Origin of the sequence: Brevibacillus sp. Leaf182 (assembly GCF_001423865.2) — a bacterium.
Lineage (GTDB): Bacteria > Bacillota > Bacilli > Brevibacillales > Brevibacillaceae > Brevibacillus > Brevibacillus brevis_C.
In genome coordinates this window covers 1-115,027 of record NZ_LMPN02000014.1, presented here as the reverse complement: position 1 = coordinate 115,027, position 115,027 = coordinate 1, and the positions used below count along the sequence as shown (strand labels likewise).

The 115,027-nt window shown below is 47.9% G+C and carries 119 protein-coding genes and 2 riboswitches (1 of these 121 cut by a window edge); of the genes, 86 read left to right on the top strand and 33 right to left on the bottom strand.

Annotation, left to right across the window (positions count from 1 at the left end):
- The 3 genes from ASG16_RS31480 to ASG16_RS02625 all read right to left on the bottom strand — a co-directional run.
- On the bottom strand, nt 1-48 hold the 5' portion of the coding sequence (locus tag ASG16_RS31480; RefSeq protein WP_007726154.1) for a hypothetical protein. The gene continues 87 nt to the left of window position 1, outside the view; 48 of the gene's 135 nt are visible here — the first part of the coding sequence; it begins with the start codon at nt 46-48; the stop codon falls past the left edge of the window.
- Between the two features lie 26 nt (nt 49-74).
- Nucleotides 75-365: a hypothetical protein gene (locus ASG16_RS02630; RefSeq protein WP_056488674.1), complete on the bottom strand. Its 291-nt coding sequence runs from the start codon at nt 363-365 to the stop codon at nt 75-77.
- A 98-nt stretch (nt 366-463) separates the two neighbouring features.
- Nucleotides 464-877 (bottom strand): Lrp/AsnC family transcriptional regulator, encoded by a 414-nt coding sequence (locus ASG16_RS02625; protein WP_048036154.1) that lies wholly within the window; start codon nt 875-877, stop codon nt 464-466.
- A 118-nt stretch (nt 878-995) separates the two neighbouring features.
- On the opposite strand from ASG16_RS02625, the gene ASG16_RS02620 reads away from it, so the two are divergent.
- The 5 genes from ASG16_RS02620 (at nt 996) to ASG16_RS02600 (ending at nt 4,400) form a co-directional block, all read left to right on the top strand.
- Nucleotides 996-1,754 carry an MBL fold metallo-hydrolase gene (locus tag ASG16_RS02620; protein ID WP_056488677.1) on the top strand — a complete coding sequence of 253 codons (759 nt, stop codon included), beginning with the start codon at nt 996-998 and terminating at the stop codon, nt 1,752-1,754.
- A 151-nt stretch (nt 1,755-1,905) separates the two neighbouring features.
- Entirely contained in the window at nt 1,906-2,499 is a 594-nt protein-coding gene (locus ASG16_RS02615) for a winged helix-turn-helix domain-containing protein (protein ID WP_007726169.1), read from the top strand.
- Nucleotides 2,496-2,753 (top strand): hypothetical protein, encoded by a 258-nt coding sequence (locus ASG16_RS02610; protein WP_056488680.1) that lies wholly within the window; start codon nt 2,496-2,498, stop codon nt 2,751-2,753. The genes ASG16_RS02615 and ASG16_RS02610 overlap by 4 nt, the downstream gene beginning before the upstream one ends.
- Nucleotides 2,754-2,788: 35 nt before the next feature.
- Complete coding sequence (clpP, locus tag ASG16_RS02605; protein ID WP_056488683.1) at nt 2,789-3,370, top strand: ATP-dependent Clp endopeptidase proteolytic subunit ClpP; 582 nt, start codon at nt 2,789-2,791, stop codon at nt 3,368-3,370.
- Nucleotides 3,371-3,386: 16 nt separating this feature from the next.
- The gene (locus ASG16_RS02600) at nt 3,387-4,400 is read left to right on the top strand and encodes an NAD-dependent epimerase/dehydratase family protein (protein ID WP_056488686.1); all 1,014 of its coding nucleotides are present in this window, start codon (nt 3,387-3,389) and stop codon (nt 4,398-4,400) included.
- A 71-nt stretch (nt 4,401-4,471) separates the two neighbouring features.
- Here ASG16_RS02600 and ASG16_RS02595 read toward each other — a convergent pair whose 3' ends face one another.
- The gene (locus ASG16_RS02595) at nt 4,472-5,107 is read right to left on the bottom strand and encodes a hypothetical protein (protein ID WP_056488690.1); all 636 of its coding nucleotides are present in this window, start codon (nt 5,105-5,107) and stop codon (nt 4,472-4,474) included.
- 101 nt (nt 5,108-5,208) lie between these two features.
- Nucleotides 5,209-6,024: a hypothetical protein gene (locus ASG16_RS02590; protein ID WP_056488693.1), complete on the bottom strand. Its 816-nt coding sequence runs from the start codon at nt 6,022-6,024 to the stop codon at nt 5,209-5,211.
- 194 nt (nt 6,025-6,218) lie between these two features.
- Here ASG16_RS02590 and ASG16_RS02585 point away from each other — a divergent pair, with 194 nt between their 5' ends.
- Entirely contained in the window at nt 6,219-7,904 is a 1,686-nt protein-coding gene (locus ASG16_RS02585) for a methyl-accepting chemotaxis protein (protein WP_056488696.1), read from the top strand.
- A gap of 62 nt (nt 7,905-7,966) precedes the next feature.
- Here ASG16_RS02585 and ASG16_RS02580 read toward each other — a convergent pair whose 3' ends face one another.
- Nucleotides 7,967-9,205, bottom strand: coding sequence for an MFS transporter (locus ASG16_RS02580; protein WP_056488701.1), 1,239 nt, complete (start codon nt 9,203-9,205; stop codon nt 7,967-7,969).
- A 73-nt stretch (nt 9,206-9,278) separates the two neighbouring features.
- Here ASG16_RS02580 and ASG16_RS02575 point away from each other — a divergent pair, with 73 nt between their 5' ends.
- From ASG16_RS02575 to ASG16_RS02565, 3 genes are all read left to right on the top strand, one after another.
- On the top strand, nt 9,279-11,150 hold the full coding sequence (locus tag ASG16_RS02575) for an SgrR family transcriptional regulator (RefSeq protein ID WP_056488704.1): 1,872 nt from the start codon (nt 9,279-9,281) through the stop codon (nt 11,148-11,150).
- Nucleotides 11,151-11,228: 78 nt separating this feature from the next.
- Nucleotides 11,229-11,591: a cupin gene (locus ASG16_RS02570; RefSeq protein ID WP_056488707.1), complete on the top strand. Its 363-nt coding sequence runs from the start codon at nt 11,229-11,231 to the stop codon at nt 11,589-11,591.
- 84 nt (nt 11,592-11,675) lie between these two features.
- Nucleotides 11,676-12,110, top strand: a complete 435-nt coding sequence (locus ASG16_RS02565; RefSeq protein ID WP_056488709.1) for a metal-dependent hydrolase — start codon at nt 11,676-11,678, stop codon at nt 12,108-12,110.
- A 166-nt stretch (nt 12,111-12,276) separates the two neighbouring features.
- On the opposite strand, the gene ASG16_RS02560 is transcribed toward ASG16_RS02565, so the two are convergent.
- On the bottom strand, nt 12,277-13,923 hold the full coding sequence (locus ASG16_RS02560) for a DUF6583 family protein (protein ID WP_056488712.1): 1,647 nt from the start codon (nt 13,921-13,923) through the stop codon (nt 12,277-12,279).
- Between the two features lie 214 nt (nt 13,924-14,137).
- Between ASG16_RS02560 and ASG16_RS02555 the strand changes: the two genes are divergently transcribed.
- The 9 genes from ASG16_RS02555 to ASG16_RS02515 all read left to right on the top strand — a co-directional run bounded on the left by ASG16_RS02555 (nt 14,138) and on the right by ASG16_RS02515 (nt 24,354).
- The gene (locus ASG16_RS02555) at nt 14,138-15,052 is read left to right on the top strand and encodes a LysR family transcriptional regulator (RefSeq protein ID WP_048036164.1); all 915 of its coding nucleotides are present in this window, start codon (nt 14,138-14,140) and stop codon (nt 15,050-15,052) included.
- Between the two features lie 97 nt (nt 15,053-15,149).
- The gene (locus ASG16_RS02550) at nt 15,150-16,238 is read left to right on the top strand and encodes a DUF418 domain-containing protein (RefSeq protein WP_241970678.1); all 1,089 of its coding nucleotides are present in this window, start codon (nt 15,150-15,152) and stop codon (nt 16,236-16,238) included.
- A gap of 98 nt (nt 16,239-16,336) precedes the next feature.
- On the top strand, nt 16,337-17,440 hold the full coding sequence (locus ASG16_RS02545) for a citrate synthase/methylcitrate synthase (RefSeq protein ID WP_056488718.1): 1,104 nt from the start codon (nt 16,337-16,339) through the stop codon (nt 17,438-17,440).
- Nucleotides 17,441-18,083: 643 nt separating this feature from the next.
- On the top strand, nt 18,084-19,112 hold the full coding sequence (locus ASG16_RS02540) for an NADH:flavin oxidoreductase/NADH oxidase (RefSeq protein WP_056488720.1): 1,029 nt from the start codon (nt 18,084-18,086) through the stop codon (nt 19,110-19,112).
- A gap of 147 nt (nt 19,113-19,259) precedes the next feature.
- The gene (locus tag ASG16_RS02535) at nt 19,260-19,850 is read left to right on the top strand and encodes a TetR/AcrR family transcriptional regulator (RefSeq protein ID WP_241970677.1); all 591 of its coding nucleotides are present in this window, start codon (nt 19,260-19,262) and stop codon (nt 19,848-19,850) included.
- Between the two features lie 74 nt (nt 19,851-19,924).
- The gene (locus ASG16_RS02530; protein ID WP_056488722.1) at nt 19,925-21,304 is read left to right on the top strand and encodes an MFS transporter; all 1,380 of its coding nucleotides are present in this window, start codon (nt 19,925-19,927) and stop codon (nt 21,302-21,304) included.
- A gap of 71 nt (nt 21,305-21,375) precedes the next feature.
- Nucleotides 21,376-22,761: a MocR-like pyridoxine biosynthesis transcription factor PdxR gene (pdxR, locus tag ASG16_RS02525; RefSeq protein WP_056488723.1), complete on the top strand. Its 1,386-nt coding sequence runs from the start codon at nt 21,376-21,378 to the stop codon at nt 22,759-22,761.
- A gap of 103 nt (nt 22,762-22,864) precedes the next feature.
- Nucleotides 22,865-23,638 (top strand): HAD-IIB family hydrolase, encoded by a 774-nt coding sequence (locus ASG16_RS02520; RefSeq protein ID WP_056488724.1) that lies wholly within the window; start codon nt 22,865-22,867, stop codon nt 23,636-23,638.
- A gap of 20 nt (nt 23,639-23,658) precedes the next feature.
- The gene (locus tag ASG16_RS02515; RefSeq protein WP_082517194.1) at nt 23,659-24,354 is read left to right on the top strand and encodes a M24 family metallopeptidase; all 696 of its coding nucleotides are present in this window, start codon (nt 23,659-23,661) and stop codon (nt 24,352-24,354) included.
- 66 nt (nt 24,355-24,420) lie between these two features.
- Here the strand turns inward: ASG16_RS02515 and ASG16_RS02510 are convergent, their stop codons facing one another.
- From ASG16_RS02510 to ASG16_RS02465, 10 genes are all read right to left on the bottom strand, one after another.
- Nucleotides 24,421-25,236 (bottom strand): ABC transporter permease, encoded by an 816-nt coding sequence (locus tag ASG16_RS02510; RefSeq protein WP_056488725.1) that lies wholly within the window; start codon nt 25,234-25,236, stop codon nt 24,421-24,423.
- Nucleotides 25,233-26,219 carry an ABC transporter ATP-binding protein gene (locus ASG16_RS02505; RefSeq protein ID WP_056488726.1) on the bottom strand — a complete coding sequence of 329 codons (987 nt, stop codon included), beginning with the start codon at nt 26,217-26,219 and terminating at the stop codon, nt 25,233-25,235. The genes ASG16_RS02510 and ASG16_RS02505 overlap by 4 nt, the downstream gene beginning before the upstream one ends.
- 21 nt (nt 26,220-26,240) lie before the next feature.
- On the bottom strand, nt 26,241-27,050 hold the full coding sequence (locus ASG16_RS02500; protein ID WP_056488729.1) for an ABC transporter permease: 810 nt from the start codon (nt 27,048-27,050) through the stop codon (nt 26,241-26,243).
- A 1-nt stretch (nt 27,051) separates the two neighbouring features.
- A complete protein-coding gene (locus ASG16_RS02495; protein ID WP_056488732.1) occupies nt 27,052-28,149 on the bottom strand; it encodes an ArsR/SmtB family transcription factor in 1,098 nt (365 codons plus the stop codon).
- A gap of 152 nt (nt 28,150-28,301) precedes the next feature.
- The gene (locus tag ASG16_RS02490; protein ID WP_056488735.1) at nt 28,302-29,630 is read right to left on the bottom strand and encodes a DUF4129 domain-containing protein; all 1,329 of its coding nucleotides are present in this window, start codon (nt 29,628-29,630) and stop codon (nt 28,302-28,304) included.
- Nucleotides 29,627-30,679, bottom strand: a complete 1,053-nt coding sequence (locus ASG16_RS02485) for a DUF58 domain-containing protein (RefSeq protein WP_241970676.1) — start codon at nt 30,677-30,679, stop codon at nt 29,627-29,629. The genes ASG16_RS02490 and ASG16_RS02485 overlap by 4 nt, the downstream gene beginning before the upstream one ends.
- 142 nt (nt 30,680-30,821) lie before the next feature.
- The gene (locus ASG16_RS02480; RefSeq protein ID WP_056488740.1) at nt 30,822-31,760 is read right to left on the bottom strand and encodes an AAA family ATPase; all 939 of its coding nucleotides are present in this window, start codon (nt 31,758-31,760) and stop codon (nt 30,822-30,824) included.
- Nucleotides 31,761-31,808: 48 nt separating this feature from the next.
- Nucleotides 31,809-33,035, bottom strand: a complete 1,227-nt coding sequence (locus ASG16_RS02475) for an MFS transporter (protein ID WP_056488742.1) — start codon at nt 33,033-33,035, stop codon at nt 31,809-31,811.
- Nucleotides 33,032-34,081: an ArsR/SmtB family transcription factor gene (locus tag ASG16_RS02470; protein ID WP_056488743.1), complete on the bottom strand. Its 1,050-nt coding sequence runs from the start codon at nt 34,079-34,081 to the stop codon at nt 33,032-33,034. The genes ASG16_RS02475 and ASG16_RS02470 overlap by 4 nt, the downstream gene beginning before the upstream one ends.
- 153 nt (nt 34,082-34,234) lie before the next feature.
- Nucleotides 34,235-35,539 carry a homocysteine synthase gene (locus ASG16_RS02465; protein WP_056488744.1) on the bottom strand — a complete coding sequence of 435 codons (1,305 nt, stop codon included), beginning with the start codon at nt 35,537-35,539 and terminating at the stop codon, nt 34,235-34,237.
- A gap of 91 nt (nt 35,540-35,630) precedes the next feature.
- Nucleotides 35,631-35,737: riboswitch (SAM riboswitch) on the bottom strand.
- A 312-nt stretch (nt 35,738-36,049) separates the two neighbouring features.
- Between ASG16_RS02465 and ASG16_RS02460 the strand changes: the two genes are divergently transcribed.
- Together ASG16_RS02460 and ASG16_RS02455 are read left to right on the top strand one after the other, a co-directional pair.
- Nucleotides 36,050-36,361, top strand: coding sequence for a rhodanese-like domain-containing protein (locus tag ASG16_RS02460; protein ID WP_056488745.1), 312 nt, complete (start codon nt 36,050-36,052; stop codon nt 36,359-36,361).
- 82 nt (nt 36,362-36,443) lie between these two features.
- Nucleotides 36,444-37,070, top strand: coding sequence for an SCO family protein (locus ASG16_RS02455; protein WP_241970675.1), 627 nt, complete (start codon nt 36,444-36,446; stop codon nt 37,068-37,070).
- On the opposite strand, the gene ASG16_RS02450 is transcribed toward ASG16_RS02455, so the two are convergent.
- Nucleotides 37,067-37,405, bottom strand: coding sequence for a YqzG/YhdC family protein (locus tag ASG16_RS02450; protein ID WP_056488747.1), 339 nt, complete (start codon nt 37,403-37,405; stop codon nt 37,067-37,069). The two genes, ASG16_RS02455 and ASG16_RS02450, sit on opposite strands and share 4 nt — an antisense overlap.
- Before the next feature lie 103 nt (nt 37,406-37,508).
- Here ASG16_RS02450 and ASG16_RS02445 point away from each other — a divergent pair, with 103 nt between their 5' ends.
- The 4 genes from ASG16_RS02445 (at nt 37,509) to ASG16_RS02425 (ending at nt 41,896) form a co-directional block, all read left to right on the top strand.
- Nucleotides 37,509-38,279 carry a hypothetical protein gene (locus tag ASG16_RS02445; RefSeq protein ID WP_056488748.1) on the top strand — a complete coding sequence of 257 codons (771 nt, stop codon included), beginning with the start codon at nt 37,509-37,511 and terminating at the stop codon, nt 38,277-38,279.
- Nucleotides 38,280-38,377: 98 nt separating this feature from the next.
- Complete coding sequence (rnjA, locus tag ASG16_RS02440) at nt 38,378-40,048, top strand: ribonuclease J1 (RefSeq protein ID WP_048036184.1); 1,671 nt, start codon at nt 38,378-38,380, stop codon at nt 40,046-40,048.
- A 78-nt stretch (nt 40,049-40,126) separates the two neighbouring features.
- A complete protein-coding gene (locus tag ASG16_RS02435) occupies nt 40,127-40,555 on the top strand; it encodes a BrxA/BrxB family bacilliredoxin (RefSeq protein ID WP_012684201.1) in 429 nt (142 codons plus the stop codon).
- 603 nt (nt 40,556-41,158) lie between these two features.
- Nucleotides 41,159-41,896: an SDR family oxidoreductase gene (locus tag ASG16_RS02425; protein WP_198674181.1), complete on the top strand. Its 738-nt coding sequence runs from the start codon at nt 41,159-41,161 to the stop codon at nt 41,894-41,896.
- Nucleotides 41,897-41,985: 89 nt separating this feature from the next.
- On the opposite strand, the gene ASG16_RS02420 is transcribed toward ASG16_RS02425, so the two are convergent.
- The gene (locus ASG16_RS02420; protein ID WP_056488752.1) at nt 41,986-43,236 is read right to left on the bottom strand and encodes an MFS transporter; all 1,251 of its coding nucleotides are present in this window, start codon (nt 43,234-43,236) and stop codon (nt 41,986-41,988) included.
- A gap of 338 nt (nt 43,237-43,574) precedes the next feature.
- Here ASG16_RS02420 and ASG16_RS02415 point away from each other — a divergent pair, with 338 nt between their 5' ends.
- A complete protein-coding gene (locus ASG16_RS02415) occupies nt 43,575-44,129 on the top strand; it encodes an RNA polymerase sigma factor (RefSeq protein WP_056488753.1) in 555 nt (184 codons plus the stop codon).
- A complete protein-coding gene (locus ASG16_RS02410; protein WP_056488754.1) occupies nt 44,126-45,841 on the top strand; it encodes a DUF4179 domain-containing protein in 1,716 nt (571 codons plus the stop codon). The genes ASG16_RS02415 and ASG16_RS02410 overlap by 4 nt, the downstream gene beginning before the upstream one ends.
- Nucleotides 45,842-45,900: 59 nt before the next feature.
- Here the strand turns inward: ASG16_RS02410 and ASG16_RS31145 are convergent, their stop codons facing one another.
- Both ASG16_RS31145 and ASG16_RS02405 read right to left on the bottom strand, forming a co-directional pair.
- Nucleotides 45,901-46,224 carry an MFS transporter gene (locus ASG16_RS31145; protein WP_241970674.1) on the bottom strand — a complete coding sequence of 108 codons (324 nt, stop codon included), beginning with the start codon at nt 46,222-46,224 and terminating at the stop codon, nt 45,901-45,903.
- Entirely contained in the window at nt 46,205-47,131 is a 927-nt protein-coding gene (locus ASG16_RS02405; protein WP_241970673.1) for an MFS transporter, read from the bottom strand. The genes ASG16_RS31145 and ASG16_RS02405 overlap by 20 nt, the downstream gene beginning before the upstream one ends.
- A gap of 186 nt (nt 47,132-47,317) precedes the next feature.
- Here ASG16_RS02405 and ASG16_RS02400 point away from each other — a divergent pair, with 186 nt between their 5' ends.
- The 9 genes from ASG16_RS02400 (at nt 47,318) to ASG16_RS02365 (ending at nt 56,859) form a co-directional block, all read left to right on the top strand.
- Entirely contained in the window at nt 47,318-48,304 is a 987-nt protein-coding gene (locus ASG16_RS02400) for an LCP family protein (protein ID WP_056488755.1), read from the top strand.
- Nucleotides 48,305-48,372: 68 nt separating this feature from the next.
- Nucleotides 48,373-49,824, top strand: coding sequence for a spore germination protein (locus tag ASG16_RS02395; protein ID WP_056488756.1), 1,452 nt, complete (start codon nt 48,373-48,375; stop codon nt 49,822-49,824).
- 11 nt (nt 49,825-49,835) lie between these two features.
- Nucleotides 49,836-50,960: a GerAB/ArcD/ProY family transporter gene (locus ASG16_RS02390; RefSeq protein WP_056488757.1), complete on the top strand. Its 1,125-nt coding sequence runs from the start codon at nt 49,836-49,838 to the stop codon at nt 50,958-50,960.
- Nucleotides 50,960-51,856: a Ger(x)C family spore germination protein gene (locus ASG16_RS02385; protein ID WP_255412977.1), complete on the top strand. Its 897-nt coding sequence runs from the start codon at nt 50,960-50,962 to the stop codon at nt 51,854-51,856. Before ASG16_RS02390 ends, ASG16_RS02385 begins: the two co-directional genes overlap by 1 nt.
- Complete coding sequence (locus ASG16_RS31475; RefSeq protein WP_255412976.1) at nt 51,847-52,119, top strand: Ger(x)C family spore germination C-terminal domain-containing protein; 273 nt, start codon at nt 51,847-51,849, stop codon at nt 52,117-52,119. Before ASG16_RS02385 ends, ASG16_RS31475 begins: the two co-directional genes overlap by 10 nt.
- A gap of 107 nt (nt 52,120-52,226) precedes the next feature.
- Nucleotides 52,227-52,343: riboswitch (SAM riboswitch) on the top strand.
- A gap of 100 nt (nt 52,344-52,443) precedes the next feature.
- Nucleotides 52,444-53,457 carry a methionine ABC transporter ATP-binding protein gene (locus tag ASG16_RS02380; protein WP_056488758.1) on the top strand — a complete coding sequence of 338 codons (1,014 nt, stop codon included), beginning with the start codon at nt 52,444-52,446 and terminating at the stop codon, nt 53,455-53,457.
- The gene (locus ASG16_RS02375) at nt 53,458-54,123 is read left to right on the top strand and encodes a methionine ABC transporter permease (protein WP_056488759.1); all 666 of its coding nucleotides are present in this window, start codon (nt 53,458-53,460) and stop codon (nt 54,121-54,123) included. It abuts the gene before it with no gap.
- Nucleotides 54,124-54,182: 59 nt separating this feature from the next.
- Nucleotides 54,183-55,022: a MetQ/NlpA family ABC transporter substrate-binding protein gene (locus tag ASG16_RS02370; protein WP_056488760.1), complete on the top strand. Its 840-nt coding sequence runs from the start codon at nt 54,183-54,185 to the stop codon at nt 55,020-55,022.
- 187 nt (nt 55,023-55,209) lie between these two features.
- Nucleotides 55,210-56,859, top strand: a complete 1,650-nt coding sequence (locus ASG16_RS02365; RefSeq protein ID WP_056488761.1) for a peptide ABC transporter substrate-binding protein — start codon at nt 55,210-55,212, stop codon at nt 56,857-56,859.
- A gap of 57 nt (nt 56,860-56,916) precedes the next feature.
- Here ASG16_RS02365 and ASG16_RS02360 read toward each other — a convergent pair whose 3' ends face one another.
- On the bottom strand, nt 56,917-57,366 hold the full coding sequence (locus tag ASG16_RS02360) for an SRPBCC family protein (RefSeq protein ID WP_056488762.1): 450 nt from the start codon (nt 57,364-57,366) through the stop codon (nt 56,917-56,919).
- Nucleotides 57,367-57,481: 115 nt separating this feature from the next.
- On the opposite strand from ASG16_RS02360, the gene ASG16_RS02355 reads away from it, so the two are divergent.
- The 8 genes from ASG16_RS02355 to ASG16_RS02320 all read left to right on the top strand — a co-directional run bounded on the left by ASG16_RS02355 (nt 57,482) and on the right by ASG16_RS02320 (nt 67,252).
- Nucleotides 57,482-58,285: a helix-turn-helix domain-containing protein gene (locus tag ASG16_RS02355; protein ID WP_056488763.1), complete on the top strand. Its 804-nt coding sequence runs from the start codon at nt 57,482-57,484 to the stop codon at nt 58,283-58,285.
- A 241-nt stretch (nt 58,286-58,526) separates the two neighbouring features.
- Nucleotides 58,527-60,152, top strand: a complete 1,626-nt coding sequence (locus ASG16_RS02350; protein ID WP_056488764.1) for a peptide ABC transporter substrate-binding protein — start codon at nt 58,527-58,529, stop codon at nt 60,150-60,152.
- Between the two features lie 422 nt (nt 60,153-60,574).
- Complete coding sequence (locus ASG16_RS02345; RefSeq protein WP_056488765.1) at nt 60,575-62,227, top strand: peptide ABC transporter substrate-binding protein; 1,653 nt, start codon at nt 60,575-60,577, stop codon at nt 62,225-62,227.
- A gap of 136 nt (nt 62,228-62,363) precedes the next feature.
- Entirely contained in the window at nt 62,364-63,956 is a 1,593-nt protein-coding gene (locus ASG16_RS02340) for a peptide ABC transporter substrate-binding protein (RefSeq protein WP_056488766.1), read from the top strand.
- 130 nt (nt 63,957-64,086) lie between these two features.
- Complete coding sequence (locus ASG16_RS02335) at nt 64,087-64,344, top strand: hypothetical protein (protein ID WP_007721136.1); 258 nt, start codon at nt 64,087-64,089, stop codon at nt 64,342-64,344.
- Between the two features lie 41 nt (nt 64,345-64,385).
- On the top strand, nt 64,386-64,862 hold the full coding sequence (locus ASG16_RS02330; protein ID WP_056488767.1) for a hypothetical protein: 477 nt from the start codon (nt 64,386-64,388) through the stop codon (nt 64,860-64,862).
- A 171-nt stretch (nt 64,863-65,033) separates the two neighbouring features.
- Complete coding sequence (locus ASG16_RS02325) at nt 65,034-66,689, top strand: N-acetylmuramoyl-L-alanine amidase family protein (RefSeq protein WP_056488768.1); 1,656 nt, start codon at nt 65,034-65,036, stop codon at nt 66,687-66,689.
- A gap of 14 nt (nt 66,690-66,703) precedes the next feature.
- A complete protein-coding gene (locus ASG16_RS02320; protein WP_048036204.1) occupies nt 66,704-67,252 on the top strand; it encodes a GerMN domain-containing protein in 549 nt (182 codons plus the stop codon).
- Between the two features lie 1,093 nt (nt 67,253-68,345).
- Here ASG16_RS02320 and ASG16_RS02310 read toward each other — a convergent pair.
- Nucleotides 68,346-68,546, bottom strand: a complete 201-nt coding sequence (locus tag ASG16_RS02310; protein WP_047073978.1) for a DUF378 domain-containing protein — start codon at nt 68,544-68,546, stop codon at nt 68,346-68,348.
- Nucleotides 68,547-68,727: 181 nt separating this feature from the next.
- On the opposite strand from ASG16_RS02310, the gene ASG16_RS02305 reads away from it, so the two are divergent.
- From ASG16_RS02305 to pstB (ASG16_RS02290), 4 genes are all read left to right on the top strand, one after another.
- On the top strand, nt 68,728-69,657 hold the full coding sequence (locus ASG16_RS02305; RefSeq protein WP_048036206.1) for a phosphate ABC transporter substrate-binding protein PstS family protein: 930 nt from the start codon (nt 68,728-68,730) through the stop codon (nt 69,655-69,657).
- A gap of 89 nt (nt 69,658-69,746) precedes the next feature.
- Nucleotides 69,747-70,694, top strand: coding sequence for a phosphate ABC transporter permease subunit PstC (pstC, locus tag ASG16_RS02300; protein ID WP_048036207.1), 948 nt, complete (start codon nt 69,747-69,749; stop codon nt 70,692-70,694).
- On the top strand, nt 70,695-71,585 hold the full coding sequence (gene pstA, locus ASG16_RS02295; RefSeq protein WP_017247277.1) for a phosphate ABC transporter permease PstA: 891 nt from the start codon (nt 70,695-70,697) through the stop codon (nt 71,583-71,585). It begins immediately after the preceding gene.
- 19 nt (nt 71,586-71,604) lie between these two features.
- On the top strand, nt 71,605-72,378 hold the full coding sequence (pstB, locus tag ASG16_RS02290; protein ID WP_048036208.1) for a phosphate ABC transporter ATP-binding protein PstB: 774 nt from the start codon (nt 71,605-71,607) through the stop codon (nt 72,376-72,378).
- Between the two features lie 70 nt (nt 72,379-72,448).
- Here the strand turns inward: pstB (ASG16_RS02290) and ASG16_RS02285 are convergent, their stop codons facing one another.
- Together ASG16_RS02285 and ASG16_RS02280 are read right to left on the bottom strand one after the other, a co-directional pair.
- On the bottom strand, nt 72,449-72,832 hold the full coding sequence (locus tag ASG16_RS02285; protein WP_056488769.1) for a hypothetical protein: 384 nt from the start codon (nt 72,830-72,832) through the stop codon (nt 72,449-72,451).
- Between the two features lie 60 nt (nt 72,833-72,892).
- Nucleotides 72,893-74,938, bottom strand: coding sequence for a methyl-accepting chemotaxis protein (locus ASG16_RS02280; protein ID WP_056488771.1), 2,046 nt, complete (start codon nt 74,936-74,938; stop codon nt 72,893-72,895).
- Between the two features lie 234 nt (nt 74,939-75,172).
- On the opposite strand from ASG16_RS02280, the gene pstB (ASG16_RS02275) reads away from it, so the two are divergent.
- On the top strand, nt 75,173-75,925 hold the full coding sequence (gene pstB, locus ASG16_RS02275; RefSeq protein WP_056488772.1) for a phosphate ABC transporter ATP-binding protein PstB: 753 nt from the start codon (nt 75,173-75,175) through the stop codon (nt 75,923-75,925).
- Between the two features lie 64 nt (nt 75,926-75,989).
- Here the strand turns inward: pstB (ASG16_RS02275) and ASG16_RS02270 are convergent, their stop codons facing one another.
- Entirely contained in the window at nt 75,990-76,328 is a 339-nt protein-coding gene (locus ASG16_RS02270; RefSeq protein ID WP_017247281.1) for a winged helix-turn-helix transcriptional regulator, read from the bottom strand.
- A 172-nt stretch (nt 76,329-76,500) separates the two neighbouring features.
- On the opposite strand from ASG16_RS02270, the gene ASG16_RS02265 reads away from it, so the two are divergent.
- The 8 genes from ASG16_RS02265 (at nt 76,501) to ASG16_RS02230 (ending at nt 83,046) form a co-directional block, all read left to right on the top strand.
- Nucleotides 76,501-77,124 (top strand): ester cyclase, encoded by a 624-nt coding sequence (locus ASG16_RS02265; RefSeq protein ID WP_056488773.1) that lies wholly within the window; start codon nt 76,501-76,503, stop codon nt 77,122-77,124.
- Nucleotides 77,125-77,153: 29 nt separating this feature from the next.
- Nucleotides 77,154-77,705, top strand: a complete 552-nt coding sequence (locus ASG16_RS02260) for an NAD(P)H-dependent oxidoreductase (RefSeq protein WP_056488774.1) — start codon at nt 77,154-77,156, stop codon at nt 77,703-77,705.
- A gap of 35 nt (nt 77,706-77,740) precedes the next feature.
- Nucleotides 77,741-78,454, top strand: coding sequence for an SDR family oxidoreductase (locus ASG16_RS02255; RefSeq protein WP_056488775.1), 714 nt, complete (start codon nt 77,741-77,743; stop codon nt 78,452-78,454).
- Between the two features lie 106 nt (nt 78,455-78,560).
- Nucleotides 78,561-79,853: an arsenic transporter gene (locus tag ASG16_RS02250; RefSeq protein ID WP_056488776.1), complete on the top strand. Its 1,293-nt coding sequence runs from the start codon at nt 78,561-78,563 to the stop codon at nt 79,851-79,853.
- A gap of 135 nt (nt 79,854-79,988) precedes the next feature.
- Nucleotides 79,989-80,378, top strand: coding sequence for a hypothetical protein (locus ASG16_RS02245; protein ID WP_056488777.1), 390 nt, complete (start codon nt 79,989-79,991; stop codon nt 80,376-80,378).
- 27 nt (nt 80,379-80,405) lie between these two features.
- Complete coding sequence (locus ASG16_RS02240) at nt 80,406-81,008, top strand: gluconate 2-dehydrogenase subunit 3 family protein (protein ID WP_056488778.1); 603 nt, start codon at nt 80,406-80,408, stop codon at nt 81,006-81,008.
- Complete coding sequence (locus ASG16_RS02235) at nt 80,995-82,614, top strand: GMC family oxidoreductase (RefSeq protein WP_056488779.1); 1,620 nt, start codon at nt 80,995-80,997, stop codon at nt 82,612-82,614. Before ASG16_RS02240 ends, ASG16_RS02235 begins: the two co-directional genes overlap by 14 nt.
- A gap of 96 nt (nt 82,615-82,710) precedes the next feature.
- Complete coding sequence (locus tag ASG16_RS02230) at nt 82,711-83,046, top strand: ArsR/SmtB family transcription factor (RefSeq protein ID WP_048036218.1); 336 nt, start codon at nt 82,711-82,713, stop codon at nt 83,044-83,046.
- Nucleotides 83,047-83,067: 21 nt separating this feature from the next.
- Here the strand turns inward: ASG16_RS02230 and ASG16_RS02225 are convergent, their stop codons facing one another.
- Nucleotides 83,068-83,319 carry a glutaredoxin family protein gene (locus ASG16_RS02225; protein ID WP_007721101.1) on the bottom strand — a complete coding sequence of 84 codons (252 nt, stop codon included), beginning with the start codon at nt 83,317-83,319 and terminating at the stop codon, nt 83,068-83,070.
- Nucleotides 83,320-83,489: 170 nt separating this feature from the next.
- On the opposite strand from ASG16_RS02225, the gene ASG16_RS02220 reads away from it, so the two are divergent.
- From ASG16_RS02220 to ASG16_RS02150, 14 genes are all read left to right on the top strand, one after another.
- Complete coding sequence (locus tag ASG16_RS02220; protein WP_048036220.1) at nt 83,490-83,732, top strand: gamma-type small acid-soluble spore protein; 243 nt, start codon at nt 83,490-83,492, stop codon at nt 83,730-83,732.
- 159 nt (nt 83,733-83,891) lie between these two features.
- A complete protein-coding gene (acpS, locus tag ASG16_RS02215; RefSeq protein ID WP_056488780.1) occupies nt 83,892-84,278 on the top strand; it encodes a holo-ACP synthase in 387 nt (128 codons plus the stop codon).
- 266 nt (nt 84,279-84,544) lie between these two features.
- Nucleotides 84,545-85,582 carry an outer membrane lipoprotein-sorting protein gene (locus ASG16_RS02210; RefSeq protein ID WP_056488781.1) on the top strand — a complete coding sequence of 346 codons (1,038 nt, stop codon included), beginning with the start codon at nt 84,545-84,547 and terminating at the stop codon, nt 85,580-85,582.
- A 731-nt stretch (nt 85,583-86,313) separates the two neighbouring features.
- Entirely contained in the window at nt 86,314-87,396 is a 1,083-nt protein-coding gene (locus ASG16_RS02200) for a hypothetical protein (RefSeq protein WP_056488782.1), read from the top strand.
- 184 nt (nt 87,397-87,580) lie between these two features.
- Nucleotides 87,581-88,021 carry a hypothetical protein gene (locus ASG16_RS02195; protein WP_056488784.1) on the top strand — a complete coding sequence of 147 codons (441 nt, stop codon included), beginning with the start codon at nt 87,581-87,583 and terminating at the stop codon, nt 88,019-88,021.
- Nucleotides 88,022-88,023: 2 nt separating this feature from the next.
- Nucleotides 88,024-89,226 carry an alanine racemase gene (gene alr / locus ASG16_RS02190; protein WP_056488785.1) on the top strand — a complete coding sequence of 401 codons (1,203 nt, stop codon included), beginning with the start codon at nt 88,024-88,026 and terminating at the stop codon, nt 89,224-89,226.
- Between the two features lie 228 nt (nt 89,227-89,454).
- On the top strand, nt 89,455-89,754 hold the full coding sequence (locus tag ASG16_RS02185) for a CopG family ribbon-helix-helix protein (RefSeq protein WP_007721089.1): 300 nt from the start codon (nt 89,455-89,457) through the stop codon (nt 89,752-89,754).
- Between the two features lie 3 nt (nt 89,755-89,757).
- Nucleotides 89,758-90,108, top strand: a complete 351-nt coding sequence (locus ASG16_RS02180) for a type II toxin-antitoxin system PemK/MazF family toxin (RefSeq protein WP_005830205.1) — start codon at nt 89,758-89,760, stop codon at nt 90,106-90,108.
- Between the two features lie 203 nt (nt 90,109-90,311).
- Nucleotides 90,312-90,740, top strand: coding sequence for an anti-sigma regulatory factor (locus tag ASG16_RS02175; RefSeq protein WP_056488786.1), 429 nt, complete (start codon nt 90,312-90,314; stop codon nt 90,738-90,740).
- 5 nt (nt 90,741-90,745) lie between these two features.
- Nucleotides 90,746-91,747: a PP2C family protein-serine/threonine phosphatase gene (locus ASG16_RS02170; RefSeq protein ID WP_056488787.1), complete on the top strand. Its 1,002-nt coding sequence runs from the start codon at nt 90,746-90,748 to the stop codon at nt 91,745-91,747.
- Between the two features lie 23 nt (nt 91,748-91,770).
- Nucleotides 91,771-92,097 (top strand): anti-sigma factor antagonist, encoded by a 327-nt coding sequence (locus ASG16_RS02165; RefSeq protein WP_048036228.1) that lies wholly within the window; start codon nt 91,771-91,773, stop codon nt 92,095-92,097.
- A complete protein-coding gene (gene rsbW, locus ASG16_RS02160) occupies nt 92,097-92,591 on the top strand; it encodes an anti-sigma B factor RsbW (RefSeq protein WP_056488788.1) in 495 nt (164 codons plus the stop codon). Before ASG16_RS02165 ends, rsbW begins: the two co-directional genes overlap by 1 nt.
- Entirely contained in the window at nt 92,560-93,348 is a 789-nt protein-coding gene (gene sigB, locus ASG16_RS02155) for an RNA polymerase sigma factor SigB (RefSeq protein ID WP_007721066.1), read from the top strand. The genes rsbW and sigB overlap by 32 nt, the downstream gene beginning before the upstream one ends.
- Nucleotides 93,349-93,445: 97 nt before the next feature.
- Nucleotides 93,446-95,608: a Tex family protein gene (locus tag ASG16_RS02150; RefSeq protein WP_056488789.1), complete on the top strand. Its 2,163-nt coding sequence runs from the start codon at nt 93,446-93,448 to the stop codon at nt 95,606-95,608.
- A 25-nt stretch (nt 95,609-95,633) separates the two neighbouring features.
- Here the strand turns inward: ASG16_RS02150 and cmpA are convergent, their stop codons facing one another.
- Nucleotides 95,634-95,756, bottom strand: coding sequence for a cortex morphogenetic protein CmpA (gene cmpA / locus ASG16_RS02145; protein ID WP_012684250.1), 123 nt, complete (start codon nt 95,754-95,756; stop codon nt 95,634-95,636).
- 76 nt (nt 95,757-95,832) lie between these two features.
- Nucleotides 95,833-96,171, bottom strand: coding sequence for a hypothetical protein (locus tag ASG16_RS02140; protein WP_056488790.1), 339 nt, complete (start codon nt 96,169-96,171; stop codon nt 95,833-95,835).
- Nucleotides 96,172-96,300: 129 nt separating this feature from the next.
- Here ASG16_RS02140 and ASG16_RS02135 point away from each other — a divergent pair, with 129 nt between their 5' ends.
- From ASG16_RS02135 to tsaD, 6 genes are all read left to right on the top strand, one after another.
- Nucleotides 96,301-96,762 (top strand): SprT family protein, encoded by a 462-nt coding sequence (locus ASG16_RS02135; RefSeq protein ID WP_056488791.1) that lies wholly within the window; start codon nt 96,301-96,303, stop codon nt 96,760-96,762.
- A gap of 98 nt (nt 96,763-96,860) precedes the next feature.
- Nucleotides 96,861-97,877, top strand: a complete 1,017-nt coding sequence (gene thiL / locus ASG16_RS02130; protein WP_056488792.1) for a thiamine-phosphate kinase — start codon at nt 96,861-96,863, stop codon at nt 97,875-97,877.
- Between the two features lie 5 nt (nt 97,878-97,882).
- The gene (gene tsaE, locus ASG16_RS02125) at nt 97,883-98,353 is read left to right on the top strand and encodes a tRNA (adenosine(37)-N6)-threonylcarbamoyltransferase complex ATPase subunit type 1 TsaE (protein WP_048036252.1); all 471 of its coding nucleotides are present in this window, start codon (nt 97,883-97,885) and stop codon (nt 98,351-98,353) included.
- A complete protein-coding gene (gene tsaB / locus ASG16_RS02120) occupies nt 98,334-99,056 on the top strand; it encodes a tRNA (adenosine(37)-N6)-threonylcarbamoyltransferase complex dimerization subunit type 1 TsaB (RefSeq protein ID WP_056488793.1) in 723 nt (240 codons plus the stop codon). The genes tsaE and tsaB overlap by 20 nt, the downstream gene beginning before the upstream one ends.
- A 4-nt stretch (nt 99,057-99,060) precedes the next feature.
- Entirely contained in the window at nt 99,061-99,516 is a 456-nt protein-coding gene (gene rimI, locus ASG16_RS02115; RefSeq protein ID WP_047074036.1) for a ribosomal protein S18-alanine N-acetyltransferase, read from the top strand.
- Nucleotides 99,516-100,598, top strand: a complete 1,083-nt coding sequence (tsaD, locus tag ASG16_RS02110) for a tRNA (adenosine(37)-N6)-threonylcarbamoyltransferase complex transferase subunit TsaD (RefSeq protein WP_056488794.1) — start codon at nt 99,516-99,518, stop codon at nt 100,596-100,598. Before rimI ends, tsaD begins: the two co-directional genes overlap by 1 nt.
- Nucleotides 100,599-100,644: 46 nt before the next feature.
- Here tsaD and ASG16_RS02105 read toward each other — a convergent pair whose 3' ends face one another.
- Together ASG16_RS02105 and ASG16_RS02100 are read right to left on the bottom strand one after the other, a co-directional pair.
- A complete protein-coding gene (locus tag ASG16_RS02105) occupies nt 100,645-101,148 on the bottom strand; it encodes a DUF3600 domain-containing protein (protein WP_056488796.1) in 504 nt (167 codons plus the stop codon).
- Nucleotides 101,120-101,701 (bottom strand): sigma-70 family RNA polymerase sigma factor, encoded by a 582-nt coding sequence (locus ASG16_RS02100; RefSeq protein ID WP_056488797.1) that lies wholly within the window; start codon nt 101,699-101,701, stop codon nt 101,120-101,122. Before ASG16_RS02100 ends, ASG16_RS02105 begins: the two co-directional genes overlap by 29 nt.
- Before the next feature lie 245 nt (nt 101,702-101,946).
- On the opposite strand from ASG16_RS02100, the gene ASG16_RS02095 reads away from it, so the two are divergent.
- Nucleotides 101,947-104,184 carry a hypothetical protein gene (locus tag ASG16_RS02095; RefSeq protein WP_056488798.1) on the top strand — a complete coding sequence of 746 codons (2,238 nt, stop codon included), beginning with the start codon at nt 101,947-101,949 and terminating at the stop codon, nt 104,182-104,184.
- 7 nt (nt 104,185-104,191) lie between these two features.
- Here ASG16_RS02095 and ASG16_RS02090 read toward each other — a convergent pair whose 3' ends face one another.
- On the bottom strand, nt 104,192-106,126 hold the full coding sequence (locus tag ASG16_RS02090) for an ABC-F family ATP-binding cassette domain-containing protein (RefSeq protein ID WP_056488801.1): 1,935 nt from the start codon (nt 106,124-106,126) through the stop codon (nt 104,192-104,194).
- Nucleotides 106,127-106,233: 107 nt separating this feature from the next.
- Here ASG16_RS02090 and ASG16_RS02085 point away from each other — a divergent pair, with 107 nt between their 5' ends.
- The 6 genes from ASG16_RS02085 (at nt 106,234) to ASG16_RS02060 (ending at nt 110,203) form a co-directional block, all read left to right on the top strand.
- Nucleotides 106,234-106,812 carry a 5-formyltetrahydrofolate cyclo-ligase gene (locus tag ASG16_RS02085; protein WP_056488802.1) on the top strand — a complete coding sequence of 193 codons (579 nt, stop codon included), beginning with the start codon at nt 106,234-106,236 and terminating at the stop codon, nt 106,810-106,812.
- Nucleotides 106,813-106,943: 131 nt separating this feature from the next.
- A complete protein-coding gene (locus tag ASG16_RS02080) occupies nt 106,944-107,459 on the top strand; it encodes a MogA/MoaB family molybdenum cofactor biosynthesis protein (RefSeq protein ID WP_048036241.1) in 516 nt (171 codons plus the stop codon).
- On the top strand, nt 107,453-108,454 hold the full coding sequence (locus tag ASG16_RS02075; RefSeq protein WP_048036242.1) for a molybdopterin-binding protein: 1,002 nt from the start codon (nt 107,453-107,455) through the stop codon (nt 108,452-108,454). The genes ASG16_RS02080 and ASG16_RS02075 overlap by 7 nt, the downstream gene beginning before the upstream one ends.
- Nucleotides 108,455-108,514: 60 nt before the next feature.
- A complete protein-coding gene (gene tatA / locus ASG16_RS02070; RefSeq protein ID WP_056488803.1) occupies nt 108,515-108,880 on the top strand; it encodes a twin-arginine translocase TatA/TatE family subunit in 366 nt (121 codons plus the stop codon).
- A gap of 21 nt (nt 108,881-108,901) precedes the next feature.
- Nucleotides 108,902-109,678 carry a twin-arginine translocase subunit TatC gene (gene tatC / locus ASG16_RS02065; RefSeq protein ID WP_056488804.1) on the top strand — a complete coding sequence of 259 codons (777 nt, stop codon included), beginning with the start codon at nt 108,902-108,904 and terminating at the stop codon, nt 109,676-109,678.
- 105 nt (nt 109,679-109,783) lie between these two features.
- The gene (locus tag ASG16_RS02060; RefSeq protein ID WP_056488805.1) at nt 109,784-110,203 is read left to right on the top strand and encodes a hypothetical protein; all 420 of its coding nucleotides are present in this window, start codon (nt 109,784-109,786) and stop codon (nt 110,201-110,203) included.
- A gap of 67 nt (nt 110,204-110,270) precedes the next feature.
- Here ASG16_RS02060 and ASG16_RS02055 read toward each other — a convergent pair whose 3' ends face one another.
- Complete coding sequence (locus ASG16_RS02055) at nt 110,271-111,590, bottom strand: CAP domain-containing protein (RefSeq protein WP_056488806.1); 1,320 nt, start codon at nt 111,588-111,590, stop codon at nt 110,271-110,273.
- 265 nt (nt 111,591-111,855) lie between these two features.
- Here ASG16_RS02055 and groES point away from each other — a divergent pair, with 265 nt between their 5' ends.
- From groES to ASG16_RS02040, 3 genes are all read left to right on the top strand, one after another.
- Nucleotides 111,856-112,140, top strand: coding sequence for a co-chaperone GroES (groES, locus tag ASG16_RS02050; RefSeq protein WP_007721023.1), 285 nt, complete (start codon nt 111,856-111,858; stop codon nt 112,138-112,140).
- 55 nt (nt 112,141-112,195) lie between these two features.
- Nucleotides 112,196-113,827 carry a chaperonin GroEL gene (gene groL, locus ASG16_RS02045; protein ID WP_017246591.1) on the top strand — a complete coding sequence of 544 codons (1,632 nt, stop codon included), beginning with the start codon at nt 112,196-112,198 and terminating at the stop codon, nt 113,825-113,827.
- Nucleotides 113,828-114,009: 182 nt separating this feature from the next.
- Nucleotides 114,010-114,792: an HAD family hydrolase gene (locus ASG16_RS02040; protein ID WP_056488807.1), complete on the top strand. Its 783-nt coding sequence runs from the start codon at nt 114,010-114,012 to the stop codon at nt 114,790-114,792.
- The last annotated feature ends 235 nt before the right edge of the window (nt 114,793-115,027 follow it).

Sequence of the window (115,027 nt, the reverse complement as noted above, 5' to 3'; positions counted from 1 at the left end):
CAGACCCACAACAAACAACAAAGCTTCTCCGATGTATTTGGCGATCATATGATCAACCTCCTTTTGGATTTTCGTTACGCTACGCGATCCAAAACAAAGGAACCATATGTATCCATTTCGCCATCTGTATGCTGTATGCGCCTGAGTAAGCGAAGGCGCTGCGGTTGCCTTGCCGCCAATGGATAAGTCTCAACCAACAACGTGTTAATGGAAGGTCGGTACGTATCCGTGACGTTCTGGTGTAGAGCCCGGTTTTGCAGGCAACACTGTCTGAGACAATAAGCAGAAGTGAAGCATCCTACAAAAAGCGCGACCAAGGCGAAGAAATCTTCCAGCGAAAACAGCAGCAATAGCATATCTTCCATGGCGATTCTCCTCCTTTCGTATTCATCATTCTACTCTTGTTCACAAAATCGTGCAATCCTGAAAAATCATGAGAGCGGATACATTTCCGAATTGCCAACTATTTCAATTTGTTAATCGATAGGTTGACACGGTAGTTCCCAAAAGGAAGCAGGGCATCTAAAAAATGATTGAGAGCATCTTGATCTGGAACATGTACCACCATGGTATAGCAGCCTTCTCCGCTGATGCGGTGCGCCTCGACGATCTCGCTGCGACTTTTGATAAAACGAGTGAAGAGAGAATGATCGGTAGTGGTCATGAACATGGTAACCAGTGCAGTGAGGACCGGGGAGATTTTGGCTTCATCAATGAGCGTTGTATAGCCTTGAATAATGCCTTGCTCCTCCATTCGTCTAATGCGGTTTCCGACGGCTTGACCGCTTAGATGGACCTGTTCGCCAATGTCCTTCCACTGCAATCGGCTGTTTTTGCGTAGCAAGGCAAGGATGGAGAGATCAATTTGGTCTAGCATGTATATCTCCTTTCACGGCGAAAGTCGGTAGCCAGCAATCGTTTCGCGGCAACCGTTCACGACCTTATACAATAAATGTACATCCATTATAACGATAACGAGGAAAGGAAGAAATGACATGCAGATTCAGCTTGTACGACATGCTACCTTGCGTGTGGAATATGCAGGGCTGACATTTTTGGTCGATCCGATGTTTAGCTCCAAGGGCGAAATGCCAGCAGTACCAAATACACCGAATCAGCGCCCGAATCCAGGAGTAGAATTGCCCATATCCGTGGAGGAGGCACTCGCTGACGTGGACGCTCTCTTGGTGACGCATACCCATTTTGATCATCTCGATGAAGCGGCCATACGCCTTCTCCCGAAGCATTTGCCTGTATTTTGCCAGCCACCGGATCTGGATAAGCTGGTGCAGCATGGCTTTGAACAAGTCATTGCCATCGAAGAGGAGTATACATGGCAAGGGGTTAACCTGAATCGGACAGGTGGTCAACACGGAACAGGGGAAATTGGACAGCAGATGGGGCCAGTATCTGGCTTCGTTCTGGAGCGAGCTGGTGAGCCGAAGCTGTATGTGGCGGGGGATACGATTTGGTGTGAGGAAGTGGAGCAGGCTGTTGCAGCGTATCGTCCTGATGTGATCGTCGTTTTCGCAGGTGCGGCCCAGTTCTTGACGGGAGACCCGATCACGATGACGAAGGAGGATATCATCCATGTCGCAGATGCCGCGCCAGACAGCCGTATCCTCGTTGCCCACATGGAGACGTGGAACCATTGCTTGCTCAGCCGCCAGGAATTGAATGAATGTTTGCAGGAAAAACAGTTGTCCAATCGCGTTCATGTTCCGCAGGATGGCGAAACCGTCTCATTTCAATAAGCGAACCGAATCGTAATGAAAAACAAAAGCTCCGCAGGTTATAGCGGGGCTTTTGTCGTTGTCGAAAAAAAGGCTTATCCATCATTTGACAAACAAAAATGAACGTAATAAACTATTTTTACGTAAATGATTAATGTCATGAGGTGTTGTTGTGGCGCACGAACAACTGGAAACATATGTAGTCGAGAAGCCGGAACAGGCGATGGCGCTATTGAACCCGCTCCGTGCCGAGATATTAAGCCGTTTGGCAGAGCCTGCTTCAGCAGCAGAAGTCGCACGTGGTATTAATGAAATCCCGCAGCGTGTCAATTATCACTTGAAGGCCTTGGAAAAGGTCGGATTGGTCAGACGGGTAGGGAGTCGACAGGTACGCAATCTCGTCGAGGTGCTTTATTTGGCGATTGCGCGGACGTATGTGCTCTCGGAAGGACTGAACTGGGGCAACGATACCGTTCAGCAAATGAAGGATCAAGGATCGTTGTCTCATCTGGTCCAGACAGCAGAACGAATCAAGCGGGATGCCATGCTCTTGCTGGAGCGCTCCGATCAAGAGGTGGAGGTTCCGAGTGCCTCACTGAATGCGAGTATTCAGCTTGCCAGTGCGGAACAGCGCAGTGCTTTTGTCGAGGAATACGTCCAACTGGTGAATCAGCTTGTGGCGAAGTATCAGCCAAAAGAAAAGGGACAAGAGACATATCAGGTGGTTCTCGCGGTTTATCCAAAACAAGGAGGAGACGAGGCATGAAGGCACAAGCTGTGGAGTCAAACAAGTCCAAACCCGTAATCGTTTGGGAAAATCGTATCCAGCCACAATCTGATCAGGTCATTGCCATGCCAGCTCGAAGCGGAAATGGGGTTGCGGTCGAAAGAGAAGCATCTGTTCAGACATGGTCAGTAGGTCCGGCGAGTAATCCCGCAGTGGTGACGCAGGTTTCATCTGGATTTAACAGAAAATCAGTGACGGTTCCACAAGCAACCAGCATGCGTATGGCCGCGTAAAAAGTCGAGTGTAAACAAGTGAAGGAGGGTTTTTCATGAATCTCATTCCGGTAGTAGTCGAGCAAACGAGTTATGGAGAGAGGTCCTATGACATTTACTCCCGGTTGTTGAAGGATCGCATCATTTTTCTCGGCAGTGCCATCGATGATCAGGTAGCCAATGCAGTCGTAGCTCAATTGCTTTTCCTGGCAGCAGAGGACCCGAAAAAAGACATTCACCTTTATATCAATTCGCCCGGAGGCTCTGTCACAGCAGGGATGGCGATTATCGATACGATGAGTTTCATTGCGCCTGATGTGTCCACGATCTGCACGGGGATGGCCGCGTCCATGGGAGCGATGCTTCTTGTCGCAGGAGCGCCGAGCAAACGGTACGCGCTGCCCAATGCAGAAGTCATGCTCCACCAGCCGTGGGGAGGAAGTCAAGGACAGGCGAGCGATATCAAGATCGCAGCCGACCGTATTTTGCGACATCGCAACATGCTGTATACGATCATCGCGGAGCGTACGGGAAAGACAGTCGAGCAAATCGAAAAAGATGCAGACCGCGACTATTTCCTTACCGCCGCAGAGGCGCTCGAATACGGCTTGATTGATAAAGTGATCGAAAAATTGTAGAGCTGGGGGTGCCGGGGTGAAGATCCTGTTTTTGGGGGGAACGCGTTTTATCGGTCCACATGCAGTGAAGCACTTGGCAGAATCAGGTCATGAGGTTGCTGTATTTAATAGGGGGCTTACCCCCAGTGCTGCTTCTCTTCCACAAGGTGTCGTCTCTATTACGGGAGATCGTGCCCACCTGAATGAATATCGGGAGACTTTTCGTTCCTTTGCACCTGATGTTGTCATTGATCTGTTTCCGTACACAGAAGCAGATGCCCGCCTAGTGATAGAAACGTTTCAGGATATAGCAGGCCGTGTCGTAGCGATCAGCAGTTGTGACGTGTATCAGGCATTCGGACGGGTAAACAAGATCGAATCGGGTCCGATTACGACCGAGCCGCTTACGGAAGAGTCGATGCTTTGCGAGAATCGTTACCCATTCCGTGGAGCAAGGCCAGATCGTGAAGAGTATGACAAGGTACTCGTGGAGCGAATTGTGATGGGGCAGCAGAGCTTGTCAGGCACGATTTTGCGCTTGCCGATGGTGTATGGCCCTCATGATTACCAGCATCGCGTCTACCCGTACCTTCAGCAGATGCGTGACGGACGTCCGTATATTTTACTCGAAGAAGGCTTTGCTTCTTGGCGGTGGGCACGTAGCTACGTAGAAGACATCGCGCATGCCATTTGTCTGGTGGCTACCGACGATCGAGCAAAGAATCAGATTTATCACGTAGCAGAAGAGCAATGCTTGTCGATGCGAGAGTGGATTGAGCGAATCGGCAGCGTTTACGGTTGGAATGGCAAAGTGATTACAGCTCCGTCTACTGAGTTGCCGACCGAATATGTCATGCAGATCGAAACAAAGCAGCATATTCAACTGGATACGGCAAAAATCAGGAGAGAGCTGGGGTATACAGAACAAACGACCGCAGAGGAGTCTATGCGACGTACGATTGCATGGGAGATTGATCATCCTCCTGAAAACATATTACAAGGAATGGACTACAGTATAGAGGATAAAGCGGCTGCGAAGCTCGGAGTTTAGGCGTACCGAATGTTTGAACAGTCAGGGATTTTGCCTGACGTTTTTTTCTGCACACGAACGTGTTTAAAGGATTAAGTTTTATCGACTTGTTCCAGTAAGTTGTTTAATTGCTCCATAGCGTTGTTAACATTCATAAAAAAGATATCGATATCCGTAACGGTATGCTTTTCAAGTAATTTCTCAGGTTTCGTAATTAAAGTATATAGATTTATACCTGTCTCATCCTTTTCTTGCTCAGGGTATACATAGATGAGTAGATCGTCAATTCGCTCTCTTAGCTCAATGATTTCATTTGCGGTGAGTTTTGCCGCTATATGTTCTTCTGTCAACAAATCATTAAGTTGCCTTGTTAGTTGGGATAATTTGCGATTCGCGTCAAATAATTTTGTGATGGTTTGTTCATTGTAGTGTTTTGCAAAGTAGAGGGAGATGATATTTTCTACACTTTCATAAATTTTCTTCCTGCCATTTCCTTGTTTATACCCACTAACATACATTTGAAGTGATTCCAATGTGATTTCTTTTCCATTAGCATTACCTAAAAAATCACTGATAGATCCAATGTATCTATAGTTATTAAATACATTTTCTGAGTAGGTGTATGCAAGCATGCGGATTTCATCTTCACTGATATCTGCTGCATCCTTATTGCATCCGGAGGTCACCAACACTAGCATCAAGGATAGCATGATTAGTATCTTTTTCATTATTACCGCCCCTTCATTTAATTATATAATAAAGACTGAATTTTCCCACTCCATTAAGAAAACAGGTGTCCACCATAAAGGGGGACACCCAAATTTTAACATTATCCTTTCCAATATTCACCTGTAGAGGTGAGTGTATTTAAATACTTCACACCCGTGTTCCATGTTATATTAAAACCTCCACCGCCACCTGATACGTTACCACCTATGCCAGTAATTGAAGTGCTTGTCCAAGAATGGTCATATTGTAAATAGACCCGCTCTTTTTTGTTTGTTGTAACTTTTTCAAGTACAGCGGTTATTGTGCCATTTGTAACATATCGATCATTAATCCAAAAGCCAACACCTGCGTCTGTAGCGCGTTTTGCTAACGCTACCTTACCACGTTTTTTATCAGTTCTTGTATCGAAGTAAGCTTCTTCATCACCCAAGCCATTCCAACCTTGGATGACAACCCCATCTACGTCTATTGGCATACTTCTTTTATTATCTGTATAAACACCTACGAAATCGTATGGATCACGTCCGACAAAACCTTCTTTCTCATCCCACTCCCAATATCCAACAAACACATATTGATCACTTTCATCATCGTAAACAATTCTATCAGTAAATGTTATCCATCCTTCCTCGTTAGATAATGCATTGATCGGTTTTCCATCTTCACCATCTGAATTTACTACCTTCAAATTATTGTATTTTTCTATTGTTATTTTCATTGCCTTATCAAAATCTTTCGTTTTTCTTACTTGCTCTCGTAAGTAATCTAATTTTTCGTTAAGTTTTTCAAGTTTTTCTTGTTTTACTGCTTTCTCGTATTTTGCATCAACTTTTTCAGCAAAAGCCATACTTGGAACAGTGAGCAATGACAGTGAAAGTGCAAGAGGTGTAATTATTTTAGATAAATTACCTAACATTAACTCATCTCCCTAATTATGGTATATACTTCGTCTGTATTCTACTATGTACTTGGTTGTTTGTTCAAGATTTTTTGGAAAATACCAAAATTACCCCAATTTAATCTGGCGGTTTTTTGTTTGCACATCAAAGTGTTTGAAGGAAAGAGGAGCCGGGAATGAACAAGAGTATCAGATGACGGGAGGCTCACCTTGTGAAAATCAGAACAAAAATCATCCTGGCTTTTGGTGTCATATTGGCAGTCATGTTCGGTTCAGGTACGTATATGTACGTGCAAATGTTAGCAATGAAGGCATCCTATACAAAAATTATCGAAGAGGAAGAATTATTGACAGACCTGCGTGAAATGCAGTTTATCATGACGGGTCGAAATAATGACGAACGAGCCTATTTGTTAACGGGCGATGAAGAATTTCGGACGGAATTGAAGGAAAAGGCAGCAAAGGTGGACAGCCTGTTTGCCAAAATGAACAGTTCTCTTGAGTCTTCTCACCATCTTGAAGAAATGGGGGAGGCAAAGAGACTATATAATTCCTATCTGGAGTCAAGCGATAAAGTGGTAGAGGCACTGGATAAAGGATTACGTGAAGAAGCCATCTCTCATCATTTCGGTCAGGAACGGCAAGCGAGAAAAGAAATGGATTCGGTTGTGAGTGGATTGGTCGAAGAGGTGCGTAATGAAATCGAAGTAGATAGACAGGAGCTGGCGGAGAACGAAGGAATTTCGGCCATGATCCAGTTGTTTTTTAATGCAGTGGGAATTCTCGTCGCAATTGTGGTCGGCGGTTTTCTAATTCGCTCGATTGTGGCCCCCCTGCATCGGGTGAACAAACAGCTACACGATATCGCTGACGGAAAAGGAGATTTGACGCAAGAGTTGACCGTCTTTTCCAAAGACGAGATTGGACAGTTGGCAGGCTCATTCAACCGGATGCTAGCCAATTTACGAGAGCTGATTTCTCAGGTTCGCGGGCATGCCCAGCAGGTTGCAGCCGCGGCTGAACAACTGACAGCGAGCTCGAAGCAAACGAGCCAAGCTACGGAACAGATCGCCATCACGATCCAGGAAATGACGGAAGGAACGGACAGGCAATCCCAAAACGTAGAGGAGAGTCAGCAGGAAGTCGAAGAAATATCTGCAGGTATTGAAAAAATTGCGGCTCGTGCGCAAAGTGTGTCTGCTGCGGCTGCCAGTACCTCAGAGCTGGCGACAGAGGGGGATCGAACCATCCAGCAGTCGGTTTCCCAGATGAACGGGATCGGAGAAACGATGGAGAATTTGACTGCACTGGTAGGTGGCTTGGGAAAACGCTCCGAGCAAATCGGTCAAATTGTGGAAGTCATTACGCAAATTTCAGGTCAGACGAATCTCTTGGCATTGAATGCTGCCATCGAAGCGGCGAGGGCTGGCGAGCATGGCAGAGGCTTTGCTGTCGTGGCGGATGAAGTGCGAAAGCTGGCGGAGCAGGCATCTGCATCGGCACAAGAAATTTCCCAACTGGTAGCGTCGATCCAGATGGAGACGAACGAAGCGGTCCTCACGATGGAAAAAGGCTCTCAAGAAGTATCAGATGGAATGGGAGGCGTCGCAAGAGCAGGAGAAGCGTTCTCTCAAATTCGCGATGCTGTTGTGGGCGTGACGAATGAGATTCAAGAAGTATCGACTGCTGCACATACCCTTACGGAAAGTACAGGCAAGGTCGGACAATCGATGCAGATGATCGCCACTGTCGCGCAATCGGCTGTCTCTCACTCGGTGGAAGTCTCGTCTGCTACAGAAGAACAGCTTGCTTCGATGGAGGAAATCTACTCCTCGGCTGCATCACTGGCGAGTCTCGCGGACGATTTGGAAAAACTGATAGGCCATTTCAAGGTATAAAGCTTCGCCACAAGTAACACCCCTTAGAATCGACAGAATGATTCCGAGGGGTGTTTTTTCGTTTACGCCAATTTCCACAAAGCCAATCTTCGATACACGAGAAAAACCACGAGATTCCCCACTGCTGCTGCCAAAAAGACAGCCCATGGCCCCAGCGACAAGGTCATCCAGCCCGAACCATAGATGGAAAAGACAATCCCGAGCTTGAAAATAGAGCCGGTGATCCCGCTAATTCTTCCGATCATGTGGGCAGGGGTAGTTTCTTGACGGAAGGTCCAAATACAGACGTTTTCAATCGTGCTGATCAGCCCCGTGAGAAACAGAGACAGACAGAGCACCCACATACTTTGCGCGAAAACCATGAGCAAATAGGAGCAACCAAGGAGCAGGATGGTCATGCCCATGATGCGGCCGATAGGATAGCGCCTCCGCAGATAGGCAACGACTGAGCTGCCGAGAAGTCCGCCAAGTCCAGCGACGGAAAGCACCAGCCCTAATGTGGAATTGTCCAGCTTCAGGTGATCCTTGGCGAAGAAAATGATCATGGCGTCATACATGCCCGAGGTCGCATTGAGAAAAATCACGAGCACCGTAATCTGCCATAATGGTCGATTGCCCAACAGCTCCTTCCAACCATTTCGTAACTCTTGCAAAAAGCCGCCCTGAGAGGGGATAGGCGCATCTGTACGATCTAAAAACGATATGGCCATAAAAGCCAGTAAATAGGCTGTACCCGTAATAAGCAGCCCAGTGTGCAGCGTCGACAGAAGCAGGATAAATCCGGTAATCGCAGGCCCCATAATTTCAATAAACGTGCTCATAAAAGAAAAACGAGCATTGGCTGAGGTTAACAGTGGGGTAGGGACCACTTGCTTGATCATACTGACGCGTGCGTTGTGAAACCCGTAGTTAAACGCCATCAGGAAAAAGCCAGCCACATAATAATGAAAGACCTGTGCATGTCCCGATTCGGTCAGTCCATATAGTAAAAACAACAGGATCATCTGACCAAAGACCATCCATTGCGACCAGCGTTTTTTGGAGAAGCGATCCACCCAGACACCGATGAACATCGCCAGCAGCAGATTAGGCAAAAACTCAATGCTTTTCATGGTCGTCATGGCAACTGGCGATTGGGTCATGTCATACAAGATCAATGGCAAGGCTAGTTCGTACACCTTGGCTCCACACGCGATAAAGGTGGACGTGAAAAAGAGGACGAGAAAGGGTCGATTCCGCCAGATCGACATGTTCTCGTGTGATTCAGGCTTCGTGGCGGGGGTGTGGTTAGGCACTGGCATGAAAAAACCTCCTTCTTCGTATCTCATTGTAGCTAGAAAAAGGGGAAGAAAAAGGGTAGAGTGTTTGGTGAGTATGGACCCCTTTTTGAATTCGTCAGCGACTGTTTACGTAGAAAGAGTGATCATCTCGATGCAAAGTGCCTACTACTACTTGCGCTTGCGCCAGTATTTTGCCTCTGTCACAGAGGGTGAACAGCAGGAGATTACCCTTGCCGAGCTGGCTCAGATTTTTTGTTGCACGATTCGAAATACGAAAAAAGTTATCAAGCAGATGGAGGAGCAGAAGTGGATTGAATGGCGCCCGGGAAGAGGACGAGGCAATGTCTCGCGGATCGTCTTGTGTTACGGGATCGAGCAGATCGTTTTACCCATCGCTCAAGAGCGTATACAAGATGGCGATTTGGAAGGCGCCATGCAGCTCCTCAATGATTTTGCCATCACAGTCAAGGGGCGGGAGCACTTTTTTGACTGGCTCTCCGGGCAGTTTGGCTTTATTCAAGAGGAAATCCGTGAACGGAAACTGGATACGCTTCGCATGTCCTTTTACAGGCCGATTCCCGCTCTCGACCCTGCCTTTGTCAACAGGCGCACAGAGTCACATATGGTGAAGCAACTATTTGATACCCTCATTCGTTATGACGAAAAAATGGATGCATTCATCCCTCATCTCGCCCATCATTGGGAAGTAAATGAGAGTGGAACAGAATGGACCTTTTATTTGCGCAAAGGGGTATTTTTTCACCACGGCCGTGAACTGACAGCTCATGATGTCGTCTGGACGCTCGAGCGCATTGCCGATCCGAAGACAGGGTCTCCTTATCGCTGGATGCTGGAAGATGTAGAAAAAGTTACTGCTGAAAAAGAGACGATGGTAAAAATCTTGCTCAGACGTCCCAATCAATTACTGCTATCCATACTGGCATCGGATCGGCTCTCGATCGTTCCGGGAGATGTCATTCAGGAAAAGGGACAAGCATTTAGCCGATTGCCGGTTGGTAGCGGACCATTTTCGCTGGTAACGAATGACTCGCAGATGTTCATTTTGGAGGCTGTCCCCACGTATTTTCTCGGAAGGGCTCATTTGGATCGGGTAGAGATTTGGATTGTTCCCGAAGACAGTCAGGATGTGCGAAACGAGGATTACTTTTCAAAACGAGGAGAGGTGCACTTCCAAACCTTCTGGAATAAGCTCGGGTCGATGGAGCAATGGCAGGAGTTGCAGAGCCTGGAGAAAGGCTGCACGTATCTCGCTTTCAATCTGAATCGCCCTGGGCCGCAGCAAGATATCGCATTTCGGCAAGCGCTGGATCGTCTCATCGTGCGCGAGAAAATGATCACGGAGCTACGCGGTAATCGGTATGCGCCTGCTTACGGATTTTTACCTGAAAACAAGGACGTGTGTGGTGAGGCAGCGTGCTGGGCTGGGGACTTCCAAGGCTGGCCCGATCATCGCCTTTACCAAGGTCAAACGATGCAATTGTATACGTATGAAGGAGCAGGCAACGAAAATAATGCAGAATGGTTACAGAAGTATTTGGCGGATTGTGGCATTTGCGTCGAGGTGACCGTCTTACCGATTGAGGAATTGAAAAAGCCTGAAATCATCCAGCAGGCAGATATGGTGGTTGCGGGTGAGGTTTTTGATGAACAGTGGGTGCTAGGTATGGTGGAGTTCTTCAAGTCGGATATCAGCTTTTCGCGACAATTGTGGAGCCCTGCCTTGCGCGAGCGAATAGACCATGAGTTGGATGCCTTGATGCTGGAGAGGGAATTAACAGGGCAGCGTCATCACTTGCAGGAGGTGGAGAGACTGCTGCGTGAGCAGTGCGCGATGCTGTTTTTATACCATACGCGTCAGCATTCTGCTTACCATTCGGCTCTAGCAGGTGTTTCGTTGAATGCGCTTGGTCTTGTCGAATACAAAAATATTTGGTTTCGGCAGTAATCGTGGAAGATGAGTCTGTCATAGCACCACTAGTTGCGCTATGATAAGGCTTACACGTCAAAAGGCGGAGGGGATAGTATGAAACGATTCCGATTTGATCAGCAAGTAGGCAAAACGATTGATCGCTATAATTCTGTCCATGCGACGATTTCTCGTGTCATCCGCACACCTGATTCCGTTTCAATTGGGTGTATCCATTTGGAAGCAGGTGGGGTTGTCGGCTATCATCCGGCGACTTGTCCTCAGCTTTTTCTTGTGGTGAGCGGTGAAGGCTGGGTACGTGGAGAAGGTTCAGAGCGCATCCCGATCCAGAGCGGTCAGGCGGCATTCTGGATCACAGGAGAAGGGCATGAATCAGGCAGTGAAACCGGAATGACAGCCATTGTGATAGAAGGAGATGGGGTCGATCCGGAGAGCTTTATGTCCTTGTTGGAGACCTAGTATTTGTATATATGATGGGTTTGCCATTCCACCAACCGTACATAAGCTCATCAGACTATCCTAGAAAGACGGTGTGAAAGGCGAATGAATTGGAAAACACATATGGCACTCGGTGCCATCGCAGGCTACTGCGCCTATCCGTCATGGAAGGGCAGCGTCATTGGCGCGACGATGGCACTCGTACCTGATATCGATCAAGCAAATAGCAAGCTCGGAAACTTGATGGGACCTTTGTCCAAAATGCTGCAAAAAGGATTCGGTCACCGTACAGTGACACATTCATGGGTAATATTGTTCCTTCCATTTCTGCTATTCGGTGATTCTCCGGCTGCCATGGCAGCGTTATGGGGGATTTTGTCCCATCTGATCAGCGATATGCTGGTGGGACGCATACAGTTATTGTGGCCGTTGCGAGTGGGCTGGCTCGGCATTCGGGTGTCCAAGTCGATGTATCGGACTGTGGATCGAATCGTATTTTATGTAGCGATTGTGTATATCGTGATCAAGGGTTATCAGTAGGAAGAATGGACATTGAGAAAGTACCTCCTTCAGGAGGTACTTCTATTGAATGTAATCGAAATATTTTGAACGAATCGTGATTTTAATAAAAAAGCTGACACCGGTTTAGGACCGATGCCAGCTTGCTAGTAACTATTATGAGCGGATTCTTCTTATCACGAAACAATTAAGGCATCATGAACTGTTGCACGAGCTCAGCGTTTTCATTCATGAATTTATCTGCGTTTTGCATGACTTCTTGTTGCGCTTCCATCATTTGTTGGTCAGTTACTGTAGCGAAATTGATGGAGTTGTCAGCAGTCATAGCTGGAATTTCCAGTGCTTTGCCGAATTCTGCTTTGGACTTCAGTTTGAAGCTAAAGCCTTTTGGCATATCTGGAGTAGGATTCGAGAAGTTTACTTTTACTGCTCCGTCTGAATCTACACCATTGTCCGTCTTCGTCTCGTTCACGGTAACATTACCGGTCAGAGCAACAGGGTTGGAGGAGTATTCGTCTGCCATTACGAGTGCAAAATCATAGTTTCCGGTTTTTTTCTTGTCTTGCTTGGTTGTTTCGAAAGTAGTTGAGAGGTCCAGAATTGGCTGGTCGGTCTCTTTTGCCAGGATGCTGAACTTGCCCTTTGTCTTGTCTTTTTCTTCTGTCGCTCTGTACGTGAAGGACATTTCGCCACTTTGCTGATCAGACAGGTTGTGCAGGGAGTAACGGTAGTACGTTTCTGCGCCTTTATCGTAAGAAACACTGCTGTAGACCAATTGATCTTTTTTCTCTTTCTCATCGAACAAGAGCTTGCGGGACAAGATTTGATGATCGCTATTTACGAGCACGACCATTTTCAATTGATCAGTTGATTTGGTGTCTGTATCATTTGTATCCTTGATGATGTCATCGAAGGCTTGCTCGTAGTTTTTCTTGAATTCTTCTTTGCTGATTTCGTCTACTTTGTAGCCGCTGTCGAGCATCAACGTAGCCACATTGTGGTAGCGGCTGTAGATCAGGTCAAACAGCTTTTGGTCTGCTTTTGCCTTCTCTGCAATTTGCTTCGTCAGAGCCGCGCCTTCTGCGTTGTTAAAAGTAATAGTGATCTCACGTGCATCTTCCTTGAGTCCTTCTTCAGAGAAAGGAACATCTTTTTTGATGCTTACCTGGCTGTCTTTGATGCTGTCAGCGTACAGCATGGCATACGGAGTCATTACTGTTTTGAGTTCATCTTGGTTGAAATTGATCGCTTCATGTAAATCGCTATAGCTTACGAAGCGCTTCGGCAGTTCCTCGCCCAGCTTTTCCTTGAGGGCATCGCGATCTTTCAAGTCCATATAAGCGTATTTAGAGTAAAACTCTGGGAGTTTGAAGCCCATAACAGAATCATTCATAAAGTACTCAAGGGTAGCCAGCTTTTTATCTTGCAGGTGAACTTCCAGGTTCCCTGATTGCTGATTTTTCTGTTCATCGATGTTGCTTTGCATCACGAGCTTCGCTTTGCCCAGCATGTCGAGAATTTTTTGCGCTTCCGGGTCTGGGATCGTTGCATCTAGGGCAATTTCACTCAACTCGGTGGTGGAGTGAACTGGTTTTTCCAGATATGGCTTCATGTAGTCTTGGTATTCCCCGTAAGCTTTGGATACGTCGCTTGAAAACTTCATCATGCTCTCCGCTTCCGCTTGCAGGTAAATCGTTTTTGCGCTCTTAAACAAATCGAATTTGGCATAGGCGGTTCCTAATCCACCCAGCACAACGACAGCCGCTGCCCCCGCGATCAGCCATACTTTTTTCTTGCTTTTGCGCGGTGGGTTCACGTTTGTTGCAGTTTCCATCTTTTCTCTCCCCTTTTTGCTCTCTCTCTTTGGTAAGTCCAATGTGCGTAAGGATTTTGCGCACTCGATTTTGTATTGTACCATAAGGAGGAGAAAGGGGAACGACTTCCAGTAAAATTCTTCAAAAAAGAGGAAGAAAGACCCAAAAGTTGCGTTCTTCCTTCTTTTGTATGCATATAGAACAAAGAAAAAGCGACAGCAGGGGGGAGATCACGTGGATTTTCGGGTGCTGCAAACGTTTATGGTGGCGGCCACGACAGAAAATTTTCACCAGACAGCAGAAGCGTTGTTCATTGCGCAGCCTACCGTCAGCCAGCATATACGACAATTGGAAAAGGAATTGGGGATCAAGCTGTTTGAACGGGTTGGCAAACGCGTTCGGTTAACGGCTGCGGGCAAACGTTACTTGCCACATGCAAAAGGACTCCTTCAACAGTGGCATAACAGTATGGAGGACTTGCAGGCTTGGAGACAGGGCTATCGGGAAAAGCTTCAGTTGGCTGTTTCGCCGATTATTGCCCGTGCTCGTTTTTCCCATTTGCTGCACCGTTACACCAAGCTCTATCCTGATGTAGATATCTCCATTAAAATTGTCGACTCCGTGGAAATTGGCCCGCTTGTTCAAAATGGACAGGCTGATCTGGGCTTAACCCGGATGGTGCCGGGAGAATTCCAGTTGTCTACTTATCTTTTGTACGAAGATCCTGTCGTTTTTGCAGTCCCTCACAGTGGCGGAGATATGGAGGCGCCCTTGCCTGATTGGGAGCAAGAGGTGCAAACGAACCGTTTGTTGACCCACAATCATCCGGGCTACTGGGATGAGGTGCTGTTGCTTTTGCGTCAGAGGGGGCTTTCCTTGCGCACGATGGCTGTTTCGCAGGTAGACATTACAAAGCGATTCATCGAGGATGGATTGGGCGTTTCCTTTTTGCCTCGGACGGCTGTTGATCGGGATTTGTTTGAAAACCGCTTTATCGAACTGCCCACACCTGGTCTTGTTTTGCCAAAGGTCGCTTCTTATTTGCTGGTACCAAAAGCAGGGATTAGCGAGCCAGCGCAGCATTTTATCGATATCTTGCAGTCCTTGTATCCACCGATGCCGCTTGTTCAGTCGGGTGGACGGACATAAAAGCTAACAAGCCTGTAAGGTAGATGTAAGGTGAATCGATAGTTTTGACCAGCATATGTATCCTATACTGGACCCTGCTTGAAGACAGCAGGAGGGAATGACGAATATGCAGGCTGAACCAATCGCACAGAAGGATCGGATTTATTCTATTGATATTGTAAGGGGATTGGCATTGTTCGGGATTTTGCTGGTGAACTTGCCAAGCTTTATCATGTATTCGGAAGACGTTCCTATGCCAATAGAGGCGGGGATCGATGCGTGGATTCGCTTGAGCTATGATTTATTCATTCAGACGAAATTTTTCGGGATCTTTTCGTTTCTGTTTGGCTTAGGATTTTACATTTTCATGTCACGGGCTGAACAACGTGGACAAAAAGTATTTCGTCTCTTCAGCAGACGGTTGTTCGCGATGTTTGCCATTGGTGTGATTCACATCTTTATTTGGTTTGGCGATATTTTGGCGGTGTACGCACTTCTCGGCTTTTTACTGATGCCTTTTTATCGAAGAAAGCCTTCTACGATTCTAGCATGGGCAGCCAGCCTGGGAGGCGTGTACATGCTTACTCAAGGCGTGGCACTCGTACAGACGCTCAATGGTCAAGAAGTCTATTCATTTGTAGCATCACTCCAGACGACACTGATACCGATCTTCGTGATGTTCCTGTTTGGTTTGTATGCGGGGTCGCGCGGGTTGATTGCTCAAATTCGTGAGCATAAGCCGTTGTTTAAACGAATCGCTGCTACTACTCTTGTAATCAGTCTTCCGATCGCAGCAGGGATTGTGTGGGCAAGCGGTGTTGTCTATGGTCCAAAGCTTGAGCAGGTGAATAAAATATTGGTTGATCTGAGTACGCTGCCTATGGCGCTGTGCTTTATCGCCAGCTTGTTTCTGTTGCTGGATCGTGAGCTGGCAAGGAAAATTCTTCAGCCGTTTGCTTACACGGGACAAATGGGGTTAACGACTTATTTGGGTCAGACAGTCATCATGACCATTCTGATTCCTTTGTTCGGTATTACGGCCATGCCGCTCTCTTCTTGGTTATTGCTCGCGTTTCCGATCTATGCGTTTCAATTACTCGTAAGCTGGCTGTGGCTGAAACGTTTTAATCGAGGACCGATGGAAAAGCTGTGGCGCTTCCTGACGTACGGACGTAAAAAGAAGATGGTTCCAGCTCCTGCTAACTGATTGTAAAATGTGATCAATACCCCGTTTTTCTTTTATTTCCCTTCGCGATTATGAATCGATATACTGGAGAGAAAAGAGATGAAAATGGAGTGGTGATGATGACAAAACAACATCCTTTGGCTATCGGCTTGGATGGTATCGCCGTAGCAGAAACAGACCTTAGTTTGGTGGATGGGATTAATGGACTGCTGGTGTACCGCGGTCACTGGGCGCGTGATTTGGCTATTCACCACACATTTGAGGAAGTGGCACACCTGCTCTGGTTCGGACATTTGCCTAGCGAGCAGGAGTTGACTGATTTAAAAGATAAGTTCAAAGCAAACCGTGAGCTGCCGGAGCACGTAAAGGGAATCTTGAAGCTGATCCCGGCAGATGTAGATATGATGAGTGTACTGCGTACAGGTGTTTCGGCGCTGGGCAGTTCCTCGCACGGCTTCCCGCCGACCATCGATGAGGTGATTTCGCTGGCTGCCAAGATGCCGACAATCGTTGCGTATCGCTTCGCTTGTTTGGAGGGCCGCGAGCCGTTGGCACCGAATCCGGAGCTGGATCATACAGCGAACTATCTGTATATGCTCAAGGGCGAAAAGCCAAAAGCGGCGCATGTTCGCGCACTGGATGCGTACCTGATTTTGACGCAGGAGCATGGCATGAATGCATCCACATTCTCCGGTCGTGTCGTTAGCTCGACCGAATCCGATCTGATTTCTTCCATTACGGCGGCAATCGGAACACTGAAAGGTCCTTTGCACGGTGGAGCACCATCTGAAGTGACGGAGATGATCGAGGCTATCGGCACGAAAGAAAATGCAGAGCCATGGCTGCGCAACAAGCTGGAGAACGGCGGACGCTTGATGGGCTTCGGGCACCGCGTCTATAAAACGATTGATCCGCGTGCGACTGCTCTGCGCGTTGTTGCATCCGAGCTGTCGTCCAACGATCCATGGTTCGATCTGGCGACACATGTAGAAAAAGTAGGCTTGCAGTTGCTGGAAGAGTACAAACCAGGTCGCAAGCTGAATACAAACGTAGAGTTTTTTGCCGCAGCAGTCATGCGTGCAGTGGGCTTGGACGACAATTTGTTTACACCGACATTTGCCGTGAGCCGTGTGGTCGGCTGGAGTGCGCACATTCTGGAGCAGGCTGGCAAAAACCGCATTATTCGCCCGCAATCCAATTACATTGGCACGATGCCGGAATAATCAAGACGCGAATAAAAAAAGCTATCCGTTATGCGGATAGCTTTTTTTCGTGTTTATAAATGTGGCTGCGGTGGGGAGAAGAATATTTCCAGTCTAGGCTCCAGGCTCCGTCCCGCTGAGGGATGAGACTGTCCGCTCTGAAGGGATTCGCGGGGAAACGCAAAAGTGGTAGCCGCTACGTAGCCCGGGCACGTTGCGTTTCTTTTGCCCGCGAATCCCTTCTCCGCTCGGTAGGACTCCACAAGTCGCTACGTCTGGAAATATTCTTCTCTGTCGTAGCTGCTTGCGTTCTTCATTAATTAAAAATCGGATAATACGGAAAGCTCGTAGAGGAAACAGGAGAAATAAGCGAAGATCTTTGGTACACCGACCGAGACGGAATGCAAAAAGCGAAACACGCACTTAAGCGTCCACCTCTGAAACACATCCTGAAAGAACTACTTTGGACGCGGTTTCGCTTTTTGCATGGAGGCGGGCAGTGAATCCCTCAGCGGGTGGGACAAGAAGCTGAGCGTTTTCTCCTGTTTCCTCCCCACCACAGCAGCCGGACAAAGTATTATCTCGTTTTCACAAAGTGCAACTTGGGATTGCAGAAGAAGCTTACTTTTGGCATGATAATGAAAAAAAGTAAGGAGTGGAGCAAATGGCGTTGTTGTCTACCCCGTTTCAGTTTAAAGGACTTAGCTTGAAAAATCGGATTGTCATGCCGCCGATGTGCCAGTACTCTGTGGATGCACACGATGGAACACCAACCGACTGGCATTTTGTTCATTACGTTTCTCGTGCAGTAGGCGGAACAGGTCTGATCATCGTGGAAATGACCGATGTCGAACCTGATGGCAGAATTTCCAACGGCGATTTGGGCTTGTGGTCTGACGAGCAGATTCCAGCGTATGCACGGATCGTCTCCGAGGTTCATAAGTATGAGGCCAAAATTGGCATACAGATTGCTCATGCGGGCCGCAAAGCGGAAGACGCAGAAGTGCCTGTATCTGCCTCCGCAATTGCTTTCCCAGGGGCGCGCTACAAAACGCCACGGGCGTTGACGACAGAAGAAGTCAAACAAATGGTCGTCAAGTTCCAGGACTCTGCGAGACGTGCGGTGGAAGCCGGGTTTGACACCATTGAAATCCACGGTGCGCACGGATACCTGATTCACCAGTTCCACTCCCCTTTGACCAATCAGCGAGACGATGAATACGGGCGGGATAAAGCGCTGTTTGGCGTGGAAATTATTCAGGCGATCAAAGAGGTTATGCCAGCGGATATGCCGCTGATCATGCGCGTCTCTGCCGTAGAGTACGTGGATGGCGGGTATGGGCTGGATTACAGCACGGAGCTGTGCCGCCGTTACAAGGAAGCAGGCGTGGATATTTTCCATATATCCAGCGGCGGGGAAGGACCGATTGGTTCAGCAGGCCGTCCAGGTGTTCATCCTGGCTATCAAGTACCATTGGCACGCGCGATTAAGCAGGCATTGGATGTCCCTGTCATTGCAGTCGGCAACCTCGATGATCCAAAAGTGGCCGAAGCATCGATTGGCAATGGCGATACGGATTTGGTAGCAGTTGGCCGCGGCATGCTGCGTGACCCTTATTGGGCACTGCATGCGATTCATGAGCTGTCGGCGGATGAATTGCAGCCACCGAAGCAATATTCAAGAGCGTTTTAATCGAGTAAAAGAGCGAGGGGCTTTCCTTTCGGCTGCATGAGCCGGAGGAGAGCCTTTTTTACTTTGAGCTCCTTGACACTTTATGGCAGTAGATTTAAGATAAATGTCAGTCAGTACTGACAATCACTTCCGGGAATGAGGATAGCAATGAGCAGCAGCAAAAGTCTTACAAGCAGCGAAAAACTGATGATAGCCGCAATCGATCTCATCGCGGAAAGAGGATACAACGGCGTAACCACGCAAGAAATTGCCACTGCAGCAGGATTGAGCGAGAAGACGTTGTTTCGTCACTTCGGCAGCAAGCGGAATTTGCTGGAGAGCGCCTTTGACCGTTTTCATTACACGGAAGGACTGACAAAGCTTTTCGCGGAGAAGCTTACCTGGAATTTGCGCGAGGATTTGCTTTTAATCAGCCGAACGTATCACGAAATGATGAACCGCAATCGGAAAATGATCTTGATTAGCATTAAGGATGAGGCCCATTTGCCCGGCTTCCGCGAGCGAACCCAAAAGCACCCGCGACAGTTGATGGTACTTTTTACAGATTACTTCAAAGAGATGGGCAAAAAGGGCAAGATGATCCAAACGAACCCGGAGGCACAGGCGACTGCCTTTATGGTTATGAATTTCGGGGCGTTTTTGAACGATCTGGATGGCACTAGCAATTTTTCAGGGGTATCTCTGGAGGCATTTATCGAAGAGAGTGTAGAGGTTTTCGCTAGGGGTTTGACTCCCTAGTTTTTTTATCACTCATATGTCAGTCAGTACTGACAGTCAAAGCGTGAATATCAAAGTGAAGGGGAAGATACGGCATGGAAGCGACAAAAACGCAGCAAAACAGGGACATATTAATTCGAATCTTGATGTTTACCTTGGTCATATCCTCCATGAGTGCCTTGGTGTTTAACATTGCACTTCCCGAAATTAGCAAGGAGTTTGGTTTGAGCATAGCGCAGGTGAGCTGGCTATCGACCGCATATGGATTGTTGTACGCGATTGGAACCGTGACGTATGGCAAGCTGGCGGATCGATACAAGCTCAAGAATTTGCTGACGTTCGGACTCTTGGTGTTTACGGCTGGTTCGTTTTTCGGTTTGGTCTCCGATTCCTTTGCGATGGCTCTATTCGGGAGATGCTTGCAGGCAGTAGGGGCGGCTGTCATTCCGGCTACTGCAATGCTCATTCCTTTGCGATACTTCCCGCCGGAGCGCAGGGGTTCTGTTTTAGGAAGAACGGCAGTAGGATTGGCTCTTGGCGGTGCACTCGGTCCTGTGGTCGCGGCGTTAATCGTCAGCTTTGCCCATTGGCGCTGGCTGTTTTCCATACCGCTCCTGATCTTGCTTACGCTGCCGTTCTACCGTAAATATTTGGAGGATGTGGAGATCGCGTCTGGTGGGAAGTTTGATTGGGTGGGCGGCTTTTTACTTGCGATCAGCGTGACGTCACTGCTTTTGGGAGTAACGAATGGATCGTGGTGGTATGCATTGGGCAGTTTGGTTACTTTGCTCCTGTTCGTCGTACGTATTCGTTCAGTAGCTGATCCGTTTGTACAGCCGAAGGTTTTTGCCAACAAGCAGTATACAATCGGGATTCTGATGGCATTTCTCATAAATGGAATGGGGATATCGCTTTATTATCTCAGTCCGCTGCTCTTGGCTCAGGTGCAGCAGCTATCGACGAGCTGGATCGGTTTTGTGATGGTTCCAGCGGCCATCGCTTCGGCATTGCTTGGCCGTGTGGGAGGAAGGCTCGCGGACAGGCGGGGGAATGTTTTTCTGTATTTCGTTGCGTCTAGCTTACTGATTGGCTGCTTTGGCTTGCTGTCTACTTTTACAAGCGCCTCGGTTATAGGCATTGCGCTTTTCTTGATCCTAGGCAATGTAGGGCAGTCTTTTATGCAAATCTCGATGGCGAACTCGATCTCGAGGACGTTGACGAAGGAGCAGGCGGGAGTAGGCATGGGAATCTTTTCGATGCTGAGCTTCATTTCCATGGGGATCGCGTCTGCGGTATACAGCAAGGTGATCGATCTTGGCGCGACTTCCAATTGGAACCCGGTGAATCCTTATATGAGCGGCTTTATTTACAGCAATATTTATTTGATAATGGCCCTGATGCACGTGTGTCTTATCGTCTTCTACTACTTTCAGTTCGGTAGGGCTAAAAGACATAGCCTTCTGGCGGATAGCTGATCTTTTGTTCATTCAGGCTTAAATACTTTATGTGATAGACTAAAGCAAAAAAGGAAGGGGGTTCCTGCTCGGTGCGAGAACTTGCTGCCATTCGTTTTACAGAGGGAGAGCCATTGTTCATCCAAATCTATCATTTTATCAAAGACGAAATATTGCGTAACCAAATCGCGTATGAAGAGTTTCTACCCTCGATCAGAAGCTGTGCCCAGTCGCTTGCTGTCAGCAAAAACACGGTAGAAGTTGCGTATCAGCTACTGGTATCGGAAGGATACGTCACTAGCATTCCGAAAAAAGGGTATCAAGTGACGTACAAGGCAGAACCTCCTTTCGGGCAGCATGTAACAGAACGAGATGACCCTCGTATATCGCCGATTCGCTATGATTTTCGCTACGGCAACATCGAGCTGGGGGTATTCCCCTTTCATCCGTGGAATAAGCTGCGCAACAAGCTCATTTCCAACCATCAGCGAACGTATATGGTGGAGGGGCTGGCACAGGGCGAATACGCCTTGCGAAAAGAACTCTCGAAATTGCTGCATGAAACGAGAGGAGTCCTCGCTACGCCGGAGCAGATCATTATTGGAGCCACCCCGCAACAGTTGGTGTCGATTGTCGTCCAGCTTCTGGACAGAGAGAAGCATGTGATTGGCGTAGAAAATCCGGGCTATGATGGTGCGAGAAATACGTTTCTCAACGGTGGCTACCGGGTACACGGTATTTCTTTGGACACAGACGGTGTATCCATCGAAGAGCTGAGACAAAGCGGGGCAAACATCATGTACGTGAGTCCTTCCCAGCAATTCATCAACAAAATGACGATGCCTTTGGAGAAAAGAAAGCAATTGACCCTATGGGCGCAATCTATCGCGCATTCTTATTTGGTGGAGGATGATTACGAATGGGAGTTTAAATATCAAGAGAGCTACATTCCTTCGATCCAGAGTCTGTCTCCCCAAAAAGTTGTTTACATTGGGCGACTTTCCAAAGCATTGCTGCCGCTCGTAAACGTCAGCTACGTTGTCCTTCCTTACGAGCTGTTATCGCGTTTTCACCAGCGGGTACCTGAATACGATCAGCCTGTTTCCCGCCTGGACCAATTGACGCTAGCGGCGTATTTGTCCGATGGCTATTGGCATAGACACTTGCAGCACATGCGAAAAAACTACGTGGAAAAGCGAGAGGTGTTTCTTCAGGCAGTCGCTCGCTACATGGACGGACGTGTGGAAATAGAAGGCAAGGATACGGGGCTGCATGTATTTTTGACCGTAAAAAGTCAGTGTACAGAAGCGGAACTCATGGAGCGTGCCTATCAAAAAGGCGTAAAAGTCTACGGAACTGCCCGATACTGGCTGCATGATACACGGGAGCATCCGACGGTATTGCTAGGGTACGGAGCATTGACCCCCGAAGATATTCAGGAGGGCATTGGCTCGTTGGCCAGCGCCTGGTTCGAGTAACAGAGCAGCTTTCTGTCCCACTCATCTTGAACAATCTGTCCCTTTGGCCTCGGACGGCTATCCATTACGATGGATGGGACAGCGATTAGAAAGGGTGGGAAAAATGAAATTTATTTTTGATCTGGACGGGACGATCTGCTTCAAGGGTCAACCGATCTCTACAAACATTTTGGATAGCCTGCTTGCACTCGAACAGGCGGGACATGCCGTAGGTTTTGCCTCCGCAAGACCGTGCCGTGACATGCTGCCTGTCCTCGATGAGCGGTTTGCCAACCATCTCCTCATTGGCGCGAATGGAGCGATTACACATTACCAAGGGAGCTTGCAGGGCAGCGTGCCGATCCCGGATCGTCTGGCGCAAGAAATCATCAGCATTCTTGAGGATTTTCGCGCGCAGTATTTCATCGATGACTCGTGGAATTACGCACATAATTGTGTGTCGACGCATCCTTTTTTGAGCAATATCGATCCCAATCGGACAGCCAGCCGCGTGGACGTGGATCAACTGAATGCCGTGCTGAAAATCCTGATTTTATCGTGTGACCGTCACGAAGAATTGATGACGAGAATCAAGGAACTAGACGTTACGCTGCATTATCATTCCGCAGAAGGCATTCTCGACCTCACGTATCGGGGAGTGAATAAATGGGCTGCCCTGAATCGTTTCGATGTGGCAGGGGAGCCGTTCATTTGCTTTGGCAATGACATGAATGATTTGCCGCTGTTTGAAAAAGCGCATCATTCCGTATTGATTGGCGAGTATGAGCCGCTTCTTCCACTGGCAAAGGAAAAAATTACGATGGATGATCAAGTGGAGCAATCCATTGTCGCAAAATTGCGAGAGCTAGGAGAGAAGTATGAGTTAGCTCTTCCGTAAACGGAAAAGGAGGCCATCAAATGATGAATCCATTATTGGAGAAGAGACATCAGGCACTGCGCGAAGCAGAGACCAAAGCAGAGTTTTTATTTGCCACCATCGAAGAGAAGGGAATCATTCGCAGCGGTGTGACGGAAAAAGAGATCAACAAGGAGATTTACGAGCTGGCCTTTCAATTGTTCGGGATCAAAAAATATTGGCATAAGCGAATTGTGCGAGCGGGCAGAAACACGCTGTATCCGTACAGAGAAAACCCACCGAATTTGACTGTCTCCCCTGAAGATATTGTCTTTCTCGATTTCGGGCCCATTTTTGAGGACTGGGAAGCTGATCTTGGTCGGACGTATGTGCTTGGAAATGATCCGGTAAAACAAAAGCTGCGCGACGATATTGAAAAAGCGTGGGACGTGGGCAAGACTTACTTTTTGTCCAAGCCGGATATTACGAGCAGCGAGCTGTTTGCCTACATGTGCGAGCTCGGAAAAGCATATGGTTGGGAGTACGGCGGTCCACACGCAGGACATCTCATCGGCGAATTCCCGCATGAAAAAATTCAAGGAGATGATATCGATAACTACATTCACCCAGACAACCACAAGCCAATGAGAGAACCAGATCAGCACGGTCAGCCGCGCGATTGGATCTTGGAGGTTCATTTTATTGATCGGGAACGGGAAATCGGGGGATTTGTGGAGAAGTTGTTGACGGTGGAGTAAGAGGAATAAAAAAACGCCTTTTCCAATCAGGAAAGGGCGTGTAATATGTAACTCTCCTTTGTCTAACTAATACATCACCATGTTCCCGGTCTTTTTCATATGCTTCTCCGCTTGCTTCAACAGCACGACGGTCGCTGTCACGAGCACCAGCAGAACAGCGGCGAGAAGTCCCATACTCGGCAGCATTGTTTGCAACGACGCTCCCTCCATCAGCAGCTCGCGAATCAACTGAAGGGCGTAGGTCAGGGGAAAGCAAAAGGAAATGACCTTGGCCCAAACTGGAAAGGCCATCGGGGGCAGACGGACACCGGAAAAGATCAGCATCGGTTCATCCAGCACGGTGTAGAGAAAGCTCGAATCGCGTGAAAACAGAAAGAGCACACAGAGAAAGCCGCCCCAGACGATGGCCGATACCAGCAAAATGAGGAAGGCGAGTGGAGGCGCCCACCAGCCGCTCAATTGAATGCCATCGACAAAAAACAAGGCTAACAGGACAAAGCAAAAGAACAGCCAGACCCCTTCGATCAGCGAGGAAAGCGAGCGCCCATACAGAAAAGCGAACCGGTTGACCGGGCTGATGAAGATCATTTCCATGGTTCCTGCTTGCCGTTCAAAGCTCATTTGCCAGGATGACTGCACCAGGCACCAATAAAAGATGTAACCTAAATAGCCAGTCAACAGGAACAGCGGCAACTGCTCGTAGCTAATAAACCGGGCAAGTGGGGAATCAGCTCCCATCCGAAATGGGGCAAATGAATAATACGCGGTCACGAAATTGATGATGGGCCAGACCAAGAGCGAGAAGTAGATCATTTTGCTGTGAAACGAATGGCGATGCTCCTTGATGATTTCGGCCAAAAGCAGACTGCCTAGCTGTTTCATGCCCCCCTCCGATCTGCCATGTGCAGGATGACATCCTCCAGTGATGGCTGTTGGGTAGAGAGGCGCAAGACAGGGGATTGATGAGCAGCCAAGAGGGAAAGCAGCGGAGTCGTCATATCCGTTTTTCCTCGTAACGTCACTTCCCAGGTTTGCTCGTCTGTTTCTGCGATTTCACGCGAGCCGCCGTAATCTTGAGCTAGCTGGCGCAGATCGTAATCGAGCGAGTCGGAAAGTGAGGGGATCACTACCTGCAAGGCAGTATCCAGGTGGAGCGATTTGGTCAGGTGCTCCGGTGTATCATGCGCCACGAGCCTTCCTTTATCGATGATGTATACCTCGTCGCAAAGCTCTTCTACCTCATGAATGTAGTGGCTGGTCAACAGAATGGCTTTTCCATGCTGAGAAGCGAGCTCACTCACATGCTTGCGAAGCTGCCGGGAGATGGGGGCGTCCAAGCCGAGAGTCGGTTCATCCAGGAACAGGTAACGCGGATCGTTGATCAGGCCGCGGGCGATTTGTAGTCGTTGCTTCATGCCCTTGGAATAACGCTCGACGGGAGTGTTGGCGGCCTCATACAGGCCAACCTGCAAGAGCAATGAATCGATCCGATGGCGCAAGGCCTGCCCTTGCAAACCGTACAGACTGCCGAAATATTGCAGGTTTTCCCGCCCTGTCAGCCGCCAGTACAGCATGCGCTCGCCCCCTGCGATCATGTTGACCTTGGCCTTGACGAACCGATCGTCCTTAACCGCGTCATATCCGTCTACCGTAATCGTGCCGCTGGTCGGGGTGAGCAGTGTGGAGCACATCTTGATTGTGGTTGTTTTTCCTGCGCCATTAATGCCTAACAATCCAATGATTTTTCCGGGTACCATGCGAAAGGACAGATCAGCAACTGCCTCGACCTCTGTCCATTGCTGGCGAAACCAGCCTTTTTTCTCCTTCACCCGGTATACCTTCCGTACATTTTCTGCAATCAGCATGATTGTTGACCTCCTCATTCGTTATCCAAAAATCGATTCCATGACGCGTTTTTCCATCCGACGTATGCCCCACACCCCAATGACGAGATAGACGAAGGACAAGGCTGCCATATGAAAAAGCTGTGGGGAAACAGCATGCAGCGGCGCTCCTTGAATCACGCATTGCCGAAATGCATCCAGCGCAGGTGCGAGCGGCATGATGAGACCGAGTGGTTGCACCCATTCAGGCAAATACGGAATCGGAAACGTCACCCCGCTGACAAAGGCCATCACAGCAAACAGCGTGTTTTGTGTGATGTACGTATCGCGGAACCAAAGCATGAGACTGCCCAAAACGAGCGCCTGGCAAAAGAACGCTCCTGTAGACAATATCCAGACAAGGACGGCGCTCCATACGTTCGTGTGCGAGAGCGTGAGTCCGAACAACGCCCCTACAAGAACAATCACGGAAAATTCGAACAAAGTACGCATGAGCTGTTGGGCGACATTCCCCAAAAAGTACCCCCTGCGCAAGGAAGGGGTGAGCAAAACGGCCTCCAAGGTCCCTTCCCGCAGCTCTGTAATGAGTGAGCGGCTGACATTCATCAAGGTAGAGACGGCAAACGCGTAAAAAGCTCCGCCGAGGATGGCGTACGACAAGTAATCGGACGAGCCGGTGAGATGTGCGAAATTATCGTCCAACTGCCCGGCAAATACATAGTGATAGGCGAAGAAGGCGAACAGCACCGTATACACCCCGGAAAAAATGTGGCCGATGACAAACGACCACGGATAGGCACGAATCATTACGCGGGTATTCCGGATAAAGGTAGCTTTGGCGACATGAAACACGTTATTTCCTCCGTTCTGGGAGATGTAATGAAGCAGGTGGAGAGGCAACTCCGGGAACAGGCATGTCGATGAACTCATGCAGATCGACGGCGAGCTGTTCCAGCCGTGATGCAATGGCGCGGTAAAACACATATCGTCCCCGTCGTTCACTCCAGATAAAGCCTGTGTCTACCAACAGATTCAAGTGCTTGTTGACGGCAGGCTCACTAATGTTGTGCAGGTCAGCCAACTGCTGCGTGCAGTAAGGATGAGCCAATAACGATTTGAGAATGGCTGTCCGCGTCGGGTCACTGAACACCTTCATTTTGCTGATGAAGTCAGCGGGAATCACCGAGGTGGCTTTGGTGCCGGGAACGTCTACGGATAAGCACACAGAGATATGGTCGTCGTAAATGCCGAGCAACAAATGCGGCGCAACAAAAGTAGAGACACGCAAATGGATACGCGCTAGCTCCGAATAGTCAAATGTGTACGTTTTTGCTTTATGAAATTGCAAGAAGTCTTCGTGCACCTTCAAGCGCGGGTGTACCTGTGACAAAAACGGAATCGGATCAAGCTTGATCTGCTCTTGTGCCTCATGTACGGCGCGGACGAGCCACGGTTCAATCCGCCGTTCTTCTGTCTGGAAAAAAGGCAGGTAGTCGTAGCAAAACTCCAGAAAACTGCGCTTGGTCGAGAGTGGATGGCGCAAAAGCTCCCGATGCTCCGGTTTCAGCTCATCAAAAATCTCGTCTGTACGTCCTTGCATCCAAGCATGAAGTTGTCTGGGATGATAGACGGGACCGATCATGAGCTGGGCAAACTCGCCTGCATCCATCGCCTGTACACGCTCCAATGCGGCCTCAACCGAATGCTCAAAGCACTCCTCCCAAGGTGCTAAGAAGTCCATGGCATCGAGAAACTGATTGGACATGGAGCTAAAATAGTGAAGCTTTTTCAAGAGCGGTGCAGGTAAAGCAGTGAGCAACTCCTCCGCCCAATGCAAGCGGGAGGTGTGATGCTCCGGCTTGGCAAGTACATGGAGACTTAAGAAAAACTCATAGCCGGGTATGTATGCGATATGAAGATGCTTACGCAGCCAGTCAGGCAAATCTTGCACGGAGCATCCTCCTTTCTTGTTTAATTAACCATTTGGTGAATTCAATTTGAGAGTTGGCAAAATTGAAGAAATTATGCCGGAGGGGCAACTCGATGTCAAGAGAAAAAGAAAACAACCACGGCTAACGGGTAGCACGTGGTTGTGGAGCGGTATTACATCTCAGAGAAACGAGAGCCGAGCGTCTGCACAGCTTGCTGCATCGCTGTCAAATCCGCTTCGGGAAGCGACTTTTCCTGATAGCGATATTGCTGATAGTAACGTGTGATGCGAGCGACTGCATCTAGCTGAGCTGCATCTAGCAAGGACTGTTCGCGCAGGCGATTGAAAAACTCTTGGGGAGTCTCATGCAGCTCGATTGGCATTCCTTGCTTCTCCATGAGGACGAGGAATTGATAGTAGGCGTACCTGGTTGGATCATCCTCTGGGCCAACGGGCTGTTTGAACCATTTAGCAGAGCCATCTTCTACGCTTTCTTTACTGGAAGAGGGAGGAACAGTGGTCAATACGGTATTTTGTGCAGCCGCCACTTCTTTTTCCAGCGTAATCGTCCCCTTGAAGCGCTTTTTCCATATGTATCGGCCGAGCAGGATCACACAGACAAGGATGAAGGCAATGATTAAGTAGGGCTGCAGAACAGAAAAGAGTGATTCTCCGAGCTGTATCTGAACCACGGGATTATCTTCTCTTGGCCCCGCACTTTCCATGAGAACCTGTATGTTTGCCTGTTTTTGGTTTGCCCTCTCGTACAACCGTTCAAACAATTCCACAATGAAAATAAGCACAGGCTCAAAGAGCGTATACAGTCCAGCGCTGACAGGTCCTTTTAGCCAACTCCATATCCAATAGATGAGACTAAGTACGATAGAACCGACAGCCAAATAACCCCCGATCAAAAGAAAACGAGTGCCCAGCACTTGACTGCCGAGTAGCAAGCTAATGCGAGCAGGCAGCCTCGTAGAAAGTGATCCTTCCCGCAGCACGAACGCCACAATCGCCACAAAAATATAGCTGAGAGTAATGAGGACGAGTATGGAAAAAGAGGCTGCGAGCGAATAGGAACCCGGGTCAACGATGGAGGTGTAAAGCACTGCTAACACGAGCTGTATCAGACCCGCCATCAGCGCCAGAACAAATCTGCGTTGCAGACTGTCATGTCGATACCCTTCCGACGCAGCACTTTGTACTCTCCAGAAATAAACAGCAGCCAATATAAGCGCGATGAGCCAGGAATCGTAGAGATAGAAGCTACCCATTCCTATGACAAACACAAGGGGGTACAGCAACAGATGGAGCATAAAGCGACCGCCGCCACTATGGTACAGCCAGCTCCCCGCAATGAGCAGGATCGCTGCCACTAGGCAAAACCAGAGCAGTTGACTAAAGCCTGCTGTCATATACCCAAACAAGATCAGGAAAACGCCCGTCAGCATGGCCTCAAGCCAAAATGCGAGCGTCCAGCGCCCCATCAAGGAGAGTGTCATCCCATCATCACGCTCCTTTTTTTCAAGCGAGCATGCTCAAAACGCTGGATGGTGACAGGGTCAGAAGAAACATCCAGCACCGCAACCTGATGACCGCGTTGAACAAGGCGCTCCGCCGAGGCTTGTACAGATGGGTCCATTCGTGGTGTCACAATGAGAATGGCTTCCTTCCCAGGTGCCCCCTCTAATCGGCGAAGAACAGGCGCCAGTGGCGTTGTCACAAAATGATGGATTTGCGCCAGTTGAGTCATGACGTGCAGATGGTGCGCCTTGCCACTTCCTGTAGGCAAATGAAAATGTTCGCGTCCTCGTTGTTTCACAGTGAGGTACAGCTCGTATCCGACCGATTTTCTCCTGCACAGGCCAGCCAAAGCCGCAAGACACGAGATCGTCCGTTCATTGGAGGTGTCGTTATACTTTTGCATCATCGGTTCATAGGAGGGCAGGATATGCCCGACGATTCGCCAGTTCGGATGGGCTGTATACTCGAAAAGACGCGTCTCCAGTGAGCCTGTTTTGGCGGTCGCCTTCCAATGGATATGCTTGAAACGGTCGCCTGGCATGTACGACCGAACGCCACGCTGAAACGTGACATCGTCCTGCTGGCGCTGACGAGATAGCCGATTCCCGTCCGGTTCCGTTTCAGCGAGCACGACGGGAGAAAGAGCAAGAGGCAGCGGATAGACCAGCAAGGAAAAGGAAATCGACAATGTCAAAGCGGCAGGCTCCTCGCCCAATAAGGGCAATGTCTCGGATTGAACATCCGTCAGCCAGACTGTGCCTCGTTTGTTCGGGATGAGAATTAAGGTGCGTGTGGCACTTTGTCGCATCGGCAGATCAAACCGCAGGCGAACGCTGGTCCGATGATTGAGGATTCGTACCTCGTCTGCGCCTTCCACCGAGACATGCTCCGGCAGTGTGAATCGAAGCCAAGTAGCAGGCAAAGGCAGCCACGAACGATTGTGCAAACGAACTGTAACGTGCACGGGTGTCCCTGACAGGACGCGCGTTTGATCACTGGACCATTCGAGTGACACCCATTTGGACATGGATTTGACCCACCAGTCTTGAGCGGCGGGAAGAAAAAAGAAAAAGCCCCCAAACAGAAAGAAAAACCAGTGACCGGAAAAAACCGCGAAGAGTAGCAAGACAAAACCGATTATGTGAAAGGTTTGCTTGGTGATCATAGCGCTACACGCTTTCTTCGACGGGAGCGGGGACGCTGGTCAAGATTTGCTCCACGACTTCCTGCTCTGTCACATGCAGCTCTGCTTCCATGGAGAGGCGGATGCGGTGAACTGCCAGACTTGGGAACACCACTTTCACATCATCCGGCAAGACATAAGTACGACCAGAAACGAACGCGTAAGCCTGGGCCGATCGCAACAGGGCGAGCATGGCGCGCGGACTGATGCCCACCTCAACCGAGCGATGCTGGCGAGTCGCTTCCGTCAGATCGATGACATAGTCTTCCACCGGTTGACTGACATGAACGGTCGTGACCTCGCGTTGCAGAGCCGCAATTTGCTCGACGGTGATGACCGGATCGACGGCCTCTAATGGGGAGCTGCTGCGGAATCTTCGCAAAATTTCTTTGGCATCCTCTCGCGTACCGTAGCCAAGAGACAGCTTGAAAAGAAAGCGGTCCAACTGTGCTTCCGGCAGCGGATAGGTTCCTTCCGATTCAATCGGATTTTGGGTGGCAATGACCAACATCGTCGATGGGAGTGGCAAGGTGACGCCTTCGATGGTAACCTGTCGTTCCTCCATGCATTCCAGCAAACCGGATTGAGTCCTGGGAGTGGCCCGGTTTATTTCATCTGCGAGCAAGACATCCGCAAAAACAGGTCCCTTGCGTAGTTCGAATTCACTTGTTCGTTGATTGAATACGTGTAGACCGACGACATCAGATGGCAGTAGATCCGCAGTAAATTGAAGGCGGTTGTAAGAGCCGCCAATCGCTTGCGCCAATGTTTTGGCAAGCACGGTTTTTCCCATTCCGGGCAAATCCTCCAGCAATACGTGACCACGGGCGAGCAAGGCCGTTACCAATAGGCGGACCTGACTTTCTTTGCCCACGATGACGCTGCTGATAGCATGCTGAAGCTTATCCAATGTCGGATGAGTCATGAAAATTCTCCTTTTCCCATTCAAAATTTAGGAGTCTTACGATTTTTATTATATATGGAATATCCTGTTAGTTACAAATTTTCGAAATAATATTCCCGTCAGCGCGGAGAGCACGATGAGGGCACCGACAGAGATGTAAAGGGGGCGAATCCCTACCTGATCGCTCAACTGTCCACCAAGCCAAATACCGACGGGCATCGTCGCACGCACGATGAGCAGTCGGACAGACAATACACGCCCCATTAGCTCGGAAGGAACGTGAAGCTGATACAGGCTTGTGCTATGTACCTGGAAAAAGGGGGCAAACAGACCAGCCAGTAGTTCGATGGTGATTGCAAGCCAGAGGTCATGGGTAAAGCCTAGGGCAACAAAGCTTAGGCCACCTAATACCAGTGATCCCAACATAATCAGGGGCTGTCCAAGGCTGCTATGTAAGCGTGGCACGAGCAAGGAGCCGAAGAAATAGCCCAACGGATAACCAGCCAAAAACAAGCCTACATGAAACGAGGTGCCTTGCAGCTCGCCGGCTATAAAAGGCAGGTTTAGTACGAGTGTGACTCCGACAGCAAATTGGACGAGAGCCGAGTACAGGCCAAGCCAGAGCAAAAGGGGCTTCTGCCAAAAAATCGCAAGACCAGCCTTAAACATAACGAACCACGATTGCTTCTTGTTGGCGGTATCCGCTGGGGCGATTGGACAAAGAACCAGAAAGAGACCACTGAGTGCATAGCTGATCGCGACCAATGCGAGTACGGACTCACCGCCGATACTCGCCACGAGAATCCCAGCCAAAGGAGGACCTGTGATCAAGGCAACTCGCAGGACACTATCCAAATAAGCATTGGCCTGGAGGAGCTGCTCTCTTTTGACCAGAGCAGGGAGGAGCGACTGGCTGGCTGGCACATACAGCGGTTGAACGAGACCGTTGATCAAGGCTGTGAAATACAGTGGCCAGAGCGATTCTGTCCCGGAAGTAATGACCGCAAAGGACAAACAAAACGCAGCAGCTCGCATCCATTGAGAAAAAATCATGACACGCTTCTTGTCGAATCGGTCGATGTACGGTCCGGCTACCAACTGAATAGCGAGCGACGGCAAGAAATACAGCAGCCACATCTGTCCGACCGCACCTTGTGAGCCTGTTGCCTGATAGATTAACCAGCTATTGGCGAGGGTACCGAGTGAGGCGCCGAGTTCTGAAATGAGCTGACCGAAAAGAATCCAACGATAAGAACGCTGCTGCCAGACAGAGGCTTGGACCGCGGTTTGGTTCATGGGGTGCTCCTGTCTAGGAATTCATCCCACATCAGGGGAAGCTTGTCCAGGGTATGACGGCGGAGTCTGTAACGGGAGCCTGCTGTTTCAACGAGATGGGCAGACCGCAGCATGGACAGGTGATGGTGCACTGTCGATTTCGCCATGGAGAGTTGATCTGTTATCTCTTGCAGGCTCAGGTCCTTTTCCGCCAGCATTTTGACCATGCGCAGTCTGTGCTCATCTCCGAGTGCTTTTAAGGCTTGCACCAGTGAAGGTGGTGGCTGATTAGGATCTACAGCATCATGCAAATTTTCGTCGGCAACAGGGTAATAAAAAATTTTCGTCCCGACAGCATCGGCCTGTACGGTCCACGGGCGATAAATCGCTTGTGGAATCAGCAATACGCGTGTCACCGCAGGTTCTGGGAGGTAGCTCGATCCCGTCGCATACTCCACCAAGGCTTCCGGGTTGAGCTTTCCTAGTTTGCTTTGCTTTTGCGACCAATCCCGTTCTAGCATACGAACGATCTCTTCCTCACGCGGCTTGATATGCGTGGTATACCAGCCTTCCATCAATCGGAGAATATGACTCCGCAGCTCTTCTGCATCAACGGAAGTAATATGTCCGATATACGATTCAAAAAAGAGATGCGCACGACAAGCTTCCTGTAAAGCGGCGCATTCCTCCTTGTTTCCTTGTGCAGCCTTTCGCCGTGCTTCCTGCATATTTTCACCTAGATAAGGGAGGGCCTCGTATCGGAGCTGTTCTGTTGAGAGCTCTCTGACGTACGAGAGAAAGGAATCCAGATCAGCGAAAGGGCAAAGATCGAGCAGTTGCAAAAGTGTCTTCCATGTGTTGTGTTCCTTCGCATAGTCGACCTCTTGCTGTACAGAGGGTGATAGCTCGTCCAACAGTTGACGCCAGTAGGCAGGAGGGTGTTCCATCGTGTGATGCAATTGATCGTAGGTAGCGGCAGCGATTCCCAAGGCAGCTTCGAATAAAGGAGAATACGAGAGCTCAACCCGATAGGTCGTTCGTTCACTGCCAATGTTCAAAATCTTCATGTGATCATCCTTCCAAAATTTGTACATGATTATGTATTTTATAAATAACGAATGTGAAATTCAACATTTTTCGAATGGAAGTAGAAAAGGAAAAGAAGAATCACAAATCTCTATCCAAAGAGATCATGATTCTTCTTTCTTCAAAAAGTATGGTTAACCTACCGTAGATAATTGAAACGCACGCTGTAGTGCTTGCTCCAGATCAGAGAGGATATCGTCGATCGATTCTGTGCCGACTGAGAGGCGAATAAGTCCCGGGGTCACTCCGGCTGCTACCTGCTCTTCTTCTGTCATCTGCTGATGTGTTGTGCTGGCTGGATGAATGATGAGTGACTTGGAGTCCCCGACATTTGCGAGATGGGAGAACAGCTTCACTGATTCGATCAATGTTTTTCCTGCCTCAACGCCACCGCGAATTCCAAAGGTCAGGATCGCACCAGCACCTTTTGGTAAATACTTTTGTGCCAATTCATGCTGGGAGTCAGACTCCAGCCCCGGATAACTCACCCACTCCACGGCAGAGTGATTGGCGAGGAATTGGGCTACTGCCAAGGCGTTCTGGCTATGCCGCTCGATGCGCAGATGCAGGGTTTCTAATCCTTGCAGGAACAAGAAGGAATTGATTGGGGCGACAGCCGCTCCAATATCGCGCTGGAGCTGGACGCGTGCCTTGATAATATAGGCGAGTGGACCGACTGCCTCTGTATAGACAACACCATGGTAGCTTGGGTCTGGTGTAGTCAGACCTGGGAATTTTCCGTTGTTCCAGTCGAATTTTCCAGAGTCTACGATGATACCGCCTATTGCTGTTCCGTGTCCGCCGATGAATTTGGTAGTGGAGTGCACGACAATATCGGCCCCGTGCTCAAAAGGACGGCATAAAATTGGAGTCGCGAAGGTATTGTCCACGATCAAAGGAACACCATTTTCGTGGGCAATATGGGCGATGGCCTCGATATCAGCGACATCAATGCGCGGATTGCCGATCGTTTCGCAAAACACAGCTTTTGTCTTTTCATTGATATAGGCACGGAAATTTTCCGGATTGGATTGATCAGCAAAATGAACCTTGATACCGAGGCGGGGAAGCGTGTGGGCGAACAGATTGTAGGTACCGCCGTAGAGGCTGCTGGAAGCGACGATCTCGTCTCCTGCATGCGCAATATTTAAGATGGCGAATGTAATGGCAGCTTGCCCAGATGCAGTCGCGAGTGCACCAACTCCACCTTCGAGCAGGGCAACACGCTTCTCAAACACATCCTGGGTCGGATTCATGATACGTGTATAGATGTTCCCAAACTCTTTTAGGCCAAACAGATTGGCTGCATGCTCCGTATCGCGGAAAACATAGGAGGTCGTCTGATAGATCGGAACAGCACGTGAGCCTGTTACAGGGTCAACCTCCTGCCCACCGTGGACCGCAAGTGTTTCTGGCTTCCATTGTTGTTGATCGGACATGTCCATCTCTCCTTTTACTATGGGAAATCGGCTAATAAAAAAACGGAGCATTCTCCTGAGAAGAAGAAGGCTCCGATCATGCACGGGCTTGTGTTCATCTCTCAGAATCACTGGATTCTGCAGGAATTAGCACCATGCAGCTAGTCTGCTGGTTGCCGGGTTTCGTAGGGCCTGTCCCTCCACCGCTCTTGATGAGAAAAAGTTGTTGTCGTAATTGTATGAAAATAAAACCTTGATGTCAACGCATAATCGTAAGTTATCAGGGAGGTTTTTGTGTATATAGGGATGAAAGGTGTTCACTCATGCCATTAATTTGTAACGCTTTTGCCTCAAGCTGTTCACATCCCGTGTGGCTACTGCCGCAGTGAAATAGGAGATAATGGTAGAAAATAGGGAGCATGGATGGATAGTGAAGCCAAGTGCTCTTCGCGTTAGAAAAGTAAAAAAGCGTGTGATATCATGGAGGTGGTTACAACTGATCTGATCGTACATATAGGAGGATAAATAGCGATGAGCCATGGAGTAAAGGAAATTACACCACAAGAGCTGTTGGAAAAGCTGGAAGCCAAAGAGGAACTGCAAGTCATTGATGTACGTGAAGTCGATGAGTGGAATGCAGGTCACATTAAAGAGGCAAAGCTGATCCCACTCGGCTTTTTGCCGCACCGTATCGATGAGCTGGATAAGAACACTCCGATTGTGATGGTTTGCCGTAGTGGTGCCAGAAGCCATAATGCTACAGCGTATTTGAGTGAACAAGGATATGACGTGGCGAATATGGTTGGCGGCATGCTCGCATGGCCAGGTGAAGTGGAACAGTAAGAAGAGATAGAAACAGTGTGAAATGCCTCCCGAGTGTAATCAGGAGGCATCTCGCATGGGACAAGCAGGGAGGAAGCAACCCGTGAGTGAAGGAACACAATTGCAGCAGGAATCTGCGATAAAAAAACATTGGTTTCCTGTGTTAGCTGGTATTATCCTTTTGGCTATCGTCGGAGTATTTGGTTATAAGTACATGACAGAAGAGAAGATCGAAGTGTTGAAGCCCATCGCGGACTTCACCTTAGACAACAGTGACGGAACAACCTACACGTTTAATCAAAGTGCTGGCAAGGTACGGCTGGTCGAGTTTATGTTTACCAAGTGCCCGGATATTTGTCCGGCTACTACGTACAACATGGCCAAGCTGCAAGATCAGTTGAAGGAAAAGGGACTGTTCGGAGACAAAGTAGAGTTTATCTCTATCTCCTTTGACCCTGATAATGATACGCCGGAAGTCTTGCAGGAGTATGCAGCCAAGTTCAAGGCAGATCAGAGTGGCTGGAAGTTCCTGCGCGGGGACGCTCAGGCTGTAGAAAAAGTGACGAAGGACTTTGGTCTGATGGTCATGAAGCAGCCAGATGGATCTTATGCTCATACGGCTCGTATGTTCCTTGTTGATGGAGAGGGAAACATGCGCCGCGCGTACGGGATGGCAGCTGACATGGACATGGAAGTCATGATGAAAGAGATGGAACAGCTCGCTGACTAGTGAGTCTCCTCATAGGAGATGTTTACGACATCTTCTGTCTGATTCACGAATTCAATATGAATGAGTAACGCCCACCTGCGATTGCCTTCTTGAAGCAAGAGCTTAAACGTCTCTTCCGACGTGGTGGGCGTTTTTGGTTTTCGTCCGACATGCAGGTAGTCCACAATTTGAGCGTTTGGATATCGCTTCATCGTTTCCTGCATCGCGAGTCTGCCCCATTTTGCATAGGGAGGCTGGGCATAGGCAGGGAACGGCTGAAATAGGAGCAGGAAAAGTACGGTGGAGAGAAGGGGCATTATGTTCCGATGGCGAAATAAGCGACGAGCGGTTTGCACTTGCTGATCCCTCTCCTTTTTGAAATGGTTTTCCATGTATTTTGAAGACTTTTCGGAATATCATTCGTAGAAAATAATGACAATGAAGTGCGGGAGGTTTTCGATGCATTACTTGCTCATCCCCTTATTTGGCGTTCCTGTTTTGGTGGGGGTTCTTGCCGCCATTTTCCAAAAGCCTCCTTTTTGGAAAAAATGGGGACTCACGATTGCTTCTGCCGTATTGATTTACGGAGGCTGCTTCGCCGCGAATGTACATTGGCAAATGAAGTATGGTATTCCGGTGTTACCCACGGAGTCCGACTTGGAGCTATTTTTATACTTTTGTATCCTGTTGGTGTTTGTTTGTATCCTTATGTATATTGTCTTTTTGATCACGATGAGAAAACAGTTTTGGAAAATGAACCTCGTTTTTTTATGCACAGCCTTTGGTCTGTTTAGCTTTTTTGCTGCTGCCTTTTTAGGGATGGGCCCCTTTTTGAAAAAAGCGGAGTACGTCAATGTCGTACAAAAAGCAAAAGACCGGTGGAAAGAGGCAAAGCTGGATAACGAGAAGCCTATTGATCTCGCCCTCGTATACAGCAGACAAGACTGTACCAAAAATTGTGCCGGGTATCCGTATACAAGTCTGATCCTGGTACGGAATCAATCGGATCAGCCGTTGGAGATTGATTTGAAACTGCGAGTACAAAACAAAAGCGGCACCGTATTAAAAGAAGTCGAAGCCGTACCACTAAAACTCTCTTCAGGAGAAATTACGGAGGTATGGACGGGCGATTCTTATGCAAAGCACGACTTCTGGGCGAGAGCCAGTATCGTTACCGATGAACGAGTTGCCGATTTGGAGTATCAGTATTCGATTATTGACCGAAGATGAATGTGTGGAATAGACAAGACTGGGTGAAACGAACGTCTTACGTTGTGATATAATAAGAATGGCATGCTTGGTTCGGATTCCCATAATCATGCACGACGATGTTAGGAGGAAAGAGTTTGAGCGACGTTAAGATTTTCGCGATGGGCGGCCTCGGCGAGATCGGAAAAAATATGTACTGCGTCGAGTATGAGGACGAAATCATCATCATTGACTGCGGGGTGAAATTCCCCGAGAATGAAATGTTCGGTATTGATCTGGTTATCCCGGATGTTTCCTATTTAGTGGACAACCAACACAAAATCAAAGCACTATTATTAACGCACGGACATGAGGATCACATTGGTGCGATTCCTTATATTTTACGACAAATCAAGGTGCCGATTTACGGTGGTCGTCTGACCCTGGGCTTGGTCAAGGCGAAGCTGGAAGAGCACCGTTTGCAGAACGAAGTGAAGCTGATTCCGATTTCGGAAGATACGGAAATTCCTTTTGCGAAGCTGAAGGCAACATTTTTCCGGACGAACCACAGTATTCCAGATTCTTTGGGAATTGTGCTTCATACACCAGAGGGAATGGTCATTCACACGGGTGACTTCAAGTTTGACATGACACCAGTCGGACAAACAACGGAGTACGGAAAAATTGCACGCTTTGGTGCGAGCGGTGACGTTTTGGCGCTTTTGTCCGATAGTACGAACAGTGAGCGTCCTGGATTTACGATGTCAGAAAGATCGGTAGGAGAAGGGATTCTCGATGTGGTACGCAAAGCGCGTGGACGCATCATTCTGGCTACCTTTGCTTCCAACGTACATCGCTTGCAACAGGTGGTAGATGCTGCTGAGCAGTGCAATCGCAAAGTGGCGGTCATTGGCCGCAGTATGGAAAAGGTTTTCTTGATTGGCCAAGAGTTGGGCTACATCCAGATGCCAGAGGGCATGCTGATTGATATTAAGCACATCGACAACTACGCAGACAACCAAGTGCTGATTATTTGCACAGGTAGTCAAGGTGAGCCGATGGCAGCGTTGACCCGGATTGCATCCGGTTCGCATCGCACTGTTTCCATTTATCCGGAAGATACGGTGATCATTTCTGCATCTCCGATTCCAGGAAATACGATCAACGTAAGCCGCACGATAGACAAGCTGTACCGTGCAGGTGCCAACGTAGTATTGAGTCATGAATTTGATATTCACGCATCGGGTCATGGCAGTAGCGAAGAGTTGAAGCTCATGCTCAATTTCATTCGTCCGAAATATTTCATCCCGATCCACGGGGAATACCGGATGCTCAAGACTCACTCCAAGCTGGCCCAACAGGTTGGGATCGAGGAGAGCAACATCTTTATTATGGACAACGGCGAAGTGCTGAACTGCAACCGCGAAAAAGCGTGGCTCAGCAAAGTACAAGCAGGGATTGTCCTCATTGATGGCAGTGGTATCGGCGACGTCGGCAATATCGTTCTGCGAGATCGCAAGCATTTGGCAGAGGATGGCTTGATGGTCGTGGTTGTCAGCCTGGATATGAAAAACTTCAAAATTTTGACGGGCCCAGATATCGTGAGCCGCGGCTTCGTATACGTACGAGGTTCGGAATCCTTGATTCAGGAAGCGACACAGCTCGTTCGTGGGCGTCTGCAAGAAGCGTTGGATAAGAAAATCAAGGAATGGTCTGAGCTGAAGTCACAGATTAATGAAGTGATCAAGCCGTTCATTTACGAAAAGACAGGCCGCAACCCAATGATTCTTACCATTTTGATGGAAGTGTAGCTCTTGCTTTCTCGGAAAGGCGCAGTCGGGGTATAATATAAGTAAGTTGAACACGTGATACAAAGGAGAGGTTGCCCAATGATGTCTTATGAAGCATATATGAGCCAAGTAATTCAACCGATGCGCGATGAGTTGACTCGCAACGGTTTTCAAGAGCTTCGCACTGCTGAAGAAGTAGAGCAAGCACTGCCAAATGCAAAAGGCCTGACGCTTGTTGTCGTGAACTCGGTTTGTGGCTGCGCAGCAGGACTCGCTCGTCCAGCAGTTGTGCATTCCTTGAATCACGCTACAAAGCCAGATAACATCTTTACTGTATTCGCAGGTCAAGACAAGGAAGCGACAGCAAAAGCTCGTGAGTATTTTGAAGGCTATGCACCGTCTTCCCCATCCTTCGCGATCATGAAAGACGGCAAAATCATGACAATGATCGAGCGTCATCAAATCGAGAACAACGAACTGGCAACAATCGCTGGCTTGTTGACCAACGCTTACGACACTTACAAATAAGAAGTACGAAACATCACGAGGCGCCCGGTAACGGGCGTCTTTTTTTACAGACTTGAAATGGGGCTGTAGTGAAGAGAAGAATATTTCCAGTCTAGGCTCCAGGCTCCGTCCATCTGAGGGTTAAGACTGTCCGCTCCGAAGGGATTCGCGGGGAAACGCAAAAGTGGTAGCCGCTACGCCGTATGGGCACGGTTGCGTTTCTTTTGCCCGCGAATCCCTTCTCCGCTCGGTAGGACTCCACAAGTCGCTACGCCTGGAAATATTCTTCTCTGTCGTTACTGATGGCATCTTTACATTCTTTTAAGGTATTTAAAAACCGATCAACAAGGAAAGCTCGTAGAGGAAACAGGAGAAAACAGCGAAGATCTTAGGGACACCGACCGAGACGGAATGCAAAAAGCGAAACACGCCCTTAAGCGTCCACCTCTGAAACACATCCTGAAAGGACCACTTTGGACGAGGTTTCGCTTTTTGCATGGAGTCGGGCAGTCAATCCCCCAGTGGGTGGACCTAGAATCTGAGCGTTTTCTCCTGTTTCTTCCCCACCACTACAGCCCAAACTCAAAGTTATTGGGATTGATTCCCTTCTTTTATTATACTAAAATGTTTAATAAGTATAATAATGGAGGGGGAGAGTGTGTGAACAAGCTGGTAGTGATTACAGGTGTGACACGTGGTTTGGGTAGGGCGATGGTCGAGCGTTTTCACGAAGCAGGCTGGACGGTTGCAGGCTGCGGTCGTTCGGAAAAAGAGGTGCAAGGACTGCGTCAGCAATTCGGAGAGCAGCATCATTTTTCTGTTGTGGACGTATCGGTAATGGAGCAGGTGGAACTGTGGGCAGAGGAAGTAAAAGCCGAGGTGGGCATTCCTGACTTGTTGATTAACAATGCCTCCATTATAAATCGGAACAGTCCAGTCATTGGGCTTGCGGCAAGCGATTTTTCGAGAGTGATGGACATCAATGTGAATGGTGTTTTCTATGTAATTCGCGCCTTTTTACCGTTTATGGTTCAGCGCGCAAATGGCGGAGTCGTCGTAAATATCAGTTCGTATTGGGGAAGACACGGGGAAGCGTTTTTATCCCCGTACTGCGCATCGAAGTTCGCCATAGAAGGATTGACGCAATCATTGGCAGCCGAATTGCCTGAGGGAATGGCAGCAGTGGCGCTTGATCCAGGAGGGAGTATCGATACTTCCATGCTCCATTCATGCTCGCCAGAAGAGGTGGACACGGCACCGAATCCGGTAGAGTGGAGCCGTGTAGCGGTACCGTACATCATGGGATTTGGTCCGCAAGACAACGGAAAGTCGCTTACCTGCCCACCAGTGAGAAACAACTGAACATCTTTATCATGGATTTACCACGCTGCCGCGAACCCCTCGGCAGCTTTTTTGGTATGAAAAAATCTCCCGTGGATGGGAGACTTTATTCATGGAGACTCTTTCAATGTAGGGTTTCCAGCCTGTATTAAAACTTTGTTTTTCCTTAACAACATAGCCAGTATTAAAATGAATAGCCCCGTTGCGATCAGTAGCCACTCAATTTTAACAACATCTGCGATTGGTCCAAAAATAAGCATACCTATAGGCATCATCGAAGTGGAAATCATGCCGAACACACCGAAAATTCTTCCCAAATAGTTCTCATCCACTTTCTCCTGAACCAAGACCATTGTCGGGGTATTGAAAATGGGCATAGCTACGCCAAATAGCGCCATGAAGACTAGATAAATCCAAAAGTTCGGAATGATACCAAGGGCTATTGTGCATGCGCCCATGATAAAGCTCGCGAATGTCATGGTGTGCACTCTGTTTGTAAAGCCTCCCCAGGAAGCAATAATTCCGCCGCCGGCCATCATTCCGACTGAAAAAGCAATTTCAATTGCCGTTAACCGCCAAACCTCGTCGCCATAGCTCCGTGTAACTTGCAGTGGGGTCAAAAATGCGGCTGGTGCCATCAGAATAAAGAAGAAGGCAAAGAATAGAAAGAATTTCTTCAGAAAATCATTGTTTTTAATGTAGAGTAATCCTTCTTTAAAATCGCTGAAGTAGCTCGTTTTTTGTATTTCGGAAGCCTTCTCGTGTAAAGGAATCTTGAGGAAAACGAGCAACGTACCGATGGCAAGCATGGCGGTAATGACATCGATAAAGAAAATCATTTCAATGGTAGATAATGTGAGTAATGCAGCACTCACTATCGGGGATACGAACATAATAACAGCCTGCAAGCTTCCGTTTATGCCATTCATTCTCGTTAGTTGGTCACTTGGTACGATTTGCGGCAAAATAGCTCCGACAGCAGGGGTTTGAATACCGGCTCCGACTGCACGAATAGCAGCCATGAGAAAGAGCAGCCAGGTTGCATTGTATCCCATTAAAAAGACGACTGCGAGGATAAGTGTTGCAAAGGCAATCATTGCATCTGCATAAATGATCAACAGTTTGCGATTGTAGCGGTCAGCCCAGACACCCGCAACGGGGGATAAAAGAAAAGTAGGGACGAAACCGCAAATGATGTATAACGTCATCATGATACCGGATTGTGTATTCAGCGTTATATACCACATCATCGCATATTGAACTAAAGATGATCCAAAAAGTGAAATCGCCTGACTGCTTAGAAAGAGAATAATGTTCTTTTTCCAATGTGGATTTGGCGTTACATGATCATTTGCTTCCATCTCTAATGTTTACCCTCTCTTTCTTTCATTCTCTCCTTCATTTCCCAGTTGTGATATTTACGTAAGACATACCTATGATAGCATATGCCTATCTGCATTGATTTCTTCTCGATTGCTATTTAGGCTACCCGACTGCAACAAATAACTCTCAGGTAATACAAACCTCCACATTTTCGTTCGACTATTTCACTTACATCATATTTTTCAAAAAAAGTTGCGATCTTTTTCCACCATTTTCCGTCGTATTAAGGTGTACAAGCAAAAAGGTGATAGCTGCGCAGCGTACCTTTTTGGACCTGTAGCCCTCGATACAGGTTTTGATATGGGGAGGAAGACAGATGCAGGACGACAGGCTGATCGTTGAGGAGGTCCTCCAAGGGAACAAAGAGGCGTATTCTCAGATCATACAAAAATATAACAAAAGGGTCCGATTGCTCATTCGCAAGATGATCGGACAACCGCATCTTGAGCAGGACATGGCTCAGGAGATCTTTATCAAGGTGTATTACCACTTGGGTGACTACAGCAAAAGCTACGAATTCGGTGCCTGGCTCTACAGGATTGCCGCCAATTATTGCTTTGATGAACTACGAAACCGGAAACGATCGATTACGGTTACAGAATCAGAGATTGAACTGGCTACCAGTCAGACACCTGAGCTCGAATACCTTGCGAAAGAGCAGAAGATCTTTTTACAAAATCGAATGATGACCCTAGAGTCTAAATACCGTGTCGTCCTGGAACTGCGTTACCTCCAATTTTTGAGCTATGAAGAAATTAGCGAGGAGCTGGATGTTCCCATCAGTACGGTGCGAACACGTCTTTCCAGAGGCAAGGCCAAGCTCAGAAATGCCATAACGAATTCGGGTAAAGGAGGGGACCTCCACCTATGACATGCTTGGATACATTCATGCTGAACGCGTATTTGGAAGACAAGCTTCCTTTGCGAGTGAAACAAGAAATACAACGGCATCTGGATACATGCACCTGGTGTCAGAACAAGTTTGAGCAATACTTGGATGAGCTGGATACATCCGATGATGAAGGCGAAGATGTATGGCAGACGGAAGCAACCATTCAAAATGTCATGGACAAGCTCCCCGCTTACCCGATGAACGTACTCAAACTCAAACCAATACAAAAACAACAAGTTCAAATGAATTGGAAAAAACGGAGTGTGGATATTGTGAAGAAAACAACGATTGCAGTTGCGGGATTGGCTATGGTTGTTACATTTGGAACAGCAGTTTCTCCTACATTTGCGAATTATATGAATGGAATCTATGCGTCGATCAATCCGAGTGAGGTAACAGTAACAAAAGGACCTTACAATGCGAAACAAGTAGTCAACCTGTTTGATAAAAAGCAGACGGACATCGGCGTGAAGAAAGCAGCAGAATACGGCTTTGTACAGCCGCTCGACATGAAGGTGACAGACCAAGGACTAACCATGGCAATCAGTGCGGTTGTAGCCGATCCGTTGCGTATTATGGTTCTTGGCTCAGTGACGGACTCGTCCGGCAAAAAGATTCAGTCGTTCTGGAAGGATCAGTTCACAATCATATCAAGCGACAATGTAAAAGATTTCAGGGAAGTTCGACTTAAAGATAAAAATGGCAAGGTGATCATGCGATTAGATGATAATCAGAGGGAAACGCTCCCTTGGCCACCGGTGCCGAACGGTGAAAACTTCGCCTACGGAGGACAACTGAGCGGATTCTTTGATGAAGCGAATCCAATGCCGGACGAATTGATTTTGGAAATGCGTGTGAAGCGCCTGACAGATACGAAAGGCACGTGGAATTTCGATATCCCGATTGATATGAGACCAGCAAAAGCAGCCATGAAAACAGTAGCGTTGAACAAGGAGTTAGAAACTCCAACAGGGGCAACAGTAGAGCTAAAAGAAGCGCGCTTTACTCCCACTGCTACGCAGCTAGAGTTCTCAAACAGCAACCCGAATGAGAAAGTAGTGGAGGGTTTTCGTTACGAGCTTGTCGATGAAAAGGGTACTGTAGTGGGCAAATGGGATGATATGATTGAACCCGATGAAAGGGATCACAATCTCAGTATCTTAGGCATGAGCCATGGCGCTTCGGTTAACTTCACAGAGAAGTGGCAGCCAAGTACGAGTTTTGTCCATACGTACATGCCACTAGACCCTGCAAAAAACTTGACAATGAAGCTCGATGCTGTCTATACAGTAGAGAAAGTCTCTTCTCAAACCAAGCTATCTCTTGCTGAACTGGAGAAAAATCCGAAAAAAGTGAATGTAGCTGGGAACCAAATCACGTTTCAATCGATCAAAATGGAAGATGATGAGGAGGGTACCTCATTCAATATTCCATTGGAAGCCATTCTGGCCAAAGATATTGTGGGACTTCCAGAGCGATGGACGGTGAAGGACGAAAACGGGAATGATGCCACACTAGTATGGTTAAGGGTTAACAAAAAAGAAAACCAAAATGGTACGATAAAACTCGAAGGGAAGCTCGATGTGCTCTTTGAGAAAAAAGATGTAAAGGAAATATCAGTTGTCCTCGATCATGTAATAAAAGAGAACAAAGTCGATTGGGAAGTGCCAATCAAGGGAGAAAAGAAGTAGTGTAATGAACAAGCCGCTCGATTCTGTAAAAGGATCAGGCGGCTTTTTTGCAATTGAAATCAGTATTTAGCAACCTCTGCTCGATTTTCCCGATGAAAATAAGCGTGTAACAGACAGAGCAGGACCGAACCCGCAGAGACAAGCGTTGCCAAGAACAAAGTTGGATGAATGCCACCATGGTCATACATGAACCCCATAGCCAGCGGCCCCAGCAGCCTTCCACCCGTTGTAATCGCCCCTACGACCCCTAAATAAAATGGTGCATTCTCTCCGGTTTTTTCCGATATAAAAGTAGGAATAGTCGGCGAAATGAGCATTTCACCAAATGTAGTGATAACCATTCCGACAACAAATGCGTAATAACTACCGTGATAGACAAGCATACACCCAAAACCGACAGCATACGCGATGGCACTGACGACGAGTTGGGCAGACAAGCTCTGATTCAACAGCCGCTTGATCCAGGATGTGATGGGCTGGCCAAGCAAAAATGATAATACCGTTAACCGTCCACAGCCAGCTATACGATGACAGTGGCATACCCTGCTCTGTAATGTAAGGAGCTACACCTGTGTTCCAAACCGTGTTGGAAAAGAAAATGAATGCTGCGCCTAATGCCATAAACAAGTATAATTGGTAACGCAATAGCAGGGTAAAGCTGTTTTTCTCGCGGTGATTTTGCTGTTCCTCCTGTTGCTCTCCGACCAGATCCTGATGAGATATGTTCTTCATAAAAAGGAAGAAGAACAAGGCAAACAATAAGGTGCTCGTGCTGTTGAACCAAAATGTAAGCTGGAAGGATAAAGTGGCAATGATGCCGGCCAATGCAGTTCCGATTGCCATCCCCAAATTATTACCGACGTAGACGATGTTAAACAATTCTCGGCGCTGTTCTTTCCAGCGAAAACCGATAAATGCCTGAATTGCCGGGAATGACAGGTTGAACGTAAAGCCAAGCCCCATCATGAGAATCAGGTAGACAGGCCAGCTCTGAACGAAAGGAATGGAAAATTGAATAAGTCCTTGAAAAATCAATGCACCGACAATGAGACGCTTGGCACCTAGTCGATGAAACAACGAACCGCCGATGAATTGGCCAAAGATTCCGGCCAGAGATTGGATCATCAGGACGAATCCGGCTTCTGTCATCGAGCGTTGCAAAATGGTATGTACGTACAAGGTAGTAAGTGGCCACATAAAAGCGCTCCCGGAGGAGTTAATAAAGCTAGCGATGAGGAAGAAAATGGCCTCACGTGGATAGCGATTGAGGAAAGCTGAAGGTGATATCACGCGAATGCACCCCTTATTATTAAGGATAAAATTAGTATAACGAATATTCTAAACTTTGTAAATTAAAATGTTTACAATGTCACAGGTACCCAAATAAAGGCTGCTCCACTTTCCGCAAATTCGAGTATACTAAACAAAGTGGAGAGATGACATCAACTGAGGATAGAGAGAATAAAGGTGGACTTTATGAAAATATGGAAACGAGTGTTGCTTCTTTTGCTTGTCGTGATGGCTACGACAGCTGGATATTACGGATACTCTTTTTATCAATTTGCTCAAAATATTCAAGAGCCCAATATCGCACCGCCTAGTGGTGGGAATTCCACCAAAGCAGCAGAAATACCAGAGTGGGATGGCAAGGAACGGGTCAATATCCTGCTGATGGGAGTAGACCGTAGAGGAATGAAAAATAACGGGCTTCCTCGTTCTGACTCCATGATGCTGGTCAGCATCGATCCTACGGGGAAACGTTATGACATGTTTTCAATCCTGCGTGATACGTATGTAGATATTCCCGGTAGAGGTAGCTCCCGGATCAATTCTGCGATTGTAGAGGGTGGACCTGAACTGGCAATGGAAACGGTTAGTCAGTTCACTGGACTTCCGGTAGATCGTTATGTGATTACTGACTTTGAAGGCTTCAAGGCTCTGATTGATGCAGTGGGCGGAGTCGAGATTGATGTCGAAAAAAACATGTATTATCATGACCCAACTGACAAAGGCGCTTACGATATTAATCTGAAAAAAGGTCTGCAAAAGCTGAATGGAGACAAAGCCTTGCAATATGTTCGTTTCCGCCATGATGCGACCTCCGATTATACACGGACGGAGCGTCAGCGGAAATTAATGACGGCAGTCGTGGATCAGATGAAAAATGGTACGACACTGATGCAGCTTCCTACCATATTGAAGGAAGTAACACCGTATGTTCAAACCAATATTAGCTCGGTGGACATGCTAAAGCTGTCTTCACTCGGATTAAAATTGAACACGCTAGAGCCAGGTAACTATCAATTGCCGCCAATGGGGATGTTCCGCGAATCGCACCGCGCAGGTTCTGTTCTGGTTCCGGATGTCGATCAGGTTCAGTCGTTTGTCCAAGAAAAAATTGCACCTCCTACCGAAGCAACAGATCAACCCGTGGGAGAAAAGAAAAGCAGCACGCAAAACTAAGCGTGCTGTTTTTTTGTGTTTTGGGAAAGACTAACCATGATTTTCTAAGTTCTGAGGTGAAGATGTCGATGGATCGGGAAAGTGCACGCAATTGGTTTGAACATACCAGTGACCTGATTACGGAACATATCGATGAGCCAGAAGGCCGCGTGCGACTTTTCTATTTATCCTCTATGGCAGATGGCAAGGTTGTCTACAGCGAGCTTATCCCGAAGCTGCGTGACCTTTGTTTGGAGGAAAGTGGGATTGAGGAAGTCGCTCGGCATTTAGGTGCTTCTAGCAGCAATCGTGTTTTCAATGAAGGGGCAACCATTGAGCGTTTACTCCGAGGTCATATTGTCATTCAAGTTGCGGAATCGCCCTACTGCTTGTCGTTTCCCAGCGATGGGACAGTTGGCAGAAGTATTCAAGCACCCGAAATCGAAACGGTTGTACTCGGCCCGCAGATCGCCTTTGTAGAAGAGCTGAATGTGAACATCTGCATCATTCGAAAATATATGTCAACACCAAAATTGTTCCATGAACAATTGAGCGTGGGAATAAACATACCGATGGATGTGTCGATCCTATATTTGAGCGGGACGGCAGATGAGGAAAATGTGAATACGGTACGTCAGCGGATTTGTGATCTGGAGTTAGACAGCAGTCTGGATTCTACCATACTGGCGCAGCATATCGCAGACAATGAGAAATCATTATTTCCTACGCTTCAGCAAACAGAGCGTCCAGACCGGGTCGTACACGGACTGCGACAAGGACAGATTGCCATACTCGTGGAGGGGAGCCCGTTCGCTTTACTCGGTCCCACCACCTTACTTCAATTTTTTCAATCGCCAGATGACTATTATTTGCGCTGGAGTCTTGCTACTTTCAACAGACTCATGCGAATCTTTGCCATGATCTTGTCCCTGATCCTGACCCCGATCTACGTGGCTGCGCTGACCTATCATTACGAGATGATTCCGGCAGACCTTTTGCTTTCCCTCGCGCAATCACGCTCCCGAGTACCGTTTCCACCGCTGTGGGAGGCTATTTTGATGGAATTGATTATTGAGCTTTTGCGGGAAGCCGGAGCCAGACTACCGACCAAGGTCGGTCAGACGATAGGTATCGTGGGCGGTATTGTGATCGGACAGGCCATTGTTCAGGCTGGATTCACCAGCAATATCCTGATTATTATCGTTGCCCTCGGGGCTTTGTCATCCTTTATCGCACCTAGCTATATGATCGGTTCTACGATCCGGGTCGTTCGTTTTCCAATGATTTTGCTGGCGGGCATGCTGGGGGCATTGGGCATTGTAGTCGGATTCAGCTTCCTAGCCAGCCATTTGCTCCGACAGACGAGTTTGGGGCGTCCTTACATGTACCCCATTTACCCCGTGCGCTATTCCGATTGGAAAGATGGCTTTATTCGCGCTCCATTATCCTCTCTTTCCGAACGCCTCAAGTTTTTTACACCAAAACGAGTACTTCGTTTTGACAGGGGAAATGCCAAAGAGAAGAAAGACATTGACGAGTAAGCGAGGCTGCTATGAACATTAACATCGATGTAAGCAAGGGCAATACAATATCGGCATATCTTGCAGGGTTGCTGGTGCATGGAGCTCAACTTGGAATGGGCATCTTGGGCTTTCAACGAATCATTGCGAAGGAAGCAGGGCATGATGCGTGGATTTCGGTCATACTTGCAGGCTTGGTTACGCATCTAACATTGTGGATCATTATCAAGACTATGCAAAAATACCCTTCGGCTGATATTTACGGCATTCAAGATGATGTGTTTGGAAGGTGGCTAGGAACTGCTGTAAGCATCATATTTATAATCTATTTTATATTGACAGCTGGAATCATTCTTCGCAGCTACATCGAAGTTGTCCAAACCTGGGTGTTCCCGAATTTACCTACGTGGATATTGGCAGGAATCATCCTTTTTCTTGCGTACTACACCATTGTGGGAGGGATAAGAGTCATAGCTGGCTATACGTTTTTTTCCATTATAGCAACGGCATGGCTAGTCTTTGATTTATATTTCCCTTTGGAATTCGCACGATGGGAATATTTGTTTCCGATTATGGATACCAGCTTTGGGAACCTTTTCAAAGGAATGATGGCCATGTCATTGACCAGTGTCGGTTTCGAGGTTCTCTATGTCGTCTATCCCTATGTACAAAATAAGGACAGGGTAAATAAAAGTGCACAGTTGGCGGTGCTGGTGACTTATCTTATCTATTTATTGGTCATGATCGTGTCCTTGGTCTTTTTTAGCCAAGGTCAGCTCATGAGGACGATCTGGGCGACACTCAATCTGCAAAAGATGGTGTATCTCCCCATTCTGGAAAGATTTGAGCTGGTCGTTATCTCGCTGTGGCTTATCGTCATCTTGCCGAATATCATGCTGTATTTGTGGTGCTCGGCGCGAGGGCTCAAGCGTTTGTTCAGCTTCAACTTGCGAAGTTCATTGTATTGGATTTTATCGGTGATTTATCTTGCTTCCTTGACGATGCTTTCCAGACAGCAGATGAATTGGCTTTTTACTGTGCATGGGAAAATTAGCATATGGGTTGTGTACCTGTACCCCTATTTTTTGTACGTCATGGTCTTGCTGAAGCAGCGAACGCAACGGGCAAAATCGAAGAGCAAAGGAGAGAGTGCCTGATGCTTGATGAGCGGAAAAAGAGGTTGTCCTTCATCAAACGGTTTTTGGCGTTGTGGTGTTCTGGTGTCATAATAGTCACAGGCTGTGGAGATCGGCAGATTTTTGATGAAACTGGACTTGCCACAGCTGTCGGCTATGACTTGTTAAAGGATGGAAACATTCGTGGGACTGCAATCATGCCCTCCATTAATCCAGAGGCAAAAAAAAAGATACAGATTTTCTCAGCAATGGGGGAGACCAGCAAATCAATCCGGGATCGGGTTAATTTACAATCAGATAAAAGAGTGTTGGGTGGGCAGATTCGTGTCGCCCTCTACAGTGAAAACTTGGCAAAACGCGGGCTTGGCAGTATCGTTGACACGCTGTATCGGGATTCCTCTATTTCCAGCAGGGTTTATCTTTGCCTATTTGAAGGCGAAACATATGATATGTTAACGTATCCCTATTCTGAAGAAGGGAATATCGGAATCTATTTATACCGTATGATTGAGCAAAATATTGAAGGGGAAAAAATTCCGTCTTCCACCATGCATGAGTTTTTTCGGGCCTATTATGACAAAGGAATCGACCCGATCATGCCGTACATTGCAAGAAAGGGAAATGAGCTGCAAATCAAGGGTATCGCATTATTTCAAGGGGAGCGTTATGTAGGGTGGATCACACCAAAGGAAGCCTTTTTAATCAAGCTCATGCATGGAAAGTTCAGCATTGGCAGCTACGATACTTCTGTTCCTGCTCGTATTTTTGGGGAGGAGCCAAAGAGCCGCGGAAGTAAAAAAGACCGTGTGCAGCTTGTCTTTGACACCATTTCCAGCAAATCTAAAATTGATCTGACCCAAGTGTCCCCCCGGTCTTTGATATTGATATACGATTACATGCGAGAATTTTGGAATTAACCCTTCCGCTGAAGCTAGAGAATGCAAAGCTGATGAAAATCATGGAGAATGCACTGGATAAAGAGATCGAAAAAGAATTGCAGAAAGTAGTCAGTAAATTGCAGGGCCTCGATGTCGATCCCGCTGGATTCGGGATGGTGTATCGTGCAAATAGAAGAGGGATGGCAAACATGACGCAGGCCGAGTGGAGAAAAATGTTCAAGGAAGCAAAGTTTCGCTTTCACGTAAAGTCAACAATCATCCGCAACGGCGTCATGGATTAAAAAACTTTTTCCTGCTATTACTATTGACGTGATATTTTCAAAAAGGATATAATCCGTTTTGTATCATCATGAAATAGAAAAAACGAACATAATATACGTAGATATCTTTCTTATCAAGAGAGGCGGAGGGACAGGCCCTATGAAGCCCGGCAGCCGGTTCATTTTCGAATGAACGTCGCGGTGCCAATTCCTACAGGATTGTTTGGATCTTGTGTAGATGAGAAGGGTGGATGCGAACGTATACATTGCGTTGCAGCCCCTTTTTCGTTTATTGAAAAAGGGGTTTTCATATTTTATCAAGATTGTGGTCGGGAGGTGGATGCGTTGATCCAACTGCGTCATTTGCATAAAAGCTATCAAGTACAAGGTAAAACCATCCCAGCATTAACGGGGATCGACCTTTCCATAGAGCAAGGAGAAATATACGGGATTATCGGACACTCTGGTGCAGGGAAAAGTACGTTGATCCGGTGCATCAATTTGCTGGAGCGCCCAACTTCTGGGGAAGTTATTGTGGACGGCGTCGATTTGACTAGGCTGGATGAAGGGAAGCTGCAAGAAAAGCGCCGCTCAATCGGCATGATTTTTCAGCACTTCAACTTGCTGTCTTCTTCGACAGTCGGTGAAAATGTCGCTTTTCCGCTCAAGCTGGCCAAGCGTCCGAAGGCAGAGATTGAGAAGAAAGTAAACGAGCTGCTGAAGCTGGTTGGCTTGGAGGCACATAAGGACAAATATCCGTCCCAACTGTCTGGCGGACAGAAGCAGCGTGTCGGGATCGCCCGGGCGCTCGCGAATGATCCAAAAGTGCTGCTCTGTGACGAAGCTACATCGGCTCTCGATCCGCAGACGACGAACTCCATTCTGGCACTGCTCTTGGACATCAACCGCAAGCTGGGCTTGACCATTGTGTTGATTACCCACGAGATGCACGTCATTCGCTCCATTTGTGATCGTGTCGGCGTAATTGACGGCGGAAAGATCGTCGAGTCGGGTAACGTACTGGATGTATTCCTTCGTCCGAAGCATCCAACGACACAGGAATTCGTGGAACAAGTAGCAGATTCTACAGAGCTGAGAGAAGCAGTCGAGCACGAAAAGGCTTCGGGGAACCGGACCATTGCTCGTGTCACCTTCCTCGGAGAAAAAACGTACCAGCCGATCCTGTTCCAAACGATGCAAGAGACCGGTACGGTGTTCAGCATTTTGCAGGGAACAATCTCCCGCATGAAAGATACGCCGTATGGTCAGTTGGTGATCGAGCTGGAAGGCGATGTTGCACAGAATCAAAAGACCATTGAGACGCTGCGCCAACGTGGCTTGGAAGTAGAGGTGATATAAATGGACTGGACATTCGAGAATGTGGATTGGGCTGAAATCGGCGTAGGTACGATGGACACGCTCACGATGCTCGGCTTTTCCACCCTGTTTACCGTCCTGATTGGTTTGCCATTGGGAATCGTTCTGTTTTTGACTTCACGCGGACAGCTTCTGCAAAACCGCACTTTTTATACGATCGCATCATTCGTTGTCAACGTATTGCGCTCGGTACCGTTTATCATTTTGATGATTTTGCTGATTCCTGTGACGAAAATGATCGTAGGAACCTCACTCGGCGTACTGGGTGCCATTCCGCCGCTCGTATTTGGTGCCGCTCCGTTTTTCGCACGCTTGGTGGAAACCTCTCTGCGTGAGATTGATAAAGGCGTGATTGAGGCCGCACAATCTATGGGGGCGTCCAATTGGCAGATCGTCTGGAATGTCCTTTTGCCAGAGTCTAGATCTGGACTGATCGCAGGTATTACGATCACGACGGTTACGCTGGTCTCCTATACCGCAATGTCTGGGGTAATTGGCGGTGGTGGTTTGGGTGACTTGGCGATCCGATACGGTTATCAGCGTTTCCAAACCGATGTCATGATTGTGACTGTTGTTATTTTGCTGGTGATGGTACAGATCTTACAAACGCTGGGGGACCGTCTGGTTCTGAAATTCAGCCGCAAATAGATCTTTCCATATAGATTTTCAAAAAATAAGACTAAATACATGCAAGGGGGAAATCATTCATGAAAAAGCTAGTCGTATCTGTACTTTCTACTGTATTGGCATTTTCTTTGGCAGCTTGCGGAGGCAAAACGGAAACAGCACCTGCTCCGGCTGAAGGCGGCGCACAAGGCGGACAACAGGAAGTAACATTGAAGGTAGGCGCTTCTCCCGTTCCACATGCAGCAATCTTGAAATTCGTTCAACCAAAACTGAAAGAACAAGGCGTGAACCTGGAAATTAAAGAGTTCACCGATTACGTACAACCTAACGTTCAAGTGAACGAGAAACAACTCGACGCTAACTTCTTCCAGCACAAGCCTTACCTGGAAGACTTCAATAAAGGACAAAACATGAATCTGGAGCCAGTAGTGGCTGTACACATTGAGCCATTCGGCGCTTACAGCAAAAAAGTAAAATCTGTGGATGAATTAGCTGATGGCGCAACAATCGCGCTGCCAAACGATCCAACAAACAGCGGCCGCGCACTCGCACTCTTGGAGAAAAACGGCGTGATCAAGCTGAAAGAGGGCGCTGGCATCAGCGGTACTGTGAAGGACGTTGTTGAGAACAAGAAAAACCTGAAGTTCAAAGAAGTAGAAGCAGCAATGCTGCCACGCGTTCTGGAAGAAGTAGATCTGGCGTTGATCAACACCAACTACGCGCTGGAAGCAAAGCTCGTTCCTACCAAAGACGCGCTGTTTATTGAAGATAAAGATACTCCATACGCAAACTTCCTGGTAGCTCGTCCTGACAACAAGGATTCCGAAGCAATTCAAAAGCTGGCAAAAGCACTGAACTCACCTGAAGTGAAAAAGTTCATTGAAGATGAATACAAAGGCGCGATTGTTCCAGCGTTCTAAAGTAGAAATAATTGATCGATCAACAAAGTCCAACTGGCCGAAAAGCTGGTTGGGCTTTACTTTTGTTTATAATGTAGTGAATTTTCATAAAATTAAATTAAATCTACAACAACCCCGTTTTCAACCCAATTCCGGTCGAGTATATTGTGTTTGAAATGAGAAAATATAGATAAGGTGGAATTTTCAGATGAAAAGAAATCTCAAGTTGTTTCTTGGCGCGATGCTGGTCGCCGGAAGCGTGTTAGCTGGATGCTCCACGAGTACGCAGCCATCAACAACAACCCCTCCAACTGAGGGAACCGCAGCGCCCGCTGAAAAGCCTGCAAATGCAAAGCCTCAGGTATTTCGGGCGAACATCATGAGTGAGCCTTCGACAGCGGACCCCGGTCTTGCGAAGGATGCCACATCGGGAGCGATTGTTCGTGCTACGTTTGATGGTTTGACTCGCTTCGATGCGAACGCAAAGCCAGTGAATTCAGTAGCATCCGATATCAAAATCTCGGATGACAAACTGGTGTATACCTTCACGCTCCGCGATTCTAAATGGAGCAATGGTGATCCAGTGACTGCCCATGACTTCGTATATGCATGGAAACGTGCACTTAGCAAGACCCTCGGTGCTGAGTATGCCTATCAGCTATACTACATTAAAAATGCGAAGCTGATTCACGAAGGCAAGATGAAGCCCGACGAACTCGGGGCAAAGGCTCTCGATGACAAAACACTGGAAGTCACGCTGGAGAATCCAACGCCTTACTTCCTGGAGCTGACGGCTTTCTACACCTACTACCCGGTTAACCAAAAAGTTGTGGAGGCCAATCCGAAATGGGCAAACGAAGCGGCGACGCACGTAAGCAACGGTCCATTTAAGATGACAGCGTGGGAGCACAAGAGCAAGATCGTATTGGAAAAGAACGAGCACTACTGGGATAAAGACGTAGTGAAGCTCGATCGCATTGAGTTCGCGATGATCGAGGACGATAATACAGCCCTGTCCATGTTCGAGAATGGTGAGCTGGATTGGGCAGGTCAGCCACTCGGTGGACTTCCCACCGATGCGATTCCGTCACTGAAAGACGCTGGCAAACTCGTTGTTCATCCAAAAGCGACGATGTATTGGTACAAGATGAATACGACAAAAGGGCCACTGAGCAATGTGAAAATTCGTAAAGCATTGGCATACTCGGTAGATCGTCAAACCATCGTAGATAACATCACACAAGTGGGCCAGGTGCCAACGATGGGGATGCTGCCGCAATCCATGATTATCAAAAAAGAAGGATACTTTAAGGATAATGATGTAGAAACAGCGAAAAAGCTGCTGGAAGAAGGCATGAAGGAGCTCAACGTGACAACGCTGCCTCCAATCACCTTGTCTTACAATCCAAGCGACAGACATAAGAAAATTGCCGAAGCGATTCAGGACCAATGGAAACAAAAGCTCGGCATCGAAATAAAAATCATGGTGAAGGAGTCCGCCGTTCATTTGCAGGATATGCATGAGCTCAATTACGAGATGGGTCGTATCGGTTGGAATGCGGACTTCAATGATCCGATGAACTACCTGGAAATGTTCCAAGATGGTAAAACAGGTAACAACGACACGGGTTGGGAAGATCCACGTTACCAAGAACTGCTGAAACAGTCATCGGTAGAAACTGATCCAGAAAAGCGCAAGCAACTGTTTGCAGAGGCTGAACAAATCTTTATGGATGCCATGCCGTTGATCCCGCTGTTCACGGATGTGGATGTGTGGGTACAAAGCGACAAGGTGAAAGGCGTTCAAGTGGATGGACTCGGATTTATCGACCTAAAGTGGGCAGAAATGACAGAGTAACAAAAATAACAAAAATCCCGAGGTCAGGGCAGCTCCTGGTCTCGGGACTCTTTTGTATTAGTAGCCAAAATCAAGTGTCTTGCCTGTCTCCGCATACGTCTTGATCGACGAGAGCATCATCGGCCAATTGTTGCTGGCACTTACGTGGGAGGGGTGGTTTTCTGTCCATTGATCTTGAATCAACGTCAGCTTGGTGCAGCCACCAACCGGTTCTAAGGTAATGGTGACACGAGACTGCAATTCCGCGTGATTTTCGTAATAGGCAGGACCCGGATGTTCAGTGAAACTAAAAATACGATGAGGTTCGAATTGCAGGATTTTCCCGTATACATGCACCGTGTCGTCACCGGCTTTTCCCGGACCAACGTAAGCCATCTCGTCGCCTACTTGAAAAGTCGAGCGAATCGTACAGCCAAAGAAAGTACTCTTTACACCTTCATCGGAAGTCAGGACATGCCAGACCTGCTCTGGCGTAGCACCCATGTAGAAATCGAAGCGAAGATCCATCGTTTTACCCCCTGATTTTTTCATTTGGGAATTGTAATCAAGTCTCCCAACTACTACTCTTACTATAAGAAGAATTCGGTAGTGTGTATTGTAAAAACACGACAGGAGGCGCACCTTGGAAAATCAGACTGCCAAGCTCCCAAAGGGTGTACTGCATGCCATGATTGGACAGAAGAAATTTTCGCTGAACAGATACGAGCCATCTGCTGAAATCAGCTACTTCGTGCAGCACTACTGGGTCGTCCGGTGGGATTTACGTACGGAACTGCCTTACTCGCAAACTGTACTGGCTCATCCCAATGTGAATCTCGTGTTTGAAAAAGGAGCATCTGGCATTTTTGGTGTAGCCCGCACGACTTCCTCGCATCTTTTAGAGGGGCAAGGTCACGTTTTCGGAGTAAAATTCAGACCCGGAGGTTTTTATCCGTTTCTGAATGCCCCGGTATCAGAGTTGAGTGGCACTTCTACGAGTCTGGAAGCCGTATTTGGTGTTGCAACCGAGCAGCTTGAGAAAGAAGTGCTAGGCCTGCCAGATGATCAGCAAATGATGAAAAGAGTAGAAGCCTTTCTATTCGAACACTTGCCAAAGCCTGACCCGAATGTAGCGCGCATCAGTGAAATCGTCAGGATGATCCAGGCAGATCGATCCGTATTCAAAGTCGAGGATGCGGTACAATTGACCGGAATGAATATGCGGACGATGCAGCGCTTGTTTGATCGGTACGTAGGCGTCAGCCCGAAGTCGGTCATCCAACGATACAGACTACATGAAGCGGCAGAGCAGATTGACCAGGGAACGGTCCAAGATTGGCTGGACCTGTCTACCTCACTTGGCTACTACGATCACTCTCACTTTATTCGAGATTTTCGAGCAATCGTCGGTGTAGCACCGAACGAGTATCGACGAGCCCAAATGTAATCATAGTGAACCCCTTCGCCTATGGCCGGAGGGGTTGTTTTAATGCTGCATAAATTTTTATGTACGAGGCATACTTCATCATGATGAAAATACCGAATTTATTTCCTTTAATAGAATTTGATGTTTGAATAAAACATAATTAATTTTACTTAAAATGTCTTCAATATTACTAAAAATGCAGTATATTTGTGGAGTAGCTTTCAATGAAGTTTTACCGATAGAAATAAAGGGGGTCAACACCGTGAAAAAAAGCGTTTTTGCAGCAATGAGTTCTATCCTGGTTCTGAGTGCGGCGCTGGCAGGCTGTGGCGGCGGCGAGAAAGCAGGCGAGCAAGGTAGCAAACCTGCTGGTGAGCAAACAAGTGGTCCTAAAGAATTGAGAATGAACATGATGTCCGAGCCACCAACTGCTGACCCTGCATTGGCTGAGGATTCTACTTCCAGTGCGGTTCTGCGTGCAACATTTGATGGTCTCACTCGTATTGGCGAAGATGGCAAACCACATCCATCTGTAGCAGAGAAAATTGACGTATCCGAAGATGGTCTTACTTATACATTCACCCTGCGTGACAGCAAATGGAGCAATGGAGAGCCAGTTACTGCAAAGGATTTCGAATATGCTTGGAAGCGAGCGCTCGATCCGAAAACAGCATCTAACTACTCTTACCAATTGTATTACCTGAAAAACGCAGAAGAATACAACAAGGGTAAAGCAAAAGCTGATGATGTTGGCGTAAAAGCGACTGACGATAAAACACTCGTCGTAACTTTGAAAAATCCAACACCATTCTTCTTGGAGCTGACTGCGTTCTATACGTACTACCCAGTTAACCAAAAAGTAGTCGAAGGCAACGATAAATGGGCGGGCGAAGCAGCTACACACGTAGGTAACGGTCCATTCAAAATGGAAACATGGGAACATAAGAGCAAATTGGTTCTCGTGAAGAGCGATACCTACTGGGATAAAGACGTTGTAAAACTCGACAAGCTCAACTTCTCCATGGTTGAAGACGCAAATACAGAGCTGTCCATGTTCGACAATGACGATCTGGATTGGTCCGGAGCACCTTTGAGCTCACTTCCTACCGATGCGATTCCTGCATTGAAAGAATCCGGCCAAATGCAAACACGCCCGATCGCGGGTACGTACATGTACAAATTCAATACGGAAGTTCCGCCGTTCAACAACGCGAAAATCCGTAAGGCGTTTGCTTATTCAATCGATCGTAAATCTATCATCGACAACATCACGCAAGCAAACCAAGAACCAGCTATGGGTCTGATCCCGCCAACAATGGCAGTGGCAACAAGCCCGTACTTCAAAGATGGCGATGTAGAAGCAGCGAAAAAATTGCTGGAAGAAGGTATGAAGGAAGAAGGCATTACCAAAATGCCGACCCTGACACTCTCCTTCAACACGTCTGAAGGTCACAAGAAAATTGCCGAAGCGATCCAAGACCAATGGAAAAAAGCACTCGGCGTAGACATTAAGCTGGAGAACAAAGAATGGAAAGTATTCTTGGAAGATGTGAACCAAGGTAAATTCCAAATCGCTCGTTCCAGCTGGACTGGTGACTACAACGATCCATACACGTTCCTGGACCTGTTCAAGGACAAAGATGGCGGAAACAACGACACGAAATGGGAAAATCCGAAGTACAAAGAGCTGCTGAACCAGTCTGCTCTGGAAAAGGACCCAGAAAAACGCAAACAAATCCTGGCACAAGCAGAAGCCATTTTCATGGACGAAATGCCAGCAGTTCCAATCTACTACTACACACATTCTTATGTGAAAAAAGACAAAGTAAAAGGTGTAGTACTCGACGGTCTCGGTTTCGTAGACTGGAAATGGGCAGACATTCAATAAGAAAAAGCGCATAACTCGTTGTAAAAAAGGAAGGGTGCTACGGCACTCTTCTTTTTTTGTAAACCATTTTCAGAGAGAACAATCGAGCCGAGGATGGACGTCGATATTATAAATTATAAAATTATAAATTAAATTACTATTGCAACTTTACTGAACATGGATAAAATTGGGTGAATGAAAAAATAGATCAATAAATGAAGCTTGAATCCTCGATTCTGAAAAAGCTTGATATTATGCGGTTTTTCTTAGAAATATCGAGGGAGGTATGTTCTGGAAATTTTATTTATCGATCAATATATTTTATAATTCGTTAATTCTCTTTATAAATAAATAAAAATTTATTAAATCATTCTAAAACATATTTAAAAAATATATAAAACCATGTATATTGATAAAAGATTTAGAAAAGGGGGATTACTTGTATGAAAAAGAATGTTTTCGTGGCAATGAGTTCTATCCTCGTTCTTGGCGCGGCACTCGCAGGATGCGGTGGCGGAAACCAGGCGGCACCGGCAGATAACAATGCTTCCGGAACAAAGACAGAAAATTCTGCACAAGCAACTGGCTCTAAATTACTGAAACTGAACCTGCACTCCGAGCCACCAACAGCTGACCCAGGTATCGCGGAAGATACAACTTCCAGCACCATCATCACTGCTACCTTCGAAGGTCTGACTCGCGTTGGTAAAGACGGTAAATACCATCCAGCAGCAGCAGAGAGCTACACTGTTTCTGAAGACGGTAAAAAATATACATTCAAAATTCGTGATAACAAATGGAGCAATGGCGATCCTGTATCGGCAAAAGATTTCGAATATGCCTGGAAACGCGCTCTTGATCCAAAAACAGCTTCCAACTATGCATACCAACTGTACTATGTGAAGGGCGCAGAAGCCTACAACAAAGGCAAGGGTAAAGTAGAAGACGTTGGCGTAAAAGCAATTGACGATAAAACACTCGAAGTAGAACTGACAAACCCAACTCCATTCTTCCTGGAGCTGGTTGCATTCAAAACATACTTCCCAGTTAATCCAAAAGTAGTAGATGGCAACGAGAAATGGGCTACCGATGCGAAAACAGTTATTGGTAACGGTCCATTCAAAATGGATTCTTGGGAGCACAAGAGCAAGCTCGTAGTTTCCAAAAACGATAACTACTGGGATAAAGACAACGTAAAATTGGACAAAATCGAATTCTCCATGGTAGAGGATGAGAATACTGAGCTGTCCATGTACGAAAACGGTGAACTGCACTGGGCAGGCGCTCCAACTTCTGCGTTGCCAACTGACGCGATCCCGGCTTTGAAAGAATCCGGCAAAATGACAACACAGCCAATCGCGGGTACTTACTTCTACCGTTTCAACACAGAAAAACCACCGTTCAACAATGTGAAAATCCGTAAAGCGTTTGCCTATGCGATCGATCGTCAAAGCCTGATCGACAACATCCTGCAAGCTGGTCAATTGCCAGCAACAGGCTATGTACCACCAAGCATGGCGCTGAACAAAGACGGTTTCTACAAGGATAATGACATCGAAACAGCGAAGAAATTGCTCGAAGAAGGAATGAAAGAAGAGGGTTTGACCAAATTCCCGGCACTTACTCTTTCCTTCAACACTTCCGAAGGTCACAAAAAGATTGCTGAGGCAATCCAAGACCAATGGAAGAAAAACCTGGGCGTAGACGTGAAGCTCGAGAACAAAGAGTGGAAGGTATACCTGGATGACGTACACCAAGGTAAATACCAAGTGGCTCGTGCAGGCTGGTTGGGTGACTTCAACGATCCAATCAACTTCCTGGAAATGTTCAAGGAAAAAGACGGCGGAAACAACGATACTCGTTGGGAAAATCCGAAGTACAAAGAACTCCTGAACCAATCCGCTCTGGAGCTGGACCCAGAAAAACGTAAAGCAATCCTGGCGCAAGCGGAGCAAATCCTGATGGATGAAATGCCAATTATGCCAATCTACTACTATACTCAATCTTGGGTGAAGGATGACAGAGTACAAGATGTTATCATCGATGGTCTGGGTGCTGTAGACTACAAATACGCAGATCTCGTAGAAAAGAAATAATAGCTGTGCATGTAAAAGAAGAGCGGTGTTATACTCACCTCTCTTCTTTTTTTGTTAATTGAACATCCAAATTTTTACACTTTTATTGTATACTAATTTTCGGAAGATTCTTATTAGGGAAATAGGGGTGTGTATGATGAAAAAGAGTGTTTTTTTGGCTTTGAGTTCAGTCCTTGTTTTCGGTGGAATGATGACAGGGTACGAAGGCGCCGTCCAAGCAGCCGAGCCTAAAGTATTAAGAATGAATCTGCAATCGGAGCCGCCTACAGCAGACCCAGGAATTGCGGAGGATATAACCTCTAGCACGATCATCACTGCTATATTCGAAGGTCTGACACGTCTCGGAAAAGACGGAAAGGTGCACCCAGCCGCGGCAGAGAGCTATACCGTTTCTAAGGATGGAAAAACCTATGAATTCAAGATTCGTGAAGCAAAATGGAGCAACGGCGATCCAGTAACGGCATATGACTTCGAATATGCTTGGAAACGCGCGCTCGATCCCAAGACAGCATCCAACTACGCCTACCAGTTGTATTATGTGAAAGGTGCGGAAGACTTCAACAAAGGGACCGGCAAGGCGGGAGACGTTGGCGTAAAGGCGATTGACGATAAGACGCTAAAAGTGGAACTGACAAACTCGACACCATTTTTCCCGGAGCTGGTTGCTTTTAAAACATACTTCCCGGTGAACAAGAAGGTAGTCGAAGGCAACAGAAAATGGGCTGACGAGGCAAAGACGGTTGTTGGTAACGGACCATTCAAAATGGACACATGGGAGCACAAGAGCAAGCTCGTAGTTTCCAAAAACGAAAAGTATTGGGATAAAGCCAATGTAAAATTGGATAAGATCGAATTCACCATGATAGAGGATGAGACTACGGAATTGGCTATGTTTGATAACGACGAGCTGGATTGGGCAGGTGCTCCAAACTCTTCCCTGCCAATCGATGCACTTCCGGTTTTGAGGGAAGCTGGTATCTTGAAGACACAGCCAATCGCCGGTGCATACTTTTATCGTTTCAATACAGAGCAAGCACCGTTTACCAACGCAAAAATTCGAAAGGCCTTCGCGTACGCAATTAATCGTGAAAGCATCACCTCCGATATCCTGAAAGCTGGTCAAGTACCGGCAACAAGCTATGTACCACCGAGCATGGCGTTGAGCAAAGACGGTTACTTCAAAGACAATGACCTTGAAGTTGCAAAGAAATTACTGGTAGAAGGTATGAAGGAAGAGGGTATCTCCAAACTCCCCCCAATCACACTCATCTACAACACATCCGAAGGTCATAAAAAGATCGCAAAAGAAATACAGGATCAATGGAAGAAAAACCTCGGTGTAGATATCAAGCTCGAAAATAAAGCGTGGAAGGTATACTTAGAAGACGTACACGAAGGTAAATATCAAATCGCTCGTGGAGGTTGGCTAGGTGACTTCAATGACCCCATCAACTTCTTGGAAATGTTCCAGGAAAAAGACGGCGGAAACAACGATACACGTTGGGAAAATCCAAAGTACAAGGAGCTCCTGAGCCAATCCGCTCTGGAGCAAGACCCAGAGAAACGAAAAGAAATTCTGGCTCAAGCTGAGCAAATCCTGATGGATGAAATGCCAATCATGCCAATCTACTTCTACGCGAACTCTTGGGTGCAGAATGAAAATCTGAAAGATGTCGTAATGGATGGTCTGGGTGCTATCGATTTCAAATACGCGGATATTACTCCATAATCAAAACACGGATGAGAAGAGGTTTTTTACGACCTCTTCTTTTTTTCTGTCGCATGGACAAATGACCAATCCATTACGCCCGTGGCTACATAGAGTAAAAAGGAACTAACTGCAACCAGGGGGGATACTGATGGATATTGGTTCTTTGCTCAACATTGTTAAATCCATTCCTAAGGAAAAGCTAAGGACAGATGCGGGAATCAAGGAAGTCATTCGTGAAATGGCCAGAAAGTCAGGGAAAAAATTGACCGAGCAAGAGGTTAACAGCTATGCTGCGCAGTTTCGTCAGATGCAGAAAACAGAAAATGTCGGAAGCCTGTTGAATAAGCTTTCGAAAAAAGGTGTCACTGCAAAGGATTTGGAAAATATAAAAAAACGTTTTAGATAAGGGGGTAGAGTGAGGAGGGAGGTGGGATTATCGTTGAGAAAATGAAAGCGAAAAAAAAGCAGGTTGTCCCCAAGAACCATTTGCTAGAATCGATCAACAAGCTTGCGGATGCACAACATGCAAACAATGCCCAAATAATGAAAGAAATGAGTCAGGTGCGACAGGAGCTACAGGATATGAAGAATACACTGGGGCGTCTTAAACAGGCGCCTCCAAAAAGTACAGGAGAACGGCGAGGTCTGCTGTTTGGAGGTCGACGGAATGCACCTCAAGTGGAAGCTGTAACCCAACCACAAAAGCCTGCCATTTCTATCGAAGATTTACTGCCGCTTTTACCGCATCTTGGCGACGCTATTCCCCAGTTGAAAAACCCCAAGGTAGCCGACTCCATTAAGGTGCTGTCGAATCCAGCTGTGATATCACTGATACAGCAATTTCTTGCCAACGGGGGCTTGAACATGATAAAAAAACCGGTTCAACAAGTAAGTAGGCAAGAGAGAAGGGGATTTTTTCGGTAAAAAAACTCAGTTGCAAAGACTGTCTCGCGGGGCATGCGGAGGCGGTCTTTTCATTTTGGTACCAAAAGACTATAAACTTTACAGATCATCTAGCGTCTAATAGAATGGTGAACGTTGCACATTGGCTGACGCCACATAACGAAGAAAACAGACATCACGGAGGAGGTCAGGATGAAGAGACGATTTTACCCTCTGCTTTTTGCGCTGCTGGTCCTGCTGCTAATCCCCGGTTGGGCGGTTGCAGCAAGCAGTGCCTCAGAGGAAGCTGTCAATCTCATGATTGGTGGACAAGCAGTGAATGCTGAAGTACCGCCGGTTATCAAGAATGGACGCACGTTGGTTCCCGTCCGTGTCATCGCCGAAGGGCTAGGTGCAAAAGTGGATTGGAATGAGGCTACTCGAACAGCTGTCATTACCAAAGGCACACAACTGCTCTCCCTTACACTTGACTCCCGTACAGCAGTGTTGAACGGCAAACAAGTGAAGCTCGATACGCCACCTGTTATTTCACAAAAGCGTATGCTGCTGCCACTGCGTTTTGTCGGGGAGTCACTTGGCGTTACAGTCGGGTGGGACAACAGCACACGAACTGTCATTGCGAACGAAACACCACAGGTAAAGCTGAATGGCAAGGCACCAACCCAGCCGATCAAGCTGTATCAAGTGGAGGACACGATGTACGCGTCCGCACAGACTGTGGCTGAGCAAGTGGGACAAAAAGGCTTTGCGTGGAAACGACCTGAGCGTGGGATGACGATTGATGATCAGTTGGTCCTCCCATTACGTCAATTGGAGGACGAGCTTGGAGGGTCATTTGCGTGGGACAAGAAAAATAATCAGGTTGAGATCGATCGCCTCAATATTTTGAAAGATGTATCTGAGGACGGCGACCGAGTTCGTATTGAAACGACTATACCTGTCATTCCTCAGTCCTTTGTGATGACAGGTCCTCACCGGATTGTCTTGGATCTCCCACAAACAGCATTGGATGATGATTTAGTCGAAGATCTAAAGCGTCAAGACGAGAAAAACGATAGCGTAGGCGAATCTGAGGAAACGTCCTCCGCTAATGATGAAGACCAAGGCACAGATTCAGATTCTGACGAACTGAATCAGGCAGAACAAGCGAAAGAAGAACCTCTCATCGCAGACCTGCGTTACAGCCAATACAGTGCATCTCCTGACACGGTTCGCGTCGTCATTGAGCTGAACCAAAAGAGCACGTATGAGCTGGCTTACACGAAAGACGGTCTCGAAGTAAAATTGACGCCAAAACCGAAGAAAACAGGCTACCTGATCGTCGTTGATGCCGGTCATGGAGGGAAAGACCCAGGCACGAAGGGCTCCGCTGGCAACAATGAAAAAGATTACAACTTGGCTGTCTCCAATAAGATTGTGGCTTTGCTGAAGCAATATCCAGAGTTTCAAGTCGTTCCCGTACGCACGACAGATGTGTTTTATGAACTGTCAGAGCGTGTAGCTTTTGCCAATGAGTTAGAAGCCGACTTGTTCTTGTCTATGCATGCCAACGCATTCCCGAAACCGACGGCTGCAGGAACAGAAACTTTCTATTATAATGAAAACAGCAAAGACTTTGCCCAAGTGGTACATAAACATTTACGTGGGGCAACGCAGTTCCCGGATCGAGGCGTCAAGCAGAGCGGCTTTTATGTGATCAAAAACACGAAAATGCCTGCTGTGTTGACCGAAACTGGCTTCCTCTCCAATCCACAGGAGAATGCACAGCTGACGAATCCGGCATTCCAAGATAAAATCGCGAAAGCCATTGTTGCGGCTATTCGTGAATACTACGAGTCTTATCAGTAAGGGGGCTTTTCACGATGAAAAAAAGTCGAGTGATCTGGATGGCAGCGTTAGTGATGCTGCTTTTGGCCGGATGTGGGCAAAACGCGACAGAAACACCACAGCCAACCACACCAGTAGAACAGCCATCTGGTTCAAACACTGATCCATCGACAACAGAGCCGACTCTGAAAAAGCAAATGGTCACCGTTTACTATTCGGATAATAATTTGATGGAGCTGCAAAAAGAAGAGCAAGAGATCACGTTTGCAGAAGATATCGAGAAGTACAAAAAGACACTTGCCCTGCTGGAGACGCCTGTAAAGCCAGACGTGCATATTCCACTGTGGAAAGACTTCAAGTACCACTCCATTACAATCGATAAAGGTACCCTGACGATTGATGCAGATAGCAAGAATCAGTTCAATATGGGTTCAAGTGGCGAGACGATGGCTTTGGATGCGTTGAAGAATACATTCTTTCAGTTCTCGGAAGTAAAGGAGATTGTCTTCTTGGAGGATGGCAAGAAAGTAGAAACGTTGATGGGGCACGTAGATCTCACCGAGCCACTGAAACGAGACAATTAATTCATCACCAAAAAAGCGGCACATCCTGTTCATCGGGATGTGTCGCTTTTTTTCTCGTATAGTGGCTGTCGTGGGGAGAAGAATATTTCCAGTCTAGGCTCCAGGCTCCGTCCCGCTGGGGGTTGAGACTGTCCGCTCCGAAGCGATTAGCGGGGAAACGCAAAAGTGGTAGCCGCTTCGTCGCATGGGCACGTTGCGTTTCTTTTGCCCGCTAATCGCTTCTCCGCTCGGAAGGACTTCACAAGTCGCTACGTCTGGAAATATTCTTCTCTGTCGTGACTGAGTACATTCTTCAATCATTTAATGATTTGAAAACCTTGAATAGCATGGAAAGTTCGTAGAGGAAACAGGAGAAATAAGCGAAGATCTTTGGTACACCGACCGAGACGGAATGCAAAAAGCGAAACACGTTCTTAAGCGTCCACCTCTGAGACACCTCTTGAATGGACCACTTTGGACGCGGGTTTCGCTTTTTTTCATGGAGACGGGCAGTGAATCCCACAGCGGGTGGGACAAGAAGCTGAGCGTTTTCTCCTGTTTCCGCCCCACCACTACAGCAACAACGTAAGGTCTCTAATTATGTAGCTACGGTGGGGAGAAGAATATTTCCAGTCTAGGCTCCAGGCTCCGTCCCGCTGGGGGGTGAGACTGTCCGCTCCGAAGCGATTAGCGGGGAAACGCAAAAGTGGTAGCCGCTTCGTCGCATGGGCACGTTGCGTTTCTTTTGCCCGCTAATCGCTTCTCCGCTCGGAAGGACTCCACAAGTCGTTACGTCTGGAAATATTCTTCTCTGCCGTGACTGAGTACATTCTTCAATCATTTAATGATTTGAAAACCTCGAATAGCATGGAAAGTTCGTAGAGGAAACAGGAGAAATAAGCGAAGATCTTTGGTACACCGACCGAGGCGGAATGCAAAAAGCGAAACACGTTCTTAAGCGTCCACCTCTGAGACACCTCTTGAATGGACCACTTTGGACGCGGGTTTCGCTTTTTTTCATGGAGACGGGCAGTGAATCCCACAGCGGGTGGGACAAGAAGCTGAGCGTTTTCTCCTGTTTCCGCCCCACCCCAACAGCCGGAGAAAAGGTTTTTCATGTAGGTGTTTCTTCCCGATCTGTGAAAAGAAACTTGATGGCATACACCCCAAACAAGCCTACCAACGTATACACGATTCGACTTACGATAGACTCCGCTCCACCAAACAAGCTTGCGACTAAATCAAACTGAAATAACCCGATTAATCCCCAGTTCAGGGCACCAATGATCACAAAAAGCAAGGCCAGCCGTTCCACATGGACACCCCCAGAAAAGAATAGGGACATTATTCCCATGTTTTCGGTTTTACAACAGGAATTTCTCCATCTTTAAGAAAGCTTTACATTCACAACATAATACGACAACATTCTCGCTGTATAGTTTGTACTTGTAAGAGAGAAAAAACAAACCGAACCTTTTAAGGAGGATTTTCATCAAATGAAAAAACTCAGCAAAATGTTTATTGCGCTGACATGTGTAGGGGCATTACTCGCGGGGTGCGGAAGCGGCAATACTGCACAGACACCAGCACCAGCGCAACAACCAGCCCAGGAGCAAAGCAACTCTGGTTCGACAACAAAAACTTCCGGTGAACCTGTAACAGCAGTAGGTTCTACCGCTTTACAGCCTCTGGTCGAGCAAGCGGCCAAAGACTTTATGGCAAAAAATGCAGGCGCACAAATTCAAGTACAAGGCGGAGGAAGCGGTACAGGCTTGAGCCAAGTAGCAAGCGGTGCAGCAACGATCGGTAACTCCGACATTTTTGCAGAAGAGAAAAAAGGCATTCCAGCAAACGAACTGGTAGACCATAAAGTAGCGGTTGTCGGTATGGCAGCAGCAGTAAGCCCACAAGTAAAAGTAGACAACTTGACCAAGCAACAATTGATCGACATCTTCACTGGTAAAATCACCAACTGGAAAGAAGTTGGCGGCGAAGACATGAAGATCACGCTGGTTAACCGTCCGAAATCTTCCGGAACTCGCGCGACATTCAGCAAATTCGCGTTGGATGGCAAAGAAGAAGCAGAAGGTATCACAGAGGATTCCTCCGGTACTGTTCGCAAAATCATTGCTGAAACACCAGGTGCAATTGGTTACTTGGCACTGTCCTACTTCAATGACTCTGTAAAAGCTCTGAAATTGGATGGCGTGGAAGCAAACGCAGAAAACATTACAACGAACAAATATCCAGTCTGGGCGTACGAGCATATGTACACCAAAGGTGAAGCAACTGGCGATGCAAAAGCGTTCCTCGACTTCATCCTGACTGACGAAGTACAAAAGAAAACCGTAACAGAATTGGGCTTCCTGCCAATCACAGATATGAAAGTGGAACGTGATGCAGAAGGCAAAGTAACACAAAAATAAGCGTTATCGTCAACAGCAAAATAGAGGGGTAGGGGGGCCTTCCCCTCATTTTGCTTGCGTACAGTCGTTTTCTTTCCAGGAGGGAGAACATGAGCCATCGTACTGAAGGGGTAAATACAGAGCGTCAATCGATGATTGCGCAAAAAATGCTGACAACGAACAAGCGTCAAAAGACAGAGAATATTACTGGCAAAACCATCGCGATGATTTGTGCGGGTTTGCTCGTTATTGTTGTTTTATCGATCACCTATTTTATTGCTTCAAAAGGGCTGTCGACGTTCTTCGTCGATGGAGTAAGCTTCAAAGAATTTTTAACCCATGATAAATGGGACCCAGAAGGTGAACCATCCGCGTATGGTGTCCTACCTTTTATTCTTGGTTCGTTTTTCGTAACGGCACTGGCTGCTTTAATTGCCGCGCCACTTGGAATCGGTGCCGCTATTTTTATGACAGAGATCTTTCCGGGCTTCGGGAAAAAAGTATTGAAGCCGGTAATCGAGCTGTTGGTTGGTATCCCATCGGTCGTTTACGGTTATGTTGGACTAACTTTGCTTGTTCCATTTATTCGCGAACAATTTGATGTTCTTGGCTTCAGCTTATTGGCAGGGGGACTTGTTCTGGCCCTGATGATTTTGCCTACGATTACGAGTGTGGCAGCAGATGCTATCGAGGCTGTTCCGCAAGATTTGCGCAACGCTTCTCTCGCGCTGGGTGCTACTCGCTGGCAAACTATTTGGAATGTCGTGTTGCATTCCGCGCTTCCTGGCTGTTTGACGGCCATTGTTTTGGGAATGTCTCGCGCTTTTGGAGAAGCTTTGGCTGTGCAAATGGTTATCGGTAACACAACGAAGCTGCCAGGCGGTTTGTTCGAACCAATCAGTACGCTCACTAGCGGTATTACATTGAACATGGGGAATACGATTCAAGGAACTCCGTATAACAATGCTCTCTGGTCAATGGCTTTGCTGCTCTTGGCGATGTCTTTCATCTTTATCGTGATTTTGCGCCTGTTGGGCAGAAAGAGGTTGGCAAAATAGATGAAAGCGAGACTGATGGACCGCGCTGCTACTGTTGTTTTGACTCTGATTGCCGTACTGATTATCGGTACCTTGGTGGGACTATTGGGCTTCATTCTCTCACAAGGCTGGCATAAGCTGAATCTCGACTTTTTGACCTCTCCTCCGGATATCGTTAATGCGGGTGGCGGGATTGGACCACAGCTTTTCAACTCGTTGTACTTGCTGGTCCTGACCATGCTGATCGCGTTGCCGCTCGGGATCGGAGCAGGCATTTATATGGCTGAATATGCGCCGGATAACAAGATTACACAGTTCATCCGCATGAGTATAGAAGTATTGTCTTCCCTTCCGTCTATCGTAGTTGGTTTGTTTGGATTGCTCGTGTTTGTAAATATGACTGGCTGGGGCTATACCCTGTTTGGTGGAGCACTTGCGCTGACGGTATTTAACCTGCCACTCTTGGTTCGTGTAACAGAGGATGCACTGCGCAACGTACCACGCAGTCAAAAGGAAGCGAGTCTCGCGCTTGGTATTACCAAATGGCGTACCATCGTGTCTGTCATCCTTCCAGCAGCACTCCCAGGTATCATTACAGGTGCCATTTTGGCGTCTGGCCGTGTATTTGGAGAAGCGGCTGCCTTGCTGTTTACAGCGGGGATGTCTTCACCGAATCTGGATTTCACCGACTTCTCATTGAATAGTACGACCTCACCGTTGAACCCGTTCCGTCCTGCCGAGACATTGGCCGTGCATATTTGGAAGGTAAACAGCGAGGGGCTGACACCGGATGCGCGTGATGTTGCAGATGGCGCGGCTGCTGTTCTGATTATTGCCGTCTTGCTCTTTAACCTTTCCGCTCGTTGGTTCGGGAATTGGGTTTACAAAAAGATGACGTCAGGATCAAACTAAGAAGAGGTAGGTGGCAGCCATGTCCGTACTGACCATGCAAGAAACGATCATTCAGACGAACAACGTGAATGTATACTACGGAGAGAAGCACGCCGTAAAAAATATATCAATGGATATTGAACGCAACTCCGTGACGGCCTTTATCGGCCCGTCCGGATGCGGGAAATCGACACTTCTACGGAGCTTGAACCGGATGAATGATCTGGTCCCTTCTTGTCGTGTAGAGGGTTCCATTATTGTAGATGGTATCGACATTAACAGCTCGCAAGTAAACATCGAGAGTCTGCGCCAAGTAGTAGGAATGGTGTTCCAGCGAGCGAATCCATTTTTCAAATCGATCTATGAAAACATCGCATTTGCACCGCGTTTCCACGGGATGACCAATAAACGTGATTTGGATGAATTGGTTGAGTCGAGCCTGCGTAAAGCAGCGCTTTGGGATGAGGTAAAAGATCGTCTTCGCGACTCTGCTCTCTCCCTTTCCGGTGGACAGCAGCAACGGCTATGTATCGCGCGTGCAATCGCGATGCAGCCAACCATTTTGCTGTTGGACGAACCGGCTTCCGCTCTCGATCCGATCTCTACCATGAAAATCGAAGAGCTGGTCATGCAGCTAAAGGATGAGTACACGATCGTGATCGTTACCCATAACCTCCATCAGGCAGCGCGAATTTCTGAGAAAACCGCCTTCTTCCTGATGGGTGAGCTGATCGAGATGGATGAAACGGGGAAAATCTTCACATCACCTGAAAACGAAAAAACGGAAGCGTACATTAGCGGACGTTTTGGGTAAGACAATAGAAAAGCACAAGAAGCCCTCCCAAGCAAATCAGCTTGCAGGAGGGCTTCTTGTGCTTTTGGTTTCAGGCTTTCCGCAAATATCGTAAATAAAGACCATAGTAGGCAATAAACAGACCCAGGAAAAAGAACGCGATGACAGTGCCGTAGTCTTCGCTGGAAGCCTCATAGCCTACAACAGCTTTTACACCATATTTGATAGCCATATAGATGAGGGCAAAAGCAAGTATAAATCCAAATTTGTACCATTTGCTTTGATGCTGCATGTTCTCGCTTTTGACCTTCATCACATATCGAACATAACCGACTATCAGGCCAACAAAAAATATCGCCACAAACAAGTAACGCAGATAGTGGCTATGAACAAAGACCTTGATAAATGTTAAGAGGGACATTGCTAGCAGTACGATTAGGGCAATGACATAAAAGTGAATGGAACGCTTATCCAAGGTCCAGACATCCCCTTTCACAGGATAGGTTTGTAAAAAGTTCACATTCACTTTATGATATCATGAATTTTTCAAAGAAAGGGTTGTTTCTCCCGCTCGAAAAAATTGGATGGTTTGCTCCAGATCCTCTACGATTTCTGTCAGGCGCAGGGAGTCATCGAGAAATTGCTCTGATAAGGAGAGGCTCTCTTGATTGGCTGCTACGGCTTGCTGTGTGCCTGATACGACTTGTTGTGCAGAAACAGACAGGTTATCGACCCGCTGTGAAATGACTTGGCTTTGCGCAGAAATCGTCCCTGTGAGTGCTCTGATGGTCTCGAATTGTGTTGTAAGAGCTTCGCTGAGCTGTACGGTATTATTAAAAATAGAAGCTGCTTGATGCAAGGTTTGAATACCGTTTACAGTGGCATGATCAGTCGTTTCCAAGCACGCAGCTACGTGCTCCATTCTCTCTTCCCCGGATGCGATTACCTGTTGAATACGGGCCGATGCCTCTTCGGTCTGATCGGACAGCAAGCGGATTTCATCCGCGACGACACTGAAACCGATTCCTGCTTGACCAGCTCTTGAAGCTTCAATACGGGCATTGAAGGACAAGAGCTTGGTTCGTTTCGAGATAGCAGATATCAAACCGAGCATTTCGTTGATATCTCCCATACTTTCTCGCATGGAAGACATGGCTTGCATGGAGGCTTTCATGTCTTCCGAGATGCTGTGCATATTTTGCTTTAACGTATTCATGGAGGCTGCGGCCATGGCGTTCTGTTCACGCGATTCTTGGCTTTGCAAGATCGCCTCTTCCATCGAGCTCGTGATGCGGGACATTTCTTGTGTGATTTCGTTCATCGTGAGGTTTATTTCTTCAATCTGCTCCTGCTGGTTATCCATTTCTTGGGCGAGTCGTTCAGTTACGGAGACGACCTCGGTCTGCATCGCGTGCGAATGGCGGGAGCCTTTTCCTACATGATCGGCAACTTGCTTGACGTCTGAGATGACATATTGAATTTTACCGATGATCGTCCGGATTTGTTCACTCATTCGATTGAAGCTGTCAGCTAGCTGCCGTATTTCATCATTGCTCTGTACCTGCATCGTTTGTAGGAGATCACCCTCGCTAAAGGAAGTCATTTTTTGCTGAGCTTCCTTGATCGGATTGATTATTTTGCGTACGTACACATACAGCATCAATGCAAGTGCCACGAGTCCGACCAATGAGACGGCCAAAATGGTTAGCTGCAGGCGACGGACCTCTTGTTTTACCTCCGATACAGACTGAACGACGATTACGCCCCATTTCAACGATGGCTCGAATTGATAGGCAGCAAAAGAATCTATTCCATTGATCTTGCTCGGTTCGTAGCCAGATTGACCGGCGATGACATTTTGTACGACCGGAAGCTCAGTGAGAAGGGGACGCTGCAACGCATAGGATTGATCGGGATGAGCGACCAGCTTTCCTTGATGATCCACGATCATGGCATACCCGGTTTCCCCGAGTTTAATCTGACCGATGGACTCGCTCAGCTTCGGGACAGAGACAAAAGCCACCACTACCCCGACAGGCTCCTCCTCTTCGTTGCGCAAGGGGAGGGAGACGGCAATCTTCGGAAACTCCGTCTCGGAAAACTGAAAGACATCCGAGACAAAAGCACCATGTTGCGTTTGATTCAAAGCCCCTTCATACCAGTCTGTTTTTCGCGGATCATATGAGCTGTCGAGCGGTGATCCGGGAAAGGTCAAATACCGCCCGTCTGTGGTGACGATCTGTAATTCGGAAATAGTAGGATTGTTGATAGTCATGTCCGTAAAGATGCCAAATATTTGGCTGTTGGTAACCGTGCTGTTTTTATAAGTAGAAGCAAATGATTGCAAGGCGGTCACGATGTCGTAGACCCTGCTATGTACGTTCTGTAAAGCGGCACCGGATGCGTCATGTAATTGCTGCTTTGTTTTTTCATTTAGTGTGGCTTGTGATTGATAGCTGATGAAGAATGCGGCAATGGCCATCATACAGACGACCATTCCCATAATGCCTGCAAACAGCCTGGTGAAGATTGAACGATAATGAAACGACGAGTGACCCCATATCTTTTTTATGCCCGCCATCGATTGTTCTCCCCTTATTTGTCAAAACGTTCAGCTTCATTGTAGGGTTAGTCCAGGGGAGCGTATATGGTTTACCAGAAACATTTACCATAACTTAATGTAGGATGACCTATGTAAAAAGTCCTAAGACAAAATCTTTATCGAAACTTAATAAACATCACACGGAAACCTAACATTGGTGCGCTATAGTGGGGAAGTAAAAGGACGTAACAACCACGAAGGAGCGAAGACCGTATGAGCGTTATTTCGGTGAGAGAGTTGAATCTCTTCTACGGTAATAAGCAAGCCCTCTATAATATAAATCTGGATGTAGAGTCTGACTCCATTACAGCCTTAATCGGTCCGTCAGGCTGCGGTAAGTCTACATTTTTACGGACGTTGAATCGAATGAACGACTCTGTACCGAACACCAAAATTACGGGAACGGTAAAAGTGTTCGAGGAGGATATTTATAGCTCTCGCGTAGAAGTTGAGCGACTTCGCAAAAATATCGGTATGGTGTTTCAGCATCCGAATCCTTTTCCGAAGAGCATCTATGACAACATCACGTACGGGCCGAGACTTCATGGCATGAACGATCGTAACAAGCTGGACGAGTTGGTAGAGACAAGCCTCAAGGCAGCAGCACTTTGGGATGAAGTGAAGGATGTATTGAAAAAGCCAGCAACAGGGCTTTCCGGTGGACAGCAGCAACGCCTCTGTATCGCTCGGGCTCTCGCTGTTCAGCCACAGATCATTTTGATGGATGAGCCAACCTCAGCCTTAGACCCGATTTCTACAGCCAAAATCGAAGAGCTGTTAGAAGAGCTGAAGAATCGTTATACGATTGTGATCGTGACGCACAACATGCAGCAGGCAGCTCGTATTTCCGATAAGACTGCGTTTTTCTTGAATGGAGAGCTAGTCGAGTTTGACAATACCCCGACGATCTTCCAAAATCCTCGTGACAAAAGAACAGAGGATTACATTACTGGACGTTTCGGATAATTCAATAGGCATGATGGCAATAGAGCGGACTTTTTGAGGTCCGCTCTTTTTGATTTTAAAACGTTTATAATTGTAACCCAAATCTCTTTAACTCAATGAAAATACCTTCCAATCGTTTCCCTTTCTCCGTTAACGTATATTCCACGCGCGGAGGGACTTCCGGAAACACCTTCCTTTCCAATATGCCGTGCTCCTCCAATTCCTTCAGTCTGAGCGACAGTGTTTTCGGACTGATTCCATCCATGGATTTCAGCAGGTCACTGAAACGCAGGGTTCCTTCGATAAGCAGGTCTCGAATAATTAAAAAGGTCCATTTGGTCCCGATTACGTCAAGTGTTTTAGCAATGGGGCAAGGTTGGCCAGGGGTTCCTTTGTTCAGTTCGATTGGCTCAAGAACGTTCATCGGAATATCCTCCCAAAAAATTAGTAGGGTTTTTTGGCTATTATAGCGCAATAGTATCTTTACGGAAACTATATGAATTAAATATCACTACTTCCATAAATGAAGTTAGTGTCATTACAATAGCAATGTAAACCGATACCTCCACTCTAAATAAGGAGTTGATTAGAACAACATGATTCCACGCACCAAAACAATTAGTTCGATAGCTGGTATTGCTGTCCTCTTCGGGACGATGCTGTTCACAACAGCATGCGCTACTGATTCAAAAACGTCTGCTTATGATAATCAAACTGCTGTTTTGTCCTCCAAGACAGACGTGCAACTATTGAAGGATCTTCCTCAACCCGTTTCAATGACGGTTGACTCCTCATTAAACGTAACGGAGGCTACCGAAATGGTACAGGCCGCACAACGTTTCTACGGCTTCTGGAACACTGGGAATGAGGATCTCATTGCACAAACCGTTTCTCCAAGTTTCATAGATAACACGTTGCCGAAAGGAAGACCTCAAGGCCCCGATGGCTTGTTATTCGCTTCTCGCAACTTTCGTAAAGCAGTCCCGGACTTGCAATGCAAAATAGAGGATTTACTGGTAGTGGGGGACAAGGTGACAGCTCGTCTTTCCTTTACGGGTACGAGCAAAGGTGAGTTTATGGGAAAACCACTGTCCGGGAAGCCTATTCAATTTATGGCGATCGATGTTTTACGCATCAAGGATGGGAAGCTTGTTGAAGACTGGCACCTGGAAGACAATTTAACCTTTATGCAACAAATTGGCGTCGTAGCGGAAAATTGAATGGTCTTAACGTAAAGGAGATGTAAAAAATGAAAAAAATCCTTATCATCAATGGTCATCAAAAATATGGCTCATCAGAGGGGAAACTGAACCAAACGTTGATGGATCATATGGTGAGTCTGCTCGAAAAAGAGAACGATGTACGAACTACCATTATTCAAAATGGATATAAAATCGAAGAAGAGCACCAGAAATTTCTCTGGGCAGATATGATCATTTATCAAACCCCCATCTACTGGTTCAGTGTCCCTGGGTTATTGAAAACATACATGGATGAAGTATATGCGTACGGCTTGTTTTTCAAGGGGGCTAATCAATACGGAAGAGGCGGCTTATTAACCGACAAAAAATATATGTTCTCGACAACTTGGAATGCTCCAGAAAAAGCATTTAGCGATCCGACCCATTTTTTTAAAGGCGAGAGCCTGGAAGATGCAATCAGCCATTTGCACCGCGTACAGGAATTTTTAGGCATGCAACCGTTAAAAAGCTTTGCTTGCTATGATGTCATCAAAAATCCGCAGATCGATCAATTTGTATCCGAACTCGAGGCGCATCTCAAACATGTATTGTGTTTCTAAATGAAAATCTCAAAGGAAAGGGGAGAGATCCTATCATGTTGGACAATCAAAAGATAGTAATCATAGGCGGAAGCTCTGGAATTGGTTTGGAGACAGCCAAACAGGCGGTAGCGCTAGGAGCAGAAGTAATCATTGCGAGCCGCTCCAAAGAAAAATTGCAGAAGGCAAAAGAGAGTCTGGGCTCCAAAGTCTCGGTGTATACGCTAGATACCACGGATGAGCAGCAAGTTGAGGCCTTTTTTGAAAAAGTAGGCACGTTTGATCATCTGGTCGTCAGTGCGGCGGAAACATCTGGCGGTTCATTCCTTCAAACGGATACAGCCCAGGCGCGTAAGTTGTTCGATAACAAATTTTGGGGGCAATACTACGCGGCGAAGTACGCAGCGCCGAAGATTTCAACAAACGGTTCCATCACCCTATTCTCTGGCGTTGTTGCCTACAAAGCGATGATTGGCTCGTCTGCCCTTGGCGCAGTCAATGCGGCCGTTTCGAATCTGGGGCAAACCCTCGCCTTGGAACTGGCACCAATCCGAGTGAATATCGTTTCACCTGGCATTATTGATACACCATCACGCAGCAAAATGCCTAAAGATGTGCGCGAAAATTTCTATGCAACGTTGGCAGACAAGCTCCCAGTGAAGCGAGTTGGACAAGCGAAAGACGTTGCACAAAGCGTACTATACCTGCTCCAAAATAGTTTTGTAACCGGAACTGTCCTTCATGTAGAAGGTGGCCATATCTTACTTTAAAGAATTCCATTACCGGACGTTTCGGATCATTTCAATTTGTAGTATGGTAGGAGAACGGACTTTTCGAGGTCCGTTCTTTTGGGTTTTTGGAAAGGAGATACTTGCAGTGGTTTGGATTTCATTCATCCTTTTTCTGATCACGTTGACATTGGTCATTTGGCAACCGCGGGGGCTGTCGATTGGTTATCCGGCTGTCGGTGGAGCACTGTTGGCTTTGGCGATCGGGGTAGTCACGTTCGGTGATGTCGCAGAGGTAACCTCTATTGTTTGGAATGCGACGCTAGCATTAATCGGGATTATTATTATCTCGATCGTATTGGACGAAATCGGTTTTTTTGAATGGGCTGCGCTCCATATGGCTCGTTTTGCCAAAGGGAATGGGCGGCTTATGTTCGTTTATGTCATCCTGCTTGGTTCACTCGTATCTGCCTTGTTTACGAATGATGGGGCGGCCCTGATTTTGACACCGATTGTGTTGGCACAGGTGCGGGCATTAAAGCTGGATGCGAAAACGGTTTTGGCATTTGTCATGGCGAGCGGGTTTATTGCAGATACGAGTTCTTTGCCCTTTGTGATTAGCAATCTGGTGAATATTGTTTCCGCTGACTATTTTGATATTGGCTTTGCTGCGTATGCAGCCAAAATGATCATTCCGACTTTGTTTTCGATTGGTGGAAGTCTGCTGGTTTTGTACCTATATTTTCGCAAAAGCATTCCGGCGCGGGTTGATCTTTCCCATCTGAAAAATCCGAGTGACGCAATTCGCGACAATAGAATGTTTCGTCTGGCGTGGCCGATTCTTGCAGTTTTGTTGATTGGCTTTTTTGTTAGCGAGTCGATCCATACGCCTGTTTCAATCATCATTGCAGGGGCAGCCATCATTTTTTGCCTGGCTGCAAGAAAAAGTGAAGCGATCGCCATGCGGCGGATTATGAAAGAAGCGCCGTGGGTAGTCGTTATTTTTTCGATTGGCATGTATGTCGTGGTGTGGGGACTGCACAACGCGAGATTGACTGACTTGGTCAAGGACACCCTGGATTGGTTCATGGCGCATGGTTTACTGGCAACGACCTTGGGAACAGGCTTTTTGGCTGCTGTTCTTTCCTCTGTCATGAACAACCTTCCGACAGTGATGTTCAACGCGCTGGCGATTGCCGGGACACAGGCAGACGGCGTTTTGCGGGAAGCGATGATTTACGCGAATGTGATCGGGAGCGATCTGGGACCGAAAATGACGCCGATCGGATCACTTGCGACCTTGCTCTGGCTGCATGTCTTGGGACGCAAAGACGTGACGATTACGTGGGGACAGTACTTTCGGACGGGCGTTGTTTTGACCATACCGACATTGACGTTCACCTTGCTCGGTTTGTATCTGACGTTAGTCTATTTTTCATAGGGAATGGAACGCCTGCTGGTTAATAGTCAGCAGGCTTTTTCTATTCCTCACACTGCTTGCAGTGAAATAGGCAGAATAGGACTTGGCACGGAAGGAAAAAATAGGCGCAATGTACGTAAAAAGGAGGATGTTTCCATGTGGCATGGCTGGCCGATCGAACGCGTACTCATTCTTTTTGCTGGATTGGCGTTTGCCCTGATTGCGATTCAGGTCACACTTTTTCACTCTAGACAAAACTTCCGACATTGGGCAATGTGGATTCCTGTGCTTGAACTCCCTGTATTTGCGGTTACTGCTATTGTCTTATCGTTTGTGAATGCTGGGTGGCTGCGTTGGGTGTTTGCCTTGATGATGGTGATTGGCATGGCTGGTGGTTTGTACGGAGCCTATTTACATACGGTCGGGGTTGGGCAGCGTGTGGGAGGTTATTCACAAGGTCAAAATTTTCTCGTCGGTCCTCCTGTGATTCTTCCTTTACTGATCACGGCAATGTCAGCATTAGGGCTTCTTGCGCTGTTTTGGTAAAAATCGTTTTCGAAGGGGTGAGAGGACATGGAGAAGCCTAGACGTTACCCATCCTATGATGTTTGGGACCAGCATACAGAGTGGGATGCTCACACCAGGAAAGTAGTAGGGGCCAGAAAAATGCCCGCGATTGCCAATCAATTTTTTACGAAGCCTGAATCCTTGCTCTTGCAGACAGTCGTAGGGGTATTGGTCAATGATCACCGCTTAGAGGTGCTGACCTTTGTGGTGGAGCATCTGGATCATACGACGGCTAGTAATATCGGCGAGTCGCAACGAAAGGTCGGAGTTCCACCAAAAAAAGAGCTCTACCGCTCGGGCTTGAAAGGGATTGATGCAGAGAGTCATGCGGCTTATGGAACTGATTTTGTTGCGTTGAAGCTTGACCAGCAGGAAGCCGTTCTTCAACACGTCGCGAATGGGGGTATCCAAAACCAGGAGGCGTGGACAGCCTTCGCTCCCGTAGATTTTTTCAAGCGGCTGCTGCATGACACAGTCAGTGCGTACTACTCACATCCGTTGGTTTGGTCGGATATCGGCTACGGCGGACCTGCTTATCCGCGCGGCTATGTCCGGGTGGAAAAAGGATTGACGGACCCATGGGAGGCGAAAGCAAATGACGAGTCATGACCATCGTACGATTACTCATCGCCCTACTCCTGTGGATCAAAGAAAATACGCCGATGACGCAGATATATGCATCGTAGGTGCTGGAGCGGCAGGGGGCGTGCTGGCTTATGAGCTGGCAAAGGCCGGTTTGCGCGTAGTCGTACTGGAAGCAGGACCGTTTTGGGACCCGCAACACGATTTTGCCAGTGATGAGCTGTCGATGCGGAGATTGGCCTGGCAGGAAACGAGGCTGGTAGCAGGCAATGACCCGCTGCGTTTAGGACATAACAACTCAGGCCGGGGAATTGGGGGAGGCACCGTGCATTTTACGGGGGTTTTCCTGCGTTTCCACGAAAGTGATTTCAAGACAAAAACCGTAGACGGCGTAGGGGAAGACTGGCCAATTACGTATCAGGATCTTGCCCCGTACTACGACAAGATTGAACGGGAGATTGCGGTCTCCGGCCCGAATCATTTTCCGTGGGGTTCCTTTCAAGGCCCATATCCGTACCCTGTTCGAGAGCCAATCAGTGCCAATGCCCAACTGTTCCGGGAAGGATGCGAGAAGCTGGGGATCGAGAGTGTGGTTGCCCCTCTGGCGATTTTATCGGGTCCTTTTGATGGACGTCCCCCCTGTATCAATCGTGGCTTTTGCAATCAAGGGTGCATGCCGAATGCGAAGTACAGTGGGTTGATTCATCATATCCCCAAGGCGATAGCGGAGGGGGCAGAGGTGCTGTCCGACTGCATGGTGACGGAAATTTTGATGGCTGGCGACCGGGTCAGTGGCGTGTTGTTCAACCATAATGGTTTGACACACAGGCAAATGGCTCGTGTGGTCATTTTGGCCGGGTTTGTGGTGGAGACTCCCAGATTGCTGCTTAGTTCGGCGAATGCTCAGTTTCCACAAGGGCTGGCGAATTCGAGTGGATGGGTAGGAAAAGCAATTATGCCCCACTCTAGTCATGATGTATACGGACGACTCCCGGAGGAAGTGCGATTGTATAAAGGAACACCTGTCCTTGCCTTGACCCAGCATTTTTACGAGACGGACCGGGAACGAGGATTTGCCCGCGGATATACGTTGAGTGCACACGGGTCACGTCCGGTCGGGATGGCGGCTGCTATTGCTGCCGAGAGGGAAGATGGCTCGTATTTATGGGGAAAACAGCTTCGAGAGACCATGCTGGATTACAATATGTATGCGCGAATCACCTTGGTCGGGGAAGTACTGCCTCATCCTGATAACAGAGTGACGCTCTCTGGGGAAAAAGATGAATACGGAATGCCAATCCCTACGGTAACGTTCAGCTATCAGGAGAACGACAAACAACTGTACAAGCATGCTATTGGACAAATGAACCGGATTGTAGAAGCGATGGGGGGACAGCCGGAGCATGTGGTATCTGATACCGCTCATCTCATGGGGGGATGCCGAATGGGGAATGACAGGGAAACCTCCGTTGTGAATGAATTTGGGCAGTCACATGACATACCCAATCTTTTCATAGCGGGTGCTTCTACGTTCGTTACCTCGAGTGGCAGCAACCCGACAAATACAGTCATGGCGCTGGCTGCACGCACTGCAGACAAGATCATTGAGGCGATGAAAAAGCAAGATGTATAAGCTGGGTTCACATAACTTTTGCGTTCTATCTTCCCCATCATATAAGCCATATAGTATACTGATAAACAGATATGTAAGGCAAAGGTGGGTATCCTTATGGAAATGGATTTGATGCAGGTTCTGTTTTTGTCAGAGACTTATAAGCTACTTGGTGACAAGACGCGCTTGACGATCATGGCTCTCCTGCAAGTACAGTCCTTATGTGTCCGTGATCTCGTAGAAATTTTGCAAACTTCCCAGCCTTCTGTTTCCCAGCACTTGGCTAAGCTAAAAACTCATGGTTTGGTCAAAGAGCGTCGGAAGGGACCGTGGGTATATTACTCCGTTAATACAGAATGCGGTCCTGAAGTTAAGCAAATTTTGTCTAACTTGCCGGATATGTCGCCAATCGTCAAACAAAAATCAGTTGCAAGTGAACCTTCATTTGGCTGATCAGTCGTAAAAAGCGTTGGATCAATTGAGATCCAACGCTTTTTTTAGTTCTTCCTTGTCAAATCCATGGATGACAATTTGCTCGCCGTTTTCCTTTTCAATGTAGGTTACAGGTGTCATGCTGGCGCCTAATTGAATGGCTTCCTGGAAATAAGCCTCGTTTTGACGGATGTCTCTGTCTTCGAAAGCAATGTTGTTTGAAGTCAGCCACATTTTTTCTTCCTGACAAGGACCGCAAGTGACTTGTGTATAGATAATAACCTTGTGAGCCATACAGAATTGCCCCTTTCAAAAGCAGAGTAAATGCCTTGCTCTTTCCAATATGAATGATCGGTCCTGACAAAGCAAGTAAACAACAGCATGATTTGGAAAAATGAGGATGGATACGCACATAGGGGGCGGTACAAATTATATTCAGTGACGTCGAGGAGGTGAATGTAACGATGCCTAAACAAAACAGAGGTATGGGCCAAGCGAACCAAGCTAGCCAAGCAGCAAACACTGCGACTGAATTCGCAAGTGAAACAAACGCAGCAGAGGTTCGTCGTCAGAACCAACAATCCGCACAACGCGCTGCTTCCCAAGGCGCTGCGACTGAGTTCGCAAGTGAGACAAATGTTGCGGAAGTTCGTCGTCAAAACCAACAATCGGCTGCACAACAATCTTCTGGCCAAGCTACTGAGTAGGAGCCAGCGGATAAAGCCCTCGCAATTTGCGGGGGTTTTCTTATTTTTACGTAAAGTCTATGCATGGAATGTGGTTTCTATCCTCGCACTGCACTTGCAAAAGCGTGGAAGTGGATGATACTGTGATTCGTAAATCAGCCCACTAGGAGGCAATTTCACATGATCATTGGAACAGGTGTAGACATTGTGGAAATAGAGCGCATTGCTACTTTGATAAAAAGACAAGAGCGTGCGATCAAACACTTTTTGACCACAAATGAACAACAGCTCCTGAATGGAAAGTCAGAGACGAGACAGGCGGAAATGGTTGCAGGCAGATTTGCTGCCAAGGAAGCAGGTGCAAAGGCTCTTGGCACAGGCATTGGTGCTTTACTCAGCTTTTTGGATATGGAAATCCTCCCGAATGATTCGGGCAAGCCGATCATGACCATAAAGCACGAGGTGTACAGCAAACTCGATCTGGACCCTGCTCGCGTTCATATTCATGTGAGTATTTCGCATAGCCAGACGCATGCGATTGCGCAAGTCATTGTAGAAGAACGATAGATGTTTTGAGCAACCTCGAGAAACTTGTCTGCATATTGGGACGAGGATGGACATACATTTATATCGCGTAGATCAGGAGGGACTACCTGCTCTTACACAGGAAGGCTAAGTCTGTAGCCGATCCAAGCGATATATCGCCAACTTCGTATCCATTCGCAACCATTGACACGATGTGCGCTGCATGGGCGAGAGACTGACAGATTTCCCAGGAAATAGACAGGGATGCCCTTCTTTGTCGAAAATATTGACAAGGAGGAGTTCATTGAATGAAACGGGTAGCTTTACCACTGGTGTTATTGTTGGTTTTCACCCTGTTCCTCGGCGGTTGTTTCGGTCAAAAAACACCGGAAGATGTGGTGAGCGACCTGAACGGTACGCTGGGAAAAATGACTGGGTACAAGTCTCAGGCTGTTTTGACCATGCAGACAGGCTCTACCCCCATGGAGTACGATGTTCAGGTCTGGTATGAAAAGCCAACCAACTATCGGGTAGCTCTCACCTCGAAGCAGCGTGGCATTACACAAATCATCTTGCGAAACAATGAAGGAGTCTTTGTACTGACCCCGCATCTAAACAAGAGCTTCCGCTTCCAAAGTGGCTGGCCTGAGAACAACGGACCGTTGTATCTATACGAAACGCTGGCCAAGAGCATTATCGACGACACTGAGCGCCAAATGAAGATGGAAGAAAAACAGTATGTATTCGAAGTGAAAGCGAACTACAGCGGCAATCGTTCTTTGACCAAGCAAAAAATTTGGCTGACAGAAGATTTCAAACCGACGCACGCCGAAATTATGGATGCTAGCATGAATCCGCTCGTACGAATTGATTTCACTGATTTTTCGTTCAACCCAATGTTTGACAAAGACGCCTTTGACAAAGAGCGCAACATGACAACAAGCTCGTTGACAACGATCCCAACAATGGCGCCAGCAAATGGACAGGTCGTAAAACAGCCGAACAGCCAATTCGGTGTCATCGTCCCTACGTATATGCCAGAAGGGGTTACGCAAGGTGATATTGAGCCAGTTACCCGTGATGGGGAAAGAAAAGTCATCTTGACCTACAAAGGGGCCTACAACTACAAGGTAATCGAAGGACGCCCGACAGCAGCATCTGTGTCGTATGAGCAAGGTATGCCTGTGAACCTCGGCTTTACGGTTGGTGTGCTTGCGCAGACAGGTGAAAATCAGCGACTTCTGACGTGGGAGCTCGACGGCATCGAATATACAATCGCAGGGGATCTTCCAGAGGAAGAAATGGTGAATGTCGCACAGTCGACATATGGTCTCAGCGCGAAATAAAAGCGTGGGAGAGGGGACGGTGAATGCCGTCCTCTTTTGCTGTCTTCTGGGAAAGTGGCTGCGGTGGAGGGGAAGAAGCGCATTTCCAGTCTACGCTTCGGCCTACGCTCCGCTGTAGGTTGGACTGTCCGTTCCGAAATAAATGACGGGAGCGCTTCAAAAGTAGTCATCTCGATGAAGGATTCGCAGAGGTTGAAGCTGAAAACCCCCGTCATTTATTTCGGAACTGGGTCGGCCTCCAGAGGCGCTTTGACTGGAAATGCACTTCTTCCCAAGCGGCTTTGTTCTACTAACTAAGAAAAAATCCCCCTGTTGATACTCAAAGGATGATCTTCCTAAGTTATTAAAGAAGCAATGAATGAAAAAAGCTGGCGAAAAGAAAAAGCGTAGGGCTCGCAGACCTTGACAACGCCTACCCAGTCGGAACTTCAAAAAGGGGACTACGCTTGTCGAACACTTCTTCCCTGAGAAACGTCCGCCCGTAGGGTGGCTTTGGCTCGACGGTCCTCTTTTTGAAGTGGAGACGGCCAGTCAATCCCCCTTGCTGGCGTGTCAGAGTCGAAGAGAACTGTGCTTTTTCTTTTCCTCCACTATGTTGACATAGTTTTCTACGATTTTCCCTCAAGTTTTCCTTTTTTCTCAAACGGGAATCTAAAAATACCCATGTACACTTGGTCTTGTACCAAAGAGCAAGCACACCACACGAGCAAAGACGAAAGGGTTGAGTGTATATGTTTAGCAAAACGAAAATGGGAATGCTGATGGGAACGATGGCAGTGGTTCTGAGTCTGGGTAGCATAGGCGGAGCAATGGCAGCCGATTCAGCTAAGCCAACTTCATTGAATAAACCGGCAGAAGTAAAATTCAAAACAGGCAAGATGGGTCACCACGGTGGAGTGGGCTTCAAAGAAAATACAGAACTGCTCTCGCTATTGAAGCTGGACGCTGACAAGCTGAAAGAAGAGCTTGCGGCAGGGAAAACACTTGCAGCGATTGCACAAGCCCAAGGAGTTGATACAGCAGATGTCGTGGCACTTCTGGTTGAACAGCAAGAAGCCAAACTGAAGGAAGCAGTAACAGCAGGCAAGCTGACACAGGAGCAGGCAGATAAGCTGTCTGAAAACCTGAGCGATCGCGTAAAAAAACAGGTAGAAAACACGAAACCGGATAAAGGCTTCGGAAAAGGAGGCTTCATCGGTGGCTTCGAGAAAAACGAAGAACTGCTGTCCCTCCTCAAGCTGGACGCCGATAAGCTCCAAGAAGAGCTGAAAGCAGACAAATCGCTGGCTGCAATCGCAGAAGCCCAAGGCGTATCTGTGGATGATCTGGTGGCGTTGCTAGTGAAACAACAGGATGCCAAGCTGAAAGAGGCGGTAACTGCCGGGAAGCTGACACAGGAACAAGCCGACAAAATGAATGAGCACGCCAGTGAGCGGGTAAAAGAAATGGTGCAAAACACGCATCACGGACGTGGACCAGGTAAAGGAATGGGCATTGAGAAAAATGAAGAACTGCTGTCCCTCCTCAAGCTGGATGCAGACAAGCTGAAGGAAGAGCAAAAAGAAGGAAAATCGTTGGCGACTATTGCCAAGGAGCAAGGCATAGAAGTGAATGACGTCATCGAGCTCTTGGTAGGTCAGCACGAAGCCAAGCTAAAAGAAGCAGTAGCGGCAGGCAAGCTCACACAGGAGCAAGCAGACAAGCGCAGCGAGGAATTGACAGCGATGGTGCAAAAGATGGTGGATGGCAGCTTTGAAAAAGTCGTTTTCCCTAGACATGAAAAAGAGGAAAAAGACCAGGAGGAAACCATGTAGAAAAGTCAGCAGGTGGGAGCTAATCCCATCTGCTTTTCTATTTTCTCGGGATTGGTCGATGAGGGCCGATTTGTACATAAAAACAAACGTGCGAATGAGGTGAAAGGACAATCCGCGAATTGACACACAGCGGGAAAACACGATACATTCAGAGTAACTTATTGAATGAGGTGGCATGCTTTACATGAAGAAACCGTCTAACGAAGTTTTGTACGAGGAAGCATCGACCTACAAAGACATGCTCCTGCGAAAAAGCTGGAAAATGCGCATTAACGAGACTGTCTTGTTTGTGCTGGGGATGATGATTCTCGCTCAATTTTTCCCGACCAATGACACGAGATTCAAGGTGCTTGTTTTCGCCATTGCCATTGCTGTTGTTGGATTGTCTCCGTTTATGTACAAATCGGTATTGCGTCCGGTGTACAAGCTAACTAAGACCCACCTGATTATATCCATGTCAGGGCAGGAAAAGAGCTACCCGCTGTCTGAAGTCGAGCAAATTTATGAAGGCCGTCATTTTTATCGTGTAGGCGGCAAAAAGGAATCACTGATGGTTTCCAGGCAATTTCTCAGTCATTTAAATGAGCGCTTGTTTTACTATAAAAAAGGGAACAAGAGGAGATAGGAATGAAATCGTTTTGTCGTGACACTTGGGTAGAGGTTGATTTGGATGCCATCCGGGCGAACCTCGAGACATTCAAACGCCATTTGCCAGAAAAAACGGGTATTATGGCTGTTGTGAAAGCAGACGGGTATGGTCATGGCGCTGTCCATGTCGGAAAAGAAGCGTTGGCGAGCGGTGCAGATTCACTTGCAGTCGCATTGCTCGATGAAGCGCTTATTTTGCGGAGGGCAGGGATCACAGCGCCGATTTTGGTGTTGGGATACACACCTGTCGAATCCATTGTCACTGCAAGCGAGCTGGAAGTGGAGTTAACTGCTTACAGCGTCCAATGGATCACGGAAGCGAACGACATTCTTCAGAAAAACGATCACAAGCCTGTCGGGATTCATGTGAAAGCCGATACGGGCATGGGACGTTTGGGCGTTCGGACAAAGGAAGATTTGCTTGCCGTTGTAGGTGCCCTTGAAGAATGCTCTAAGCTTAAGTGGACAGGCATTTTTACGCATTTTGCCTGCGCGGATGAACCAGATACAACCCATGTGCGACGACAACACGACTTGTTTCAATCCTTTTTGCAAGCACTGCGTGAAGCAAATAAAACATTGCCGACTGTTCATTGCTGCAATACGGCTGCGGCTATCGCATTTCCCGATTGGGGGTATGATACGATTCGTTTAGGCATAGGTTTATACGGATTGTATCCTTCTGTGTACATGAAAGAACGTGCGGATGTCATTCTTACCACCGCCCTGGCGCTCAAGACGAAAATTGCCCACGTAAAGAAGGCAGATGAGCCATTCACGGTCAGCTATGGTGCTACGTATGCAGCAAGGCCTGACGAGTGGATTGCAACGCTGCCGATCGGATACGCAGATGGCTATTCTCGCCTTTTGTCCAATCGTGGCGAGGTTTTGTACAATGGATCGCGCTACCCGATTGCAGGCAGAGTTTGTATGGATCAAATCATGGTCAGCCTGAATTCGACAGAAGCAGCGGTCAATGATGAGGTCGTCTTGTATGGTAAGCAGGGTGACGAGGAAATCTCCTTGGATGAAATTGCCGAATTGCTGGGAACAATCAATTACGAGGTTCCTTGTATGCTGAATTACCGAATTCCGCGCCTCTATTTGCGCGCCCAGAAAGTAATTGACGTATTTCACCCATTGACGATGAAGCACTCGTCCCGTGAAAATGTAAATAACTAGCAAGGAAAATCAGCAGGAATTTTCCCGTGGAACACGAATACTAGTTAAGCGAAAAAGCTGGCTTTTTTGGTAAACGAAGTCTTCACCTGCACCTTTGGATTGTTTACACTCACGTTTTCTCACCGAAAAAGCGACAGTAGGTATATTTTTGCAATGGATTCGACATAATGGTATTGTTCATATTGGCTGTTCTTTCTAGAACCAGCATAGCGGATGGAAGTTACGGTCATGGTTGGAGGTGGATTTGTCTTGTCGAAGTCAAACACGAAACGCATCATGATCAGCTTGCCACAACACTTGCTTCAGGAAGTGGATGGCGTTATTCAAAAGGAAAAATCCAATCGCAGCGAGTTTATTCGTCAAGCGATGCATTTGTATTTGAAAGAGCGAAAAAAACGTACAATCCGTGAGACCATGCAAAAAGGGTACATGGAGATGGCGAAGATCAATCTGAATATGGCATCGGAGGCTTTTGGCGCTGAAGAAGAGGCTGACCATACTCTTGTCCGCTTAGTTAGCGGGGTGTGACTGGTGATTGTCAAACGTGGCGATGTGTTTTTCGCGGACCTGTCCCCGGTCGTTGGCTCTGAGCAAGGAGGCGTACGGCCTGTTTTAGTCATTCAAAACGACATTGGAAATCGATTTAGTCCGACGGTCATCGTCGCAGCCATTACGGCGCAGATTCAAAAGGCGAAGCTGCCTACGCATGTGGAAATTGACGCAAAAACTTATGGATTTGATCGTGACTCCGTTATTCTGTTGGAACAAATACGAACCATTGACAAACAACGTCTAACTGATAAAATAACGCATCTCGATGACGAGATGATGGATCGGGTTAATGAATCCTTGCAAATCAGTTTAGGACTCATTGATTTTTAACGTGTGAAAAAAGATCAGATGATAGGAAAAGCCACTTGAGTGAAGCAAGTGGTTTTTTGCTGTCAAATTTGCAGGGATTTTATAGGTGCACAGCGAACTGTTCGAAATGAGAATATAAGACAAAAAGTGACACAATATGATTTATTTTTCGAGGTAGAGAAAAAACTCATTTCTACCTACCAAGCGAGGCGGAAGGGGTTTTTTTGGTTGTGGCAGACTATTCTCCTGAGACAATCAATATAGAACAAGAATCAGACATAGTGACGGCGCGGCAAGTGGGGCGAAATATGTCGAAGTTGTTTGGCTTTGGCACGATCACGCAGTCCCGCATCGCCACGTCAATCTCTGAATTGGCTCGCAATATTTATTTGTATGCGGGTACGGGGACGATCACGATTTCGCCGATTGAACGCGGAGGAGTGATCGGCTTGCAAATAACAGCGAGTGACAGCGGTCCAGGGATTCCTGATATTCGCCAGGCGTTAGATGATGGCTATTCGACTTCGGGTGCCCTCGGGGCCGGATTGCCGGGTGTCAGGCGCATGATGGATGAATTTGAGATCCACAGTACCCTTGGTGAAGGGACGCGTGTCGTTGTTGTGAAGTGGAGCGATCAAGCAAAGGAGGAATGAGATAAATGGTAACCCGGAGCTTCCAAGAAGAGTATGTAAAAATTCTTCGGGATTACCTGAGTGCTCAAGAGGAAGACCAGCTCTACGGAGCCCAGCAGTTGGGCAAATGGATGCTTTCTCGAGATATTTCGCCAGAAGAAATTACTGATTTGCATGCGCAAGCGCTTGAGCAGCTCGGGGAAGTGCCTGAGTTTGTGCGCTCCTCCTTCTCCATTTTGACAGAGGTCATGATTGAATATGGGAACGAGCATCGATCCGTAAATAGCTGGCGCAATCGGCATCAGCAGATGGAATCAGAAATAGCCGTGGCAAAAGCGATGCAGCAATCACTTTTGCCAAGTGAGCTTCCAGTCTATCCAGAGATGGAGATTGGCGTAGTGAGTGTTGCCGCGAAACAAATCTCGGGCGACTATTACGACTTCATTGAACAAACCGAAGGGCGTTTCGGCGTCGCCATTGCAGACATTACCGGCAAAGGAATGCCTGCTGCGATGTGTATGTCGATGGTGAAATATGCGATAGACAGCCTTGGACAAATGGAGCTGGGTCCCGATGAAATGCTGCACCATTTAAACCGGATCGTGGGAAGAAATATTGATCCGAGCATGTTTGTGACGATGATGTTTGGCAGTTACGACTCGAAGGAACACTGTTTTCGTTATGCGATGGCAGGACACGAGCCAGGATTTTTGTACAGGTCAGCCGAAGGGAAGTTTTACGATCTCGAAGGTCGAGGGAATGCACTCGGTTTATGCCCAAACAGTGAATACGAGGTTCAGGAGATTTATTTAGAAATAAATGATGTTCTGATTCTTCTGACGGATGGTGTAACAGAATGCAAAAATAACCGATATTATTTGCAAAGGGAAGAGCTTGTACACCATTTGCAAAAAGAGGTTGGCGAATCTGCCCAAAAGATGGCAAACGGCCTGTACAATAGACTGCTTCTGCTCTCCCAGTTTGACCTGCTGGATGATTACACCATGATTGTACTTCGAAGAACCTAAGCAACGTACGGGGGGAGACGCAGATGGACCTGCTGATTAAGACAACGAGCCTTGAAACTGAGTACCGAGTGGTCCTTGGTGGAGATATTGATGCTTTTACAGCACCGAAAGTAAAGGAAACACTCATGTCACTCGTCACCAAACCGGATATCAATCGCATTACGGTTGATTTGGAAGCAGTGGAATACATGGACAGTACCGGAATTGGAATTTTCATCGGGATTATGAAAGAGTGCATCCAACGAAATCGTACATTTGAGGTGCACAAATTGTCTCCGCGTGTGGAAAGGCTATTTCGCATTACTGGCTTATACGATCATATTGCCATCCGCAAAGGAGAGAGCGAGTAATGGGTCCAAATCGACCTGGGGCAGACGTGATTCAATTGACTTTGCCAAGCAAGGCGGAGTATTTGGGAGTAGCGCGTCTGACTGTATCCGGTGTAGCCAACCGTATGGGCTTTTCTTATGACGAGATTGAGGATATCAAGCTTGCCGTCGGAGAAGCATGCACGAATGTAGTAAGACATGCATACAAGGAAACAGAGAATCCGGGCTCCATTCATATCCAATGCCACGTTTTTGAAGATCGATTGGTGATCGAGGTAAGCGATCAGGGTGTTGGATTTTCAAATGAGCTTATTGCTGAGCAACTGACGCCGATTTATGCAGGGAAAAGCATAGAGGATTTGGATGAGGGCGGGCTCGGGCTCTATCTCATTCACACGCTTATGGATGAGGTGGAGACTCGCTCTGAATCAGGAGTAGTAGTCTCCATGACCAAGTATGTTCGGCAGGATGGGGTGGCTGGCAATGACTGGACAATCTCGGAAGCAGAAATATAGTCCAGAGGAGTTGAAGGAGCTCATCCACCTGTATGGTGAAACAAAAGATCCTGCGATACAGGAACAACTGGTGAGGGCCTATACTCCTCTTGTGGAATCGTTAGCGAAGAAGTTTGTTCGCGGACAAGTCATGTATGAAGACCTCGTGCAAGTCGGATTAATCGGCCTGCTTGCTTCCTTTCGTCGGTTCGACCCTAGCTTTGAGCGGACATTTGAGAGCTTTGCGATCCCGACCATTGTAGGGGAGATTAAGCGTTATATTCGGGACAAGACATGGAGTGTCTATGTTCCGCGCAGGGTTAAGGAGCTGAGCCCGAAGATCAAACGGGTGGTCGACGAGCTCACGATCAAGCTGCAGCGTTCTCCCCAAATTGCGGACATTGCCAACAGCCTCGGCGTTACGGAGGAAGCAATTCTCGAAACTTTGGAGATGGGGCGCAGCTATCATTCTCTCTCTATGGACAGCGAGCTGGAAGCGGATCTGGATGGCAACACCATTTCTTTACTCGACCTAGTGGGGACGACAGAAGAGGGGTACGGAGCAGTCGAGCAGAATCTGATGCTGGAGCGGGCCCTGCAAATTTTGGATCACCGTGAAAAAGAAATCATTCAATTAACTTTTTATCAAAATTTGAGTCAGAAACAAGCTGGGGACATCATGGGGATGTCGCAGATGCATATTTCCCGCCTTCAGCGCAGAGCGTTGGGCAAGCTGAGAGAAGCATTGAAAGTGGAACAACTGGAAACCGCGACGTAGAGGGGCCAAGTGGCTCCTCTTTTTTCTTCCCTTTTTCCAGTCCTTGTTAGCAAATGTGGTACAATTAACGACGAAGAATGAGCGCAGGAGGACAGGTATGGAGCTTACGTTGATGATCCAGACAATCGCCCAAGATACGGGTGTCAAACCTCACCAGGTGGAGCGCACGGTTGCCCTTCTGGATGAAGGAAACACGGTTCCTTTTATTGCCCGCTACCGCAAAGAAATGACGGGGCAGCTAGATGAAACACAAATTCGAGCGATTGAGGAACGCGTTCGCTATTTACGCAACCTGTCAGTGCGGAAGGAAGAAGTCGTTCGGCTCATCGATGAGCAAGGCAAGCTGACGGACGAGCTGCGCACAGCGATTGAACGTGCGACAAAGCTGCAAGAGGTAGAGGACCTGTACCGCCCTTACCGCCAAAAACGCCGCACGCGTGCAACCATGGCCAAGGAGAAGGGACTAGAGCCGCTTGCCAACTACCTCATGAGTTTACCGAAAACCGGGAATCCGGAAGAAGAAGCAAAACTATACATCAACCCGGAAAAAGGCGTAGAGACGACTGAGCAAGCTCTGCAAGGAGCAATGGACATCGTGGCGGAAATTCTGTCTGATGACCCAGAAATTCGCCAGTGGGTTCGCCAGCGCTCGGTGCAAAAAGGATTGCTTCTGACGGAGCAGAAAGCCGAAGAAGCAGACGAGAAAAATGTATACCAAATGTATTACGCATATAGTGAGCCTCTGAAAAAGGTCGTTCCACATCGGGTACTGGCCATCAATCGGGGAGAGAACGAAGGCATTTTGAAGGTTTCCATTGAAGCGCCTGTCGCAGAGATTTTGGCTTGGATGCAAAAACGCACACTTCCTCGTGATACCGTTGCCCGCGATCTGCTGACATTGACAGTCGAGGACGCGTATAAACGTCTGATAGCCCCTTCTATTGAACGAGAGGTGCGCGCTGAGCTGACAGAGGCAGCCGAGGAACGTGCTATTCACATCTTTGCAGAAAACCTGCGCAATTTGCTGCTTCAACCGCCTGTAAAAGGAAAAGTCGTACTTGGGGTCGATCCGGCGTTCCGGACAGGCTGCAAGCTCGCCGTTGTAGACGAAACCGGCAAACTGCTGGAGGTTGCCGTCGTTTATCCGACCCCTCCGGCCAATAAAGTGGCTGAAGCTACAGTGAAAGTGAAGCAGTTGATCGAAACCTATGGAGTTACGGTTGTCGCGATTGGGAACGGTACTGCTTCGCGGGAGACAGAACAGTTCATTGCCACGCTACTGAAAGAGCTGAAGCGAGAGGTAATGTACATCATCGTGAACGAGGCAGGTGCATCCGTGTATTCCGCATCTACCCTGGCCAAGGAAGAATTCCCGGACCTGGATGTAGCAGAGCGAAGTGCGGCCTCAATCGCGCGTCGTTTGCAGGACCCGCTGGCTGAGTTGGTCAAAATCGATCCGAAGTCCGTCGGGGTCGGTCAGTACCAGCACGATGTTTCACAATCGAGGCTGGCAGATAGCCTACAGTTTGTGGTTGAGTCTGCCGTAAACCATGTCGGAGTAGATGTGAATACCGCTTCTCCTTCTCTCTTGCAGTATGTATCAGGGATCAGCCGTCAAGTAGCAGGGAATATCGTGAAAAAACGGGACGAGATCGGGAAATTCACGGAACGCTCCCAACTGAAGGCAGTTCCGCGCTTGGGTGCCAAAACGTATGAGCAGTGCATCGGGTTTCTCCGCGTGATGGATGGAGCGAATCCACTGGACAAAACACCGATTCACCCGGAATCGTACGATGCGACCCACCAGTTATTGTCGATGCTGGGCATTAGCGCTCAGGAGATCGGCAGTGAGAACTGCAAGGAACGCGTGCAGTCTTTGGATGTAAAAGAGACCGCTGCGAAGCTCGGGATTGGTGAGCCTACGCTGCAAGACATTGTGGACAGCCTCTTACGTCCTGGTCGCGACCCGCGTGACGAGCTGCCAAAACCACTCTTGCGAAGTGATGTCCTCCAGTTGTCTGATCTGAGTGTGGGCATGAAGCTGCAAGGTACTGTACGCAACGTGGTCGACTTCGGAGCGTTTGTGGATATTGGTCTGAAAAACGACGGTCTCGTGCACATTTCCCGTTTGAAGAAGGGCTTTGTGAAACATCCACTTGAAGTGGTGACTGTTGGCGATATCGTAGATGTATGGGTAGTAGAAATTGACGAAAAACGTCAGCGTGTAGGGATGACCATGATCGCGCCAACGGAAGGATAAGAATGAACTAAAAGGCGGCCTCCTGTCAGTCAGGGCGGCCGCCATTTTTTTCTAAATATAAGAACCAGCAACTGTTGAGCACACGAATTTGGCGAACGTCCTTTCCATTAAAGGCACGTTGCAACTGCCTGCGCATCCATTGTGGCATGAAAGTACCTCCTGGAGAGATTCGTCTATAGGCAATGTATGCGCCGAGACGAGCAGGAGGTGCCTACAATTTTCATTTACACTTCTTCTTCGTGCAAATATTCCAATTGGGCTTGCAGGGCACGAATCTCTGTCAATAAAGAGATGAGTGGATACTCTGTCTCTTGTAGGGCAGCGAAGCGGCGCTCCAGACCACTGACGTACTCTAAACCATCCACGATCGAAAGCTCGTTTCCTAACCGCTCCACATCCGCACAGTCTGCCAGAACCGTAGGCAATTCTGGGCGCTCTGTGATCGTCAATTTGTCAATTTCCTTGTAAAGTCGTTTCAATAGAGCGATTAATTGATACATATGCGTTTCGGGCAACGAGACAAACTGTAGTCCGTCACTGGACTGCAATAACAAATAGCGCATGAGCTCCTCCACCATTCTGTCTATCGTTTAAACGGTCACAACCATTTATTTGCACATAGTGTAGCCTATCTGTCTGGCACTTTTCAACTGGAACTGCTATGGTGAAAAGAAGGAAGCGGAGGAGATGAGATGACCGATTCGGAACTGCAAATGCTGGTAGAGCAGATATCCAGCGAATTTTTTGCCAAACCCTTTCGCCATCAGGCCCGCTTTAACAGCAGATTGCGCACCACTGGCGGTAGGTACTTGCTGCGCTCGCATGACATTGAATTGAATCCGAAGCATTTGCAGGAGCATGGTGTGGAGGAATTGATTGCGATCATCAAGCATGAGCTTTGCCATTATCATTTGCACATAGAAAAGCGCGGGTATCGTCACGCTGATCGGGATTTTCAACTGCTTCTGCGTCAGGTGGGGGGAAGCCGATACTGCCAACAGGTAGGAAACGGTCGGACAACCCTGCCGTATCGCTACGAGCTGGTATGCAAGGCATGTGGCATGAGCTATAAACGCAAACGAAAGATGAACCCGAGCCGCTATCGTTGCGGACGCTGCAAAGGAAAGCTGCTGCTGCACGAGCTAACAACGTAAAGAGTCAGAGGCGGTTGGCTTTCTTGCGCGTCTTTTGACAGCAGGGGTATAATGAACAGACGAAAAATGTTTTCCGCGAAGGAAAAGGAGCGTTTGAAGTGGCACACGACGAATTTTCCCTGATCCGGCAATGGACAAGTCGTTCTGCGGGGCAGGAAGGGAACGGTTTAACCGTCGGGATAGGGGATGATGCCGCTGTCTTCTCCCCAGCACCAGAAATGGAAGTCGTGGCCTGCTGCGATGCGATGGTGGAGACGGTTCATTTTTTGAAGAAAACGATGAATCCTAGTGATATCGGATATAAGGCTGTTATCAGCAATGTGAGCGATGTTGCAGCGATGGGCGGGGTTGCCCGGTACGCGCTTGTCAGTATCGCGGTAAGTCCGCAATGGACGCCTGACGAATGCCAGCAAATCTATGAAGGTATTTACGAGGCTTGTCAGACATATGGAGTTCGTGTCATTGGTGGCGATACTGTTTCTGCGCCTGATGCCCTACACCTGAGTGTTACCGTTTTAGGTGAGGTGGAAAAAGGGCGTGCCATTCGTCGTTCACAAGCAAAGCCTGGGCAGCTTGTTTTTGTTACAGGGCATGTCGGAACTTCTGCAGCAGGACTACATCTTCTCCTGCAAGGAGAGACTGCTGAAAGAGGTGTCTCTTTACCTTGGGAGACATTGATGAATGCCCATCAGCGTCCCGTTGCCCAAATAAAGGCGGGCAGACTGCTCTTGGAATCAGGGGCATGCAGTGCGCTGAATGATGTAAGTGATGGGCTGGCGTCAGAGCTGTGGGAGATTGCCGAGGCGAGCGGCGTATCGATTTTGGTCGATGCTGCAAGGGTACCGATCCATGACGAAGTTCGGGAGTATGCACGGCACGTAGAGAAAGATCCGCTGGAATGGGCTTTTTATGGCGGTGAAGATTATCAATTGGTCGGAACGCTTGCGAAAAGTCACTATGAAGTCGTAAGCAAGCAATTTGCCGCTAGTGGTGTACCGTTTACTGTCATCGGTGAGGTGGTAGGAAAAACGCATGAGCCAGAATTGATCCTTCAGCGCGATGATCAACAGCTCCCGTTACCCAAAGCGGGATTCAACCATTTTAGGAGTGGATGAAAGAGATGAGCTATACATGGAGGCTCACGGGAGCGCAGGAGACGCAGCGCTTTGCCGAGCAACTGGCAGGTCTGCTTGAACCAGGTGACTTCCTCGCGATGGAGGGTGACCTGGGAGCGGGCAAGACGACTTTTACCCAGGGGTTGGCTAAAGGACTAGGAGTCCGACAAGTAGTGAACAGTCCGACCTTTACTATCATAAAAGAATATCAGGGGCGCTTGCCGCTTTATCATATGGATGTCTACCGGGTAGGCGATGATCCAGACTCTCTTGGTCTGGACGATTACTTTTTTGGAGAAGGTGTCTGTGTCGTAGAGTGGGCCTCTTTGATCGAGGATGTCCTGCCGACAGATCGGATGACCGTCTTCCTGCGTAGAGAAGGGGAGGAACAGCGGATGATCGAGCTGGTTCCTCAAGGGAATCGTTATGTGAAATTGTGTGAGGAGTTTGATTTTGATGCGCGTACTGGCGATTGATACATCGAATCTGGTGCTAAGTGTAGCTGTGGTAGAGGAAGAGCGGGTCTTGGCAGAAATGACGACGAACCAGCAAAAAAACCATTCCGTGCGTCTGATGGACTGTGTCAGTGAACTGCTCGATGCAACAGGAACAGCGCCAGAGGATCTCAGTGGTTTCGGGGTGGCAAACGGACCGGGCTCCTATACAGGTGTAAGAATCGGCGTTGCCTCTGCGAAAAGCATGGCTTGGTCACTGAATGTGCCAGTCATCGGTGTATCCAGTCTGGAGGTAATCGCCATGAATGCCACAGGCTTCTCTGGATTGATTGTACCGCTGTTCGATGCGCGCAGAGGTCAAGTGTATACCGGCTGTTATCGTTCCGATGGCATGGAGGCGGTACGAGCGCAGTCCACAGAACAAATCATCCTGTTGCGAGAATGGCTGCCACTGTTGCGAGATCTGGCGCAAGGAGAGCCGATCTTGTTCTTGGGTGAAGATGTAAGGGTGCATCGGGAGACGATTGTGCAAGAGCTCGGGAATCAGGCGCAATTTGCTTCTCCAGCGTTCAATCACCCGCGTGCAGCCCATATCGGCTATGTGGCACTGCGCAAGCTACAAGACGGCACAAATGCGCATGAACTGGTTCCGGAGTATTTGCAACTGGCAGAAGCAGAAGCGAAGTGGCTTGCCCAAAAGCAGGCGGGGGCCGTAAAGGAGTAAAAGCATGAGTCAACCAATCGATTTGGAATATCGTTATATGACGATGCAGGACGTTGGGGCTGTGGCAGAGCTGGAGCGCTTGGCTTTTACAACTCCATGGCCGCATGATGCATTTGTCAACGAGCTGACGAGAAATCCAAATGCACGCTATGTAGTCGTCGTTCACCAAAATCGGGTTATCGCTTATTGCGGCATGTGGATCGTGATCGATGAGGCACATATTACAAATATCGCTGTCCATCCATTATATCGTGGAAAAAAGGTTGGATTGGCACTGATGATCAAAATGATGGGTGTTGCCAAGATGCAGGGTGCCCATAGCATGACGCTGGAAGTTCGACCTTCGAACACAGTCGCGCGGAACATGTATATCAAGCTCGGCTTTAAAGAGCATGGGCGACGCAAGGGATATTATTCGGATAACAATGAGGACGCAATCATTATGTGGGTGACATTGTAATGAACAAGACGTATACGTCGCGCTACGAGAAGCGCATACAGCAAAAATACGAAGCACATAGGGAATCAGGTGCTCCTACTTATATTTTAGGAATTGAAACAAGCTGCGACGAGACATCGGCTGCTGTCATCCGTGATGGTCGAGAGGTGCTGTCGAACGTCATCGCTTCCCAAGCCGATATCCATAAAAGATTTGGCGGAGTCGTGCCTGAGGTGGCTTCTCGCAGACATGTAGAGAATATTACGCTTACCATCGAAGAGGCACTGACCGAGGCCGGGAAAACGCTGGATGACATCCAGGCAATTGCGGTGACGTACGGGCCTGGGCTTGTCGGAGCCCTGTTAGTTGGCGTGGCAGCAGCAAAAGCCATTTCCATGGCCAGAGGCATCCCGCTAATTGGTGTCCATCATATCGCGGGTCATATTTACGCGAATCGTCTGGTGCAAGAAATGGAGTTTCCGCTGATCGCACTCGTCGTATCGGGCGGGCATACGGAGCTTGTCTGGATGAAGGAGCACGGTCAGTTCGAGATTTTGGGGGAAACGCGGGATGATGCTGCAGGGGAAGCGTATGATAAGGTAGCACGAGCGCTGAATATGCCGTATCCAGGCGGACCTCATATTGATCGCCTTGCACATGAAGGGGAGGCAAAAGTACCGCTCCCTCGTTCATGGCTGGAGCCAGACTCCTACGATTTCAGCTTCAGTGGCTTGAAGTCAGCTGTGCTCAATACCTTGCACAATGCAGCTCAGCGAGGAGAGACGATCGAACCGGCGAATCTGGCTGCGAGCTTTCAAGACTCTGTAACAGAAGTGCTCGTAGAAAAGACGATTCGGGCAGCTCGTTCTCATGGAGCGAAGCAGGTATTGTTGGCTGGGGGCGTTGCAGCCAATCGTGGATTACGTGAGAGACTGCAAGCGAGGTGTGAGGCAGAAGGAATTCCGTTGGTGATTCCACCGTTCTCACTATGCACAGACAACGCTGCGATGATTGCCGCAGCAGGCTTTATCAAGTATGAAAAAGGACAGTTTGAAGGGCTCGATCTGAATGGCGTGCCAAGTCTGTCGCTTTCTGAGCAATAGATGTAAATGCAAGAAGGGACTATCCAAGCCGGATAGTCCCTTTCTTTTATTCCTTGCCGCCACGCAACTTTTCGAAAAAGGGAGCGGCTTTTTGGGGGAGTATCTCTTCAAACTGCTTTCGTTCCTCAGCAGTCAGCCGATCCTCGTGCATCACCCCGTTTTCATCCGTGATCTTTATTTTCAGATCCATGAGTTGCTTCATGATCGCCGAAAACTCCGCGTACTCTTCTTCAGTCAGCTTACTTTTTGCTTCCTGAAAGAATTTCTCGATTTCCTGATAATCCTCCTGTGTTCCACCACGCTCGATGATGGTTTGCGATGACCCGAAGATTTGATCAGCTAAATAAGGTGTCGCCAGGGCCGCTGTTGGGATCAGGATAGCCACTGCTATGATTCCACTTATCAAACGTTTTTTCATGGATAATCTCCCTTTCTTTTGCAAGAAGTCATTTTGATAGGAGAGGTACACACGACTCTCGATCTCAGGTGGGGTTTTCAACGATTCAGCATATTGAAGAAGCTCATCGCGTAGTTGTTTGTCTATGGACATAAGAGTCTCCTCCTGTTAATTCGCAATGCTTGCGCAGCGCTTTTAGTGCCAGATGATGCCTGGATTTCACGGTACCCAGCGGGATTTGCAGCAACTCGGCGATTTCATCCAGAGCATAATCGTGAAAATAGCGCAGAATGACCACTACGCGTAGCTTGTACGAAAGTGTACGAACGACTCTGAGCAATTCGAGCTGTGTCTCTGATTGGATCACTGTGGAATCTGCCCAATCAAATTGCTCATCGTACATAAGGCGGTTTCGTTCAAAGAGCCGTATTCTTCGCCAAGCTTTCCTTTTCCAGTCCTGCACCTGACGAACGGTGATCCCGTGAAGCCAAAATCGAAATGGCCGACTCTGATCAAAAGTGTGAAAAGAGCGCCACATACGAATATAGGTCTCGTTCGTGATGTCCTCGATGTCTTGCTTGTTGTAGACAAGAAAAGCGATCGTACGATGAACATCGGTGTGCGTGGCTTGATAAACGACGCGAAAAGCTGCTTCGTCTCCCGTCAGCATTTTTTCCAGCCAAGGGAGTAACTCTTTATCATTCATGGGGGCCCCTCCAGAACGTATTACACCCCTATATTCGCTAACAGAGGCAAAAAGGTTCAGTTGTTTTTCGTCCTTCTACCTACGATTTATCCACATCATAGGATAACTTTCTGGATTGTTCACATATACTCCTGTGAATACTGGTGATAACACGAGAAAATGACCGGGAAAACCGCTTATACTCTGTGGATTATTCTGTGGAAAATGTGGATAAAAAAGTCGAGTTATCAACAGGAGGGGGACTTGTGAGAAAGAAACTCGCGCTGATTTGCTTGTCATTCCTGATATTGTTTCTAGCTACAAATATAGGAAAACCATTGGTGGCAAAGGAAAAACAACAGGTCATCATGCTGTTTGTGGAAGGGATGTCGTTTCATGATCTGGAGCAACTCAAAAAGTTATCTACTGTGGATAAATGGCTGGATGATGCAGGAGCTGGAGCTCTGTCCATAAGATCACCCGGATCGCGTACAGCCGCAAACGGCTACCTGCTCATGGGGAGTGGTGGTCAAGCGCTTTACTCTGAAAAGAGCGGGACAGGCTATCATCCGTATGAAGTACTCTCGTCCAGGGAAACAGCGGGTGAACGGGCGCAAGAGCTAGGTGGTGATCAGGCGCAGGAGGTGGCGCGCTCCTCGATCATTTTTCCGGGTATTTTCCGTCTCTTGACAGATAATCGGGAGAAACCGTATTCTGCGCAAATCGGGCTTCTTGGAACCGTGCTTGCTGCAAAAAATATTCAGGTCGCTTTATACGGAAACGGTGACTATGAGGATATCCGCCAGAGACATGCCGTTCTGTTTGCGATGGACCAGCAAGGAAGGGTTCCGACAGGGGACATTTCTACAAATAGTATGGAGCTCCTTCGCGGTTATCCGTACGGAATCAAGACAAACTACGCTTACTTGCTTGAGAAAATCCACAGCGAGCGTCAAGCAGGCTTGATCATTGCTCAACTCTCAGATTTGTCCCGGTTATATCAGTTGAGTGCGGAAATGGACCCAGGTCAGTTTACCCGGCAGTATCACCGTGTTTTGCGTGATTTGTCCCTTTTCCTTGACCAACTCCTTGTGGAACGTAAACCACATCAACGCATTGTATTGGCATCACCAGCAGTCAATCATGTGGCGGCAAAAGAAAAGGCTCTCCTTACTCCAGTGTTCATTTGGGGAGAGGAAGCGAGTGGAGTTTTGACATCAGCTACCACCAGACAGTCGGGATTAGTCAGTGGACTGGATATGGTACCAACAATACTGTCCTGGCTGGACGTACCCGTACCCAAAGGGTTGGCTGGTCATGTCATACGTGTCGAAAAAGGCAATGGTCTTACTGCCCTTCAGAATCAGGTAGGCGAGATTCATCATACGTATGCGACTCGGCCAGCAGTGCTCTATACCTTCGTCATGCTGCAGATTGTCATTGTAGGGTGTGCGGTTGTTCTTTGGTGGTTTGGGCGGAAGAGAGAAGGGTCAGGACTTTTGCGGCTTCGTAGAGGAATACGACTTGCGCTGCTGGCTTTATTATGGTTTCCGGCATTGCTTTTGGCGGAGAGCCTGATCGACTGGCAAGTTTCTGGCGCGGTTGTCTTAGGGGGACTCATCATGACTGCCCTGGTCGCGGCTTTTTGGCAGGAAGCCCATGCTCTCCCGCGAATCGTGATGACAGTTAGCGGAGTGACGACAGCCATTCTGCTGGTGGACGGATGGACTGGCGCTCATTTGATGCGGCAATCGTACCTCGGGTATGATCCGGTAATCGGAGCGAGGTTTTACGGGCTAGGAAATGAATACGAAGGGGTCCTGATCGGCAGCACGATCATGTTGGTGGCTTCGCTGTACGAGAGAATGCGTGGGGGACAAAAGGAGCTAGGTCGGGAAAATAAATGGTTACTTGCTGTCTCTGTAGCGATGTACAGTATCGTGCTTTATTACATGGTGGCACCGAACCTGGGAACGGACGCAGGCGGTTTTCTTGCGGGACTGATCGGATTTACCGTGGCATTGTCACGCCTTGAGGGCTGGCGAATCGGCAAAAAAGGCCTCCTGCTGTTGGCAGGCGGCCTGGTTATGGGTGTATGCAGTTTGATGGCGATCAGTCTCATGTCAGATCAGCCCTTGACCCATGTCGGACGGCTTTCTCAGCAGATTGTACATGGGGAATGGTCCGAGGTAGGGCAGATGATTGAACGCAAGCTGGCGATGAATCTCCGCTTGATTCGCGTTTCCATTTGGAGCAAAGCATTTGTCGTCTCCCTGATTGCACTAGGCGTTCTCGCTTTGAAAAACGACCGCTTTTTGCACCATCTGGCGAAGGACACGCCATACTTGGTCAAAGGCTTTGCGGGTGTCATTGTCGGTGCACTGGCTGGGCTGATTCTCAATGACTCGGGCATCGTCACAGCAGCTACCTGCATTACCTTTCTAGTGGTTCCTGCTCTCTATGCTGCCTTGGAGGAGCCCGCGCAGGAGCGCTGTTCTACGTGAGATGGGATTACTCTTCTGATAGCGCGCTCCACTCGTCATACAACTGCTCCAGTTCTTCTTTGGCAGCATGAATTTGATCGTTGCGTTCTTTTGCCTGCACATGATCACTATAAATTTCCGGGAGACAGAGCTCTTCTTCCCATTTGACAATGTCAGCCTCTCGTTTTTGAATCGTGACCTCAATCTCTTCCAAACGGCGCTGACGTTGACGTTCGCGACGTTTCGCTTCCTTATCTAGCTCATAAGAGGATTTCTCAGGCTGTGCCGCTACGGTACCGCCTTGTTTTTTTGCGGGCTGCGCTGCTTGTTCGGCTGCGAGCTCCTCCAGTTCCTGCTTTTTCTCTACGAAGTAATCGTAGTTACCCAAATAGCTGGTCACGCCATCACCTGTCAGTTCTAGGACGCGGGTGGCAATCTTGTTTAAGAAGTAACGGTCATGGGAGACGAACAGGATCGTACCTGGATAATCATAGAGGGCATTCTCGAGAACTTCCTTACTGAAAATATCCAAGTGGTTCGTCGGCTCGTCGAAGATCAGGAAGTTTGCTTGCTTTAGCATGAGCTTTGCCAGAGAGACGCGTGCACGTTCTCCTCCAGACAGGTCGCTGATCTTCTTTTGTACATCATCACCGCTAAACAAGAAGTTACCGAGCAAGGTGCGGACGTCCTTTTCCAGCATGTTCGGGTATTCATCCCAAATTTCGCCGAGTACTGTATTCCGTTCGTTCAGGTTACGATGCTCCTGGTCGTAGTACCCGATCGTTACATTGCTCCCGAAATGAATATCGCCGCGCAGCTTGGACAACTGTTCCACAATCGTTTTTAACAGTGTCGATTTCCCGATACCATTGGGACCGACCAAGGCCACACGCTCCTCGCGCTCGATTTCAAACGTAAGACCCTGAGAAAGAACAGCATCCGGGTAGCCAATCGCGACGTTGTTTGCTTTCATTACAATGGTGCCGCTCATTTTTGCCACATCAAAGGAGAAGTGGACGGATTTGTTGTTCATAATCGGCTTGTCCAAGCGGTCCATCTTTTCCAGCGTCTTGCGCCGGCTCTGCGCTCGTTTGGTCGTCGTAGCCCGAGCGATGTTTCGCGCGATGAAATCCTCCAGCTTGGCGATCTCTTCCTGCTGTTTTTCGAATCGCTTCAAATCCTGTTCGAGCCGAGCCGCCTTTTCATCGAGAAAGCGGCTGTAGTTACCGACATAGCGGGTAGCACGTGTCCGCTCGATTTCATAGACAACGGTCACAAGCTTGTCCAGGAAGTAACGGTCATGGGAAACGACGAGAATGGCGCCCTGGTAGTTTTGCAAATACGTCTCCAGCCAAGTCAGTGTTTCGATGTCCAGGTAGTTCGTCGGCTCATCGAGCAGAAGAATGGTAGGAGATTGGAGCAGCAGCTTGGCTAGTGCCAGACGAGTCTTTTGTCCGCCGCTCAATGTGCGGATCGGTGTCGTGTAATCGAAGTCCGCGAAGCGCAGGCCGTGCAAAACCCCACGAATCGCACCCTCGTAGCTGTAGCCGCCTTTTTCCTTAAAGGCTTCCGAGCGGTGAGAGTAATTTTCCAACAGTTGCTGGTAACGCTTCTCATCAGCGAGAATAGCCGGATCGCCCATTTTAGCCTCGAGCTCACGAAGCTCCAGCTCTTCTTTTTGCAGATGGGAAAACACGCTCAACAGCTCATCCCAAATCGATCGTTCCGATTCAAGGCCGCTGTTTTGTGCCAAATACCCGAGAGTAACATCCTTTGGAATGCGGATAATTCCTTTGTCGTAGCTTAGCTCGCCGGCGAGGATCTTCATTAGAGTCGATTTACCTGCACCGTTTACGCCAACCAGACCAACCCTTTCCCCGGTTTGAATTTGCAGGGAGATGTCTTGTAGAATGGTTTCGATACCATACGTTTTTTCTATATGTTCAGCTTGTAGCAAAATCATCGGATTCACCTCTTTATATACTAATGCCAGTGTAGCCTAGAGAGAGCGCATGGGACAAGCCTCGCGGGAATGTCCCAAGCACGTTACGAAAGAGGGAAGAGGTTGTCATGGACCAAAAAACGAATAAAAAACAGCTACGAAGCCATATTTTGGAGAGGCGCAAGTCCATGTCTGCAAAAGAACGGGAGCAGCTTTCCAGAGAAGTATGCGATCACTTGCTGTCTCATGAAAGGGTGGCTGATGCCAAAGCAATCATGGCTTTCCATCCTTTTGGCGATGAACTGGATATTCTGCCCTTTCTACATGAGGCAAAAAAGCGAGGCCAAGACATATGGCTACCGTTCACCAATGTTGCCGAGAGACGTCTCATTCCGTATCGGTATACAGGATCGCACATGCTAAAGCAAGGCGTCTACGGGATTTGGGAGCCGGACCCTGCCCTGGCAGAGGAAGCGGACGTATCACATTTGGATGCGATCGTTGTTCCCGGTGTTGCTTTTGACAGCAAGGGTGGACGAATGGGGTATGGCGGTGGTTATTATGATCGCTTTCTGGCAACGCTGAAAAAGCTCCCGTTCTTGGTTGGAGTCGGTTTCTCTCTTCAGGTTGTGGAGCATGTGCCGCTAGAGCCTCATGATGTTTTGCTAGATGCAGTTGTCACTGAAAAAGGTCTTCTGCATTTTTGAATGTTTTGTGTCAGCAGCTTTTTCATGCCTTCTCCAGCCGCGAATGGTACTATCCGCCAAGGAAAAACGACGAGACGTTTTTGACAGAAAAGTGTACAATACTATCGAATGAGAAACCGGAGGAATGTATCGTGAGCAAATGGAAGGTAGGCGTTATTTCTGCAAGTGATTCGATTGCCAGAGGAGATCGTGTGGACGATCGTATGCCAATTGTTCGTCATCTGACAAGGGAATGGCTTCAAGTAGATGTCGCTGTATACCGTGCCGTTAGTGATGATATGGAAGATTTGCAAGAACATATGATTGAGCTCGTAGACCGCGAAAAATGCGATCTGTTGATTGTTACCGGAGGCACGGGGCTTAGCCCGCGTGACGTTACGCCAGAAGTGACAGCATGGGTCATTGACAGACCAGTCCCAGGCTTGGCCGAAGAAATGCGCCGTGCTGGTTTGCAGCAATCCCGTCGGGCGATGCTGACCCGTGCAGTTGCGGGAACGAGGGGGAATTCGTTGATTATCAACCTCCCTGGTAATCCGAAAGGCGTAGAAATCTGTTTCAATGCGATTGGCGATATGTTGTCCGACGCTTTGCACATTTTGCAAGGAACGGGAGAAGCAAACGAAGATTGGGGAGGATTGCATTGGTAGAAAAACCTCAGATGCGGGAAGTGCCAGTGCGTGAAGCGATCGGAATGATGCTTCCTCACGATATGACGCAAATTTTGCCTGGAGAATTTAAAGGACGCTTGTTCAAAAAAGGGCATGTTGTCACCGAGGCGGATATTGAACCGCTGTTGTCCATTGGCAAAGAGCATATTTACGTGCTGGAGATGCCAGAAGGCTACATCCATGAGGAAGAAGCGGGCATTCGTATCGCGAAGGCTGTTTCCGGACAAGGCTTGACCTTGACGCCTCCATATGAGGGCAAGGTGTCGATGAAGGCCGCGAGAACAGGGTTAGCCAAAATCAACGAGGAAGCTGTCCATGCGTTGAACAAGCTCGAAGGAATTGCGTTCTCCACGATTTACGGCGATCAGGTCGTCCATCCGGGACATACATTGGCGGCTACACGAATCATCCCGTTAATTATGGAAGAGTCTCGAATCATCGAGCTGGAGCAACTGGCCAAACAGTTTGACGAACCAATTGTACAAGTAAAAACGTTTCAGGATAAAAGAGTGGGACTTGTTACAACAGGGGGAGAAGTTTTCTCTGGCAGGATTGCAGACAAGTTCGGTCCTGTCATTCGAAACAAGGTGGAAGCTCTCGGCTCTACGGTCGTAGACCAGCGTTTTGCGCCAGATGACAAGGAAGCGATCGAACAGCAGATTCACTCGTTCCTCGATGAAGGGGTCGATCTGATCCTGGTCACGGGGGGCATGTCTGTCGATCCGGACGACCGCACGCCAGGAGCGATTGCAGGAGTAGGAGCGGAAGTAGTGCGCTACGGTACGCCGATGCTACCGGGCTCCATGTTAATGGTTGCTTACAAAGGTGATGTACCGATTCTCGGATTGCCGGGAGCGGTCATGCATGAAACATTTACTTCCTTTGATGTATTTTTGCCGCGGATATTGGCTGGGGAGCGAATTGTCGCCTCTGATATGACAAGACTTGGATATGGTGGTTTACGAAAGTGCTAGCTGGTTAGACTGGCAAATAACAAAAGCAAACGACTTCACTAGAAAAAGGAGTGAACACGTATGAGCTCAATTGGGATTCCTGGATTAATCTTAATTTTAGTTTTAGCCTTGGTGCTTTTCGGTCCGAAAAAGCTTCCAGAATTGGGGCGTGCGGTAGGTCATACTTTGAAAGAATTCAAAAATGCTACGCGTAGTCTGACAAGCGACGATGAAGACGACGATGAGGAGAAAAAGCGCAAGGAGCTAGCCTCCAAAGAAGCGTCTGTCAAAACAACGCCGGTTGTCGCTGACAAGGAAGCGGCGGAGCGGGAGCGAATTGAACGCGAGGTTCGTGAAAAAATGGAACGCGAGCGCTTGGAAAAAGAAATCCGCGAAAAGCTGGAGCTAGAGCGCCTGCAAATGGAAAAAGAGCAGAAGAACGCGTAACAGGTAAGGTTGGTGGTTACCATGAAGGATCAGGAAATGACAGTGGTAGAGCACCTGACGGAACTGCGCAAACGCATCATATGGGTGCTGGCCGTGTTTATTGTCGCATTGGTCGTCGGTTTTTTCCTCGCCGGTCCACTCGTGGATTATTTAAAGCAAGAACCGATTGCGGATGGCGTGCCCATTGTCTCATTGCATCCGTCAGACGCACTTCGTGTTTACATGCAGGTTGCCTTCCTGGTGGGCGCTGTCATCACACTGCCTGTAGCACTTTATCACGTTTGGCGTTTTGTTTCGCCAGGGATGGAAGTACAGGAAAAGCGCGGGACGCTTTACTTCATCCCGGCAGCTTGTTTTCTGTTTATCGTTGGTATCCTGTTTGGCTACTACGTCGTTTTCCCGATGGTCATGCAGTTTATGACCAGTATTACAGCATCGATGGGCGCAGACCCGAACTACGGAATCGCACAATACTTTGGCTTCATGTTTAATATGGTCATTCCGTTCGGGATACTGTTCCAGTTGCCGATTATCGTCATGTTCCTGACGAGACTGCGTATCCTCAATCCAATGAGGCTGGCAAAGGCACGGCGCTACGCTTACTTTGCACTAGCTGTAGTCGGGATTACCTTGACGCCTCCTGAGATTGTCAGCGATATTCTCGTGATCATCCCTTTGCTGCTTCTGTACGAGCTGAGCATTTGGCTATCCCGTGTTGTTTATCGCAAGCAATTGAAAGAACAAGAGGCGTGGGAACAAGAATACGGCAGTTTTGAAACAAACGAACCCGTTCAATAACGAGTAGGAGAAAAAGTCTTCTGTCCCTGGTGGCAGAGGACTTTTTTGTTATTCCTGCAGAAATTAGGAAATACTACGGAGGTTATGATCCGGGAGGTGCTGAATATGTGGCTGATCGTATGCTTGGCGTTGCTCTTTTCTGGGAGTACGGCTAATGCCGCCGGGCTGGGGGAGCCTATCGAACTGTTTGATACGGACAAGCAGCGCGTTGTGGCCAGCTTTGAAAATACAACTGGTTTTCAGGAGGAGGCCCAGCAGATTTTGCAAAGTGTGAGCGGACGGGTCTTGGAGTTTAATCCATCGTTGGATTCCGCCATGATCGTAAAAATTCCGCTAGTCCCCCCAAAGCCGATAAAGCTAAAATCCGCTAATCTTGACGCGATGATTGCAGAGATGTTTGTCATCATGCCCAAAAAAGGGGAGCGTCGTCCGTGGTTGATTTTGCACACGAAGGAATATGAAACGGTCGTTGTGGAGTTTACCGAAAAAGTTGACCAACTGAGGGAGCAAGTGAAATTGCCCTAAAGCGGCGCTTCTTCTTGCAAAAACAAGCCCGGTCGTCCATAAAAAGAGACGAAACCGGGCTTTTCGATTATTTCATGGGAGTGAGGAAGGTTTGGGTGAAGTAGTCTGTATAGACGCCCACTCCTAACTGGGTGAAGCCTTTTTCGAGTACGTTTTTGCGATGGCCTGGACTGTTCATCCAGCCTTCATGGGCTTCGATCGCATCCGTGTAGCCTGCTGCAATATTCTCCCCGGCCATACTGTAAGCGAGAGAGGCACTTTTCATGCGGTCAAATGGATTACTTCCGGTAGTCGCAGAGATGTGGTCGAAGAAGTTGTTGCCCTCCATGTCCATGCTGTGTTTTCGTGCAACATCGGCAGCTTTTTCGTTCCATTGCAGGGGCGGAAGCTTGTATCGGTAGCGGGAAACATTGACCAGATCGAGAATTTGCCGCTCGGATGCAGCATTGACCTGCTCTCGTTCGCTGACACGAAGCGGCGGGGGATCAAAATTGGGAGCCTGACCTTGATAGGTCCATTTCGTTTCGTAAAAACTGCCGCGCAATAGCATTTGCGTATCCATTATACGTACGGCGGTAACCTTGTTGCCATTTTGCTTGTCCAAGTAATAAATGTAGGGGGTGTCGTCTTTCATGACGAGAGGGCGTTGTTGCTTTTGATTGGTAATCTGGATTTGTGCCCCCTGAAAAGAGAAAGAAACAATGTTTTGTACACCCAACTGACGCTCCAGTGATTGCTGGCTGGTGCCAACTCCGATGTTTCCGAGCTTTGCTGTCGGAGCGAGAGAGTACACATCGACGACTTTGTCATTTGCGATGCCGACTTGAATGTATCGGGCTGGCTCGCGATTGTACACCCACCATTGATAGCCGAGACTGCTTGGCTCTCGGCGAGCAGGCTCACCTAACAGTTTGTGTACTTCCTCAGAAGACATGCCGAGACCTATGTCAAAAATCGTATTAGGCTTCTCCACTCGAATGGGTACCGCAGGTGGTTTGGTTGTCGCAGGTTTTTGGGGAAGCGCCAGAGAGGCAGGGACTGCATCGGGTGTAGTCTGTTTTTCAGGCTGATCGATGGAGAGTTCAGGAGATTGACCGACCCACGCGGTTTGGGAAGTTTCATCCCAACCGATAGGCTTATTCAAGTGCCGACTGATCATGGATAGAGGTACATATAGCGTTCCTTCGTATTCGAAGGAAGCTGGTATTTCCTTGCCTTTCTCCGTGTTGTACCTGGGTTTTTCGCTTGCGACGATTTCACGGCCATCCCAATAGATGGAGGCGGGGGTAAGGTTGACCCGTATAAAGGAAGTAGTATCCGAAGTGAAGAGACGGCTGATTCCCAAGACTCCCAGGGCAATTAAGCCAATCCAGAGCCATTTGTGCATGGAACAATTCCCTCCTTGGCGAGCTTGCCTGATTCTATGTTTCATTTATATGAGCGTGTCCGAATACTAGAACCTTTTTGCTAGAGAATGCAATTTGCTAGGAGGAAGAGTAGTCAAGCAGTTGCATATGGAAAAAAGTGAGGGAAACTACTTGCAAAGTACATAGTGATTCATTATTATAGGAATTGGGTGTTAGCACTCATAACAGTCGAGTGCTAACAACAGAAATATTGTTTACCTACATTTTTTGAGGAGGGTGTTTTTAGTGCTTAAGCCATTGGGTGACCGTGTGGTAATCGAAGCTATCTCCAAAGACGAAACGACTGCAAGCGGTATCGTTTTGCCTGATTCTGCAAAGGAAAAACCGCAAGAAGGCCGCGTAATCGCAGTAGGTTCTGGCCGTGTTGCTGACAACGGTGAGCGCATCGCTTTGGAAGTAAAAGAAGGCGATAAAGTAATCTTCTCCAAATACGCTGGTACTGAAGTAAAGGTAGACAACAAAGAATACCTCGTGCTGCGCGAATCCGATATCCTCGCGATCATCGGTTAAGGCTCTTAACATAGGAAGTCGAACGAATAAACACATAACAGGAGGTTGAGTTTAGATGGCTAAACAAGTCAAATTCTCTGAAGACGCTCGCCGCTCCATGCTCCGCGGTGTTGAAACTTTGGCAAATGCGGTTAAAGTAACCCTCGGTCCAAAAGGCCGTAACGTGGTTCTTGAGAAAAAATTCGGTTCTCCGTTGATCACTAACGACGGTGTTACTATCGCGAAAGAAATCGAGCTGGAAGATGCTTACGAAAACATGGGTGCGCAACTGGTTAAAGAAGTTGCTACCAAAACCAACGACATCGCTGGTGACGGTACAACAACTGCAACTGTACTTGCTGCAGCTATGATCCGTGAAGGTCTGAAAAACGTAACTGCTGGCGCTAACCCAATGGTTATCCGTCGTGGTATGGAAAAAGCAGTTCGTGCAGCTGTAGAAGAAATCAAATCCATCGCGAAGCCGGTTGAGAACAAATCCTCTATCGCGCAAGTAGCTGCTATTTCCGCTGACGATCCAGAAGTAGGTAACCTGATCGCTGAAGCAATGGAAAAAGTGGGCAAAGATGGCGTAATCACTGTTGAAGAATCCAAAGGATTCGTAACAGAGCTGGAAGTAGTAGAAGGTATGCAATTTGACCGTGGCTACGCTTCCCCTTACATGATCACTGACACTGACAAGATGGAAGCGGTTCTGAACAACCCTTACATCCTGATCACTGACAAAAAAATCTCCAACATCCAGGAAGTTCTGCCTGTACTCGAGCAAGTCGTACAAAGCGGCAAACCACTCCTGATCATCGCTGAAGATGTTGAAGGCGAAGCGCTCGCTACTCTCGTAGTGAACAAACTGCGTGGTACCTTCACAGCTGTAGCGGTTAAAGCTCCTGGCTTCGGCGACCGCCGCAAAGCTATGCTGCAAGACATCGCTGCTCTGACTGGCGGTGAAGTGATCACGGAAGAACTGGGTCTGGACCTGAAATCCACTAAGCTGGAGCAACTGGGCCGCGCTGGCAAAATCGTGGTTACAAAAGAAAACACAACTGTTGTTGAAGGTGCTGGCGACAAGGCTTCCATCGAGGGCCGCGTAACCCAAATCCGTCAACAAATCGAAGATACTACTTCCGATTTCGATCGCGAAAAACTGCAAGAGCGTCTGGCTAAATTGGCTGGTGGCGTAGCAGTAATCAAAGTCGGTGCAGCTACTGAAACCGAACTGAAAGAGAAAAAACTCCGCATCGAGGACGCTCTGAACTCTACTCGCGCAGCAGTAGAAGAAGGTATCGTACCTGGTGGTGGTACTACTTTGATCAACGCAATCAAAGCGGTTGAAGCGATCAACGTAGGTGGCGAAGAGGCTGTAGGTGTACAAATCGTACTCCGTTCCTTGGAAGAGCCAGTTCGTCAAATCGCTGCGAACGCAGGACTCGAAGGTTCTGTAATCGTAGAGCGTCTGAAAAAAGAAGCAGTGGGCATCGGTTTCAATGCTGCAACTGAAGAGTATGTAAACATGCTCGAAGCTGGTATTGTTGACGCGGCGAAAGTTACTCGCTCCGCACTGTCCAACGCTGCATCTGTAGCGGCTATGTTCCTGACTACAGAAGCAGTAATTGCTGACAAACCAGAAGAAAACAAAGCTCCTATGGGCATGCCAGATATGGGTGGCATGGGCGGTATGGGCATGATGTAAGAAAGCGGCTCGCTTCAAAGAGAGGCAGACAAATCGTCTGTCTCTTTTTTGTGCTTGGCTTAATGCTGTGCATGTAAAAAGTGAAGAATTTGGCACCATTCCGCTAGGCGTGCTTACACTATTTGGGGAGTACGCCACGGTGTGGATATGATTTTTGCCAGTTTGACGTCGGGGGCGATAAAATGAGCAAACGCTGGATTAGCTTTGATCTGGATGGTACCTTGATGCAAAACCCGTTTGGAGCGTGGGTATTTCCGGAGATTGCGCGTGTAATCTCCGGTCAGTTAGGAAGAGAGCACGACATTGTTTCTGAAATGGTAGCCGAGCATGAGCAGCGTATGTCCCAAGAACGCTACGTAGAAGCGTATGATTGGGATGATATCCTTGTTAGTAGATGCAATGCATTGCGTATAGAAAATAAAATCGATATTGAATCGCTGGTTCGGAAACACTCTGTAATGCCCAAGGTTAATTTGCTGGAGGATGGAATTCCCCAGATACTCGAGGAGATAAAGAAGCGAGGCTTTTCGTTAGCAGTGGTCACAAATGGCTTTTACAAGTTTCAGGCACCAGTAATGGAGGCATTAGGCTTGGTTGATTACTTTGATGAGATCATTACGCCAGAACGCGCTGGTGCTGGTAAGCCTGATCCAGCTATTTTGCAAAAACTGCAGGGAGAAGTAATTGCTCATGTAGGAGATCGTTTGGATCATGACATTCAACTTGCTAATCGAAGTCATGTAACCTCTATTTTAATAGAACGAAAATTGCCAGAGGAATTGCTGAGTCTCCAACCGCAATTGCGTACAAATGATCACGGAATGCGTTTGTTTTGTTTGGAGAAGTGGAGAAGAGAGTGCAAGAATCCTTTATTGTCAGAGCTTCCGGAGCTTTTCAAACCGCGAATTGTTATTCGTTCTATGGGAGAATTGCTGTCTGTTCTGGATGAACAGGGGATGGGATAAAATTCTAGGTATTAATGCTTGCGTTTTTGCTTCTGGCTTGGTATGATAACTCTTGTCGCTTTTGAAGGGAATTTTAGAGAGAATGAAAAAAACTTCGAACTTCTAAAAATAACCCTTGATTTTCAAAAGAAGATCTGATATAGTTTAAAAGGTCGGCGCCACAAGCGCTAACGACGAAAGGAAAGAACGATATGCTCTTTGAAAACTGAACAGCGAAAGCGTTAATGAGTCTATC

Bases quoted from the DNA above. Each gene is read 5' to 3' on its own strand.
- ASG16_RS02630 (WP_056488674.1), bottom strand. From the start codon at position 365: ATGGAAGATATGCTATTGCTGCTGTTTTCGCTGGAAGATTTCTTCGCC.
- ASG16_RS02625 (WP_048036154.1), bottom strand. From the start codon at position 877: ATGCTAGACCAAATTGATCTCTCCATCCTTGCCTTGCTACGCAAAAAC.
- ASG16_RS02620 (WP_056488677.1), top strand. From the start codon at position 996: ATGCAGATTCAGCTTGTACGACATGCTACCTTGCGTGTGGAATATGCA.
- ASG16_RS02610 (WP_056488680.1), top strand. From the start codon at position 2,496: ATGAAGGCACAAGCTGTGGAGTCAAACAAGTCCAAACCCGTAATCGTT.
- clpP (WP_056488683.1), top strand. From the start codon at position 2,789: ATGAATCTCATTCCGGTAGTAGTCGAGCAAACGAGTTATGGAGAGAGG.
- ASG16_RS02595 (WP_056488690.1), bottom strand. From the start codon at position 5,107: ATGAAAAAGATACTAATCATGCTATCCTTGATGCTAGTGTTGGTGACC.
- ASG16_RS02590 (WP_056488693.1), bottom strand. From the start codon at position 6,024: ATGTTAGGTAATTTATCTAAAATAATTACACCTCTTGCACTTTCACTG.
- ASG16_RS02580 (WP_056488701.1), bottom strand. From the start codon at position 9,205: ATGCCAGTGCCTAACCACACCCCCGCCACGAAGCCTGAATCACACGAG.
- ASG16_RS02575 (WP_056488704.1), top strand. From the start codon at position 9,279: ATGGACCCCTTTTTGAATTCGTCAGCGACTGTTTACGTAGAAAGAGTG.
- ASG16_RS02570 (WP_056488707.1), top strand. From the start codon at position 11,229: ATGAAACGATTCCGATTTGATCAGCAAGTAGGCAAAACGATTGATCGC.
- ASG16_RS02565 (WP_056488709.1), top strand. From the start codon at position 11,676: ATGAATTGGAAAACACATATGGCACTCGGTGCCATCGCAGGCTACTGC.
- ASG16_RS02560 (WP_056488712.1), bottom strand. From the start codon at position 13,923: ATGGAAACTGCAACAAACGTGAACCCACCGCGCAAAAGCAAGAAAAAA.
- ASG16_RS02550 (WP_241970678.1), top strand. From the start codon at position 15,150: ATGACGAATATGCAGGCTGAACCAATCGCACAGAAGGATCGGATTTAT.
- ASG16_RS02545 (WP_056488718.1), top strand. From the start codon at position 16,337: ATGACAAAACAACATCCTTTGGCTATCGGCTTGGATGGTATCGCCGTA.
- ASG16_RS02540 (WP_056488720.1), top strand. From the start codon at position 18,084: ATGGCGTTGTTGTCTACCCCGTTTCAGTTTAAAGGACTTAGCTTGAAA.
- ASG16_RS02535 (WP_241970677.1), top strand. From the start codon at position 19,260: ATGAGCAGCAGCAAAAGTCTTACAAGCAGCGAAAAACTGATGATAGCC.
- ASG16_RS02530 (WP_056488722.1), top strand. From the start codon at position 19,925: ATGGAAGCGACAAAAACGCAGCAAAACAGGGACATATTAATTCGAATC.
- ASG16_RS02520 (WP_056488724.1), top strand. From the start codon at position 22,865: ATGAAATTTATTTTTGATCTGGACGGGACGATCTGCTTCAAGGGTCAA.
- ASG16_RS02515 (WP_082517194.1), top strand. From the start codon at position 23,659: ATGATGAATCCATTATTGGAGAAGAGACATCAGGCACTGCGCGAAGCA.
- ASG16_RS02510 (WP_056488725.1), bottom strand. From the start codon at position 25,236: ATGAAACAGCTAGGCAGTCTGCTTTTGGCCGAAATCATCAAGGAGCAT.
- ASG16_RS02505 (WP_056488726.1), bottom strand. From the start codon at position 26,219: ATGCTGATTGCAGAAAATGTACGGAAGGTATACCGGGTGAAGGAGAAA.
- ASG16_RS02490 (WP_056488735.1), bottom strand. From the start codon at position 29,630: ATGACACTCTCCTTGATGGGGCGCTGGACGCTCGCATTTTGGCTTGAG.
- ASG16_RS02485 (WP_241970676.1), bottom strand. From the start codon at position 30,679: ATGTCCAAATGGGTGTCACTCGAATGGTCCAGTGATCAAACGCGCGTC.
- ASG16_RS02480 (WP_056488740.1), bottom strand. From the start codon at position 31,760: ATGACTCATCCGACATTGGATAAGCTTCAGCATGCTATCAGCAGCGTC.
- ASG16_RS02475 (WP_056488742.1), bottom strand. From the start codon at position 33,035: ATGAACCAAACCGCGGTCCAAGCCTCTGTCTGGCAGCAGCGTTCTTAT.
- ASG16_RS02470 (WP_056488743.1), bottom strand. From the start codon at position 34,081: ATGAAGATTTTGAACATTGGCAGTGAACGAACGACCTATCGGGTTGAG.
- ASG16_RS02465 (WP_056488744.1), bottom strand. From the start codon at position 35,539: ATGTCCGATCAACAACAATGGAAGCCAGAAACACTTGCGGTCCACGGT.
- ASG16_RS02460 (WP_056488745.1), top strand. From the start codon at position 36,050: ATGAGCCATGGAGTAAAGGAAATTACACCACAAGAGCTGTTGGAAAAG.
- ASG16_RS02445 (WP_056488748.1), top strand. From the start codon at position 37,509: ATGCATTACTTGCTCATCCCCTTATTTGGCGTTCCTGTTTTGGTGGGG.
- rnjA (WP_048036184.1), top strand. From the start codon at position 38,378: ATGTTAGGAGGAAAGAGTTTGAGCGACGTTAAGATTTTCGCGATGGGC.
- ASG16_RS02435 (WP_012684201.1), top strand. From the start codon at position 40,127: ATGATGTCTTATGAAGCATATATGAGCCAAGTAATTCAACCGATGCGC.
- ASG16_RS02425 (WP_198674181.1), top strand. From the start codon at position 41,159: ATGTTTAATAAGTATAATAATGGAGGGGGAGAGTGTGTGAACAAGCTG.
- ASG16_RS02420 (WP_056488752.1), bottom strand. From the start codon at position 43,236: ATGGAAGCAAATGATCATGTAACGCCAAATCCACATTGGAAAAAGAAC.
- ASG16_RS02415 (WP_056488753.1), top strand. From the start codon at position 43,575: ATGCAGGACGACAGGCTGATCGTTGAGGAGGTCCTCCAAGGGAACAAA.
- ASG16_RS02410 (WP_056488754.1), top strand. From the start codon at position 44,126: ATGACATGCTTGGATACATTCATGCTGAACGCGTATTTGGAAGACAAG.
- ASG16_RS31145 (WP_241970674.1), bottom strand. From the start codon at position 46,224: ATGCTTGTCTATCACGGTAGTTATTACGCATTTGTTGTCGGAATGGTT.
- ASG16_RS02400 (WP_056488755.1), top strand. From the start codon at position 47,318: ATGAAAATATGGAAACGAGTGTTGCTTCTTTTGCTTGTCGTGATGGCT.
- ASG16_RS02395 (WP_056488756.1), top strand. From the start codon at position 48,373: ATGGATCGGGAAAGTGCACGCAATTGGTTTGAACATACCAGTGACCTG.
- ASG16_RS02390 (WP_056488757.1), top strand. From the start codon at position 49,836: ATGAACATTAACATCGATGTAAGCAAGGGCAATACAATATCGGCATAT.
- ASG16_RS02385 (WP_255412977.1), top strand. From the start codon at position 50,960: ATGCTTGATGAGCGGAAAAAGAGGTTGTCCTTCATCAAACGGTTTTTG.
- ASG16_RS02375 (WP_056488759.1), top strand. From the start codon at position 53,458: ATGGACTGGACATTCGAGAATGTGGATTGGGCTGAAATCGGCGTAGGT.
- ASG16_RS02370 (WP_056488760.1), top strand. From the start codon at position 54,183: ATGAAAAAGCTAGTCGTATCTGTACTTTCTACTGTATTGGCATTTTCT.
- ASG16_RS02365 (WP_056488761.1), top strand. From the start codon at position 55,210: ATGAAAAGAAATCTCAAGTTGTTTCTTGGCGCGATGCTGGTCGCCGGA.
- ASG16_RS02360 (WP_056488762.1), bottom strand. From the start codon at position 57,366: ATGGATCTTCGCTTCGATTTCTACATGGGTGCTACGCCAGAGCAGGTC.
- ASG16_RS02345 (WP_056488765.1), top strand. From the start codon at position 60,575: ATGAAAAAGAATGTTTTCGTGGCAATGAGTTCTATCCTCGTTCTTGGC.
- ASG16_RS02340 (WP_056488766.1), top strand. From the start codon at position 62,364: ATGAAAAAGAGTGTTTTTTTGGCTTTGAGTTCAGTCCTTGTTTTCGGT.
- ASG16_RS02335 (WP_007721136.1), top strand. From the start codon at position 64,087: ATGGATATTGGTTCTTTGCTCAACATTGTTAAATCCATTCCTAAGGAA.
- ASG16_RS02330 (WP_056488767.1), top strand. From the start codon at position 64,386: ATGAAAGCGAAAAAAAAGCAGGTTGTCCCCAAGAACCATTTGCTAGAA.
- ASG16_RS02325 (WP_056488768.1), top strand. From the start codon at position 65,034: ATGAAGAGACGATTTTACCCTCTGCTTTTTGCGCTGCTGGTCCTGCTG.
- ASG16_RS02320 (WP_048036204.1), top strand. From the start codon at position 66,704: ATGAAAAAAAGTCGAGTGATCTGGATGGCAGCGTTAGTGATGCTGCTT.
- ASG16_RS02305 (WP_048036206.1), top strand. From the start codon at position 68,728: ATGAAAAAACTCAGCAAAATGTTTATTGCGCTGACATGTGTAGGGGCA.
- pstC (WP_048036207.1), top strand. From the start codon at position 69,747: ATGAGCCATCGTACTGAAGGGGTAAATACAGAGCGTCAATCGATGATT.
- pstA (WP_017247277.1), top strand. From the start codon at position 70,695: ATGAAAGCGAGACTGATGGACCGCGCTGCTACTGTTGTTTTGACTCTG.
- pstB (WP_048036208.1), top strand. From the start codon at position 71,605: ATGTCCGTACTGACCATGCAAGAAACGATCATTCAGACGAACAACGTG.
- ASG16_RS02280 (WP_056488771.1), bottom strand. From the start codon at position 74,938: ATGGCGGGCATAAAAAAGATATGGGGTCACTCGTCGTTTCATTATCGT.
- pstB (WP_056488772.1), top strand. From the start codon at position 75,173: ATGAGCGTTATTTCGGTGAGAGAGTTGAATCTCTTCTACGGTAATAAG.
- ASG16_RS02270 (WP_017247281.1), bottom strand. From the start codon at position 76,328: ATGAACGTTCTTGAGCCAATCGAACTGAACAAAGGAACCCCTGGCCAA.
- ASG16_RS02265 (WP_056488773.1), top strand. From the start codon at position 76,501: ATGATTCCACGCACCAAAACAATTAGTTCGATAGCTGGTATTGCTGTC.
- ASG16_RS02260 (WP_056488774.1), top strand. From the start codon at position 77,154: ATGAAAAAAATCCTTATCATCAATGGTCATCAAAAATATGGCTCATCA.
- ASG16_RS02255 (WP_056488775.1), top strand. From the start codon at position 77,741: ATGTTGGACAATCAAAAGATAGTAATCATAGGCGGAAGCTCTGGAATT.
- ASG16_RS02245 (WP_056488777.1), top strand. From the start codon at position 79,989: ATGTGGCATGGCTGGCCGATCGAACGCGTACTCATTCTTTTTGCTGGA.
- ASG16_RS02240 (WP_056488778.1), top strand. From the start codon at position 80,406: ATGGAGAAGCCTAGACGTTACCCATCCTATGATGTTTGGGACCAGCAT.
- ASG16_RS02235 (WP_056488779.1), top strand. From the start codon at position 80,995: ATGACGAGTCATGACCATCGTACGATTACTCATCGCCCTACTCCTGTG.
- ASG16_RS02230 (WP_048036218.1), top strand. From the start codon at position 82,711: ATGGAAATGGATTTGATGCAGGTTCTGTTTTTGTCAGAGACTTATAAG.
- ASG16_RS02225 (WP_007721101.1), bottom strand. From the start codon at position 83,319: ATGGCTCACAAGGTTATTATCTATACACAAGTCACTTGCGGTCCTTGT.
- ASG16_RS02220 (WP_048036220.1), top strand. From the start codon at position 83,490: ATGCCTAAACAAAACAGAGGTATGGGCCAAGCGAACCAAGCTAGCCAA.
- acpS (WP_056488780.1), top strand. From the start codon at position 83,892: ATGATCATTGGAACAGGTGTAGACATTGTGGAAATAGAGCGCATTGCT.
- ASG16_RS02210 (WP_056488781.1), top strand. From the start codon at position 84,545: ATGAAACGGGTAGCTTTACCACTGGTGTTATTGTTGGTTTTCACCCTG.
- ASG16_RS02200 (WP_056488782.1), top strand. From the start codon at position 86,314: ATGTTTAGCAAAACGAAAATGGGAATGCTGATGGGAACGATGGCAGTG.
- ASG16_RS02195 (WP_056488784.1), top strand. From the start codon at position 87,581: ATGAAGAAACCGTCTAACGAAGTTTTGTACGAGGAAGCATCGACCTAC.
- alr (WP_056488785.1), top strand. From the start codon at position 88,024: ATGAAATCGTTTTGTCGTGACACTTGGGTAGAGGTTGATTTGGATGCC.
- ASG16_RS02185 (WP_007721089.1), top strand. From the start codon at position 89,455: ATGGTTGGAGGTGGATTTGTCTTGTCGAAGTCAAACACGAAACGCATC.
- ASG16_RS02170 (WP_056488787.1), top strand. From the start codon at position 90,746: ATGGTAACCCGGAGCTTCCAAGAAGAGTATGTAAAAATTCTTCGGGAT.
- ASG16_RS02165 (WP_048036228.1), top strand. From the start codon at position 91,771: ATGGACCTGCTGATTAAGACAACGAGCCTTGAAACTGAGTACCGAGTG.
- rsbW (WP_056488788.1), top strand. From the start codon at position 92,097: ATGGGTCCAAATCGACCTGGGGCAGACGTGATTCAATTGACTTTGCCA.
- sigB (WP_007721066.1), top strand. From the start codon at position 92,560: ATGACTGGACAATCTCGGAAGCAGAAATATAGTCCAGAGGAGTTGAAG.
- ASG16_RS02150 (WP_056488789.1), top strand. From the start codon at position 93,446: ATGGAGCTTACGTTGATGATCCAGACAATCGCCCAAGATACGGGTGTC.
- cmpA (WP_012684250.1), bottom strand. From the start codon at position 95,756: ATGCCACAATGGATGCGCAGGCAGTTGCAACGTGCCTTTAATGGAAAG.
- ASG16_RS02140 (WP_056488790.1), bottom strand. From the start codon at position 96,171: ATGCGCTATTTGTTATTGCAGTCCAGTGACGGACTACAGTTTGTCTCG.
- ASG16_RS02135 (WP_056488791.1), top strand. From the start codon at position 96,301: ATGACCGATTCGGAACTGCAAATGCTGGTAGAGCAGATATCCAGCGAA.
- tsaE (WP_048036252.1), top strand. From the start codon at position 97,883: ATGAGCTATACATGGAGGCTCACGGGAGCGCAGGAGACGCAGCGCTTT.
- tsaB (WP_056488793.1), top strand. From the start codon at position 98,334: ATGCGCGTACTGGCGATTGATACATCGAATCTGGTGCTAAGTGTAGCT.
- rimI (WP_047074036.1), top strand. From the start codon at position 99,061: ATGAGTCAACCAATCGATTTGGAATATCGTTATATGACGATGCAGGAC.
- tsaD (WP_056488794.1), top strand. From the start codon at position 99,516: ATGAACAAGACGTATACGTCGCGCTACGAGAAGCGCATACAGCAAAAA.
- ASG16_RS02105 (WP_056488796.1), bottom strand. From the start codon at position 101,148: ATGTCCATAGACAAACAACTACGCGATGAGCTTCTTCAATATGCTGAA.
- ASG16_RS02100 (WP_056488797.1), bottom strand. From the start codon at position 101,701: ATGAATGATAAAGAGTTACTCCCTTGGCTGGAAAAAATGCTGACGGGA.
- ASG16_RS02090 (WP_056488801.1), bottom strand. From the start codon at position 106,126: ATGATTTTGCTACAAGCTGAACATATAGAAAAAACGTATGGTATCGAA.
- ASG16_RS02085 (WP_056488802.1), top strand. From the start codon at position 106,234: ATGGACCAAAAAACGAATAAAAAACAGCTACGAAGCCATATTTTGGAG.
- tatA (WP_056488803.1), top strand. From the start codon at position 108,515: ATGAGCTCAATTGGGATTCCTGGATTAATCTTAATTTTAGTTTTAGCC.
- tatC (WP_056488804.1), top strand. From the start codon at position 108,902: ATGAAGGATCAGGAAATGACAGTGGTAGAGCACCTGACGGAACTGCGC.
- ASG16_RS02060 (WP_056488805.1), top strand. From the start codon at position 109,784: ATGTGGCTGATCGTATGCTTGGCGTTGCTCTTTTCTGGGAGTACGGCT.
- ASG16_RS02055 (WP_056488806.1), bottom strand. From the start codon at position 111,590: ATGCACAAATGGCTCTGGATTGGCTTAATTGCCCTGGGAGTCTTGGGA.
- groL (WP_017246591.1), top strand. From the start codon at position 112,196: ATGGCTAAACAAGTCAAATTCTCTGAAGACGCTCGCCGCTCCATGCTC.
- ASG16_RS02040 (WP_056488807.1), top strand. From the start codon at position 114,010: ATGAGCAAACGCTGGATTAGCTTTGATCTGGATGGTACCTTGATGCAA.